The sequence below is a fragment of the Daejeonella sp. H1SJ63 genome (assembly GCF_029360775.1).
Lineage (GTDB): Bacteria > Bacteroidota > Bacteroidia > Sphingobacteriales > Sphingobacteriaceae > Daejeonella.
In genome coordinates this window covers 216,450-331,792 of the sequence record NZ_JARKMZ010000007.1, presented here as the reverse complement: position 1 = coordinate 331,792, position 115,343 = coordinate 216,450, and the positions used below count along the sequence as shown (strand labels likewise).

General features: G+C 39.1%; 95 protein-coding genes (2 of these 95 cut by a window edge). 78 read left to right on the top strand and 17 right to left on the bottom strand.

Annotation, left to right across the window (positions count from 1 at the left end):
- The 52 genes from P2W72_RS03900 to P2W72_RS03645 form a co-directional block, all read left to right on the top strand.
- Positions 1 to 1,157, top strand: partial view of an ABC transporter ATP-binding protein gene (locus P2W72_RS03900; RefSeq protein ID WP_276359587.1) — the 3' portion only. It extends 607 nt beyond the left edge of the window; the window shows 1,157 of its 1,764 coding nt (coding positions 608-1,764); its start codon lies beyond the left edge, outside the window; it ends in the stop codon at positions 1,155 to 1,157.
- Positions 1,158 to 1,174: 17 nt separating this feature from the next.
- Positions 1,175 to 1,906 carry a glycosyltransferase family protein gene (locus tag P2W72_RS03895; RefSeq protein WP_276359586.1) on the top strand — a complete coding sequence of 244 codons (732 nt, stop codon included), beginning with the start codon at positions 1,175 to 1,177 and terminating at the stop codon, positions 1,904 to 1,906.
- Positions 1,907 to 1,924: 18 nt separating this feature from the next.
- Positions 1,925 to 3,100 carry a DegT/DnrJ/EryC1/StrS family aminotransferase gene (locus tag P2W72_RS03890; protein WP_276359584.1) on the top strand — a complete coding sequence of 392 codons (1,176 nt, stop codon included), beginning with the start codon at positions 1,925 to 1,927 and terminating at the stop codon, positions 3,098 to 3,100.
- A gap of 5 nt (positions 3,101 to 3,105) precedes the next feature.
- A complete protein-coding gene (locus P2W72_RS03885) occupies positions 3,106 to 3,375 on the top strand; it encodes a hypothetical protein (RefSeq protein ID WP_276359583.1) in 270 nt (89 codons plus the stop codon).
- A gap of 385 nt (positions 3,376 to 3,760) precedes the next feature.
- On the top strand, positions 3,761 to 5,149 hold the full coding sequence (locus P2W72_RS03880; protein WP_276359582.1) for a DUF4910 domain-containing protein: 1,389 nt from the start codon (positions 3,761 to 3,763) through the stop codon (positions 5,147 to 5,149).
- Positions 5,146 to 5,952, top strand: coding sequence for a formyl transferase (locus P2W72_RS03875; RefSeq protein WP_276359581.1), 807 nt, complete (start codon positions 5,146 to 5,148; stop codon positions 5,950 to 5,952). The genes P2W72_RS03880 and P2W72_RS03875 overlap by 4 nt, the downstream gene beginning before the upstream one ends.
- A 6-nt stretch (positions 5,953 to 5,958) precedes the next feature.
- Positions 5,959 to 7,020 carry an N-acetylneuraminate synthase family protein gene (locus P2W72_RS03870; RefSeq protein WP_276359580.1) on the top strand — a complete coding sequence of 354 codons (1,062 nt, stop codon included), beginning with the start codon at positions 5,959 to 5,961 and terminating at the stop codon, positions 7,018 to 7,020.
- Positions 7,021 to 7,608, top strand: coding sequence for a YdcF family protein (locus P2W72_RS03865; protein ID WP_276359579.1), 588 nt, complete (start codon positions 7,021 to 7,023; stop codon positions 7,606 to 7,608).
- The gene (locus P2W72_RS03860) at positions 7,587 to 8,219 is read left to right on the top strand and encodes a hypothetical protein (RefSeq protein ID WP_276359578.1); all 633 of its coding nucleotides are present in this window, start codon (positions 7,587 to 7,589) and stop codon (positions 8,217 to 8,219) included. The genes P2W72_RS03865 and P2W72_RS03860 overlap by 22 nt, the downstream gene beginning before the upstream one ends.
- Before the next feature lie 230 nt (positions 8,220 to 8,449).
- Positions 8,450 to 9,034 carry a hypothetical protein gene (locus tag P2W72_RS03855; RefSeq protein WP_276359577.1) on the top strand — a complete coding sequence of 195 codons (585 nt, stop codon included), beginning with the start codon at positions 8,450 to 8,452 and terminating at the stop codon, positions 9,032 to 9,034.
- A gap of 22 nt (positions 9,035 to 9,056) precedes the next feature.
- Positions 9,057 to 9,911, top strand: coding sequence for a class I SAM-dependent methyltransferase (locus P2W72_RS03850; protein ID WP_276359575.1), 855 nt, complete (start codon positions 9,057 to 9,059; stop codon positions 9,909 to 9,911).
- An 8-nt stretch (positions 9,912 to 9,919) separates the two neighbouring features.
- Positions 9,920 to 10,624 carry a sugar phosphate nucleotidyltransferase gene (locus P2W72_RS03845; RefSeq protein WP_276359574.1) on the top strand — a complete coding sequence of 235 codons (705 nt, stop codon included), beginning with the start codon at positions 9,920 to 9,922 and terminating at the stop codon, positions 10,622 to 10,624.
- Between the two features lie 26 nt (positions 10,625 to 10,650).
- The gene (locus P2W72_RS03840; RefSeq protein WP_276359573.1) at positions 10,651 to 11,997 is read left to right on the top strand and encodes a CBS domain-containing protein; all 1,347 of its coding nucleotides are present in this window, start codon (positions 10,651 to 10,653) and stop codon (positions 11,995 to 11,997) included.
- A gap of 4 nt (positions 11,998 to 12,001) precedes the next feature.
- A complete protein-coding gene (locus P2W72_RS03835) occupies positions 12,002 to 13,897 on the top strand; it encodes an N-acetylneuraminate synthase family protein (protein WP_276359572.1) in 1,896 nt (631 codons plus the stop codon).
- A 58-nt stretch (positions 13,898 to 13,955) separates the two neighbouring features.
- Positions 13,956 to 14,945 (top strand): aminotransferase class IV, encoded by a 990-nt coding sequence (locus P2W72_RS03830; protein WP_276359571.1) that lies wholly within the window; start codon positions 13,956 to 13,958, stop codon positions 14,943 to 14,945.
- Positions 14,945 to 15,520 (top strand): SIS domain-containing protein, encoded by a 576-nt coding sequence (locus tag P2W72_RS03825; protein ID WP_276359570.1) that lies wholly within the window; start codon positions 14,945 to 14,947, stop codon positions 15,518 to 15,520. The genes P2W72_RS03830 and P2W72_RS03825 overlap by 1 nt, the downstream gene beginning before the upstream one ends.
- Before the next feature lie 6 nt (positions 15,521 to 15,526).
- Positions 15,527 to 16,354, top strand: coding sequence for a sugar phosphate isomerase/epimerase family protein (locus tag P2W72_RS03820; protein ID WP_276359569.1), 828 nt, complete (start codon positions 15,527 to 15,529; stop codon positions 16,352 to 16,354).
- On the top strand, positions 16,351 to 17,031 hold the full coding sequence (locus tag P2W72_RS03815; protein ID WP_276359568.1) for an acylneuraminate cytidylyltransferase family protein: 681 nt from the start codon (positions 16,351 to 16,353) through the stop codon (positions 17,029 to 17,031). The genes P2W72_RS03820 and P2W72_RS03815 overlap by 4 nt, the downstream gene beginning before the upstream one ends.
- Positions 16,995 to 17,816 (top strand): SDR family oxidoreductase, encoded by an 822-nt coding sequence (locus P2W72_RS03810; RefSeq protein WP_276359567.1) that lies wholly within the window; start codon positions 16,995 to 16,997, stop codon positions 17,814 to 17,816. The genes P2W72_RS03815 and P2W72_RS03810 overlap by 37 nt, the downstream gene beginning before the upstream one ends.
- Positions 17,817 to 17,821: 5 nt before the next feature.
- A complete protein-coding gene (locus P2W72_RS03805; RefSeq protein WP_276359566.1) occupies positions 17,822 to 18,643 on the top strand; it encodes an SDR family oxidoreductase in 822 nt (273 codons plus the stop codon).
- A complete protein-coding gene (locus P2W72_RS03800) occupies positions 18,637 to 20,397 on the top strand; it encodes an LIC12162 family protein (protein WP_276359565.1) in 1,761 nt (586 codons plus the stop codon). Before P2W72_RS03805 ends, P2W72_RS03800 begins: the two co-directional genes overlap by 7 nt.
- 26 nt (positions 20,398 to 20,423) lie before the next feature.
- A complete protein-coding gene (locus P2W72_RS03795) occupies positions 20,424 to 21,161 on the top strand; it encodes an aldolase/citrate lyase family protein (RefSeq protein ID WP_276359564.1) in 738 nt (245 codons plus the stop codon).
- Between the two features lie 8 nt (positions 21,162 to 21,169).
- Positions 21,170 to 21,943: a 3-deoxy-manno-octulosonate cytidylyltransferase gene (gene kdsB, locus P2W72_RS03790; RefSeq protein WP_276359563.1), complete on the top strand. Its 774-nt coding sequence runs from the start codon at positions 21,170 to 21,172 to the stop codon at positions 21,941 to 21,943.
- 22 nt (positions 21,944 to 21,965) lie between these two features.
- Positions 21,966 to 22,550: an acyltransferase gene (locus P2W72_RS03785; RefSeq protein WP_276359562.1), complete on the top strand. Its 585-nt coding sequence runs from the start codon at positions 21,966 to 21,968 to the stop codon at positions 22,548 to 22,550.
- Positions 22,547 to 23,476, top strand: coding sequence for a phosphoglycerate dehydrogenase (locus tag P2W72_RS03780; protein WP_276359561.1), 930 nt, complete (start codon positions 22,547 to 22,549; stop codon positions 23,474 to 23,476). Before P2W72_RS03785 ends, P2W72_RS03780 begins: the two co-directional genes overlap by 4 nt.
- 4 nt (positions 23,477 to 23,480) lie before the next feature.
- Positions 23,481 to 24,395: an NAD(P)-dependent oxidoreductase gene (locus P2W72_RS03775; protein ID WP_276359560.1), complete on the top strand. Its 915-nt coding sequence runs from the start codon at positions 23,481 to 23,483 to the stop codon at positions 24,393 to 24,395.
- Positions 24,395 to 25,051, top strand: a complete 657-nt coding sequence (locus P2W72_RS03770) for a cyclase family protein (protein ID WP_276359559.1) — start codon at positions 24,395 to 24,397, stop codon at positions 25,049 to 25,051. Before P2W72_RS03775 ends, P2W72_RS03770 begins: the two co-directional genes overlap by 1 nt.
- On the top strand, positions 25,044 to 25,688 hold the full coding sequence (locus P2W72_RS03765; protein ID WP_276359558.1) for an HAD-IA family hydrolase: 645 nt from the start codon (positions 25,044 to 25,046) through the stop codon (positions 25,686 to 25,688). The genes P2W72_RS03770 and P2W72_RS03765 overlap by 8 nt, the downstream gene beginning before the upstream one ends.
- Positions 25,689 to 25,770: 82 nt before the next feature.
- Positions 25,771 to 26,694 carry an NAD-dependent epimerase/dehydratase family protein gene (locus P2W72_RS03760; protein WP_276359557.1) on the top strand — a complete coding sequence of 308 codons (924 nt, stop codon included), beginning with the start codon at positions 25,771 to 25,773 and terminating at the stop codon, positions 26,692 to 26,694.
- Positions 26,691 to 27,596, top strand: a complete 906-nt coding sequence (locus P2W72_RS03755; RefSeq protein WP_276359556.1) for a class I SAM-dependent methyltransferase — start codon at positions 26,691 to 26,693, stop codon at positions 27,594 to 27,596. Before P2W72_RS03760 ends, P2W72_RS03755 begins: the two co-directional genes overlap by 4 nt.
- Before the next feature lie 7 nt (positions 27,597 to 27,603).
- On the top strand, positions 27,604 to 28,350 hold the full coding sequence (locus P2W72_RS03750) for a 3-deoxy-manno-octulosonate cytidylyltransferase (RefSeq protein WP_276359555.1): 747 nt from the start codon (positions 27,604 to 27,606) through the stop codon (positions 28,348 to 28,350).
- On the top strand, positions 28,350 to 30,170 hold the full coding sequence (locus tag P2W72_RS03745; RefSeq protein ID WP_276359554.1) for a hypothetical protein: 1,821 nt from the start codon (positions 28,350 to 28,352) through the stop codon (positions 30,168 to 30,170). The genes P2W72_RS03750 and P2W72_RS03745 overlap by 1 nt, the downstream gene beginning before the upstream one ends.
- 21 nt (positions 30,171 to 30,191) lie before the next feature.
- Positions 30,192 to 30,965, top strand: a complete 774-nt coding sequence (gene rfbF / locus P2W72_RS03740) for a glucose-1-phosphate cytidylyltransferase (RefSeq protein ID WP_276359553.1) — start codon at positions 30,192 to 30,194, stop codon at positions 30,963 to 30,965.
- Between the two features lie 6 nt (positions 30,966 to 30,971).
- Positions 30,972 to 32,069 carry a CDP-glucose 4,6-dehydratase gene (rfbG, locus tag P2W72_RS03735; RefSeq protein WP_276359552.1) on the top strand — a complete coding sequence of 366 codons (1,098 nt, stop codon included), beginning with the start codon at positions 30,972 to 30,974 and terminating at the stop codon, positions 32,067 to 32,069.
- The gene (locus tag P2W72_RS03730) at positions 32,057 to 32,497 is read left to right on the top strand and encodes a WxcM-like domain-containing protein (protein WP_276359551.1); all 441 of its coding nucleotides are present in this window, start codon (positions 32,057 to 32,059) and stop codon (positions 32,495 to 32,497) included. The genes rfbG and P2W72_RS03730 overlap by 13 nt, the downstream gene beginning before the upstream one ends.
- Positions 32,485 to 33,465: an NAD(P)-dependent oxidoreductase gene (locus P2W72_RS03725; RefSeq protein WP_276359550.1), complete on the top strand. Its 981-nt coding sequence runs from the start codon at positions 32,485 to 32,487 to the stop codon at positions 33,463 to 33,465. The genes P2W72_RS03730 and P2W72_RS03725 overlap by 13 nt, the downstream gene beginning before the upstream one ends.
- Positions 33,449 to 34,225 (top strand): glycosyltransferase, encoded by a 777-nt coding sequence (locus P2W72_RS03720; RefSeq protein WP_276359549.1) that lies wholly within the window; start codon positions 33,449 to 33,451, stop codon positions 34,223 to 34,225. The genes P2W72_RS03725 and P2W72_RS03720 overlap by 17 nt, the downstream gene beginning before the upstream one ends.
- Before the next feature lie 42 nt (positions 34,226 to 34,267).
- Positions 34,268 to 35,521, top strand: coding sequence for an O-antigen ligase family protein (locus P2W72_RS03715; RefSeq protein ID WP_276359548.1), 1,254 nt, complete (start codon positions 34,268 to 34,270; stop codon positions 35,519 to 35,521).
- A 67-nt stretch (positions 35,522 to 35,588) separates the two neighbouring features.
- Complete coding sequence (locus tag P2W72_RS03710; RefSeq protein WP_276359547.1) at positions 35,589 to 36,731, top strand: N-acetyl sugar amidotransferase; 1,143 nt, start codon at positions 35,589 to 35,591, stop codon at positions 36,729 to 36,731.
- Positions 36,728 to 37,348, top strand: a complete 621-nt coding sequence (gene hisH / locus P2W72_RS03705) for an imidazole glycerol phosphate synthase subunit HisH (RefSeq protein ID WP_276359546.1) — start codon at positions 36,728 to 36,730, stop codon at positions 37,346 to 37,348. Before P2W72_RS03710 ends, hisH begins: the two co-directional genes overlap by 4 nt.
- On the top strand, positions 37,342 to 38,118 hold the full coding sequence (locus P2W72_RS03700) for an AglZ/HisF2 family acetamidino modification protein (protein WP_276359545.1): 777 nt from the start codon (positions 37,342 to 37,344) through the stop codon (positions 38,116 to 38,118). The genes hisH and P2W72_RS03700 overlap by 7 nt, the downstream gene beginning before the upstream one ends.
- A 23-nt stretch (positions 38,119 to 38,141) precedes the next feature.
- Positions 38,142 to 39,230 carry a glycosyltransferase family 4 protein gene (locus P2W72_RS03695; RefSeq protein WP_276359544.1) on the top strand — a complete coding sequence of 363 codons (1,089 nt, stop codon included), beginning with the start codon at positions 38,142 to 38,144 and terminating at the stop codon, positions 39,228 to 39,230.
- Between the two features lie 40 nt (positions 39,231 to 39,270).
- Positions 39,271 to 40,311, top strand: coding sequence for a polysaccharide biosynthesis protein (locus P2W72_RS03690; RefSeq protein ID WP_276359543.1), 1,041 nt, complete (start codon positions 39,271 to 39,273; stop codon positions 40,309 to 40,311).
- A gap of 42 nt (positions 40,312 to 40,353) precedes the next feature.
- A complete protein-coding gene (locus tag P2W72_RS03685; protein ID WP_276359542.1) occupies positions 40,354 to 41,478 on the top strand; it encodes an NAD-dependent epimerase/dehydratase family protein in 1,125 nt (374 codons plus the stop codon).
- Positions 41,479 to 41,500: 22 nt separating this feature from the next.
- A complete protein-coding gene (gene wecB / locus P2W72_RS03680) occupies positions 41,501 to 42,637 on the top strand; it encodes a UDP-N-acetylglucosamine 2-epimerase (non-hydrolyzing) (RefSeq protein ID WP_276359541.1) in 1,137 nt (378 codons plus the stop codon).
- Between the two features lie 4 nt (positions 42,638 to 42,641).
- Positions 42,642 to 43,910: a glycosyltransferase family 4 protein gene (locus P2W72_RS03675; RefSeq protein ID WP_276359540.1), complete on the top strand. Its 1,269-nt coding sequence runs from the start codon at positions 42,642 to 42,644 to the stop codon at positions 43,908 to 43,910.
- Positions 43,907 to 44,818, top strand: coding sequence for an NAD-dependent epimerase/dehydratase family protein (locus P2W72_RS03670; RefSeq protein ID WP_276359539.1), 912 nt, complete (start codon positions 43,907 to 43,909; stop codon positions 44,816 to 44,818). Before P2W72_RS03675 ends, P2W72_RS03670 begins: the two co-directional genes overlap by 4 nt.
- 44 nt (positions 44,819 to 44,862) lie before the next feature.
- Positions 44,863 to 45,843: a glycosyltransferase family 4 protein gene (locus P2W72_RS03665; protein ID WP_276359538.1), complete on the top strand. Its 981-nt coding sequence runs from the start codon at positions 44,863 to 44,865 to the stop codon at positions 45,841 to 45,843.
- Positions 45,844 to 46,789: 946 nt separating this feature from the next.
- Positions 46,790 to 48,757, top strand: coding sequence for a nucleoside-diphosphate sugar epimerase/dehydratase (locus P2W72_RS03660; protein ID WP_276359537.1), 1,968 nt, complete (start codon positions 46,790 to 46,792; stop codon positions 48,755 to 48,757).
- 24 nt (positions 48,758 to 48,781) lie between these two features.
- Positions 48,782 to 50,383 carry a capsule assembly Wzi family protein gene (locus P2W72_RS03655; RefSeq protein ID WP_276359536.1) on the top strand — a complete coding sequence of 534 codons (1,602 nt, stop codon included), beginning with the start codon at positions 48,782 to 48,784 and terminating at the stop codon, positions 50,381 to 50,383.
- A 302-nt stretch (positions 50,384 to 50,685) separates the two neighbouring features.
- Entirely contained in the window at positions 50,686 to 51,405 is a 720-nt protein-coding gene (locus P2W72_RS03650) for a hypothetical protein (protein WP_276359535.1), read from the top strand.
- A gap of 1 nt (position 51,406) precedes the next feature.
- Positions 51,407 to 53,071, top strand: coding sequence for a capsule assembly Wzi family protein (locus P2W72_RS03645; RefSeq protein ID WP_276359534.1), 1,665 nt, complete (start codon positions 51,407 to 51,409; stop codon positions 53,069 to 53,071).
- Between the two features lie 728 nt (positions 53,072 to 53,799).
- On the opposite strand, the gene P2W72_RS03640 is transcribed toward P2W72_RS03645, so the two are convergent.
- On the bottom strand, positions 53,800 to 55,029 hold the full coding sequence (locus tag P2W72_RS03640) for a flippase (protein ID WP_276359533.1): 1,230 nt from the start codon (positions 55,027 to 55,029) through the stop codon (positions 53,800 to 53,802).
- A complete protein-coding gene (locus P2W72_RS03635) occupies positions 55,022 to 56,182 on the bottom strand; it encodes a glycosyltransferase family 4 protein (protein WP_276359532.1) in 1,161 nt (386 codons plus the stop codon). Before P2W72_RS03635 ends, P2W72_RS03640 begins: the two co-directional genes overlap by 8 nt.
- An 829-nt stretch (positions 56,183 to 57,011) precedes the next feature.
- Here P2W72_RS03635 and P2W72_RS03630 point away from each other — a divergent pair.
- Together P2W72_RS03630 and P2W72_RS03625 are read left to right on the top strand one after the other, a co-directional pair.
- Entirely contained in the window at positions 57,012 to 57,305 is a 294-nt protein-coding gene (locus tag P2W72_RS03630; RefSeq protein WP_276359531.1) for a GIY-YIG nuclease family protein, read from the top strand.
- Between the two features lie 826 nt (positions 57,306 to 58,131).
- Positions 58,132 to 59,058 carry a glycosyltransferase family 2 protein gene (locus P2W72_RS03625; RefSeq protein ID WP_276359530.1) on the top strand — a complete coding sequence of 309 codons (927 nt, stop codon included), beginning with the start codon at positions 58,132 to 58,134 and terminating at the stop codon, positions 59,056 to 59,058.
- Positions 59,059 to 59,571: 513 nt separating this feature from the next.
- Here the strand turns inward: P2W72_RS03625 and P2W72_RS03620 are convergent.
- The 11 genes from P2W72_RS03620 to P2W72_RS03570 all read right to left on the bottom strand — a co-directional run bounded on the left by P2W72_RS03620 (position 59,572) and on the right by P2W72_RS03570 (position 76,482).
- A complete protein-coding gene (locus tag P2W72_RS03620) occupies positions 59,572 to 60,639 on the bottom strand; it encodes a hypothetical protein (protein ID WP_276359529.1) in 1,068 nt (355 codons plus the stop codon).
- Between the two features lies 1 nt (position 60,640).
- A complete protein-coding gene (locus P2W72_RS03615; protein WP_276359528.1) occupies positions 60,641 to 62,980 on the bottom strand; it encodes an SLBB domain-containing protein in 2,340 nt (779 codons plus the stop codon).
- A 107-nt stretch (positions 62,981 to 63,087) separates the two neighbouring features.
- Positions 63,088 to 64,752: a capsule assembly Wzi family protein gene (locus tag P2W72_RS03610; protein WP_276359527.1), complete on the bottom strand. Its 1,665-nt coding sequence runs from the start codon at positions 64,750 to 64,752 to the stop codon at positions 63,088 to 63,090.
- The gene (locus P2W72_RS03605; RefSeq protein WP_276359525.1) at positions 64,742 to 66,145 is read right to left on the bottom strand and encodes an undecaprenyl-phosphate glucose phosphotransferase; all 1,404 of its coding nucleotides are present in this window, start codon (positions 66,143 to 66,145) and stop codon (positions 64,742 to 64,744) included. Before P2W72_RS03605 ends, P2W72_RS03610 begins: the two co-directional genes overlap by 11 nt.
- A 25-nt stretch (positions 66,146 to 66,170) precedes the next feature.
- Positions 66,171 to 67,265, bottom strand: coding sequence for a DUF1972 domain-containing protein (locus tag P2W72_RS03600; protein WP_276359524.1), 1,095 nt, complete (start codon positions 67,263 to 67,265; stop codon positions 66,171 to 66,173).
- 1,165 nt (positions 67,266 to 68,430) lie between these two features.
- Entirely contained in the window at positions 68,431 to 69,588 is a 1,158-nt protein-coding gene (locus P2W72_RS03595) for a glycosyltransferase family 4 protein (protein WP_276359523.1), read from the bottom strand.
- Positions 69,585 to 71,495: an asparagine synthase (glutamine-hydrolyzing) gene (asnB, locus tag P2W72_RS03590; protein WP_276359522.1), complete on the bottom strand. Its 1,911-nt coding sequence runs from the start codon at positions 71,493 to 71,495 to the stop codon at positions 69,585 to 69,587. Before asnB ends, P2W72_RS03595 begins: the two co-directional genes overlap by 4 nt.
- 56 nt (positions 71,496 to 71,551) lie before the next feature.
- Positions 71,552 to 72,247 carry an acyltransferase gene (locus P2W72_RS03585; RefSeq protein WP_276359521.1) on the bottom strand — a complete coding sequence of 232 codons (696 nt, stop codon included), beginning with the start codon at positions 72,245 to 72,247 and terminating at the stop codon, positions 71,552 to 71,554.
- A gap of 105 nt (positions 72,248 to 72,352) precedes the next feature.
- Positions 72,353 to 73,336, bottom strand: coding sequence for a GDP-mannose 4,6-dehydratase (locus P2W72_RS03580; protein WP_276359520.1), 984 nt, complete (start codon positions 73,334 to 73,336; stop codon positions 72,353 to 72,355).
- A gap of 66 nt (positions 73,337 to 73,402) precedes the next feature.
- Positions 73,403 to 74,530 carry a glycosyltransferase family 1 protein gene (locus tag P2W72_RS03575; RefSeq protein WP_276359519.1) on the bottom strand — a complete coding sequence of 376 codons (1,128 nt, stop codon included), beginning with the start codon at positions 74,528 to 74,530 and terminating at the stop codon, positions 73,403 to 73,405.
- Between the two features lie 569 nt (positions 74,531 to 75,099).
- Positions 75,100 to 76,482 carry an O-antigen ligase family protein gene (locus tag P2W72_RS03570; RefSeq protein WP_276359518.1) on the bottom strand — a complete coding sequence of 461 codons (1,383 nt, stop codon included), beginning with the start codon at positions 76,480 to 76,482 and terminating at the stop codon, positions 75,100 to 75,102.
- A gap of 291 nt (positions 76,483 to 76,773) precedes the next feature.
- Between P2W72_RS03570 and P2W72_RS03565 the strand changes: the two genes are divergently transcribed.
- Positions 76,774 to 77,658, top strand: coding sequence for a hypothetical protein (locus P2W72_RS03565; protein WP_276359517.1), 885 nt, complete (start codon positions 76,774 to 76,776; stop codon positions 77,656 to 77,658).
- A 5-nt stretch (positions 77,659 to 77,663) separates the two neighbouring features.
- On the opposite strand, the gene dxs is transcribed toward P2W72_RS03565, so the two are convergent.
- Complete coding sequence (gene dxs, locus P2W72_RS03560) at positions 77,664 to 79,592, bottom strand: 1-deoxy-D-xylulose-5-phosphate synthase (RefSeq protein WP_276359516.1); 1,929 nt, start codon at positions 79,590 to 79,592, stop codon at positions 77,664 to 77,666.
- A 333-nt stretch (positions 79,593 to 79,925) separates the two neighbouring features.
- On the opposite strand from dxs, the gene P2W72_RS03555 reads away from it, so the two are divergent.
- Genes P2W72_RS03555 through P2W72_RS03545 form a run of 3 tightly spaced genes read left to right on the top strand, consistent with a single transcriptional unit; the run spans position 79,926 to position 85,173 of the window.
- On the top strand, positions 79,926 to 80,687 hold the full coding sequence (locus P2W72_RS03555) for a segregation/condensation protein A (protein ID WP_276359515.1): 762 nt from the start codon (positions 79,926 to 79,928) through the stop codon (positions 80,685 to 80,687).
- A gap of 57 nt (positions 80,688 to 80,744) precedes the next feature.
- The gene (glyA, locus tag P2W72_RS03550) at positions 80,745 to 82,016 is read left to right on the top strand and encodes a serine hydroxymethyltransferase (RefSeq protein ID WP_276359514.1); all 1,272 of its coding nucleotides are present in this window, start codon (positions 80,745 to 80,747) and stop codon (positions 82,014 to 82,016) included.
- A gap of 22 nt (positions 82,017 to 82,038) precedes the next feature.
- Positions 82,039 to 85,173 (top strand): PAS domain S-box protein, encoded by a 3,135-nt coding sequence (locus tag P2W72_RS03545; RefSeq protein WP_276359513.1) that lies wholly within the window; start codon positions 82,039 to 82,041, stop codon positions 85,171 to 85,173.
- Between the two features lie 190 nt (positions 85,174 to 85,363).
- Here the strand turns inward: P2W72_RS03545 and P2W72_RS03540 are convergent, their stop codons facing one another.
- On the bottom strand, positions 85,364 to 86,062 hold the full coding sequence (locus P2W72_RS03540) for a ComF family protein (RefSeq protein WP_276359512.1): 699 nt from the start codon (positions 86,060 to 86,062) through the stop codon (positions 85,364 to 85,366).
- Between the two features lie 299 nt (positions 86,063 to 86,361).
- Positions 86,362 to 87,405 (bottom strand): 23S rRNA (adenine(2503)-C(2))-methyltransferase RlmN, encoded by a 1,044-nt coding sequence (rlmN, locus tag P2W72_RS03535; protein WP_276359511.1) that lies wholly within the window; start codon positions 87,403 to 87,405, stop codon positions 86,362 to 86,364.
- A gap of 229 nt (positions 87,406 to 87,634) precedes the next feature.
- On the opposite strand from rlmN, the gene P2W72_RS03530 reads away from it, so the two are divergent.
- The 20 genes from P2W72_RS03530 to P2W72_RS03435 all read left to right on the top strand — a co-directional run bounded on the left by P2W72_RS03530 (position 87,635) and on the right by P2W72_RS03435 (position 113,811).
- Positions 87,635 to 88,810 (top strand): amidohydrolase family protein, encoded by a 1,176-nt coding sequence (locus P2W72_RS03530; protein ID WP_276359510.1) that lies wholly within the window; start codon positions 87,635 to 87,637, stop codon positions 88,808 to 88,810.
- A gap of 8 nt (positions 88,811 to 88,818) precedes the next feature.
- Positions 88,819 to 89,766 (top strand): DUF561 domain-containing protein, encoded by a 948-nt coding sequence (locus tag P2W72_RS03525; protein ID WP_276359509.1) that lies wholly within the window; start codon positions 88,819 to 88,821, stop codon positions 89,764 to 89,766.
- 7 nt (positions 89,767 to 89,773) lie between these two features.
- Positions 89,774 to 90,046: an acylphosphatase gene (locus P2W72_RS03520; RefSeq protein ID WP_276359508.1), complete on the top strand. Its 273-nt coding sequence runs from the start codon at positions 89,774 to 89,776 to the stop codon at positions 90,044 to 90,046.
- Between the two features lie 26 nt (positions 90,047 to 90,072).
- Entirely contained in the window at positions 90,073 to 91,575 is a 1,503-nt protein-coding gene (locus P2W72_RS03515; RefSeq protein WP_276359507.1) for an oligosaccharide flippase family protein, read from the top strand.
- Positions 91,572 to 92,003, top strand: coding sequence for a dUTP diphosphatase (gene dut / locus P2W72_RS03510; RefSeq protein WP_276359506.1), 432 nt, complete (start codon positions 91,572 to 91,574; stop codon positions 92,001 to 92,003). Before P2W72_RS03515 ends, dut begins: the two co-directional genes overlap by 4 nt.
- A gap of 3 nt (positions 92,004 to 92,006) precedes the next feature.
- Positions 92,007 to 93,746 (top strand): tetratricopeptide repeat protein, encoded by a 1,740-nt coding sequence (locus tag P2W72_RS03505; RefSeq protein WP_276359505.1) that lies wholly within the window; start codon positions 92,007 to 92,009, stop codon positions 93,744 to 93,746.
- The gene (locus tag P2W72_RS03500; protein ID WP_276359504.1) at positions 93,724 to 94,530 is read left to right on the top strand and encodes a DUF4292 domain-containing protein; all 807 of its coding nucleotides are present in this window, start codon (positions 93,724 to 93,726) and stop codon (positions 94,528 to 94,530) included. Before P2W72_RS03505 ends, P2W72_RS03500 begins: the two co-directional genes overlap by 23 nt.
- A gap of 14 nt (positions 94,531 to 94,544) precedes the next feature.
- On the top strand, positions 94,545 to 95,789 hold the full coding sequence (locus tag P2W72_RS03495) for a peptidoglycan DD-metalloendopeptidase family protein (RefSeq protein WP_276359503.1): 1,245 nt from the start codon (positions 94,545 to 94,547) through the stop codon (positions 95,787 to 95,789).
- Positions 95,790 to 95,842: 53 nt separating this feature from the next.
- Positions 95,843 to 96,304 (top strand): twin-arginine translocase TatA/TatE family subunit, encoded by a 462-nt coding sequence (gene tatA / locus P2W72_RS03490; protein WP_276359502.1) that lies wholly within the window; start codon positions 95,843 to 95,845, stop codon positions 96,302 to 96,304.
- A gap of 6 nt (positions 96,305 to 96,310) precedes the next feature.
- Entirely contained in the window at positions 96,311 to 96,505 is a 195-nt protein-coding gene (gene tatA / locus P2W72_RS03485) for a twin-arginine translocase TatA/TatE family subunit (RefSeq protein WP_276359501.1), read from the top strand.
- Positions 96,506 to 96,698: 193 nt separating this feature from the next.
- Positions 96,699 to 98,138, top strand: coding sequence for an Asp-tRNA(Asn)/Glu-tRNA(Gln) amidotransferase subunit GatA (gene gatA, locus P2W72_RS03480; protein ID WP_276359500.1), 1,440 nt, complete (start codon positions 96,699 to 96,701; stop codon positions 98,136 to 98,138).
- Positions 98,139 to 98,167: 29 nt separating this feature from the next.
- Entirely contained in the window at positions 98,168 to 99,556 is a 1,389-nt protein-coding gene (locus P2W72_RS03475; protein ID WP_276359499.1) for a lytic transglycosylase domain-containing protein, read from the top strand.
- 89 nt (positions 99,557 to 99,645) lie between these two features.
- Complete coding sequence (locus P2W72_RS03470) at positions 99,646 to 101,973, top strand: NADP-dependent malic enzyme (RefSeq protein WP_276359498.1); 2,328 nt, start codon at positions 99,646 to 99,648, stop codon at positions 101,971 to 101,973.
- 28 nt (positions 101,974 to 102,001) lie between these two features.
- Complete coding sequence (gene ruvA, locus P2W72_RS03465) at positions 102,002 to 102,586, top strand: Holliday junction branch migration protein RuvA (RefSeq protein ID WP_276359497.1); 585 nt, start codon at positions 102,002 to 102,004, stop codon at positions 102,584 to 102,586.
- A 22-nt stretch (positions 102,587 to 102,608) separates the two neighbouring features.
- The gene (gene sprA / locus P2W72_RS03460) at positions 102,609 to 109,667 is read left to right on the top strand and encodes a cell surface protein SprA (RefSeq protein WP_276359495.1); all 7,059 of its coding nucleotides are present in this window, start codon (positions 102,609 to 102,611) and stop codon (positions 109,665 to 109,667) included.
- 207 nt (positions 109,668 to 109,874) lie between these two features.
- On the top strand, positions 109,875 to 110,255 hold the full coding sequence (gene gcvH / locus P2W72_RS03455; protein WP_276359494.1) for a glycine cleavage system protein GcvH: 381 nt from the start codon (positions 109,875 to 109,877) through the stop codon (positions 110,253 to 110,255).
- Complete coding sequence (locus tag P2W72_RS03450; RefSeq protein WP_276359493.1) at positions 110,255 to 110,656, top strand: VanZ family protein; 402 nt, start codon at positions 110,255 to 110,257, stop codon at positions 110,654 to 110,656. The genes gcvH and P2W72_RS03450 overlap by 1 nt, the downstream gene beginning before the upstream one ends.
- 201 nt (positions 110,657 to 110,857) lie before the next feature.
- Positions 110,858 to 111,073, top strand: coding sequence for a FeoA family protein (locus P2W72_RS03445; protein ID WP_276359492.1), 216 nt, complete (start codon positions 110,858 to 110,860; stop codon positions 111,071 to 111,073).
- 6 nt (positions 111,074 to 111,079) lie between these two features.
- Positions 111,080 to 113,194, top strand: coding sequence for a ferrous iron transport protein B (gene feoB / locus P2W72_RS03440; RefSeq protein ID WP_276359491.1), 2,115 nt, complete (start codon positions 111,080 to 111,082; stop codon positions 113,192 to 113,194).
- 32 nt (positions 113,195 to 113,226) lie between these two features.
- Positions 113,227 to 113,811, top strand: a complete 585-nt coding sequence (locus P2W72_RS03435; RefSeq protein WP_276359490.1) for a SprT-like domain-containing protein — start codon at positions 113,227 to 113,229, stop codon at positions 113,809 to 113,811.
- 140 nt (positions 113,812 to 113,951) lie between these two features.
- Here the strand turns inward: P2W72_RS03435 and P2W72_RS03430 are convergent, their stop codons facing one another.
- Positions 113,952 to 115,343, bottom strand: partial view of a dehydrogenase E1 component subunit alpha/beta gene (locus tag P2W72_RS03430; RefSeq protein WP_276359489.1) — the 3' portion only. 591 nt of this gene lie beyond the right edge of the window; only the last 1,392 of its 1,983 coding nucleotides appear in the window; its start codon lies off the right edge, out of view; the stop codon is at positions 113,952 to 113,954.

Genomic DNA, 115,343 nt, shown 5'->3' with positions numbered 1-115,343 from the left:
GGGGAGAAGGGCGTCAACTACATGTAGGACTTATAAATCAACATCTTTTACAAGGGTTAGGAGGAGTAAAAGATGTAAAAGTATTAGGTAGGGAGAATTATTTCCTTGATGAATTTACTAAACACAATCAAGAAATTGCTAAAATTCAGGTTAGATTTAACACAATAAGTCTCATACCCCGCTATTATCTTGAACTTTTGGCTGTCATCGGTCTGGTTGGACTAATAATTTTGATGATTGTTCAGCATAAGCCTTTAAATTTATTGATGCCCACCCTTGGTGTTTTTGTTGCAGCAGCTTTTCGGATGATTCCATCAGTGAACAGAATTATGGATTCTTCTCAGCAAATCCGATATGCTCAGCCGGTGGTTAATGTTCTATATGATGAATTTAAATTGATTAGAGAATATGAAGAAAATCAATCAATAACCACTAAATTGAACTTTCAAAATAACATTTTGATTAAAGATCTTCGTTTTAAGTATCTTAATGTAGATTCATATGCTATTGACGGAGTCTCTATTATCATAAAGAAGGGTGCTTCTATAGGGTTAATAGGCCCTAGTGGTTCTGGGAAAAGCACATTAGTGGATATAATTCTAGGTTTATTAGCTCCTAATGAGGGAGAAATTAATGTTGACGGCAATAATATTCAGAATAACCTAAGAGGATGGCAGGATGGAATTGGATATGTCCCTCAATCTATTTATTTAACAGACGATACTTTAAGGCGGAATATTGCATTTGGAATATCAAATAATGATATCAATGATAGGGCAGTTCAGAGAGCTATCCAAGCCGCTCAATTAGATGAATTTGTGAGAGGACTTCCTCAAGGAGTAGAAACTTTTGTAGGGGAGCGCGGTGTAAGGCTATCAGGTGGGCAGCGTCAACGAATTGGAATTGCCAGAGCACTCTATCATGATCCTCAGATATTAATTTTGGACGAAGCAACAAGTGCACTTGATACAGAAACAGAAAAAGGGGTTATGGATTCCGTAAATACCTTACATGGCAATAAGACTATAATAATAGTGGCCCACCGTCTTTCAACTGTTGAGAAATGTGATTGGTTATACCGTTTGGAAAAGGGTAAAATTATTGAAGAGGGGACCCCAAAGACAGTTTTGAAGAATAAGCAAACTATTAACGTTTAACATATTAAAGTTCAATAATGAAAATAGTTGCTATAATACAGGCAAGAACGGGATCTACCAGATTTTTTAACAAAACTTTTGTGCAACTTTCCGAAAGGCCCTTGATATGGCATGTTGTTAATCGTCTGAAATATAGTAATGAAATTAATGAAATCGTCCTAGCTACCACTACGGAACAAAGAGATGACAGTCTTCAAAAATGGTCAATTGAGGAAAATATTTCTTTATTCAGAGGGAGTGAAGATGATGTACTATCTAGATTTTATGAAGCGGCTAAATTATATAATGCAGATATCATAGTCAGAATAACAGCTGACGATCCCTTTAAAGACCCCGAAATTATTGATGATGTAATCAAATTATTGAAGGAGAAGAATTTGGACTTTTCATCTAATAACTATCCGGCTAGCTTTCCCGAAGGGTTAGATACCGAGGTTTTTACTTTCGCTGCTTTAGAAGAGGCTCATTTGAATGCTAATGATTCATTTGACCGTGAGCATGTAACTCAATATTTTTATAGAAATCCCACTAAGTTTAAGCAGGAAAATTATTCAAACATTAAAGATATCTCTCATCTCAGATGGACGTTAGATACGGAAAAGGATTATGAGATGGTAAAAATTATCTACAATCATTTGTACAAGGATGGTTTAATATTTAAGATGAAAGATATATTAGAACTACTCGAAAAATATCCTGAGATTTCAGAGATAAATAAATCCGTAAAACGAAGCGATATGTATAGTTAAATAGCAATATAAATAGGAATGGAGAGAATTTCAAAATTAGAACAAGAATATGTAAATGAGGTGCTAAAAAATGCATTTCAGACTTCAAAAAACAGTATTTATAATAATAAGCTAGAGACAGCTTTCTCACAGTTATTTGGTTCCAAGTTTGCTATAGGGCATATAAACGGTACTGCAACATTACATACGGCTTTAGCAGCATTAGATGTAAAGGCTGGTGATGAAGTTATTGTCCCTCCTCTGACTATGAGCAGCACGGCACTGGCTGTGTTGCAAAATAATTCCATCCCTGTTTTTGCAGATGTGGATATAAATACATTCAATATTGATCCTAAATCAATAATTGAAAAAATAACGGAAAAAACAAAAGCAATTATTACTGTTGCCCTCTATGGATTATCACCAGAGTATGATGAGATTTTGGAAATATGCAAAAATAACGATATTGCACTTATAGAAGACAATGCAGAATGCTTTCTGAGTACTTACAGAGATAAATATGTCGGTGTTTTTGGGGATTTTGCAAGTTTTAGCTTTCAGGCAAGTAAACATCTTACTGCGGGTGAGGGTGGTATGTTATTGTGTAACGATGAGAATTTAGCTAATAATGCGAGACGGTTTAGTAGTTTAGGATATGCAGGAGTAAGTGCTAAGCAAGGAAAAATCACCAGGGAAGATATTCAGGATCCTAATTATAGCCGCCATATTTCAGTTGGATTTAATTATAGAATGAGTGAATTATGTGCAGCTGTAGTTTTAGGACAGTTAGAGCGGGCTAATGAATTAGTCGAAGTGCGTATGAAAACTGCTGAAATTTACAAAGAAGCAATTAAGGGCAGTCACTTAGTGACGTTACAACATACACCAGATTATTGTATTAATTCGTATTGGAGTTTCAGTATGATATTAAATACTGATAACCCAGAAATTGATTGGTATAGTTTTCGTAAGTTGCATAAAGCGAATGGGGGAGATGGATATTATGCAGCTTGGAAGTTATCTTATTTTGAACCATTATTCCTAGAAAACATACAAAATATGAAGGGTGTTTGGCAAAAATATGAGAAAGGATTATGTCCGGTTTCGGAATTTCTGCAACCAAGAATGATACAGTTGAAAACTAATTATTGGGATTTGGACGATGCAAAAAAGCAAGCTGATATCCTTCACCAAACAATTAATCAATTTAAATAGATTTTATGAGTTATGAATGGCTTAATTCCGATGTCAAGGAAGTACAGTATCATACTAATCAATCTGAAAATCCCAAACAATATACCAAGAATTATTACGATTATTTGATGATGAAATTAGCCAATGATACTAATTCGATTGTTAATTTTGGATGCGGAGCAGTAACTAATTTATTTGCACAAAAGTATCCCGAGATTAAATTTCTTGGATTGGATATCAATACTGACTACATTTCCACATCGAATAAGTATAAGAAAGAGAACTCCGAATCGTGAAAGTTACTATACATTTATTCGGTGGATAAATTTCAGGATAGCTTAGTGGGAAGAGGGTACTCAATTGAGGAAATTCAGCCCTTTGATTTAGGTTTCGATATTGATAAGCCTGAAGACCGATCAATGTCTACCTATACGGAAAAAACAATTGATGGTCGAAGATTGCAAGTTAGTGGCTCCTTATTGATGAGTTGGTATACTATTTTAATAAACAAGGTAGTTTAGGTCAGTTTCTGGTTAAGATTGCAAAGTTTCTATTAATAAAATACTCAGAATGTAAGGGTATTAAGAACCAATTCGAAGAAAGGAAATATAATATGTATATACTAGGCAAGTATAATATTAGACTGTTACAATGAATTAAATTAAGAAAGTGTACTAAGTAATGAATAATACTATATATACGCATAATGAGTTGGATGACTTTACCTATTTCAATGAATTAGCAGATACCTATTTAAGAAAGCTGTTCCCAATTAATCGCAGTATTCTTAATAGCGGGGTTAAAGATTCTCTTGATATTCTTAAGGAGATTGTGGATTTTGATATTCTAGAAATCAGTTCAGGATACGATTGTTTTGATTGGAAAGTTCCCCAACAATGGGAAGTTTCAGAAGCATATATAGAAGTCGATGGAGAGCGGATCATTGATTTTAAGAATAACAATTTGCATGTTTTAAATTATAGTGAGGCCATTGATAGAACAGTTTCTTTTGAAGAGTTAAAGGAGCACTTACATTATGTCCCAGAGCTGCCCGAAGCCATTCCATACAAAACTTCTTATTACAAAAAAGAGTGGGGTTTCTGTGTTTCTTATCAACAATTCAAAAAATTTCAGACTGATAAAGTATATAGAGTTAAAATTGATTCTTATTTTATTGACGGTAACCTGTTAATAGGCGAGAAATTGCTAGAAGGGAAGTCTAAGGAAGAAATAATAATATCAGCGTATACGTGCCATCCTTCAATGGCAAATGATAGCTTATCAGGAGTAATTATGTGGATGTTACTTTTGAAAATTTTATCGAAAGAAAATCTTTATTACTCTTATCGATTTGTACTCGTTCCAGAAACAGTTGGTGCAATTGCCTATTTACATTTAAACAAATATGCTATTAAAGAAAATGTAAAAAGAGGCTTTGTATTAACTACTTGTGGTGGTCCGGGTAAACTAGGGTATAAGAAAAGTTTTAAAGGAGATGATATAATTGATTTAGCAATTAAGGCTGCATTTCATGAGCTAAAACAAGACTACGTTGAATATCCTTTTGATGTCAACGGGAGTGACGAGAGACAATATTCATCGCCTTATTTTAGAATACCATGCGCTACAATATCTAAAGATAAGTATTATGAGTACAGTCAATACCATACTTCTCTTGATAACCTCAACTTCGTTAAATCAGATTATCTGATACAGTCTTTGGAAGTTTACCTAACCGCCATACAAAACCTAGAACTTTCCCATTATAAGTTTAAATCTTTGAATCCTGCTGGTGAGCCATTTTTCACTAAAAGAAATTTGTATTCATCTTATGGTATTACAATCAATAATTCTACCGAATACAATACAAAGCATCTAGATTCTACATATACTGTAACAGGCCAACTAAATATTACAGGAAAGGAAATCGATATAATGCTATGGTTTCTGTTTTGGGCAGATGGCGAGCACACACTAAGTGATATAGCAGGGAAAACAAATAAAAATATTTCAGAACTTTATAAAGCAGCACAAAAGCTTGTTCAGTTGCAATTAATGGAATTAGTATGAACGAAACACCGAAAATTTTACTGATTATAGGAAATCAGAGGAGGCATTTATATTTTGCATCAATAATACAAAAGGCTTATCCACTGGCTGGGGTTATTCTTGTCGAACGCGGAATAGATATGCCAAGTGTCCCAGATGGATTAGAGGAGATTGATAGGCATAATTTTGAAATGCATTTTGCGAATAGACGTAAGGCCGAGGAAAAACATTTTAGAGAAATTGATGAACTAAAATGTAAAATATTACCGGTTGATTTTGATAAGTTGAATACACCGGAATGCGTTGATTTCGTTTCCGGGTTTAATCCTGATTTGGCATTTGTCTTCGGGCCGGGGCTTATTAAAGATCCTCTTTTAGGCGTACTTCCTTCGGAAACAATAAATACACATTCAGGTTTATCTCCACGATATAGAGGTTCGGCAACTCTTTTTTGGCCGTTTTATTTTTTAGAACCCAATTACGCAGGAGCGACATTTCATTATTTACAGGATCAACCAGATGCAGGGGATATTATTCACCAGGTTCTTCCTAAACTAGCTTATGGGGACAAAATACATGATGTGGCGTGCAAAGTAATTGCTGAATCCGCCACAGCAATTACTGAATTAATTAAACATTATATTGAGCGAGGTTCCTGGACAAGCTATCCTCAAAAACATAGCGGAAAAAATTTCTTAGACTCTGATTTTCACCCAGCGCAATTACGATTAATTTATAACACCTTTAATGATGATATTGTAGATCATTTTTTAAATAATAAATTGAGAAGTAAAACCCCTAAAACCATTGATCAATTTAAATAAAATTATATGAATGAATTTCCCAAAGTTATTGAAATAGGTAAAAGAAAAATCGGTTATGGGTACCCCACCTATATTATTGCTGAAATAGGGGCAAATTTCGATCATGATATCGAAAAAGCTAAACGATTAATTGATGCTGCGAAAGCTTGTGGAGCAGATTGTGCCAAGTTCCAAAGTTTTATTGCAGAGAAAATTGTATCCGAGAAAGGGTTCGCTAGCATGAGATTGAAAGGTGTTCATGGTTCTTGGGGAAGACCTGTTCATGAGGTGTTTCGCGAAGCCGAATTTCCACGTGAATGGCATAATGAGATATCGGATTATTGCAAAAAAATAGATATCGATTTTTCGACCTCCCCATATGATTTTGATGCTGTAGATCTTTGTATGGAGCTGGATGTCCCTTATATTAAAATAGGATCAGGAGATATTACATGGCTTGAAATGCTTGAATATATTGCAAAGAAAGGAAAGCCAATGATTTTAGCTACTGGCGATGCAACTATGTCAGAAATTGATGAAGCAATCCGTACTATCGAAGCCACTGGTAATAATCAACTGGTTCTACTGCAGTGCATCACAAATTACCCATCAAAGATTGAAAGTGCCAATATTAATGTTTTAAAAACTTATCAAACCGCTTTTAATATTCTAACAGGATACTCGGATCACTCACCAGGGTCTGTTGTAGCTTTGGGTTCTATAGCTTTGGGAGGAATTGTAATTGAGAAACATTTTACTCTTGACAAAAATGATGATGGACCCGATCACCCGCATTCAATGGATGTAAATGAGTTTAAAAGGATGGTAGATTATATTAGGGAACTGGAGTCAGCTATGGGCTCGAGCCGTAAAGTGGTTGTAGAAGAAGAGGCCGAAACTGTAATTGTTCAACGCCGATGTTTATATTCTACTCGGTTTATTCCCAAAGGAAAAGTTATAGAAAAGGACGATTTAGTCGAATTGAGGCCAGCTTTGGGAATTTTACCTAAATATAAGAAGGTAATTATTGGCCGCATAGCATCTAAAGATATTGAAGCAGATACTCCTTTACAGTGGACAGATGTATAGATGCTGACTAATAGAGAAAAATTTATTGCATTGGTTGATAATGATTGTATACAAAAATCGGATGCAATCGTTTTGCTTGAGGGAGATGGACTTAATCGTTATCAAAAAGCGGTCATGTTATTTAATGAAAAGTTTGCTGATAAGATCATTTTTAGCGGTGGCATAACCGATTATGAATATGGAAGTTTTCCTTTTTCGGATGTTCAACCTCATATACTTAATACTGGGGTACCTCACGAAGCAATAATACATGAGGATAAATCCCTTAATACTAAGGAGCAGGCAATAGAGGTTATAAAACTAGCAATTCAAAATCGTTGGACTAAGTTAATATTAGTTGCTACCCATGAGCATCAATATAGAGCCTATTTAACCTTTTTAAGAGAAGTAATTGACTCAGGAACAAATATAGTGTTATACAATGCACCGGTTAGAAACTTAGGTTGGTTTTCTGAAACCGGTTGGGGTCTCAGATTTGACCGTTTGGAAAAGGAATTCGATAGAATAGAAAGATATTCAGATCTTGGGCATCTAGCGACATTTGAAGAGGTTATTGAATACCAAAAATGGAAAGAAAAACAAGTATAAAAGAAGCAGAAATGCTTTTTAGTAAAAACTTTATTGGAGTTGAACAGCTTAAAAGTTGTTCTGAAGAAACCGGCATCAAAGCTCCCGAATTCATTCCGGATATTCCATATTCAATTGATGATTTGAAATTAAAGTCGGACGATTATATTTTAATGCTGGGCTCCACTCAAATGACAAATGGAAAGCCTCTATCATTAAATTCATTGCGGACACGTTTTGGTCTGGATCCAGATAAATCTGAGCCATGTTTTTACAATCAGGATTGGTACCTCAACGAAAAGTTCATTCATAAAACACTTGAAAATAAATGGTATTTAATAAGAAAGACTATTTTTACGGAGTCAAGATCAATTAATCCCGACATACTATTGAAACAGTATAAGTTCCCTTCAGCTATTTTATGTACAGTTACTTTTTTTCTATACTGGTTTATTGCTGGTAAAAGATTGTGGGAATATGATTTTGTTTGGTGTGAGGATCTTGATCACAATGGAGACAGAATATATGTAGGTAAATACAAGGACATAGATGGAATTAACAAAAATGGATTTAGTGTACATAGGCATCTAAGATTAAGAGATTTTTATGGGTGTGTTGACGTCGATATTTGAGAATGAGGGATAGTCTAAATAAGGTGATTTCTAGTGTGGCATTTCCTGTATTACGAAAAGTTAATACATATAGGAATATACATAAGGGTGAATCCTGTTATTTAATGGGCGACGGAGCGTCAGTAAAGTGGTTCGATCTTAGAGCTTTTAATGACAAAATTTCGATTCCGGTTGGATATATCCCTTTCCATAACGATTTCCACGTGCTTAATGCCAGGTATTGTTTGCTAATGGAAACATTTTGGTTTTATCCTTTGGTGCAGACATATCATCCCCCTATAAAAAAGATTAGAAATCATGTACAGGAGCGCTACAGAGAAGTTATCAAGAATAACAGAGATACAGAATTTTTTATTAATTTATCTAATTACCCCGTGGTTTGGGATAAAAACGTAACTTATTTATTTAAGGACATTCCTGGAAGTAATTTGGTACAATATTTTCTTTCAAAAGGGTTAAACCCATTCCATGGATCATTAAGAGCTTCAATCTTAATGGCAATCCATTTCGGATTTGATCATGCTTTTCTAGTTGGTTATGATTATACTCATACGCCAAGCCGCATATTGCACTGGTATGAAAAAGGCGAAGGGCTGATTAAAGACTTAAGCAATTATGAGAAAGAGTTCTTCGATATTGCTAAGGAGTTTATTGATCTGACTACAGTTACAGTAGAAGGGGGTAGTGATAAGCTCAATTATATATCCTATAAGGATCTGACCGGGCAAGAGACTTCCTTTAAAGAAAATATTGACATAATAAATATGCGTTATCTGAAATCACTTTCTACTTGGCATAACTATAAAATTTTTTAAACCAGCTTAACCGCTCAAGATTATGAATAAAAAATGTTACCTATGCGACGGTACAGAACATATCCAACGTCCTGGGAAAGTTCGAGATAATCCGAATTTAGATATTTTCGAATGTGTAAATTGTGGATTGGTCACTCTTTCAGAAACAGCTATACCGCAAAACTTTTATGAATTATCCGGAATGCATGGAGATAACCCTTTGGATATTGATGAGTGGCTTCGCCAGCTAGAAAGAGATGATTTAAGACGAGTAGAGTATTTAAGTGATATTATTACAAACACCTGTGTTCTTGATTTTGGCTGCGGGCCTGGCGGATTTATTTTGAAGGCCAGATCAAAAACTAAACAGGTTGCCGGAGTTGAATTAGAATCGAGGCTTGCAGATCACTACAGCGATAATAATCTCAACGTAGTTCAGAACATTAATGACCTACCTGAAAACCAAAAATTTGATTTAATAACTGCTTTTCATGTTGTAGAGCATTTAGAACAACCTGCAACAATTTTGAAGGAATTGTCTTCAAAATTGAACCCGCATGGTAAAATTATAATTGAGATTCCTTCAGCAAACGATGTTTTATTAACTCTCTATAATAGTAAGTCTTTTTCTGAATTCACTTACTGGAGCTGTCATTTATTTTTATTTAATGCTGCAAATCTTAAGTTATTAGCAAAGAAAGCTGGTTTGAAATTAGATTTTGTAGACCATGTTCAACGATATCCCCTCTCTAATCATTTGCATTGGTTATCAAAAGGGGCTCCTGGTGGACATCAAAAATGGAGCGTGTTAGACAGTGACGATTTGTCAAAAGCATATGAGGCAAGATTAGCATCGTTGGGTTTGACAGACACCTTAATTGCGAGCTTTAGCATATAACTTATCTAATGAATGTACCGCATTTGTTTGTTTTGGCGGGTGGCTTTGGCACCAGATTGCAGTCGGTTGTCTCCGATGTACCAAAACCCCTCGCACCTGTAAATGGTCACCCGTTTCTTTATTATCAAGTAAAGAATTGGATATCGCAGGGGCTTACTTCGTTTGTATTTTTATTACATAGTAAGGCCGATATGATAATAGAGTTCCTGGAGAATGAACAAAATGGTCTTCTTAGATTTTGTACAGTAAAGTACCTAATCGAACCAGAACCTATGGGTACGGGAGGGGCATTGGCTTACGCTGTTCAGCAGTTAAAGTTTGATGAAAGCTTTTTAGTTACTAATGCAGATACCTGGCTGGGATTAGGGGCGGCAGAAATTATCGAATGTGGGCCGGATTGTATGGCTATTATAAATGTGGATAATTCTGGCAGATACGGAAGCGTTCGAATTACAGATGAATATATCACACTATTTAATGAAAAATCGGAAGATTCTAGCCCTGGATGGATCAACGCCGGACTATGCTATTTAGATTCAAATACTTTTAAGAATTGGGATGGGAAACCGTTCTCGCTGGAAAAAACAATCTTTCCAGCTTTGGCTATAGAAGGTACTCTGAAAGCTGTAAAACTCAAAACTGATTTTATAGATATAGGTGTTCCAGCCGACTATCAACTATTTTGCACATTAGCTAAAAACAACAACTTATAATGATATTAACATCTTTTCTTATTTCTATGTCTGCTTCTATCCGGGAAGCACTAGCACAAATTGATGATAATCGTCGTGGATTTGTATTGGTCAGAGATGAATCTGAAAAGATTATTGGCATAGCAACCGATGGGGATATCCGGAGAAGGTTACTTGAAGAGGTCAGACTTGACGATGCAATACTCACCTGTACAAACACAAATTTTATTTGGGCCGAAATTGATACACCACGCGAAGTTATACTCAAACAGCTTGATCACAAAATAAGAGCTATCCCCGTTCTTGATGATCACAAAAAGTTAATCTCTATTTTTACACCAGACCATATTCCAGAAAGAGTTGAGGTTCGAACTTTTTCACGTGCAAAAGCACCTGTGAGAATAAGCTTCGGTGGTGGAGGGTCGGATATTTCAACTTACTTTACCGAAAACGGAGGCGCAGTAATTAATGCTACTATTTCTTTGTATTCCCATGCCACATTAAGGATTCGGGATGATGAGAAGATATTAATAACCTCACTCGATATAAATGAATCTGCCGAATTTATCGACTTGGCCGAATTACTTAATCATGAGGGAAGATTCAACTTAATTAAAAATATTTTAAAAGCTATAAAACCTTCTTTTGGCTTCGAATTATTTCTTCATTCTGATTTTCCAATGTCATCAGGCCTTGGAGGCTCGGCAGTTGTTTCTGCTGCCATTTTGGGGTGCTTTAATGAATTGAGAAATGACAAGTGGGATAAGCATGAATTATCTGAAATTGCTTTTCAAGCTGAGCGGTTACATATGGGTGTTGCCGGTGGCTGGCAGGATCAGTATGCAACGGTATTTGGGGGATTAAATTTCATGGAATTCTCGCGTAATCAGAATATTATTCACCCTATTCGAATTCCAAATGATATTCTGCTGGAATTAGAAGAAAGTTTAATATTGTGCTATACTAGTACCAATCATGATTCCGGAAATATTCATGAGGATCAAAAAGAACAGACAAAGAGCATTGACGTAAAAGAAAGAATTCAGGCAAATGTTAATCTTACGTATGAGATGCGTAATCTTATCTTGCGCGGTAACTTGTATGAGTTTGGAATTTGTCTTAATAAGGCTTGGGAGCTGAAAAGAAGCTTTAGTTCTAAAATCAGTAATCCTATGCTCGATGATATTTACCATGGTGCATTGATGAATGGTGCAATAGGAGGGAAATTATTGGGTGCTGGCGGGGGAGGCTATTTTCTATTCTATGTGCCAGCCTTTTCAAAACATAAATTGCTGAGCTGGATAAAAGAAAGTGGTTTAATATATACTCCGTTTAGGTTCGAGGAATCCGGACTAGAGTCTTGGACCGTAAGAGAAAAAAAAGATACATACTAGAATAATGATGAAACTTAATATAGGAAAATTCGAAGTTGGAGGCAAACGCTCTTTTATTATTGCCGAAATAGGCAATAATCATAATGGCGACTTTGAACGGGCGAAAACAATGATCGATAAGGCATTTGAAATCGGCGCAGACTGTGCTAAATTTCAAATGCGCCATTTGGATCAAGTATATAGAAAAAGCAGTCTCGAAAAAACCGGAGAAGATCTAGGTACCGAATACATTATTGACTTGCTAAACAGATTTGAATTGACGGTTGAGCAACATAGAGAACTTTCGAAATATTGTAGTAGTAAAGGTATTTTGTATCTGTGTACTCCCTGGGATGTTAAAAGTGTTGATACACTAGAGTCCTTCGATGTTAAAGCCTATAAAGTAGCCTCAGCTGATTTGACAAATTTACCTTTGTTGGATAAACTTTCACAAACGGAGAAGCCACTGATTCTTTCTACAGGGATGAGTACCACAGATGAAGTTCGGTTTGTAGTAAATTTCTTAAATGAACGAGCCGTTCAGTTTGTTCTTTTACATTGCAACAGCACTTATCCTGCTCCATTGCATGATATAAATTTGAAATGGATGAATAGCATTCAGGCTATCCATCCTTTAGTAGGATATTCAGGTCATGAACGTGGAATTTCGGTATCTATGGCAGCAGTCGCTTTAGGAGCAAAAGTGATTGAAAGACATTTTACCTTGGACAGAATGATGGAAGGCCCGGATCATGCCGCTAGTTTGGAGTTTAACGAGTTCAAAGAGTTAATAAAAGGTATCAGGGATATCGAACAAGCATTGGGAAGTGGAGAAGTGAGAAATCTGAGTCAGGGGGAAATGATTAATCGTGAGAATCTGGGGAAAAGTCTTGTTGCTGCTTCGGATCTAAAGAAAGGAACAGTTTTACGCGCAGAACATATTAAAGTATTGAGTCCCGGACAAGGTCTTTCACCTAATAACTATTCGAAACTGGTCGGTATTGAATTAAAAAGGGATATTCAAATGGAGGATTATTTCTTCTCAAGTGATATCGAGGATAATAGGTTCAAACCAAGACAATATAAATTTAAGCACCCCTGGGGGATCCCAGTACGATACCACGATTTTAGAACCTATGAAAAATTAATACAACCGGATCTTTACGAATTCCATCTATCATATTCAGATATGGAATTAGATCCGGCTGAGTATCTTGATGGTCCATATAGCTGCGGGTTTGTAGTTCATGCTCCTGAATTATTTAAAGGCTCACGTCTAATGGACCTGGCCACTCCGGATCAAAAGTATAGGGAGGAATCAATACATGAAACTCAACGAGTAATTGATATTACTCGTTCATTAAAGAAGTATTTTCCGAACGAGTCCAGACCTCAAATCGTTGCTAACATAGGAGGCTTTAGTATGGATGCACCATTCCCTAAAGAACTGCTTGAATCTTATTACGAGCAATTTTTCAGGAGTCTTGAAGAATTGGACATGGATGGTGTTGAGCTTATCCCCCAAACGATGGCTCCCTTCCCATGGCATTTCGGAGGACAACGCTATCAAAATATCTTTGTTCATGCAGATGAAATTGTTAAATATTGCAAGAAATATAATTTAAGGATGTGCTTTGACGTCTCTCATAGTATGCTTACCTGCAATCATTTTGGATTAGATTTTTACGAGTTTGTAGAAAAAATAGCACCTTTTACAGCGCATCTTCATTTAGGGGATGCCAAAGGTTTGAACGGCGAAGGACTGCAAATTGGTGAGGGTGAAATAGATTTTCCACGACTTGGAGCTATTTTAAATAAAGGTTGTCCTAAAGCCACATTTATTCCGGAAATTTGGCAAGGACATAAAAATGGTGGGGAAGGTTTTTGGAAAGCATTGGAGTTACTTGAAGGTACGCTTTAACCCTGGGACTAAAAACAGATACCTGGTTTATAGGTTTTTTAAAAATTAAATAATATATATGGATAGTGGAAGACTAATTTGGATGAACGGAAAACTCATCCCAGAAGCAGAAGCAAAAATTTCAGTTTATGATTCTGCTCTTATGTTTGGGGACATGGTTTTTGAAATGACACGGTCATTCAACAAAAAACAGTTCAAGCTTCGTGAGCATTTAGAAAGGTTATACTATGGGTTAAAAATTCTGCGTATACCCTTAGAAATGACTATGGAGCAAATGGAAAAGCATTGTTATGAGACCATTGAAGCAAACGACCATTTATTTGGATCAGATGATGAGCATCGTTTAATGATCGACGTATCGCGAGGTACTCTGGGTATCTACCAAAGAGTGGAAGGATTGCATAAAGGCCCCAATGTAGTGATTGCAGATTTTCCTCTGCGGTGGACAGTTGCCGGAATGGGACATTTATTTAATAAAGGAATAAATGCAGTAATTACTTCCCAACGGGCCATACCAGCTGAGTTACTCGATCCAAAAATAAAAAACAGAAGTAGGATTTTCTATCTGATGGCAAATATTGAAGCCTCACAAGTTGCTGGTGAAGACAATTGGGCCCTTTTGTTGGATACGTCCGGTTACATTTCTGAAGGCACTGGGGATAATTTCTTCATAATAAAGGATAACAAAGTAATTACTCCTGAGGGACGAAATATATTAAGAGGTATTTCCAGAGAGTATGTTATGAAAGAGCTTTGTCCTCAATTAGGCTTAGAAGTTGTCGAGAAAAACATTGATCCGTACGATGTTTATACTGCCGACGAGGCTTTTATGACGGGCACGCCATTTTGCATGCTTCCTGTTACTAAATTAAATGGACTTGCTATCGGAGACGGGCAAGTGGGGAAAGTATTTAATGCTTTATTAAATCAGTGGTCTTCTAATACCGGTGTCGATATTGCAACTCAAATAAAAACATGGAATACGACAGATGGCTCGGGTGGGTCAGATGCTCCTACGCCTTATCGATTCAAAAGCAATACAAAATAATGAAGAAACAAATAGAGTTAGATTTACTTGCGGCAGTTGAAGTTCACCAGGCTATTTTAAATGAGAAGTTAATTCATAGCCAACTTGAAGACCTTGCCCTCGCCTGTCTTAATGCTTTACGAAATGGTGGTAAGATAATCTTTGCTGGGAATGGCGGAAGCTTTGCCGATTCGCAACATTTATCGGCGGAGTTTGTTTCAAGATTGCAGTTTGACAGAGCTCCCCTTGCATCGCTGGCTTTGGGTACAAATAGTTCATCGATGAGCGCGATAGGAAATGATTATGGTTATGAGGAGGTATTCGCACGGGAACTTGATGTATTAGGAACTGACAAGGATGTTTTTATTCCCATTACAACCAGTGGAAATAGTCCCAATATTTTGAAGGCAATTTCTATAGCAAAAAGAAAAAATATTAAAACTGTAGCTCTTACAGGGAAAACCGGAGGCAAACTGCTGGATCAGTGTGAGTCTATAAAAATACCGTCTCTACGCACGGAAAGGATTCAGGAAGGTCATATCCTTCTGGGGCATATACTTTGTGCTTTAGTGGAGACTGCATATTTTAAAAATTAAGCTTAAATGGCTTTTGAATTAGGAGTTATGCAGGGCAGACTGCTGCCAAAATATCTAGGCCGTTATCAGGCACATCCCTTAGGTTATTGGCAGGATGAGTTTAAAATAGCCGCGGATCTTAATCTTTCATGTATTGAGTTTATTCTCGATTTTAATGATGCGGATCAAAACCCATTATTAAGTTCATCAGGCGTTGATGAAATACTTAAGATCACACAAAAGACAGGAATTAAGGTATTGTCGGTTTGTGCAGATTATTTTATGGAGGCGCCGATTCATAATGAGGATAAATTTATTTCCGCAAATAGCAAAAAAATTCTGTCGAGCCTACTCGATAACTGTTATTCACTTGGAGTTAGAGACATAGTTATCCCTTGTGTTGATCAGTCATCGCTAGGAAATGCTGCTGCTGTTGACCGATTGATTATCAATTTAGATCCATTGATCGAGAAGGCAGAAAATTTAAGAATTAACTTATCACTTGAAACAGATTTAAATCCATATTATTTTGCGACTTTGCTCGATAAACTTCCATCTGAATATGTAACTGTTAATTATGATACGGGGAATAGCGCTTCTCTGGGTTATAATCCAATAGAGGAGTTTGAGTGCTACGGTAGCAGAATTTCAGATATACATATTAAAGATAGGAAACTGGGCGGAGGATCTGTAGTACTTGGAACGGGTGATACTGACTTTAATGCTTTTTTTAAAGCGCTCGGAACCATAGATTATCAAGGACCCATTATCATGCAGGCCTATAGAGACGATGAAGGCCGCTCAATTTTCAAGCAGCAATTAGATTGGTTTAAAAATAATTATCTTAATAAATGAATACAGTAGCTATTATATTAGCAAGGGGTGGTTCAAAGGGAATACCTAAAAAGAACATAATTGATTTTTGTGGTAAACCACTTATTGCCTGGACTATTGAGAATTGTATCGCTGGAGGAGCAAATTCCGTATGGGTAAGTTCCGATTCCGATGAAATATTGAAGGTTTCAGAACAATATGGCGCAAAATCAATTAAACGCCCTGACGATATTTCTGATGATTTTGCTACCTCTGAAAAAGGCTGGTTGCACGCGATAGACTTTATTGGACAGACTGAAATTATTGACTGGGTACTTGCTCCTCAGGTAACTTCTCCCCTGAGGGAGGCTAAGGACATTGCTTTAGGAATTAAAAACGCATCGGAAGGAATATATGATTCTTTCTTTTCTTGCAGTGTAGCAGAAGATTTATTCTTCTGGCAAAAAAACACCGCTGGTCAGTTGGATAGTGTCAACTATGATTGGCGTAACAGGAAAAGGAGACAGGATATTCCAAAGCAATATATTGAAAATGGCTCATTCTATATGTTTAGGCCGGAAGTTCTAAGGGCGAATAATAATCGGTTTGGAAGCAGTATCGGAATCGTTGAAATGGAGTTTTGGAAAATGTTTGAAATTGACTCTCAGGAGGATTTAAAGATGTGTTCGGCATTAATGAAAGAGTTTTTGATCCATTAAAACTCCGCCAAACTCAAGAGATGGATTTAGAATTAAATAATAAGAACGTGGTGATTACAGGGGGTACCAAGGGTATAGGTTTATCTATTGCTCAGGGCTTCCTTGACGAAGGTGCTAACGTCCATATAATTTCCAGAAGCCCTGGGAAAGCTTTAGTCAGTAAGCAAACAAAACAATATCCAGGCAAAGGTTTTTTTTATCAATGCGATGTAACTGATGAACAATCGCTTTCTGCTTGTTACTCTGAAATTCTTACGAATAGCAATAATACTATTGATATTTTAGTATCAAATGTGGGAAGCGGGAAAAGTCCTTTACTACCCATTAACGAAAAGCGGGATTGGGAGCTATGCTGGAATACTAATTTCACATCTTCCTTAAATGCGGCAAGGGTGTTTTCGGGATCATTAGTCAAATCCAAAGGAACCATGATATTTATTTCATCCATTGCAGGATTAGAATTCATTGGTGCGCCTACTGAATATAGTATTGCGAAAGCAGCCCTCATATCTTTTTCAAAAACGTTATCCCATAGGCTGGCGCCGGATGTTCGGGTAAATGTAGTAGCGCCGGGCAATATTTTTGTCGAAGAGGGCACATGGGGGAATAAGATGCAGGAAAATCCTGAAAAAGTTGCATTAATGCTTAACGAAAAAGTGCCTCTGAAACGTTTTGGGCTGCCCGAGGAAGTAAGTGATTTGGTTTTATTTTTAAGTTCATCCAGAGCTGCATTTATTACCGGTGGCTGTTTTGTTATAGATGGTGGACAAACAATAAGTTTTTAATTACTATGGATTTGTTTTCTTTAGAGGGTAAGGTAATTGTAATTACAGGCGCCTCAGGTTTGTTAGGACGTCAACATGCCGAGGCTATTGCACTATACGGAGGAATCCCTGTTTTATTAGATCTAAATCAGGCCGTTTTAGATGAACAAGCACTATACCTACGGGATACTTTTGGAGTAAACTGTAAAGGATATTCCGTAAATATTACCAGGGAAGAGGCAATTAAGAACAATTGCAGGGAAATAATAAAGGAATTTGGCAAAATAGATGGTTTAGTTAATAATGCAGCAAACAATCCCAAAGTCGAGGATTCAGCTGAAAAGAATTTTTCCAGACTAGAGTACTTTTCGAGTCAAATATGGGATGATGATCTTGAAGTTGGATTGAAAGGATCTTTCCTTTGTTTAAAATATTATGGTTATGAAATATCCAGAAATAGTGCTGGCGGCAGCATAGTAAATATATCTTCTGACCTCGGCTTAATTGCCCCCGACCAGCGTTTATATCGAGTTGAAGGGTTGAAGGAAGAGCAGCAGCCGGTAAAACCGATTACATATTCTGTTGTAAAGACGGGCCTGATAGGGATGACGAGATATGTGGCCACTTACTGGGCCGAGCGTAATGTCAGATGCAACGCAATCTGCCCGGGTGGCGTTGAAAATAATCAGAACGAGCTTTTTATGAGTGAGGTGAGAAAAAGGATACCGATGAACAGGATGGCACTTAAAAATGAGTATCAGGGATTATTGATATTTTTACTTAGTCAGGCATCAAGCTATATTAATGGGGCCGTGATCGCTGCTGACGGAGGCAGAACCGCATGGTAAAACGTTTTTTAATTACCACAGCCCTAGAAGAGACCTGGCGTGATAACGAACCGGTTTTATTTTTGGGTGAATGGTGTAAGCTTTATTCCAGGAAGGAACAGTGGTCACAGATGGAAGCTCAAGTATTACCTTATCATTGGGATGACAGAGCTAAACTTGAATCTGATTATCAATACCTGCAGGACTTCTATGAAGTTCTCTTGGCTGATCTTTCAATAAAGCTCAACCAAATTCACGGAGTTAGTCACGATTTACGTTACTGGCGTATATTGGTTGGACCATGGCTAGCCTACTTTGTTCAAATGTTATTTGACCGGTGGTATTCAATTGAACAAGCAGTTAGGCAATTTGACATAAACGAAACAGTTGTGCTTATCATGAACGAAGAACATCTGGTTCCAAATGACTTTGTTGATTTTATCAGGTTGTTTACCGGAGATGAATGGAATCATTTTCTTTATTCAGAAATACTTTTATATTTTCCTTCAATTTCAACAATCAGTTGTCCCTACCAAGCCTTTAAGGGAATAGCGCAGCCTATTAGCAGAAAAAGTCGGGTAAAGCGGTTTCTTTCTGGGTGTTATACTAAAATTATCAGTTTCACGTCAAGGGATGAGGACGTTTTTCTTCTGTCTACATATTTACCCGAAAAAGATGAAAGTAACCTCTATAGGCGCTTGGGACAAAAACCTCAACGATGGAGATCTGTTTCACCGGTGAAGTCATCTTTGAATAACAGGATGAGGCAATGGAATCTTGATGGTGAAAGTAAGTCTCAATTTGAAGTTTGTGCTCGTTCGCTAATCTCTAGACAAATTCCAAAAGTTTACTTGGAGGGGTATTCAGAGCTTATTAAATACAGCACGGCCTTGCCATGGCCAAAGCGGCCGAAATTGATCTGGACAAGTAACTGTTGTAACTCTGATGATGTGTTCAAGGCATGGGCAGCTGAAAAAGTTGAACGCCGTTCTCCGTTAGTTATCGGGCAGCACGGAGGAAATTATGGCATTGGCAAACGTTTGTTTATTGAGGATCATGAGATAAAAATTAGCGACCATTATTTGACTTGGGGGTGGTCCAAGTCTAACGAATCAAAGATTATTCCGATTGGGCAATTAATTTCAAAGAAGCCATTAGATATTAATCACTATATTCAGAAAAAGGCTATTTTGGTCACTTGTGCTGTTCCACGCCAAAGTTATTTTTTATATAGCGCAGTTATCTCAAGACAGTGGCTTGACTATTTAGATGATCAATTTACTTTTATTGAAAATTTACCTCTGCATATTCAGAAAGCCATAACTGTTAGATTATATCCTCATGATTATGGTTGGGGACAAGTGTCTCGTTGGCGTGATCGCCTCCCTCAAATTCATTTGGATGGTGGACAATCTAAAATGAGTGATTTGATTCTTCAAAGTCGAATGTATATATCCACCTATAACGCTACTACTTTTCTTGAATCATTTAATATGAATATTCCAACTGTAATATATTGGAATACTGAACATTGGGAATTGCGAGATTCTGCAATTCCATATTTCGAAGAACTCGAGCGTGTTGGCATTTTTCATCCATCGCCGGCTTCTGCGGCAAAACATGTTGCTAAAGTTTGGGATAATGTGAGAGATTGGTGGATGAGCAAAGAGGTGCAAGATGTGTTGATAAGCTTTACAAAGCAATATTGTCATCTTCCTGAAAATTTATTAAATGACGTAGAGAAAGCTCTAAAAAATATAATTAGTAAAACTTAAGTACAGACACTCAGTAGTTTAAAATTATGGGATATTCAATTGGTTCGTGGGTAACTTTAAATCACCCATCTATTGCAGAGATAATGGCTGATGCTGGCTTTGATTGGCTTTGCGTTGATATGGAACATTCGGTTACGGATTATTATGAGGCTCAACAACTCATTATGGCCATCCAAAGTAAGGGGATTAAAGCATTCGTGCGAGTAGGAGAAAATAATACTAGAATAATAAAAAGGGTATTAGATGCTGGCGCAGATGGAATTATAGTCCCTTCGGTGAATTCAAAAGAAGAAGCAAAAAAGGCTGTCATGGCAGTTAAATATCCTCCTGAAGGAACACGGGGAGTAGGCTTAGCACGTGCTCAATCATATGGCTTTGGTTTTGAAAATTATAGGGATAACGGATCCAAAGAGATTAAACTTATAGTTCAGATCGAACACATTAATGCAATTAAAGAACTTGACAGTATCATTCAAGTTGAAGGTGTTGACGGAACATTTATTGGTCCCTATGATCTATCAGGATCAATGGGAAAACCAGGTCAATATGATGATGACGATGTTAAGAAAGCGCTATCTGATTATGAAATGATAGCAAAGAAGTATGATAAGCTAATTGGATTTCATGTAATACAGCCAGATGCTCAATTAGTATTAAATAAAATTGAACAAGGATATAATTTTATTGCCTTTAGTCTTGACACTCTTTTTTTGGGTCATATGGCTAGAACGCAATTGAAAGAGTTAAAAAAAACACATAAATGATATAAATTATGAATATTGTAGGAATTATTCCCGCCCGTATGGCATCTTCCCGGTTTCCGGGTAAGCCTATGGCGGATATTTTGGGGATGCCTATGATCGGGCATTGCTATAAAAGAAGTAAAATGAGTGAGCTTCTTAGCGAAGTATACGTTGCAACCTGCGATCTTGAGATCTTCAATTATATTGAATCCATAGGTGGAAAGGCTGTAATGACGGCCGATACACATGAGCGTGCATCTGATAGAACAGCGGAAGCATTATTGAATATAGAGAGCAGCAGTGGTCAAAAAGTAGATATTGTGGTTTTACTGCAAGGTGATGAGCCGATGATAACGCCTGAAATGATCCAGGCTGCGGTGCAACCTTTATTGGATGTAGAAGAAATCAAGATTTCGAATCTGTACTCTAATATTTTAAGCGTTGAAGAATTCGAAGATCCAAATGAAGTAAAAGTAGTTGTCGATAAAGCTGGATACGCACTTTATTTTTCGCGTGAACCTATTCCATCCAGAAAGAAAGGAATATCTAATGTCCCAATGTATAAACAGGTTTGTATCATTCCTTTTGAAAGGGATTTTCTTCTTGAGTATAATCAACTCGAACAAACGCCTTTGGAAATCATCGAGTCTGTTGATATGATGAGAATACTGGAGAATGGAATGAAAGTGAAAATGGTGTATACAGATAGAGAATCATATTCGGTAGACACAGAAAGTGATTTGTTAAATGTAATTGAGAAATTAAGGACAGATATTCTTTTGAAGGGATATCTTGTTTTATAAAAGATAGGATTACCGCCTCCTAATGTTAAAAATTTTTGCATTTGAATTTTCAAGCTTTATAGAATGGTTTCTCAATGGATTTCCTGGCTATACAGGGATGTTTATGAGACGGATATATTATAAGCTGAAGTTGAATACTTGCGGAGATAAATTGAGTATTGGCACGAATACGAAAATAACGCCAGGGAAAAATATTTCGATCGGAGATAATTTTACGTGTTTTGGAAATGATTTCTTTTTTGCTTTCGATAATGGAACAATAGAAATTGGCAATAACGTGAGTATAAATTACAATGTGAATGTCAATTCGTCACAAGGTGGACAAGTCATCATTGGTAATGATGTTCTGATAGCTTCAAACGTGGTAATCCGTACTTCAAGTCATGTTTATTTGGATATGGCACAACCAATAAGGACACAAGGGCACAAGTCAGGATGTATAAATATACACGATGATGTCTGGATAGGCTCAAATGTCACGATCTTGCCTGACGTAACGATTGGAAAGGGGAGTATAATTGCAGCAGGATCGCTCGTGAATAAAAATGTAGAAGAATATTCCATTTACGGGGGCGTGCCTGCTAAATTTATAAAAAAAAGACTATGAAAATTTTACTTACCTCCACTTCATTTCAGGATACGCCAGGTAACCATCAGGTTTTATTAGAAAATCAGGGATTTCAAATAGATGAGTTACGAGGGCCTCTAAAAGAAGAAGTTTTGCTTGATGTTATAGACAGGTATGATGGAATTATTTGCGGGGACGATGAGATTACCAGACGAGTTATTGAAAAAGGTGCTCAAGGTAAACTGAAAATTATATCAAAATATGGTATAGGCCTTGATAAAGTAGACCTTGAAGCTGCAAGGTTCTTTAAGATACCCGTTGAAAATTGCCCTGGTGTAAATCAAATAACGGTTGCCGAACATGTATTTGCTTTGCTTTTATCGTTTGTGAAAAATATTATTCCCGAAAATGAGTATGTACAAAACCAGCAATGGGAACGCCTGATCGGCAATGATATCTATGGAAAAACCCTCGGTATTATCGGATTGGGTAGCGTAGGCAAGCAAGTTGCCATTAGGGCCGCGGCTTTCGGGTTGAAGGTAATAGCTTACGATACTTTTCATGACGCTGATTTTGCTAAAAAACATACTATCAATTATTGCGGAAATGTGAATGAATTATTAAGCCAGAGCGATATAATCAGCCTGAATGTGTCATTATTTCCTGAAACGACTAACATGATCAATTCTTCGATATTGAATATTTTGAAACCTGGGGTAATTGTGATTAACACAGCAAGAGCCGGGCTGGTTGAGCAGGAAGCTATCCTTAAAGGGATTGATTCTAAAATAATAAAAGCATATCTCACTGATGTGCTTGAAGAAGAGCCAATGGTAAAAGATCATCCTTTCTTACAATATAAAAATATTGTTATTACACCTCATATCGGTTCAAGAACATATGAAAACGTAGAGAGGCAGGGTACAATGGCTGTTGAAAATCTTTTAAAATATATTGGAAAATGATTTCATGGATAAGGTAGTAGTTTTTGGAGGGTCAGGTTTTCTGGGAGGACATGTAGCGGATATGCTCACCGATGCCGGATATCGGGTAATAATATTTGATACCATAAAGTCCGGTTATTTAAGAGACAGCCAGGAAATGGTTATTGGCGACATTCTCAATCGCGATCTGTTAAGAGAAGTGATCAAGGACGCTAAATATATTTACCATTTTGCCGCTATCGCAGATATTAAAGAAGCTCAGGACAATCCTGTTAAAGCTGTAGAGGTAAACATACTAAGTACGACTTATATTCTGGATGCATGCAGGGAATTTAAGGTTGAGAGATTTATATATGGTAGTACAATTTATGTGTATAGCGAACACGGATCCTTTTACCGGAGTACAAAGCAGGCTTCAGAATTATTAATTGAAAACTATCAAAAGATATATAATCTAAACTATACTATATTAAGGTACGGTTCATTATATGGCCCCCGGGCTAATCATTTTAACTCAATCAATAACTTTATAATTCAGGCTATCAAGGAAAGAAAGATCACGCGTGACGGTAATGGCGAAGAATTACGTGAATATATTCACATAAAAGATGCAGCAAAATCAAGTGTCGAAATCCTGTCAGATGAGTTTGTGAACTCCAATATCATGATAACCGGAAATAAGTCGATGAAGATCAGCGATATTCTAGCAATGATTAAGGAAATGTTTAATGAGAAAATCGAGGTTGTTTATACAAATGAAGTACATGAAGAACATTACAACATTACACCCTATACTTTTAAACCCAAAATAGCTAAGAAATATCACTTAAATTATTATCATGATCTCGGCCAGGGGATCTTAGACCAGATATATTCTAATTACGAAAAGTTGATAAAGGAAGGTGTCATTACTGAAGATAACTTCTTAACGAGAGAATAATGACTATAGAATATTTATCATACTATCTAAATGAAAATACGCCACTGTATGGCGGTGAGCGTGCTATAACAATAAAAAATAAAGGACTTATATCTGACGGGAGTAGTTCAAATACCAAAGAAATATCGCTTCCTAACCACTCAGGGACACATATCGATTTTCCTAATCACTTTTCAGATACGGGGAAAAAAATGAACGATTATCCTGCTTCATTTTGGCAGTTTAAAGACGTATTCTGCGTAGATTATAAAGCTGAAAAAGAAGAAATAATAACGGAAGAAATTTTTAAAGATTGTGAGTTACCGCTTAAAATAGACTTCCTGATAATTAATACCAGTTTTGGGGGGTACAGGAAAGAGAAAGCATATTGGAACAACAACCCAGGTATATCTCCAGGTTTAGCGCTTTTTTTAAGAACCAGATTCCCTGATATTAAAGCTATTGGCTTCGACTTTATTTCACTTAGCAGCTATCAGAACCGGCTGCTGGGAAGAGAGGCACATAAGGAATTTCTGATTGAAAATGATATATTGATTATTGAGGATATGAAACTCGATACGATTGCACAAAGAAAAATCAAAAGCGTGACTGCTCTGCCGCTTCAGATTGATGAAGCAGACGGAAGCCCTATAACAATTATCGCTGAATATGAATAGTATTAAAGCTATAATATTTGATTTTGATGGTGTAATTGCTGAATCTGTTCAAGTTAAGAGCAATGCCTTTGCCGAAATGTATAGTCCTTACGGGGCTGTTATAGAAAAAAAAGTGATAGCGCATCATGAAGCTAATGGTGGATTGTCTCGTTTTGAAAAATTTAGATTCTATCACAAATATTATCTGCATGAAGATATCGATAGTGAAAAGGTTAATAGTCTGGCAAAACAGTTTTCCGATTTAGTATTACAGAAAGTGATATCATCGCCTTATGTGAGAGGCGCCTATGAATTTATCTTAGAAAACTATAACAAATATGACTTTTATATTTCTACAGGGACACCTGCAGATGAAATTAAGGTTATACTCGAAAAAAGAGAATTGTCTAAATACTTCAAAGCAGTCTACGGCTCGCCTGAGACTAAAGACAACCACGTAAAAGAAATACTAGCAAATAACGGGTACAAGAATGAAGAGGTAGTTTTCATTGGAGATGCCGACACTGACAAAAATGCCGCCCGAGTTAATAACATAAAATTTGTTGCCAGAATCGAGTCGCAGTCATCACCCTTATTGAGCGAAAGATTTAAAGTGCAGGATTTAACACAACTGAAAAAAATTATAGATACCATTTAATGAACCTGCATAACCTTTCGCTCTCACAACTGAAAGCGTGCAAGCTCACGTATTTTCAAACCATAGAAACAATTATACTCAAATGAAAATATTTTTAGTCACTGGAGCTGCGGGCTTTATTGGTGCTGCAGTTGCGAGGAAGCTTATTGACGAAGGACATAAAGTTATAACAATAGACAATTTATCCACAGGGTATCAAGATGCCATTCCAGAGGGAGTTGAATTTTTCAAGGGCGATTGTCAGGACTATTCAGTAATAAAGCAGTTAGAAAAGTTTACTTTTGAGGCGATATTTCATATTGCCGGTCAAAGCTCTGGTGAAATTAGTTTTGACGATCCCGTATATGACTTACAGACAAATGCACAATCGACTTTATTATTATTAAAGTTGGCGATAAAAACAAAATGTACAAATTTTATTTACGCCTCGACTATGTCCGTATATGGGGACAAGCCAGATAGACCGGTAAAGGAAGACACAGAATTGAATCCTAAATCTTTTTATGGAGTAGGCAAACTGGCGAGCGAACATTATTTAAGAATATATTCTGAATACGGTATACATAGTACCTCGTTGCGGCTTTTCAACGTTTATGGACCAGGCCAGAATATGGATAATTTGCGGCAAGGGATGGTAAGTATATTTTTAGCTCAAGCTTTAAAAAACAAGCATATTGTGGTTAAAGGAAGCGCTGACAGATATCGTGATTTTGTGTTTATTGACGACGTGGTTAAAGGATTTATTAAAGCCTACAATTCGAACAAGCATGGCTACAAATATTTTAACTTAGCTACCGGAATAAAAACTGAAGTTGGAGAAGTCGTGGAAAAAATCAAATCGAATTTACCTTTTGATGTTACCGTAGAATTCTCTGGTGCTACTCAAGGTGACCAGTTTGGTATTTATGCCGACATCTTAAAGGTAAAAAAAGAATTAGATTGGGAACCATCAGTGAAGCTAAATGATGGGCTATCCAAAATGGTCCATTTCCATCAAGGTTTATGAGTTTGAAAAAAATACTTAACTGTCCAGTATGCGGACAAACGTCAGGTAAAAATATTGGCCCTTATTATGGAACTGCGGCTCCGTTTAATATTGAAGATGGCTATCTGTCAGAATGTTCTAATTGCGGGCTGGTATACTTAGAACAAATGCCCTCTGATCAGCAACTGGATAAGTTTTATAAGACTTATTGGCAGGGCAGTGAAGCGGTTCAAAGCGCCTCACGGAATTCTTTGCAATTATATAAAGCACAGGGCTTATCAAGATTGTCATTCTTAATTGAGAAAACAGGCAGCATAGAAAACAAAACCATACTTGATTTTGGCGCCGGGCATGCGCTTTTTGGAGAAATACTTAAGGAGCAGGGAGTAAATTCAAAGTATTTTGCTGTAGAGGCCGACGCTGAAATTGTAAAGGACATTGAGGCAAAGGGGATGAAGGCTGCAGAGCACATAGAAGGATTGGGAGAGAAGGAATTTGATATCATAGTAATCTTTCATGTTCTGGAGCATGTAACCGATCCAAAATCATTTTTGAAATCAATAGTAAAGTTCCTGAAGAAAGGCGGCATTTTATTTATCGAAAGCCCCAATCAGGATTTCTTGTTTAAAGCAAATTTTCAGCCGCATACTTTGTTTTTCAATGAAAAGTCTTTAAGTTTTCTACTTAGGGAGTTAGAAATGCCAGACTTTCATATTTATAGCTTCGGGAGAGCTCTGCTATCTATTCCCAATGAAAGAGAAAAAAATGTTTTTTTGCCATTAATAATTAAAAAGGGATTTAGTAGGATACTCAATTGTTTAAGGTTAGGGAATGGCAACACTATTGACTCTTTTAAAAATGAGTATGAATTTGATACCTTTGGCCCCGAAAGACAATGGTTGAGAGCGATTGTAACTAAATAATAATAGAATGAGGATTGTATGTATTATTCCAGCTCGTCTGGGATCATTTAGGTTTGGGAATAAACCGCTTGTTGATATTTGTGGCAAGTCTATGTTGGAGCATGTTTATAAGAGAGCAAGCTTGTGTAAGATGTTGGACGAAGTATATGTTGCTACGCCTAACCAGGAAATTGTCGACCATGTTGAGGCGTTTGGAGGAAAGGCAATACTGACTAATGACAATGTCAGAAGAGCATCAGACAGAGTTGCCCAGGCAGCTTCAAAAATACAAGAAGCTGATATCATAGTTAACTTACAGGGAGATGAGCCGTTAGTTTTCCCTGAAATGATAGAAGCCGCGATAAAGCCTTTGATAGATGATCCTACCCTGTCTTGTGTAAATCTCGTGAAAAGAGTAGATTTCGAGGAAGCAAAGAATATTCATGAAGTAAAAGTTGTTTTTGATGAAAACAATGAAGCACTTTACTTCTCGCGCGAACCAATTCCTTCTAAATTCATGGGAGATAAGAATTTCCCTTATTTTATAGAAGTTTGTGTTTTCCCATTCACGAATAAATCGTTAAAGGAATTCACTAATTTGACCTCCACGAAACTTGAAGAAATTGAATCTATTGATATGTTAAGATTTCTGGAGCATGGCCATAGAATAAAAATTGTAGAGACAAACTATGAAACATATAGTGTAGATGTACCTGAAGACTTGGTTAAAGTGATTGAGGTTATGGAAAAAGATGTTCTTAGGAAATTGTATTAATGACTCGAAATAAAATATTTGTTGTTCATAAGAGCAATGGATATAAGGCCTTCCTTTCTAAAATTATTATTGAATGCAGTATTGATTCATGGGTCTTTTTGGGGGAGGATGCCTTAATCCCATATCAGTTAGAAATATCAATTCTTAATGATATAGAAAGATACCCCCTTGCTGAAGAGCTGGGCAAATCACAATACGAACATCTGGAACAATATATCGATTTCATCGACGACCTGGAAAGCCGGTCGGGGGAAGAACTCTGGTGGGCTAGTCGATTGTCATGGAAAAATCCATGGGATAGTAGTTTTTACCTAACGTATTGTCAGCTCGATATTTATCGAAAAATACTTTTAGACGATACCTTTAAAAATAAAAATCTGTTAATTCTCGTTGAGGATTTTGCATTGTTTGAATGCATAAAACAGAATAGTAACATAGATAGACCTTTTAGCTATTACACCGCTGAAAATTATTTTGATAATATTACCGCAATACTGAAATCCTATTCAAGAAGGCCGTATATTTTTTTATGCGCTGCCATTTCTAAATTGATGTGCAGGCTTATATTCAAAAATACCACTTTCGATACAGCTAATCTCAATCAGGACAATCTGATTATTCTACCAACTTTTATTGATTCCCGGAATTTTCGAAGCGGGGTATATAGCGACCCTTTTATCGGGAAGGTTTTTGAAACAGAATCAATAAAAACGAACTGTGCCGTAATAGTTCCAATTGATTGGGTAGGAACAAAGCATCAGTTAAAACTATTTAATAAATGGTTGGAGAATAATGGATTCAAAGTATTTTTTCTTTATAACTCATTATCACTTTATAACATTCTTTTAGAATTATCTAAGTTTAAAAACACATCATCCTCTAACAAGAAAATATCTATCCTAAACGGATTGAACATCACCCCTTTAATCAACAAAGAAAAGCTGAGGGAAAGACGAGCCTTCTCGTTACAAAATAAACTTATAAAAGCGTTTTCAAAAAAAGTGGGTGCCCAGGTAAATAATAAGTTAACAATTTATCCTTTTGAAAACCAGGCCTGGGAACGTGTTTTCTTATATGAGATGAGGAAGCACAACAATATTAAAAGTGTCGGGTTGCAAAATGCACCATGTCCTGCATTATCTACAAGGTTTTACTTTTCAAAAAAACTTATTGATGCATTACCCCTCCCAGATACCATAATTGCCACTGGAAATGTTTCTTTTAAGAATTTAGAGACCTATTATGGTTTAAAGACAGAAATACTGACTTCACAATCCGGACGTGATTTTATCTCAGGGCTTTCAAAAAATACTCTGCTGAAATATAGTCAGGTCATGGTTGCCTGTTCACTGGGAGAAAAAGAATCAGTGGCATTAATTACATTTGTTGTAAATACTCTTAGAAACAATAAAAATTTTCAAGTTTCTATCGTTCCTCATCCATTGGCTAACTATGACTATGTCGGGTTATTCAAAAAGCTTGATTGTCCCGCACACATTTCTTTAAAAACGAGTTTTGCCGATGAGATGAAAAAAGCTGATGTAGTCCTGTTTGATTCTTCATCGGCGGGACTCGAAGCATTAGCCAATGGGATTCAACCAATTTTTATTGGCAGCAAAAATGCTCTGCATGTCAACCCAAATGAGTTTGACGCGGAAATAACAAAATATGCTTATACAGAGGAACAGCTCATGGATGCACTCATTTACGCTGATATGGAAAATCCAAAGGAAGTTATTCGGGAATATTTTGGTGATGGAAGTACCATGCCCCTGACAGATATATTAGAAAACATAATTAAAACCACTTTTAGTAGTTAAACAGGTAATAATATATAGATTATGGATGTAGTTATTTTATGCGGTGGAAAGGGCACCAGGTTGAGCGAAGAAACAGTAAGCAAACCAAAACCAATGGTTGAAATAGGAGGAAAACCAATTCTCTGGCATATTATGAAGACTTATAGTTCGTTTGGACATAAAAAGTTCATACTGGCATTAGGCTATAAAGCAAATTTTATTAAGGAGTACTTTTACAACCTTAGGATTTCGGCAAGTGATTTTACTTTAAAAATGACTCCTGATCAAGATCCGCTTTTCTATAATTCTATGCCGGAAAGTGATTGGGAAATTACTTTCGTTGATACCGGAGAGGAAACTCTTAAAGGTGCGAGAGTTAAGTTGGTTGAGAAATATATAGAATCTGATGATTTTCTTTTGACTTATGGTGATGGACTTAGTAATGTTAATATTAATGACTTAATAAATTTCCATTTATCTAATAAAAAAATCGCCACTGTAACGGCGGTTCACCCGCCGTCTAGATTTGGTGAATTGGAATTGAATGGCTCGATAGTGACTAACTTTCAAGAAAAGCCACAGATGGCCACTGGTTATATTAACGGAGGCTTTTTTGTTTTTAACAAAAAAATAATGGATTATCTGACGGAAGATGAAAATTGTGATCTTGAGTTCGGCGCTTTACAGACCCTTTCTAACGAAGGTCAGTTACATGCTCACCTGCACGATGGCTTTTGGCAGTGTATGGATAATGTTCGTGAAAGAGACTATTTAGATAATCTAGTACGGAGTAATAAAGCTCCATGGATAAAATAATAAGACATGTTTAATAATATTTACAAAGGGAAAAAAGTAATAGTAACTGGGCACACTGGTTTTAAAGGCGCTTGGTTAACAGCCTGGCTCTTGAAATTAGGTGCAGAAGTAGTGGGAATATCATTTGATATACCTACGAAACCCTCTTTATTCGAGGAATTGGCACTTGCAGATAAAATAACAGACTACCGAAACGATGTCCGTGATCTGGAAACCATAAAATCTATCTTTTCTAGAGAAAAGCCTGATTTTGTTTTCCATTTAGCTGCTCAAGCCATTGTATCTTTATCCTATTCGGACCCGGTCAATACATTTTCAACCAATTTGTTGGGCACAGTACATGTACTCGAAGCCCTGAGAAGTTTAACAAATAAATGTGCAGCAATTATTGTGACAAGTGATAAATGTTATGACAATGTAGAATGGGTTTGGGGGTATAAGGAAACGGATGTTGTAGGAGGTAAGGATATTTATAGTGGATCAAAGGGGTGTGCTGAAATTGCGTTTAAGTCATTCTATCATTCATTCTTTCAGAAACATCCTTTTGTTAAGATCGCTTCCGCCCGAGCTGGCAATGTCATAGGCGGGGGTGATTGGGCAAAAGACAGGATTGTGCCCGATTGTATGATTGCATGGTCTCAGAGAAAGACCGTAGAAATCAGAAGCCCTGAATCCACCAGGCCTTGGCAACATGTTCTTGAACCAATTAGTGGATATCTTAGTCTGTGCCAAAATTTATCTGAAAATGATAGCCTTAACGGAGAAAGCTTTAATTTCGGCCCTAAATCTGAGCATAGCCATACTGTAAAGAATTTATTAGAAGATTTAAGTCGTCATTGGAATTTTGATGATAGTTCTGAAGCATATAAAGTTACGGGTAACATTCTGTTCCATGAAGCGGGGTTGTTGAAGTTGAATTGTGATAAAGCTCTGTTTTTCCTTAAATGGTTGCCTACATTAGAATATAATGAGTTGATTGAATTTACGAGCCAATGGTATTATAACTTCTATCACCAGAATGATGGAATGTTTAATTATACTTTGCATCAAATTGAAAAGTATGAAGAGTTTGCCCTACAAAAAAGAATAAAATGGACATCATAGAGGGCGTAAGTTTAAATTTTTTAAAAATTATTGAGCATCCTAAGGGAAATATTATGCATGCGCTGAGGAAAAGTGACCTCAGTTTTAAAGGCTTTGGAGAAGCATATTTTTCTGAAATTCACAAGGATGAGATTAAAGGCTGGAAAAGGCATAAAACAATGGTTTTAAATTTAATTGTCCCTATTGGAGAGATTAAATTTGTGTTATTTGATGAAAGGCCCGATAGTGCTAGTTATATGAAATTTTGGCAAGTCAATATCGGTTCAGGTCAATATAAAAGATTAACCGTGCCGCCGATGATCTGGATGGCATTTCAGGGGGTTGGGGATGAACGGAATTTGTTACTAAATATAGCAAGCATTGAACATGATCCCAACGAGGCTGAAAATAGGGATCTATTGAATATTGATTTTAAATGGGAAGGATAAAAACCGTTCTTGTTACTGGGGCAAATGGTTATATAGGTGCCAATGTGGCTTTATATCTATATCAAAATGGTTTCAATGTAATAGCATCCTGCAGGAATTTGACAACAGAAAGTAAAGCTGCATTAAGAGGAATGGATATTATTCAAGGTGATTTAACAAATCAGGAAATAATAAATACTCTTCTTTCAATGGATGTTGATATTGTCGTTCATACAGTTTCCCTTGATCATAAACTTTCTGAAACCAAGAGTATTGAAGATGTAAATCATGTAAATGTATTGAGTACATGGCAGTTGTTAGACGGATATTGTAAAAAAGGCATTGATAAATTCATTTACTTATCGACAACGCAGGTTTTGGGAAAACTGCAAGCAGAAGTTATTTCAGAAACTAGCTTAAAAGACCCAGAAAATATATACGCGCTCACGCATTCTATTGGGGAAGATCTAATAAGGTTTTACAATAGAAGATATAATACTGAATGTGTTAGCCTTAGGTTATCAAATGGATATGGTGCTCCTGTGCTTGAAGAAAATAATTGCTGGTGGCTTGTAATAAATGATCTTTGCCGCTCTGCATATTATAAAAAAAAAATAGTTTTGGAATCAGATGGTTCCCCGGTAAAGGATTTTATACATGTAAAGGATATTGCAAAGGCAATAGATAGGGTGATTGTAAATAAACTAAGGGATTCTTTATTGCATGTGTCTTCAGGTTCCAGTAATTCCTTGTTAGAGATTGCCCACTTGGTCAAAGATGTATACCAACACAGATATGGATCATCAATTCCTGTTTATTATTCTTCAAATAAGCTTTCAGAAACAGCTCCGGAAATAAATTCAAAATATACCATTGCCAATAGGAAACTTAAACAAATCGGTTTTTGTCCTCTAATTAACTTAAGTGAAGGTATAGAAGGGCTCTTTATATATTTTGAAAAATCAGATACTTATGTCGCCAAAAGTTAGTGTAATCGTTACTACATACAATAGATGTGAATTATTGAGCGAGACGATACAATCCATCATCAATCAAACATTTACTGACTTTGAACTTATTGTCGTTGATAATAATTCAAATTATGATTTTGTTGGACTCATGCAAAGCTTCTGTGATTCTCGTATAAAATTTTTTCAGAACCCAAATGATGGTATTATAGCTAGAAATAGAAATTTTGGTATTAAACGTGCTGTTGGAGAATATATTGCTCTTTGTGATGATGATGATATATGGGAGCAAACAAAATTGCGGGAGCAAGTTGAAATCATAGATAAATATCCAGATGTAGCACTTTGTTGCACAAACACTTATTTCATCAACATGAAGAATCTTCCTTTTCTAAATCGATTCACATCCTTTGTTAAGAATATTTTTTTATCTTCAAATTTACTATCAGCAAAATATTTATTAATCTCATTACACTACGTAATTAATTCATCAGTGCTATTTAAAAGGGAACTTATTAATTCATGTGGTTTTATCAATGAAGATCCTTTGCTGAGATCTATAGAGGATTACGAATTCTGGTTTAGGATAAGCCAGAATAATCGTATCTATTACCTGAATAAGAAACTACTATGGTATAGGTTGCACCCCGAACAATTGTCTACAGTGGATAATCAGAAAGTATATAAGCGAACATTAAAGGTTGTTTCGGATAATTGGAGGGATCTTAACCTACTTCAAAAAATTATTTATAGTATTCAAAAAAGAATATATTCTATTTGATAATGATCTAAATTATTTCGGGCTGTAAAAAAGATCAATGTCATGCTTATAGATAATTTAAGTTTTCCTTCACACACCATTTCGAAGCCTAATTATATTAGGATTTTATTTTTGGTTGTGCTCTTCATGGCATTTCTTTATAAATTCTCTTTTGCACTCGGAGGAGAGGGTATTAGCGCCAATTATACCTTTTTGTTATTTCCATTAGGATATATATTACTTTATGGTAAGGTGAGAATACCAAATGACTACTTTTGGGGAATAATGCTAATATATCTTCTAGTTTTAATTATTTCAACGTTATATCAATTTTGGTATTTGGATCAATTACCAAGACGAATTATTAGTTTTGTGATTTTTATGACGATGTTCTCTTTTTTGTTCATAAAGATTGACCAGGAAATGGAGCTCAGTTTTAAGCTTGCAGTAATCGTGATTTCAGTTTTATTGTCTCTGAACACTTTAAAATTCTATATGGATGTTGGAGGGGCTGCTCTTGGATTTGCAGCAAAGGATGCAGTTGGAGGACAGAGATTTGGATTCGTTTATGTATTTGCCTTATGGATTACCTTATTTCAAAATTGGAAGGGGGTTTGGAACCTTTTGAAATATGTTTGTATTTTTATTATTTTACTTGGAATTTTGCTAACTTTTTCAAGAAGCGGAATTGTAGCTACGCTAGTAAGCATGATGCTATTTGGAATTGTCACCTTTTATAAGTTGGTAAAACGAGGTGTGGTCAGCGGCATTATTAGATGGATATTTGCAGCTTTGGGTTGTATTCTTGTTCTGGTAATACTAAGTTTTATTTTCCCCCAGATTTTTGAGTTTTTTGATGAACGGTTATTTTCATTCTTTGCAGAAGGCGGGGTTGAGAAGATGGATCTTGAAAATAGTGAAGGCTCTGAAGGTTATCGGATCTATATGTTAAAGATGATTTTGGAGTTTGTATCCAGGAATCCTCTTACTGGTGCCGGATACTTGGGGGTATGGATTATGTTTGAAGATCAGTCTGGTTCAGCTCATAATCAATATACCGATATCCTTTTCCGTACCGGAATTTTAGGCATGGCGACATATATATATATATTAGTTAAGCTATCTGTTTTTCTTTATAAAAAGGATTTAGGATTGTTTTGGGGTTTCGTTGGGATGCTTATTTATGGGATGTTTCATGAAACCTTTAAGGAAAGTCATGGAGGATTTATTTTCGCTTTTTTAATAGGTATGCTTGGTCAGAATAAAATATTAAATCCTATTTTCGATGAGAATACAAGCAAGATTAATCGTATTTGAAGTTTAGCCAAAATTGTTATTCATACTTTTAACTAATAATGTTAATATATCTATTTTTGGATTAAATATGACTGAAAGAACCTATAGAATATGCACAAATTGCATAATGGATACTTCCGATCCCAATATAACTTTTGATGAAAAGGGCTGGTGCGACTATTGCAGAAATTTTCATGAAGAGATTTTACCTAATTGGTATAAAGATGAGTCTGGAGAGCGGGAGTTAATGCTTGTAGCCGACAAAATCAAAAAAGAAGGTATAGGTAAGGATTTTGATTGTATCATTGGAATAAGCGGAGGATTAGACAGTTCTTATGCAACTTATATTGCTAAAGAAAAAATGGGTTTAAGGCCTCTTTTATTACACGTCGATGCTGGATGGAATACCCAGCAAGCTGTAAGTAATATTGAAAAATTAGTTGATGGACTTGGGATTGATTTATATACTGAAGTAATTAATTGGGAAGAAATGAAAGATTTGCAAGTTTCTTTCTTGAAATCTCAAATAGCCGATCAAGACCTGCCCCAGGATTATGCCTTCTTCTCTGCACTTTACAAGTTTGCCCGGAAAAATAAAATAAAGTATGTATTAACCGGGTCAAATTATTCAACTGAATGTTGCCGTGAACCTGAAGAATGGGGCGGATACACAGGTATAGATAAAACTTTGGTTGATGACATACATAGCAAATATGGAAGTCATCCTTTGAAGACTTTTCCGATTGTAGATGTTTTGGCTTACAAGATTTATTATAAGTATATTCTTGGAATGGAGGTTTTCAAGCCCCTAAATCTGATTCCATATGTCAAAGAGGAGGCTGAGGAATTTTTAGAAAAGCGGTTTGGTTGGCGAAAATTTCAGCATAAACACCATGAATCTCGATTTACCAGGTTCTATGAGGACTATTGGCTACCTAAAAAGTTTGGCTACCAGAAAAGAAGAGCCCACTTTTCAAGTTTAATTTTGACTGGGCAAATGAAAAGAGAGGATGCTATTGAACGCATTTCCAGACCAGAGTTGAGCGAACAGTTTTTGAGACAGGAGTTTGAGTACATTGCACACAAGTTAGATTTGACGGTAACGGAACTTCAGTCAATTTTTGAAGGCAGGAATAGGACTTACAGAGACTATAAGAACAAAAAATCCATAATCAATCTCGGTACTAAGGCTATGAGATTGTTGGGATTAGAAAAGAGATTTTTTAGATGATTGTAATTATTGATTATGGAGTTGGAAACATTCGGGCATTTACCAACATCTACAAGCAGCTCGACATACCAATAAAAATAGTTCAGAAAGTCGAGGAATTGCAGGGGGTATCAAAAATCATTCTTCCGGGAGTAGGCGCGTTTGATTATGCAATGGAGAGATTGGAAAAATCTGGAATGAGAAGAAGATTGGATGAGTTGGCTCTCATAGATAAAGTACCGATACTAGGAATTTGTGTTGGAATGCAGATGCTTGCACGCTCAAGTGAGGAGGGAGTTTTATCTGGATTAGGATGGTTGGACGGAGTAGTTAAGAAGTTTGATACTTCAACCATTAAACAGACTACGCAATTGCCTCACATGGGTTGGAATGATGTTTATTCAACTAAAGGTAGTTCACTCTTCGAGGGTCTTCAAGATGGGGCTCGGTTTTATTTTCTACATTCCTATTACTTTGAGTGCGATAACCCCGAAGACAGTATTGCTACCGCTCAATATGGGGTGGATTTCACATGTGCTGTGAATCATGAGAATATTTATGGAATTCAATGCCATCCCGAAAAAAGCCATAGTTATGGAATTCAGGTGTTAAGAAACTTTGCTGAGCTGAAATGTTAAATCCCAGAATAATTCCTTGTTTGTTGGTTCACGATAAAGGCTTAGTCAAAACAGTAAATTTTAAATCACCAAAATACATAGGTGATCCAATTAATGCTGTTCGGATTTTTAATGAAAAGCAAGTTGATGAATTAATGGTGGTAGACATTGATGCATCAGTGCAAAACAGGGATCCAGACTATGTGATGATCGAACGCCTTGCTGCAGAATGTAGAATGCCATTGTGTTATGGGGGGGGAATCCATTCAGTGTCCCAGGCACAAAAAATATTTAGTCTTGGCGTTGAAAAGGTTGCTTTGAGCTCTGCAGTAATTTCAAATTCAAATCTAGTGGCACAGATTGCCGAACAGGTGGGCATTCAGAGCGTTGTGGTGGTTCTTGATGTTAAGAAAAAATTCCTTGGGGGATATGAAGTTTACACCCACAATGGAAAGAAAGCTACTGGTAAAAATCCATTTCAGCTAATAAAGCAAATGGAAGAGTTGGGAGCTGGAGAGATAGTCATTAATTCGATTGATCAAGACGGGGCAATGAAAGGATATGATTTTGACCTGGTTGAAAAAGCTAGAAACACAACTAGTTTGCCTCTTACCACCCTCGGAGGTGCGGGGAGTTTACAAGATATTGGGAAATTGATTAACAAATATGGTATTATTGGAGCAGCAGCGGGTAGTTTGTTTGTTTTCAAAGGTATTTATAAGGCCGTATTAATAAATTATCCGGGCCGTGATGAGAAAGACTATTTAATACGTGAAAATTATACTCATTGAGCTTGAATAGATAGCCGTTGGATATGAAGATACTTTTTATAGCACCACTACCACCACCTATTACAGGCCACTCATTAGCCTCAAAAGTTTTTTATGATTCGATTGAGTCTTCTAATGAGGTAGCCGTTGTTAATCTGACCAAGGGGAATTTCAAAGAAGGAGCAGATGGAGTAAAAAGGTTTTTTGAAATTGGACGGGTTTTGTGGCAGGTTACGATTAAGAGGAAGAATGTCGATTTGGTTTATCTAACAATATCCGAATCCCTCGCCGGAAATCTCAAAGACATTGTTATATACTTAATTTGTTTCAGTAAACTACAGCGAACTTACATTCATTTACATGGTGGAAGCATTAAGAAATTGCTGTTTAATAGGTTTATGATTTTAGCGAAAGTAAATGCTTTCTTTATCAGGCGTTTAGCTGGAGTTATTGTTTTAGGAGAATCACATATTGAAATTTTTGACAAATTTATCCCGAAAGAAAAAATACATATTGTAAGTAATTCTGTAGAGGACTCTTTCTTCATTGATGATTTATATTTGAAGAGTAAATTCGATAACCTTTCGACGATTAATATTTTGTTTTTGAGTAATCTGATTAATGGCAAAGGTTATAATGAACTCTTAGATGCTTTTGTGGCATTGAACAATGACGAACGAATGCAATTTTCTCTGCATTTTGCTGGCACCTTTGAATCTGAAGATCATAAAAATATCTTTTTGGAAAAGATTGGAGGATTTGGGAATATTCATTATCATGGGGTCGTCCATGGAATACAAAAAAGGGATTTGCTGAAATCGGCACATCTTTTCTGTCTTCCGACATCCTATTTTGAGGGACAACCTATATCAATTTTAGAGGCATATGCTTCAGGTTGTGTGGTGCTTTGTACTGTAATTGGAGGTATTCAGGATATTTTTACCGATGGGCAAAATGGCTTTAAAATAAAGACAAAAGAACCTCATGAAATTCAGAAGGCCATTAGAAATTCTATCCGAGTGAAACAGAAATTACAAGAGATAGCTTTCCATAACAGGTCTTTTGCCGAGGAGCGATTTCGGTCGACTTCTTATGTAAATGGGATGAATAATGCCATGAGATTAGGACAATAATTTAAATATATAAAGTGTCATAGATACAACACAATTTACTATGGATAACGGGAACGTTTTATTAATTACAGGAGGTACAGGTTCATTTGGTAACGCAGTTTTGCAGCGTTTCATCAATTCTGATGATTTTAAGGAGATTAGAATATTTAGTCGCGATGAGAAGAAGCAAGATGATCAACGAAAAAGATTAAATAATTCAAAGTTGAAATTTTACATAGGAGATGTTAGGGATTTTTCAAGTGTCGAACCCGCTGTAAAAGGTGTTGACTATATTTTCCATGCTGCAGCCTTGAAACAAGTACCATCCTGTGAATTTTTCCCGCTTGAAGCGGTTAAGACAAATATTTTGGGGACAGATAACGTGCTGACTGCTGCTGAAAGAAATGGAATTAAAAAGGTTGTTGTGCTTAGTACTGATAAGGCAGCATATCCCATCAATGCTATGGGAATGTCAAAAGCAATGATGGAAAAAGTAATGGTAGCTAAGTCTAGGAATCTGGATGATTCTAAAACTATATTTTGTGGCACTCGTTATGGTAATGTTATGGCATCTAGGGGGTCAGTTATTCCGCTTTTTATAGATCAAATTAAAAAACAGCAGCCACTGACCATTACAGATGGGAATATGACCAGATTTATGATGACTTTAGAAGATGCAGTTGATTTGGTTTTGTATGCCTTCGAACACGCTAAACAAGGAGATCTTTTCGTTCAGAAGTCACCTGCAGCAACAATTAGTGATCTTGCTCAGGCTTTGGTCGAATTGTACAATGCGAAGAGTGAGATCCAAATAATTGGAACCAGACATGGCGAAAAGCTGTATGAGACCTTAGTGAACAGAGAGGACATGGTTAAAGCCGAGGATCTTGGAGGATATTATCGCATTCCCGCTGATACTAGGGATTTGAATTATGCGCAATTTTTTTCTGAAGGTGAGCCAGATGTTTCAAATTTTGATGAGTACCATTCTCATAATACAACTAGACTGAATGTAGAGGGGGTCAAGCAATTATTGTTCAAACTTCCTATAATAAAGAAGGACATACTCAAGGAAGTTGATGCTGTGCAATATCCTGACTGAGAAGTAATAGGGTTCTAAATCCCAGTCCAATAGAATTATTATATGCGTAAAATAGGAATAACAGGTCAAAGTGGTTTTATTGGAAGTCATATTTTTAATACTCTTGGGCTCTATCCAAGTGAATTTGAAAGAGTTGATTTCAGAAGAAGTTTTTTTGACGATGAAGATTTGCTTGATGAGTTTGTGGCGAATTGCAATGTAATTATACATTTAGCGGGATTGAATCGGCATAATGATTCAGAAGTAATCTTTAACACTAATTTAAAATTAACACAAAAACTTGTAGCATCGCTCGAAAGAACCAGGAGCCAAGCTCACGTAATTTTTTCGTCGACCTCACAAGAGGAAAACGATAATTTATATGGAAGATCGAAAAAAGAGTCTAGATTATTATTAAGTAATTGGGCAGAAAGTGCTGGAGTTCGATTTAGCGGCTTAGTTATTCCGAATGTGTACGGTCCCTTTGGAGAACCTTATTATAATTCTGTCATTGCTACATTTTGCTATCAACTAACACATGATGAGTCATCAAAGATAGAAATAGACCGCGAGTTAAAGCTCATTTATGTTTCTGAGCTTGTCGACCAAATTCTTGGTTTTATCAGAGAAAATGATAATAGCCATATTCGTGTTCTAGAATATTCAACCCAAATTAAAGTTTCTGAAGTATTTGAATTGTTACGGAACTTTAGAATTGAATATTTTGAAAATGGTATTATTCCTAGATTCAATTCTAAATTTGAGTTAAATTTATTTAATACTTTCCGAAGTTATATAGATATAAGTAATTATTACCCTATTAAATTTACTCTTCATACAGATGATAGGGGCTCCTTCTCAGAAATTATACGTGTTGGGGAAGGTCAGGGTGGGCAGACTTCATTTTCTACAACAGTTCCTGGAGTTACTCGGGGAAATCACTTTCATACACGAAAAATTGAGAGATTTGCAGTGATCAAAGGAGAGGCACTCATTCAGCTAAGGAAAATAGGTACAACAGAAACAATAGATCTTTATCTTTCTGGAGATAGCCCGGCTTATGTTGATATGCCGATCTGGTATGCTCACAATATAAAAAATATAGGCTCAGAGGAATTATATACTATTTTTTGGATTAATGAATTTTTTGATATTAATGATCCAGATACATTTTTTGAAGCTGTATAAATTTTGATATCCGATTTATTATATGAAATTAAGACTTAAAGTGATGACCGTTGTCGGTACCCGGCCTGAAATTATCAGGTTATCCAGGGTAGTGGCTAAGCTTGATGAGTCTGATGCCATAGAGCATATTATTGTACACACCGGACAGAATTACGATTATGAATTAAATCAGATATTCTTTGATGATTTGGGTATTCGTAAGCCTGATTTTTTTCTGAATGCAGCAGGGGCTACTGCCACTGAAACCATAGGTCAAATCCTGATTAAGATTGACCCCTTACTGGAAAGTGAAAAGCCTGATGCTTTCATGGTATTGGGTGATACTAACAGTTGTCTTTGTGCAATACCTGCAAAAAAACGTCATATACCGATTTTTCATATGGAGGCGGGAAACCGCTGCTTTGATCAGAGAGTGCCTGAGGAAACGAATCGTAAGATTGTGGATCATATCTCAGACGTGAATCTTACCTATAGTGATATTGCCAGAGAATACTTACTCAGAGAGGGTCTGCCTGCCGACAGGATTATAAAGACAGGCTCCCCTATGTTTGAGGTATTAAACCATTATCTCCCGAGTATCAAAGCTTCTGATATTGTTCAGCGTCTGAATCTGAAAATGCAAGAATACTTTGTGGTTTCTTCACATAGGGAGGAAAATATCAGCAATCCAAAGAATTTTGAAGGTCTGATGCTGAGTTTAAATCTGATTGCCGAGAAATATAAGATGCCGATCATTGTGAGTACTCATCCCAGAACTCAAAAGATGATTGATAAAATGAATGTCAAAATGCATTCCGGGGTACAATTCCTGAAGCCTATGGGGTTTAATGACTATAATGCCTTGCAGTTGAATTCATATGCAGTTTTATCAGATAGCGGGACTATTTCTGAGGAATCATCTATCCTTAATTTCCCTGCATTGAATATCAGAGAGGCACATGAGCGTCCTGAAGCAATGGAAGAAGCTGCAGTGATGATGGTAGGTTTAAATCCGGAAAGAATCTTGCAGGGTTTAAAACAAATCCAAGCTCAAAAGCGAGGTGAAGAAAGGAACTTTCGTTTAGTATCAGATTATTCTATGCCGAATGTTTCTGACAAAATGGTAAAGATTATTATTAGCTATGTTGATTATATCAAACGGGTAGTTTGGTCAGAATAAATCAGTGGTAATCAGGAAAGTTTTAATACATAGTATCGTATTTAGTCCGGATGGAGTATCAACTGCCTATCTTTACAATGATATCGCGCTAAGATTCAGGGAAGAGGGCTATGAAGTGCTTGTTTTGACTACTACTCCTCACTATAATGTGCTTCCTTCTGAACTCGTAAAACAACCACTTAAGAAAAAGGTTTTAGGGCTTTTCTATGAAAGTGATTTTAATGGTATTCGGGTATTGCATGTTCCTCAGAAGAAGTTCAGGAGCTCAATTCTAAGAATTATTGGATTTATCTACTGGCATGTTTTGTCATTTTTTCTGGGTCTGCTACAGAAAGATATAAACCTGATCCTTTCACCTTCCCCACCATTAACCATTGGTATCATTAATTTATTGATAGGAAAGATCAAAGGGGCAAAAGTTGTTTATAATGTACAGGAAATTTATCCTGACTTTTTGATTAATCAGGGTAAATTGAAATTAAAACCTGTAATCAGTTTCCTGAAGTGGCTGGAAAGAAAAGTTTATAATCATTCTGATGCAGTGACAACAATTGATGATATATTTTATCGTACCATTAAAGATCGCTTTAATGATAAGAGTAAATTAAGTATAATCCCCAATTTTGTAGATACTGAACTTTACAAGCCCTTGGCTCATTTTGACCATAACCTGGATTCGCATTGTTTTCAAGAAAAAAACTCTTGCCTAAAGATTATGTATGCGGGGAATATTGGGCATGCCCAAGCCTGGGAGCCCTTGCTGAGAGTAGCTAAAAATCTTTCAGACAAAGATGTTGAATTCTGGGTAATTGGCGAAGGTGTCATGAAGCCTTATCTTGAAGAACAGATCAGGTTGTTGGATCTGAAAAATATTCATTTGGTGCCCTATCAGAAAAGAGAATTAATGCCTTCACTAATTGCTTTTGCCGATCTTCATTTTATATTCATGTCACCTGAAATGGAAGGCCAGGGATTCCCCTCAAAAGTATATACCATTATGGCTTGCAGTAAGCCATTGCTAATCTTGTCAGGCGAAAACACACCTATCTGTAATTTTCTGAAGCCTACAGATTGTGCCTATCTTATCCATGACCGACAAATTGAAGATCAATGCAGGGAAATTGAACGGATTATTCATAATCTTTTGCTTGACAAATCTGAGCTTCAAATTCTTGGAAAAAATGGATTTGATCATATTGAAAACACTTACTCAAGACATATTGTGACGAAGCAATATGTAGATCTCGGAAATAAAATGCTAAATTCCAAATGACGGTAGTAATTACGGGTTCTACTGGATTTGTTGGTAAAAATCTAATCCATTATTTACAAGGTTCAACAATAAATTATGTTCCTTTAACAAGGGATGAACTTGGAAGCGGTGCCTTTTCTAAAATAGACCAAAGTGATTCAATTATACATCTAGCAGGTAAGGCTCATGCATTGGAAAAGGTTTCAGATCCAACACCTTATTATGAGATTAATTTTGAATTCACCAGAAGGTTGTTTGATGCTTTTCTAGTATCCGATGTCAAAAAATTTATTTATGTGAGTTCAGTAAAAGCTGTAGCAGATCAGGTAGATGGAGTGCTTTCTGAGAGTGATTTTCCCAATCCGAATACACATTACGGAAAATCCAAGCTGATGGCCGAAGAGTATATCCGTAATCAGCCATTACCCGAAGATAAGTCTTATTATATCCTCCGTCCCTGTATGATCCACGGTCCGGGGAATAAAGGTAATCTGAATTTATTGTATAAACTGATTTCAAATGGAATTCCCTATCCGCTTGCGGCTTTTGAGAATAAGCGTTCATTCTTAAGCGTTGAGAATCTTTGTTTCGTAATCCGGGAATTGCTGGAACGTGATGATATTCCATCGGGCGTTTATCATGTAGCCGATGATGAGACAATTTCTACCAATGAGTTAATCCGATTAATTGCACTGGCCTCTGGTCGAAATCCCGGATTATGGAAGATCAATCCTCGATTTATTCGTTTACTGGCGGGTATGGGAGATAAACTAAAACTTCCATTGACCACTGAGCGTTTGAATAAATTAACCGAGAACTATGTTGTTGATACTTCAAAACTCAGACAGGCCTTAGGGAAGGAACTTCCGGTAAAAGCCAGGGATGGCATTATACAAACTATACGTTCCTTTCAAACTCAATCCAAATAATTTACCGGCCTTGTTTAATTCTATGAATTGAATAAGTTTGCAGAATGTTGTATCTCATCTATCTGCCGTTATTATACTTCTGCCTCTTACTCTATTTCAGGCTGGCGGTTCATTTTCAAATAACGGATAAACCCAATCACCGCAGCTCTCATAACCAAATCACCATACGTGGTGGGGGTATTGTATTTCCTCTTGCCCTCCTCCTTCATTTCCTGCTGAACGGCTTTGATTACCCTCTTTTTACTTCAGGTTTATTGCTGATCAGTCTGATCAGCTTTTATGATGATCTGAAGCCCCTGGCGAATAAACTCCGGCTTCTGGTTCATCTGATCTCAGTCTCCTTACTATTTATGCAGACAGATTTAATGACCTATCCTCTTTGGATTATTATTCCGGTTTATATTCTGGTTATCGGTACCATTAATGCCTGTAATTTCATGGATGGAATTAACGGGATAACCGGGGCCTACAGCCTGATAACGATACTCAGCTTATATTTTATCAATGAGTCGCATATTTCATTCATAAAAAGTGACTGGCTGATGGTATCGGCTTTGGCGCTTCTGGTATTCAGTTTTTTTAATTTCAGAAAAAAGGCTAAATGCTTTGCCGGAGATGTGGGAAGTGTAAGTATAGCTTTTATCATTATTTTCTTTCTCTTATTGCTGATTATCCAAAGCGGAGATCTGAAGTATATCGGTCTGCTTTTAATTTATGGACTGGATACAGTGAGTACCATTATTTTCAGATTAATCCGCAGGGAAAATATCTTTGAGGCCCATCGCAGCCATTTTTATCAATACCTGGCTAATGTGAAGGGCTGGCCGCATTTGCAGGTTTCGTCATTATATATGCTTGTACAAGGTCTTGTCAATTTACTGATTATTTACTCCGATTGGGATTCATTAGCTTTTCTGGTTTTTATCCTGCTTTCAGGACTTGCTTTTGTGGGGATGAGGTTTGTTGTGGAGGGGAGGGAGCGTTTGATGGGGAGGGGATTAGCAAATGAGAAAATTAGCAAATGAGCAAATGGAAGGGTGGTTCAATTTTCAATCTGAATACATGGCTGGATTAGGAGTTCATTTGTTGATAATCCGGATTTGTCAATGAGGCAATTTGTCGACCCGATAACTATCGGGTTGTCAACTGAAAAACTCCATTTTTAGCTAGTTCAAGCAGTATCCTTTCATTAACCTTTTTTTGCGGCATCGCCTGCCTGCCGGTAGGCAGGGACAGGGCGGTAAACACTACTGCTGTCTTTGCAAAGATATTTATAGCCCTGTACGCAGCCGTTTGTGGATAAACATTCCTAAACGCTGGCCCTCACTTCAGCACCCTTTATAATTTCCATGAATGGTAATCATTTTAAATTAATCAGGATTTCTGAGCGCAGGGATGAAAGAACGGCGGGCCGGGTGTTTTGCCCTTGGCGGTGGAAGCTTCGTTCTTTCTTGATTTTTTGGGTACTTTTTGATCAAGCAAAAAGTACCTTGCCTCCGCGGCAAAGAGCGGGATAACTTGGCTCTTGTTAGTATTTTCAACTTATAGCAGAATTTATAAAACCTGTCTTGCTTTAGGACGATACACAGTACGAATATCCCTCCTTTGTCGGGATGACAAAAGTGAATTAACAAATAGGAGTTTCTGATTTTCATATTATTTTTCGAATGAGCGGGTAGGATTGTTCTATTGAAAACTGTATTTCAGGCGAGGAGAAATCTGTTGATGAAAGGCTTGGCTTTTTCATGAGATTGCTTCGTCGAGCCTCCCTGCCTACCGGCAGGCAGGCTCGTAATGACAAGTAATAGTGGAGGATTGTGACTGCTATTTGTCATTACAAGCCTGCCTGTGACAGGCATAAATGACACGGTTGACATTTAATACTACTACTAAACATCCCCTCAAAAAAAATATTACATTCCAATGAATAAGTAATTATACTATATTTGTTAATAAACCAAGAAAACAGCCTTGTTTAACCATATCAACATCGTACCGCGCTGGATCATCTTTTGTCTGGATCTTTTTGTCTGCGGATTTTCCCTTTGTTTCGCGTATTTCCTGAAATATAATTTGAATATTGAAGAAATCAATTCTGCTGAATTGAGTCGTAATGTATTGATATTTACGGTTCTAAACAGTTTTGTTTTTTTAAGTATTAAGACTTATGCAGGTATTATCAGATATACCAGTGCGCAGGATTCATTCAGGATACTTTTCTCTGTTCTGATTAGTAATGGCCTGTTTTTTATAGTGAATCTAATCCTGCTCAGCTTTGGTAAGGAACCCTATATTTCCAATGTAATACTTATTATTAATGGCTTGACCGGTTTTTTATTGCTGATTACCTACAGAATTATGGTGAAATACTTCTTTATGTACATAAAGAATTTTCGCATGGATAAGCAAAGGGTAATTATCTATGGTGCAGGTGAGGCCGGTATTGCTGCAAAGCGAACTCTGGATCATGATAACAAAGTGAATATGTTGCTTACAGCCTTTATTGATGACGATGAGCGAAAGTCAGGCAAAGCAATAGACGGGATTAAGATTTATCATACCCGCGACTTTTTATCGCTTGTTAAGCAGGAAAAAATAGAGGATTTGATCATAGCATCCCAGAGTATTCCATCTGAACGAAAAAATAGAATTGTGGATATTTGTCTTGAGAATGACGTAAAGGTATTAACCCTGCCTCCGGTTCGTTCCTGGATCAATGGACAGCTTTCCAGCAAACAATTGCAGAATATTAAAATTGAGGATCTGCTGGAACGTGAACCCATCGAGATTAATAATGATATCATTGGCGATCAGTTAAAAGGCAGGCGTGTATTAGTTACCGGTGCTGCAGGCTCAATCGGATCTGAGATTGTAAGGCAGATATCCCAGTTTTTACCTCAGATGATTATTTTGAATGATCAGAGTGAAACCCCTTTACATGAACTTCAACTGGAGTTGCAGGAAAATAATCTGAATAATAATTTTCATTCTTTTATAGGTGATGTACGGGATCAATGCAGGATGGAACTTTTGTTTCAAACATTTAAGCCACATTATGTATACCATGCAGCTGCCTATAAACATGTTCCTCTTATGGAACATAATCCCGGAGAGGCAGTGCGTACGAATGTAATGGGAACTAAGGTAGTTTCAGATCTATCAGTGAAGTATGGAGTTGAGAAGTTTGTGATGATCTCAACTGATAAAGCCGTTAACCCAACCAATGTAATGGGGGCTTCCAAAAGGATTGCTGAGATCTATGTTCAGTCGCTCTTTAATTCATTTAAATATCAGGAACCTGCAATTTATACCAACGGACTCAGCCATCTGAACCAGGACCGTTCGGGGGTGAATACCAAATTTATTACCACCCGTTTTGGGAATGTACTCGGATCCAATGGTTCTGTCATTCCCCGTTTTAAGGCCCAGATTCAGAAAGGCGGCCCGATTACGGTGACCCATCCTGAAATTACCCGCTATTTTATGACTATACCCGAGGCCTGCCGTTTGGTATTGGAGGCCGGGTCGATGGGAGAAGGAGGTGAGATCTTTATCTTCGATATGGGTAAATCCGTTAAAATTGTGGAACTGGCCAAAAAGATGATCCGTTTATCGGGTTTGGTTCCTCATCAGGATATTGCCATCGAATTTTCAGGACTAAGACCCGGGGAAAAGCTCTATGAGGAATTATTAAATGACATGGAAAATACCATGCCGACTCATCATGAGAAGATTATGGTGGCTCAGGTTCGGGAGTATCATTTCCAGACCATCAATGAGCATATCCGAGAACTGATTAAATTGAGTTGTGAATATAAAGACCGCCAGGTGGTTGTTAAAATGAAGGAGATTGTACCTGAGTTTAAGAGCAATAATTCGATCTATGAGGAGTTAGATAATCGTATAGATACTCCGGTCAAAACGATTACTAATATTTAATTAAACCCTCATTCAGCTATTGTATTGGTACGCAGAGATACATACATTCTCCTGAGACCTGATCAAAGGTCTTTCCTTTTTGGATTAATTTTAATCTCTGTTTTTTTCTCTGCACCTGTTTTTGCCCAAAGTATTCCTGTTGGATTCCAGCCTTTCGAAGATTATTATCGGAGACAACAATTGAATGGAGAGCTGGATTCCACTCTTTCCTTTACCATTCGTCCGCTTTCTCCTGCTTTCATACAGAAAGGAAGGGGAAATGAATCCGATAGTCTCTTAAACCCGGGTAAAAATATTTTCCAGTCGGCTTCAGGCAAAAGCAGTATTCTTCTTCTTCCTTTTTCATGGCAGCATCGCTATAGCGGAAATCCATCATACAATCGTAATGATGGTCTGATGATTCCTGCAAAGGGATATCAGACCTATCTGACTGCCGGTTTTTTTGTCAATTCCGGTCCGCTGAGTATTCAGATCAAACCGGAGTATGTTTTTGCGGCTAATGCTAAGTTTAAAGAAAACTTTTCTCATTACGGTATGGCAGATCTTCCGGTTCGCTTCGGTAATGATCCTTATTCAAAACTAAGCTGGGGGCAAAGCAGTATTCGTCTGAATTTTGATCCGCTTTCAATCGGTATTTCGAATGAAAATCTCTGGTGGGGGCCGGGTATGCAGAATTCCATCCTGATGTCGAATACCGCAGCCGGATTTAAGCATTTGACTTTAAATACTACCCGTCCTGTACGCACCCCTATTGGCTCTGTTGAAGCACAGATTATTGCGGCAAGACTGGAAGGTTCAGGTTATACCCCAGGCCTGCCGGATGACTGGAGGTATTTATCAGGGATGGTATTCAGCTATCAGCCCCGCTGGGTTCCGGGTTTGTTTTTGGGTCTGACCAGAAGTTTCCAGACTTATCATGAGGATATGGATAGTGGTTTTGGGGATTATCTGCCGCTCTTTCAGGCTTTTCAGAAAGTAAATACCAATGAGGATGCTAAAAGAAGAGATCAGCTGACTTCTGTCTTTGCCCGCTGGCTTTTAGCTAATTCCCGTGCGGAGGTATATTTTGAGTACGGTCTGAATGATCATTCTTATAATACCCGTGATTTTCTGATGAGTCCGGAGCATTCGAGGGCTTATACCATAGGAATGAATAAATTGATTTCTTATAAAAGCAGAAAGGATGAATACGTTCAGATAGGGGTAGAATTAACTCATATGGAGCAGGCTATTGATCGTATTCTCAGGGATGCCGGTGAATGGTATATGCATAGTCAGGTATTGCATGGCTATACCAATCGCGGAGAAGTTCTGGGTGCCGGGATTGGCCCGGGCGGGAATCTTCAATCTTTGCATGTCAGCTGGGTTAAGGGTTTGAAAAGAATAGGTTTACAACTGGAACGTTATGAGCATAACGGAGATCTTGCCAATGTTTATGGCTATGGCCCATGGATTGATTTAAGTGCGGCTGCAGTGGGTAATTGGACTTATAAGAAGTTTATTTTGAATGCGAAGCTGCAGGCGATAGAGTCGGTGAATTATCAGTGGATGTCGGGGCCTTATGGTTCAGCGAATAGGAATGTTTTTCATGTGAATGGGGAGGTGGGGGTGGTTTATAGGTTTTGATTCAATTAAGAATTAAGAATTACGAATTACGAATTACGAATTACGAATTACGAATTACGAGGTTCCTATTCAGATCAGTGGTAAAGAGGTGAATGATGAATGATGGAATTTAGGGTTTAAAATGAATAATAATAATTGAAGCAGAATTCCTGTCCCCCTTTGGAGGGGGGCGCGAAGGGAAAAGTGCAAAGGAGGGGGAGGTCGAATGTAAATCCTCCCCCTGGCCCCTCCGGAGGGGACAAGCGTGACGCCCAGGGGTTGTGCTGAATTGTATTTTTTTGATAGTAAACCGATATCGGGAAATGAAGCACAATTTAATCGCAATACGCAATACTCATTACGCAATACTCAATACTATGAATAACCGGTTCCGCTATATCATTCTGAGTATTCTGATCATACTCGCTTTCGCATCCTGCAAGGGCCTGCAGAAGGATACGATTATCTATCATAATGATTTTGAGAATGGTAGTCTGGCGAAGATCATAAATGGTAAAATCGGGGAGTACAATGGATCGAAGGTAATCGGCAGGTATTCTGAAAATGGCTTTGATTTGCGATTGGATAGTTTACCGAAACATAATATGGTTCAGATTAGTTTTGACCTGTATATACACGATACCTGGGATGGTAATGCGGTAAAACCCGAAGGACCGGATATCTGGATTATGAATATTGATGGCTGGAGTGCAATCTATTCAACCTTTGCGAATGGTTTGTGTACGAATTGTTCACAGGCTTTTCCGGTATTGCAACCCTCTCATGTTAATGGTGGATTTGTATTCTTTAATAACAAGCCCAATAGTAATGCTATTAAAACCGATCTGCCGGGTGCCTGTAAACTAAAGGATTCTAAAGGAGGTACCTCTTTGTATCGGATACTGCGTACTATTGAACATACCGGAAGCACTCTGGATATAGGATGCTTTGCTCAGCTTGAGGACCCGGATATGGTCAATAAAAATTGCAATGAAAGCTGGTCGGTGGATAATATCAGTATAAAGGCAATTGAATTCAGATAATATGATGCGGAAAAAGGCCTTATTGACGATTCTCTTAGCTGTCCTGCTGATCCAGGGAATAAGTTATGCACAGACGCTGCCGGTAGGTATGCCGGTGCTGGAAGATTCCTATCGCAGGGAGCAATTGCTGGGCAACAGGGATTCACTCATTTCCTTTACGATCAGGCCTCTTTTTGCCGGAGATCAATTGAAATCAGGAATGGATACTCTTTCAGCAGAAAATAGCCTTTTAAAGTTTAAGAGCCGTTTAAGCTGGTCGGGGGATAAGGCATATTTTCAGTTATTGCCATTAAGTCTGCAGCAGCAGTATAATTCTCTGCTTCCTTATGACTGGAATGACGGAGCCCTGATTCCTGCAAAGGGAAATCAGACTCAATTGAGTTTCGGAGCCTTCTTCAAATATGGTCCATTGAGTGTTCAATTGAAACCGGAGTATGTCTATGCAGAGAATTTAGAATATGAGGGCTTCCCGTCTGAGCAGTATGATGTAGTTTGGGCAAAGTATTACCAGAATTATTTTAATGTATCGGATATCACGGAACGTTACGGAGAAGATCCTTATTCAAAATTATTCTGGGGACAGAGCAGCGTACGTTTAACTTTTGATCCGGTTTCTGTTGGTATTTCCAATGAAAATCTTTGGTGGGGTCCGGGGAGAAGGAGTTCACTGCTGATGAGTAACAATGCACCGGGTTTTAAGCATCTTACCCTGAATACCAGCCGGCCCGTTCAAACTCCGATCGGTTCATTTGAAGCACAGCTGATTGCAGGTCGTCTGGAAAATTCCGGGATATTAGCTCCGCAGGAAAACAGGGTGTATAACGGTCAATCGCTTTATATCCCCAAAAGAGATGACTGGCGCTTTCTTTCAGGATTTGTATTCACTTATAATCCTAAAGGGGTTCGGGGATTGTTTATCGGGGCAAGCCAGGTATCGCAGATGTATCATCAGGATGCGGGAAAGAGAATCTCGGATTTCCTTCCGGTACTGCTTCCTTTTGAAAGCATAGAGGCTGCATCCATCAGGGACCGGTATTCCAGCCTGTTCTTTCGCTGGGTATTGCAGGAAGCGAATGCAGAGGTCTACGGAGAATACGGACATCAGGGTAAGCAATTTCTCAGTTCTTTTCTAAAAGAACCCGACAGGTCGGCGGCTTATTTACTTGGCATCAGGAAAATTACACCTCTGAATAAGCGTCCGGGAGAATATATACAAACTTCATTGGAATTTACGGAATTGCAGCAGGCCTATATTCCGGAAAAGGGAGGCTGGTATACCAGTTCAGTAATCAGGCAGGGCTATACTCATATGGGGCAGGTATTGGGAGCGGGTATTGGTCCGGGAAGTAATCTGCAGTCGCTTGACATCAGTTGGTTTAAAGGCCTGAAAAGAATAGGACTTCAGTTTGAGCGCTATCTGCATAATAATGATTTCTATTATCAGATGTACAACGATCCACCGGATTACCGAAAAAAGTATGTGGATATGAGTGCTGCCCTTTCAGCCGACTGGGATTATAAGAATCTGGTATTTAGTGTAAAGGGGGCTATGATACGGTCACTCAATTATCAGTATGTACTCTATGGTCGTACTCCTGAATACTTTCATACCGGTTGGGACAGGCTGAATTATCAGGTGAAGTTTGGGCTGATGTATAGGTTTTGAGGAATTAAGAATTAAGAATTTTTGTATGTCCCTGATAGGGTTTGCCAATTTAATCAGGACTAAGAAACAAACCTCCACATTTCGTTAATGCACTGTGTCATCCTGAGGAGCCAATGATTTTTTGATTTTACGGCGATATTGAAGGCGATGAAGGATCTTATCAGGAGGAAGGTAGAAATTATCAATAAAGCAATTTGTTTTAAACAGTGCGAAGGTCCCTCTTCGTTCCTCATCAGGGATGACAAAATTGTGGTCTAAATTATGGTATATGAGGTCTTGGGGATGTCACGATGATAAGTTAGTATTAAAGAGAACGGGGTCGTGGCTTTCGCCACGATGACAATCGGTATTTTGAGAGAGGGGAGATTCCGGCGGAGGCCGGAATCTCCTCATTCCCTAAACATTTCGCTGTCATGGCGGGCTTGACCCGCCACCTTAATGCATAGTCAAAATTTGTTTCTATCAAATATTCACAGTGCAAGGCCAGCGAAGCACGTCATTCCTGCCTGCCGGCAGACAGGTCGAACGAGCGGGTAGGATTGTATATTGAGAAGTTTAATTGCTGCTAAGAGAAATCTGCTGATGCAGGGTCTGGCCTTTTTCATGAGATTGCTTCGTCGTGCCTCTACAGCAATGACAGGCAATAGTGTATTGCGGTTGTTATTGGTCATTGCTGACAAAAAGAATGGTACAATTTTTCGGTGGTAAGGGATAAAACCAGTTTCTGTTTAATTCCTGCTTTCAGTTCTTCTCCAATACGCGAGTGCCGAAACCAGTATCAGTATCTCACAAACAATTGTAGCCATAGCAGCTCCTTTTGCACCATACTCAGGGATAAGAAAGAAATTCATGACTACATTCATCATCATCATGATCAGATTCAGGTATACCAGAAATACAATCTTATTTTTGGCCACCAGGCTATTACTGATCGGTCCATAAATGAAAACAATGGCCAGATACCAAACCAATACCTTAAATACGGGTATTGAGAAGTCGTATTTATTCCCAAAAAAGAATTCGAACAGGATGTCTGCACCTAAATAGAGTGAGGTGCTTAGTACTACTCCGATCCCTCCAAGATAATAAAGCGCCAGATTCTGGATATTTCTGAATTTATCCCTCTCTTCTGAATGTCTGGCAAGCTTTGGAAAAACAGCAGTCATAAATGCACCTGAAATAAACATAAAGGGATAGATAAATCTTGTTGCCCCGGAATAATAAGCTACCTCCACGCTTCCGATCATTTTCTCAAGCATGATAATATCTATTTTGTTGTATACCACATTGGCAGCCATCAGGATGGTAAATAAGAACCCATGCCTGATAAAGCCGATACTGTCAGCAATAGCCGGCTTAAAGTTTAACATGTGCTTAAACTCCTGTTGTCCTTTGGTATAGAGGAAAAGAATGAACAGCACGATACCGTTAATAAAACCAAGGTAGATAAAGTAGGAGAATGGGGCCTTCAGATAAATCCCAAGCAGAATAAACAGGATTCTTAGGATACTTAAAACTACATCCTTAATAAAAATCAGGTCTTTTCTGCCTGCTGCAATCAGAACGGCTAGCATCGGTGCGAAGTACGCACTGATTACTACACTCAGGCCAAATATGGAGAGATAATAAAAGTCCTGTACTGAGTTTGTGGGATAGCTGATACAGAGGATCAGAGCGAGCATCAACCCACTGATCAGTAGCTGTGCTGATTGTGCTTTTGCATATATTTTTTCAACAGACCCGGGATTTTGGCTGCTCTCTTTGATGATATGCTGGGTAAATCCTCCATCAGAGAAAAAGGCAAAAATGGAGATAACCTCAATGATATAGGTATATTTTCCGTACTCTTCTACCGGTAAAAAGCGCATCAGAAAGATCAGTCCGATAAAGCCAAGGGTCTGAACAATGATACTTCCGCTTAAATATATTGCTGAGTCTTTAAGCAATTGTTTACGCATCTTTCTTCAGTTTATCAGACAGTTTTTTAATAATACTTGGCCAGGTGAAATTGATTCTTGAGAATCTGCGGGTATCTTCAAATCGTTCAGCAGTCAGGAAGTCGTCTGCTATACTTTCCCCGATTGCTGCAGCAAACTCCCTGGGGTAAGATTTTACTATCCTGCCATATTGCCCATTATTTGTAATTTGATTTACACTTGAAACCAGACTGCTGATGATGTAATTCCCAAAATAGAGCGCTTCAGGGAAGGTGATCGGAAAACCTTCAAACCGTGATGTTAAACAGAATATTTTCGCCCTGTTATACCATTCAAAAAGCTCTTTACGGTCGGTGATATTACCGGTAAAGATGATGCGCTGTACTAAATGCGGATTAGTCTTAAAATACCCGTCCACATAGCCCTGAAAGGATTCTTCAACAGGACCCAGAATATATACCTTCCAGTCTTTCAATTCAACATCTTTTAAGGCTTCCAATAATAATTCGGTATTTTTTTGAAAGGTTCCTATTCTGCCAACTGTGATGATGATATTCTCTTTTTCTTCCCAGGATTTTAATTTTATTGCTTTATCCATATAGAGATTATCTACCCCGTTGGGTATGTAAATTAGTTTTTGTTCCAGTCGGGGATATACTTCCAGGAGATAGGATCTGGCTTCTTCAGTTTCAACGGAGAAAATATCTGTTAGTTTGAAGATCCATTTTGTGATACCTTTCAGAAGGTAGTTTTTCAAAGAATATTTAGAATATAGGAAAGCATTATAATCCTTGAAGAAAAGGATGTCCATATCCAGCTTGATATAAGCTTTTCCTTTCGGATTAAGTGTTTTATAAATAAGCAGATAAAGTAAATGATCTTTTTTGAAGTGGAACAGATTTAAGACATCGATGGACTTTGAATTGGACCATAAATAGGATAAGATTCCGGATTCAAAATAAAGAAAGCGACCCTTGTCAGGGATGAATGAAAGCTTTAATCCCTTTACTTCATGGTTCAGGTAGGGATATTCTTTATTATTCTTATAAGTGATCAGTCCGGCATCATACCCTTCTGTTTTGTACATGAAATACGGCAGCTGACCAACATCCTTAACCAGGTGGAAATTTTCTGTATCTGTGAATATGGTAACAAAGGTGGGTTTTTGTTTCATGCAGGTGTTGACAGCAGCTTGTTATTTGATACCTGTCCGTTAGCTGGATTTAAAGGGAAACTGAAATCTGTATTTTCTTTTAAAATTAGTGATTTAAAGGGAGCTTCAAAAAGAAGTGCTTTTAATTATTTGAATAGAGTTATAGAATATCTCAATTAGAAGGTTTGTTTTCTGACTAATTAAGAGTTTGTCATCCCGAAGGCTGGCCTTCAGCAGCAGAGGGAACTTCCTTGTTTAAGAACAGATATCGATTCAGAATACGAAGATCTTTCTCTTTGTTCAGGATGACATCAAACTTGCAGCTTAAATAAAAATCACATCAAAGGTAGTGTCATCCCGAATGCTGTCCTTCAACAGCAGAGGGAACTTCCTTGTTTAAGAACAGATATCGATTCAGAATACGAAGATCTTTCTCTTTGTTCAGGATGACATCAAACTTGCAGCTTAAATAAAAATCAAATCAAGAGTTTGTCATCCCGAATGCTGTCCTTCAACAGCAGAGGGAACTTCATTGTTTGAGAATAGATATCACTTCAGAGCACGAAGATCCTTCACTCTGTTCAGGATGACAGAAAATATACTGCTTAAATAAAAATCAAATCATATTAAGATAAGTGTCATCCCGAATGCTGTCCTTCTACAACAGAGGGAACTTCCTTATTAAAAGATAGGTATCCTTGCAAAAAATTGCAGATTCTACAATTTGTTCAGGACGGCAGTCCGAAAAGTGTAATTATAAGGCTAATCAGGGTAATACCTTTTTCTCAATTATAGCTACCACAAAAACGAATCTCCAATTTTTACTAACCATATTGAATAATTTTATTTTATGTGGAATTATGAGTATTATGTTTATATAACTACTAATCCTGACAAAACAGTACTGTATATCGGGGTAACAAATGATATTGAAAGAAGACTTTCTGAGCATTATGAAAACAAAGGGAAAAAGGCCTCTTTTGCCGGGCGATATTTTTGTTATAATCTCATCTGGTTTGAATGTTTCTCTGATATTAACGAAGCAATCATGAGGGAAAAAGAAATTAAAGGTTGGAGAAGATCTAAGAAGGAAATCTTGATTGTCAGAACGAACCCAAACTGGCATACAATAATATTCAAATGAATGTAGTGTCATCCCGAATGCTGTCCTTCAACAGCAGAGGGAACTTCATTGTTTGAGAAAAGATATCGATTCAGAATACGAAGATCCTTCTCTTTGTTCAGGATGACATCAAATTTGCAGCTTAAATTAAAATCAAATCAAGAGTTTGTCATCCCGAATGCTGTCCTTCAACAGCAGAGGGAACTTCCTTGTTTAAGAACAGATATCGATTCAGAATACGAAGATCCTTCTCTTTGTTCAGGATGACATCAAACTTGCAGCTTAAATAAAAATCACATCAAAGGTAGTGTCATCCCGAATGCTGCCCTTCAGCAGCAGAGGGAACTTCCTTGTTTAAGAAAAGATATCGATTCAGAATACGAAGATCCTTCTCTTTGTTCAGGATGACATCAAACTTGCAGCTTAAATAAAAATCACATCAAAGGTAGTGTCATCCCTCTGCTGCCCTTTAGCAGCAGAGGGAACTTCCTTGTTTAAGAACAGATATCGATTCAAAATACGAAGATCCTTCTCTTTGTTCAGGATGACATCAAACTTGCAGCTTAAATAAAAATCACATCAAAGGTAGTGTCATCCCGAATGCTGCCCTTTAGCAGCAGAGGGAACTTCCTTGTTTAAGAACAGATATCGATTCAAAATACGAAGATCCTTCACTCTGTTCAGCCTGGTCTACCGGCAGGCAGGGATGACAACTCCGGCTGGTAGCATTTCAGTAACAACTATGACAAGAGGAGTCGGGAACAGCAATCTATATTTAATTTCTTAATTTAGTTGGGTTAATGTCAACGGCTGTATGCCGGCTCCAGCACCTTAATATTTCAGAAGAATGATTAAAACTGAACAGAGAATCTCTGAATATCCTTCAATATCTGTTGCCATGGCCACATACAATGGTGAAAAGTATTTGGAAGAGCAGTTAGATTCAATTCTCTCTCAAACGCTGAAGCCTGTTGAAATTATTGTTTGTGATGATCAATCTACTGACGGAACCATAGAAATTCTTGAAAGGTACTGTCGTGGTGGGCTGCTCAGTTATTATGTAAATGAAAACAGGCTGGGTTTTATCGGGAATTTTAAGAAGGCAGTTTCACTTTGTGCTCCGGCAAATTATATCGCACTTTCAGATCAGGACGATGTATGGCTTCCATCAAAATTAGAGTTGGCCGCCGAATATCTGCAAAAGATAGATGATGCGGAACATCCTGTAATGGTGTATTCAGATCTTATTCTGGTTGATCAGGATAAAAATATCATTAACAACTCTTTCCGCGACGAACTGGGTCAGGGTGGATATCATTATTGTCTGGGAACGCTGTTTTTTGGTTGCTTTGTCAATGGCTGTACCATGCTGATGAATCCTGCTATGAGGACTTATTTTTCAACTATACCTGAAAATGGTACATTGAATCACGATACCTGGATGTCGATGATAGCGTATACTTTTGGCAAGGCAGAAATAGTACCCGACCCTCAGATCTATTACCGGAGTCACAGAAATAATGCAACCGACGTCGGTGATTTCAAGAGGAAAGGAAGGTTTACGCGACTATTTTCTGAGATTGTCCATTCCTTTAAGAAGAATGATCTTTTTGAAGATCAGATTAGTTTTGCTTCTGAGTTCTATCAAGTCTTTCAGGATAAACTAAGCAAGGAACAAGATGAACTTTTTAAACGCTTTTTGAAACTAAAAGGGAAATCTTATCTGGAAAAGAAAATTGCACTAAGGATGTTTTTTAGAGGGAAGTGGAAGTAAGAATTAGCAAATGAGTATGATTTATCAATGAGACGATTTGTCTATTTGTCGATGGGAGAAGAATGAGCAAATGGGATTTCAACTTAAATGGTATAGTCAAAATCTTGGGTATTTATTTCTCACTCTCAATTCTCAACCATTGTTGTCCGGTTAAAATTAAACTTTTAGTCAAATGTGCTGGCTATAAATTAAAACGAGACTTTTATTAACGTTTTTAAAAGCATGCCCTCCTGCTTTATCAATATTATAGGATAAGCAAAATGAGGTTCCAGCTTTCGCTGGAATGACATGCATTTTTTTAGTATTGGGGAGATCCTGACTTTCGTCAGGATCGTAGTGCCTGAAAAAGCCCCTGCATTAAAAATAGAAAAGTGATACCAATCAGATTCCGGCGAAGGCCGGAATCTCCCTATTCCACCCCATGGGCTGTCATTCCAGCGAAAGCTGGAACCTCCTAAATCTTTAGGAAATTCCAGCTTTCCACGGACGCTGGTAATTCTCCACTCTCCATTCTCAACTATTCTCCACTTTTTTCCTGCTAAGAAGCAAATAAAGTGCTCCTGCAATTCCAGAAATCAATCCGCCATAAATTATAGAAATGAGATATCCTGTTCTGTTCTTTTTGAGGGGTAATTCCGGTTCATCAACAATCTGAAATGTCGGGGTTTCCTGAAGCAGCATGGTTCGGCTGATTTCGAGATTCTTTACAATCTCTGCATAAATGGTTTGCAGTACTGCTTTATCCCTTTGCTTTAGTTCTATGCCCACATTGGCAGTTGGATATGCAGGATTAATGTCAAGGATGATGTTATTAGCCTCAGATGCGGTATATGTTTTTTTGTTAAGAAGTAATCCGATACTATCTGCTCTTGCCTGAAGCCTGTTTACATTATTCCGCTGTCTTTTGGTCTTGGTATCTATATAGAATCTGCTTGCCTGTTCAATAAGTCTGTTAGTAAAAATTTGTGCCAGTGCTTCATTATGCATGGTCACAGTGGCTTCAAAAAAGCTTAGTTTTTTATCAGGCTTGCCTACGGCCAGCTCTTTATCGCTGATCCGTTTAATTATCACCTGCAGCAAACTATCCTGAAGACGGGTATAATTTTCCGACCCGACCGGGAAATGAACCGGCTTTCCGTTATTATATTTTTTACCCCATTTTTCACTTAGTTTGGCAGTTCTTGCATACTCATCAGCTATAGTTACACTACCTGAATCACCGAATGGACTTAGAAGGGTATTTTTAATCATTTTATGACTGCGCAATAATTGCTGAACATTATCGCCTGAAAGAACTCCCCCGGTTCCTGATATACCTCCCAGATCAAATCCAAGCTGTCCTGCAAGTCCTGAAAGCAGTGAACCTCCTCCTGATTTGGATTCTTCGACCACGAAACTTAGTCTTGAGGTATAGGTTATTGGCTTAAACCATGCATAGGTAATTCCCAGTAAAGCACCGATAATTCCAAAAACAAACAGATTTAGTTTCCTGCTCCATAAATACAATACATTGTCCCATTGCTCTCCAATCACTTTTTTGAATGAGAATTCAGGTTCGTAAGGATAGTTGTCCTGCTTCATATTATTTGTTTAATATAGCTATCAAACCGATGAGTGCAGTGACTGCAGAAGTTATCCCCGAAATTTCGGCAAATCCTAATCTGAATTTGTTATTAGGATTTTTGTTCGGAACAATGATTGTGCTTCCCGGTTTTACCGAAGGATAGTTCCTGAAAACCAGGAAATTACGAACCGGTTTATTCAATCCGTTCGGGTATTTGATATAAGCACCTTTAATTCGGGCTTCTTCATTAATTCCACCGGCTGAATTGATATAGTAATTGAATCTGCGACCCTGATAGCTGATATACTGAGGATTATTGACAGCTCCCGATACCTGTACGAATGAGATTATTCTTGGGATATAAATACTGTCACCCGGAAGCAGGATCATGCTTTTACGTGTAGCCGGATCGATGGTACTTTGAGCAAGATCGAGATCGACCCGGATTTTATTCCTGTAAATCTGTGCACTTTCCAATGAACCATAAGGACTCAGTCCTCCCGCTCTTTGAATAAAATCGAGGGCAGTTTCATCTCTTTTCTGAACGGCATATTCGCCCGGAAATAATACTTCTCCCTGTATACTGATATTTCCTAAAGGTCTGAAATTAACAAGCCTTGGAACATTGATGTAATCGAGTGCCTGAAGTTCAATATCATTAGCATTCTGACTGCCTTGTTCCATATTAACCGTAAAGGTTTCTACCAGCTGATTAGCTACGCTGTCTGAGGTATTTTTAATGATCCTTGAAATTTCAATATTATGCCCTGCCGCCTGTTCATTCAGACCACCCGAAATCGCGAGCACATCAGAGAGCTTCAAGCCTTTTCTGTAAAGAATGGTACCCGGATTTTTAACATTTCCATTAATAGTAACGTATTGATCTGTAATGAATTCAGAGCGGTTCTGAATCATAATAGAATCTTCCTTTAACAAAGGGATATCTGATTTTCCTGCCATAATGGCTTTAGGATCAAATGAGATAAATTCCTTCTCCAGGTTGGGAAGTGTCCGTTTGATATATGCCCGGTCCAGATAAGCTTCCGGTTTTAAGCCGTCTGCTTTCTTTAAGAGCTGCGCAAGACTTAATCCTGCACTGAGTTCATATACTCCCGACCTGTTTACTGCTCCCTCAAGAATTACGCGATTGGCATATCTGTTTTGTATGGAACCGATTTCAACCTTATCACCATTACGCGGAACAAAATCGCTGAACAGGCTTTCGGGAACATCTTTTACTTCCCGTTCGAGTTCATTAATCTGATCTATTTTAGCAATGCTCCGGTAAGCAATGTCTGTATAGCCTCCTGCATATCTGATCAGGTCATCTACTTGTTCATTTGACTTTAATTCATATATCGCAGGTCTTTTAACCTCCCCGCTAATAGAAACCCGTTTTTGATAAACAGGAAAATTAATCACATCCTGGTCTTCTAACCTGATATTTCCGTCCATCATGCCTTTTTGAAGGAAGGTGTAAAAATCGACTGTTTTGTAAACTTTATTATTACGGATAAGTTCGATATTACGAAGTGAACCATTCAGTGAGGGTCCCCCGGAATGATATAAGGCATTGAAAAGTGTGGAAAGCGATGACAGGGTATATGTGCCCGGAGTTTTTACTTCTCCAACCAGGGTGATCTTTACTGTCCGGGTATTTCCAAGGTTAATATTAACCTGACTTTTGCCTGTATTTATTGCAGGATAAACTTTTGCCATCTTAGCTCTGATCAGGCTGGTGGCCTGTTCGATGGTGAAGCCGCTTACATAAACTATTCCGGCATAAGGTATTTGCAGATTACCTTCTGTGCTAATCTTTGAGCGGACACTGCTTTCATTAAGTCCGGTTAACAGGATGATCAGTTCATCGCCGGGGCCTAAAACATAACCTTTCGGGGTAGCTACATTGAAATCAGGATCAAATCTGATATTAGGCTGATTAAAAAAATCAGTACCGTAAATTCCAAGTTCAGAGGATCCGGCGGGTTTTGCAGCTAAAATAGCCACAGGTTTATTGATGATATTAACAGTATCCCGGCTAAAATCAATATCGTCTTTTTTAGCAATCTCTGCGATTTTGGTTCCGCCTCTGTTCAAACCGAGCAGGCCAATTCTTTGCTTGAAGAGATTTACTTCAATCGGATCCATTCCTCTTTGCTCCAGAAGCTTGTATGCTTCCTGCTCAGGAATACCCAGATCCTGAATTTTTTTCCAGGCCTCAGATATCTGGGCATCAGTAAGTAAACTTACTTTTACAGTTTGAAGTTTATCAAGAGATAAACTTCCCTGTGCATTAGCCTGCTGAAAAGAGAAAAGCAGTCCGATACAAAGTATATATAGAAAGAATTTAATACGCATGAATATCGTTTTATGAACTGTAAATATAAATATTAAAAATAATAAGCATTCCTGTTTAAATCTTGCTGTCTGATAACGGTAAACACAAAAATGTTCAATCCTGATTGTTAAAAGCCATATGATATTCCAAATCTGAATTCATTTGATACAGCATTAGGTTGTAAGGCCGGGCGAATGATGCCCCCCTGTTTATAATAAGAGGCTTTAATATTAAGATTATTGATTAATTCATATTCGGCTTGAATCAGTAATTGTTTCTGGATTTCGATTCCTGAACTAAGAAATCCCGGCTGAGGTTCAGCATAATACTGGTCTTCCAGTTTCCCCTCTTCCCCTTTTCGTATATAATCCAAACGGATTTTTGTAGACAAACGGGGGATTGGGTTATATTTTAACCAGGCAGTGAGTCGGTCTGCATTCTGGCCTATCCAGTCTCCCATCAAATAATTCTGACTTGTATAGGTCTGTGCCGGAATGAGGTTTTGATAGACAAATGGATTGATCCGGGTATATTCCATACCCATCGTTAAATATGGAATCAGGAGATCGGTAATGGAAGCGCCGAAGTTAAAACCAATCTGATTTCTGCTTTTTAGTTTGTTGAGCGCTTCCGACATTCTGATCTCATCGATAAAGAGAGTAGTATAAAGATGAGTGCCCCGGATATGATTCCTGGAGCTGGCCTGAAAAAAGAACTGTCCGTTTGAACCTGAGTTTATTTTGTATCTGCTTGAGCTCTGATCGTAAGCCTTGAAATACATCACAGGAATCAGATAGCCCACAGTTAGTTTATCGCTGTAAATGATTGATTCACCAATACTCAATGCCAGTCCTTTTAGAGGGAAGAAATTGAGACTATGGGTTGCCATAAACTTCGATACATACAATTCCCTTTCAGTTCCATAGATCTGATTTCCCTTGGGATAAGTTCTGGCGGAGTCAAGTATTGTCGAATGCAACCAGTTGTGAGCATAATGGAATTTAAGCCATTTCAGGGGTTGGTAATCCAGACGGATAAAAGGATAAGAAGGAGCCTTATCTGACATGACCAGCCTTCCATTTTCACCGTATCCCCATTGAAGCTGATCAGATCCGAAACTTAAAGAGCCTTTCCCTAATTCATAAGTAGCGCTTCCGCGAAAGTTGGTATAGTTCAGACTTTTTCGATTAATGTCAGCATTTTTTGTCTTAACAATACCCGTCTCATTTGAAAACTGTTTGAGGGTATCAATTCCATTTCCGATTTCGGTTATTTCCGAAAAATAAGCCTGGAAAGACAAATTTTTATTAATATGACCCCAGAATTGAAGTCCGCTGCTATTTTTGAGTATACTTTTCCCCTGTCCTATAGTGGTTTCCATCCCGCTTACAGGGTCTCCCCTCAAAACAAAACCATCCTTATCAACTGTTAAAAATCTCCATCTGCCATGCTGATCTTTTTTTAAGAAAATTGAAGTATCAGTTACGGACTGATTAAATTCAGCATATTCCTTTAAATAGAAGGTTAATTCCTGTTTTTCAATCTCAGTCAGCTTATGTGAAAGGTCTTTAAGAGCAGATAGCTGGTAAGCGATTTCCTTTCTGCTCAGGGGAAGAATGAAGTCTGCAATTTCTATATTGCCCTTTTGTGCCTGCCTGGATAAAAAGCTATTAACCGGAAGCTTAGGGTTTTCCCATACTATCTGGGCTTGTATATCGGTAATACCAATCCCGGTGAGGGTAAATAAAGTGAACAGGATAAGAAATATATAATTCTTTTTGTCAGTAAGCATTCTGGTCTCCTTTTATTGTAAGAATAATTGTCTGTAATACAATCTGACAATCCATCCAAAATGTCCAGCTGTGTATATAGTAAAGATCATAATTTACCCTGCGTTGCATCGAGCCCGGTGCTGAGGTTTCACCACGACTTCCATTCACCTGAGCATACCCGGTAATTCCGGGTTTGACCAGATGTCTGAGCATATAACGATCCACATTTTGTATGGAAGAGATATTAAGGGGTGTGACATGTGGCCTTGGCCCGACTACCGACATATTTCCCAGCAGGACATTCCAGAATTGCGGAAGTTCGTCAATATTCCAGGTTCTTAAAAATTTACCAAGTGGGGTTACTCTGCTATCATTTTTTGTAGCCTGAAGAAATCCGCCGTTTTCATCTGTTTCAGGGCTACCGTTATACATGGTTCTGAATTTATAACAGATAATTTTCCGGTTGTTTAATCCCCAGCGTTCCTGCTTGAAAAATACCGGTCCTTTAGATGTTAATTTAATCAGAAGGGCAATGATGGGCATAAACCACCATCCGATAAGTAGAAAGAACAGAATAGAAAAACACAGGTCGAAACCTCTTTTGAGTATTTTATTTGCCCATCGGTCCTGTGGCAGGGACCGATAATTAATCACCGGCAGCAGTCCGATGGTGTTGATAGTGATATTACTTGCCGCATACAGATACAAATCGGGAATCATTCTGACTCTTTTTGCATGAAAGTCGCAGGCTTCAATACAGGCACTGATTTGTTCATGTTGAGAATTGGGCAGGGCAATGATTACTTCATCGACCGTAGATTCTGCCAGAATTTTACTGAGGTCTTTGATGGTACCCAGATATGGACAGCCATTCAGTTTTTTATTCTCATCGTCAAGGAATCCGATACATTTATATCCGTAATAGGTATGAAGATTAATGGTATCATAAAAATCTTTAGCGGCAGGAGTTGAACCAACAAGAATAATTTCTTCCTGAAATCTGCCGCTGTAAAAGATGCTGTGCAGGTACTTTCTGATAATATATTTGAAGGAGAGTACAAGGATAAACAGTATTCCCAGATAAATGAGCAAAAAGTAATTACTCAGATGTATGCTTTCCCTGAAAAAAAAGAGAAAGGATGTTAACATGATCGCAAAAAGGATCAGGGTGATGAAAACGTAGATAATTTCTTCGGCAAATTTATTGGATCTCAGGTCTCTGGATAAGCCCGAAACCTGGGCTGCACTGTACCACGAAATAATTGAAAGCAGCAGAAAAATGTAAACAAATGAATGCTGACCTGAAAAAAAATATTCTCCGCTAAAATAATCTGCAACCCATAAAGACAGGAAGAGCAGGGGGGTATCAACTAAAAATCTGAATCCTTTATATAAAAAATAAGGTCTCGTCATGGAGAATTATTTTTCCCGTTTATTGCTAAATACTATTCATTGCAGATTGGTAAGCAGCCGTTACACAATCCCAGTTATACTTGTTGGTAAGCCCTTTGCCGACCTCTTTTTTTAATCTTTGAACTATTTTTTCATCATTTTCAAGCTGCTGCATTGCATGGATGACAGACGCCGGATCTTCTTCAAAGAACAGGCCAAATTCACCATCGTTCAACATTTCACGATTGAAGCATGTATCTAAGGCAAGTATAGCACAATTATTAGACATGGCTTTAAGCATTGCAGGATTTGTTCCTCCAAATTTATGACCGTGAATATAGCTAAAGCTGTATTGATATAAGGACATTAGTTCATCACTGTTTGTGACATAACCCGTAAATTGAACTCTTCCTTCAGCCATTTTTTTCAGATCAGATGCATATTGATCACTATAGGGGACATCACCAACAATAACCAGTTTCTTTTTTGAATCAGCCTGCAGATAAGCTTTAACAATCAGGTCTGCATTGTTATCAGGAATCAGGCGTCCCACGATCAGATAATATTCTTCAGGGATAAGATTAAAACGGGATAAAAACGAAGGCTCGGCTTTTTTATACGCCGGTGCACCATAGGCAATGACTGTTGAATCTTTTTTGAATTCCTTAAGATAGACCTCACGCATTGCATCGGCATCCGTAATAATCAGATCGTAGAGCCTGCAGGCAATTTTAGCAGCAAAGCGAAAATATGCTGCACCGACGCCCTTCCATTTAGGTCTTAACCATTCCAATCCGTCAACATTGATCATAGTCTTTTTGCCGGTCAGCTTTGGTATCCAGCCCATTGGTCCGGCAGCAAGATTAACCACCAGAATTACATTAACTGAACTGAAGGTGGCATGTAAAATTGAGAGGAATGAATGGACAATCTGATTCAGGGATTTAGTCTGTATCGTCGGGATATAATGGAGATGAATTCCGTTTACTAATGGAGGTCTTTCCCTGAAAAGGTTCCTTTGACAATAAATATGTACTTCAACCCCATTCTTTACCAGCCTTTCACTGAGTTCTTTGGCAAAAGTTTCAAAACCACCATAAACATAGGGGTAACCCCTGGTACCAATTATGGCTAATTTCATTCAGTTGATCAGGTATAATACACTAACAATTTATCAGAATGCTCCAAACAAATACCGTTTGGATAATTCATGAATTTTTAATGGAATGTGCCGAAACATGACTGTGTAAAGGTATTTAATTAATTCTAAATTTTGAATTTTATATATGATTCTATGGGGTGAAATTTGTCGGGGAAGGGAATTAGCAAATTAGCAAATGAGGGTGTGATTCAATCGGCGTTTTGAGTATATGGTTGGATTAGGAGGTGATGTGATGATTTGTCTATTTGTCAATGTATGAGAATGAGCAAATTAGCAGGATTTGGCCCAGTGTGAGAGCCTATGCGCCCAATGTCTCCCGCCGGCGGGAGAATCAAAGAGGGGGGGCTTCAAATGCTCTTTCTCATACTCAACACAAACAAATAAACTTCCACATTTCGTTGATGCACTGTGTCATCCTGAGGAGCCTGACGATTTTCTAAATTTACCACGATATTGAAGGCGACGAAGGATCTTCTAAGGAGGAAAGTAGAAATTATCAATAAAGCAATTTGTTTTAAACAGGGCGAAGGGTCCTTTCCGTATCGTCATTCCTGCCTACCGCAGGCAGGTCGAACGAGCGAATGAAATTCTTCAGTTAAAAAATTATCTGTAGCGAGGAGAAATCTGTTGATGCGGGGTGTGGCTTTAGTGCTGAGATTTCTCTTCATTCTTCCTTACCCATGACATGTTATAATTACGGTGATGTTACCACCAGGTTTAGTTCTAATGCTAAGCGGTTCAATTGCCTTTGTTTTTGATTAAGACATCTCCCAGGTTTGCCATCAAATTCTTTCTATCTATCCAAATTCTAACATCAATACCAAAGGGAAACGAATTTTGAATATGCGGGGAGGTGGCGGATCAAGTCCGCCATGACAATGAATTGCTATGGGAATAAGTAGATTCCGGCTCGGAGGCCGGAATCTACTTAATATTTAGATACTGATTGTCCTCGTGGCGGATGCCATGACCTCATTCTCAAAAACCGGCAAGTGAGAGCCGTACTGCAGCGATAAATAAAGCGATGTCATTTTCTCCTTCAGAATTTCTTAAATTTTATTACTCGAAATGACGGTATTAGTACAAGATGTCAATATGGGAAAGAAATTAACCAATTAGTAGCCTTAAATCTAATTACTAAATACTAATTACTAAACACTCCCCTGTAAAGCTCTAAAATATTCTCCTGATGAAGTTCAAGGCTGAAGTGTTTTTCAATTCTTTCTTTGGATCTTGTTCCAAACAACCTGAGTTTTGAGGGCTCGTCAAGAAAGAGTTTGATCTTATTTGCAAGATCTGCCGCATTCTGGTTTTCGAAAAGATAACCATTCCATCCATCAGCAATTTGCTCGGTAGTTCCTCCTGCATTCGAACCGATCACCGGCAATCCTATACTCATGGCTTCCATGATTACACCTCCAAATGGCTCAGGCTCACCGGATGGCAGTACAAAAACGTCGAAGAATTGATAATAGGGTAGCGGGTCATTCAGATGGCCAAGAAAATGTATCTGATCTTCCAGCTTATACTTGTTAATCAGGGAGTCGATTACTGTTTTCTGATCTTCATATCCCGGCACATAATCGCCGATGATTATGGCATGTATTTTTTTTTCTGTTTTCCTGGATAGAATTCCGATAGCCTCAATCAAATACTCCTGCCCCTTTCTGATCAATCTGATTCTTGAAGTACAGCCTAAAATCAAATCTGCACCACTGAGTTTTTGTGTTAAATCTGCACTTAGTATTGGTTTTGTTTTAATATCCGGAATCTCAAAGCCATTATAAATCGCTTTAACTTTTTTGCTGTCACCAAACTGAGAGGCCATCGTCTGCGACACACAGATGATGCGATCTGAAAAAGCTTTGATATAAGCTGAATAGATAGGCCAGAATTTTCTGAAATCTCCGAACCACTCCCTGATATGCCATAGATGCTTTTTCCCTTTAATTTTTGCAGCTAAGGCGGGTGCCGGGACTACTCCGGAGTTGGTATGAATGAGTTCTATATTGTATTTACTGATGATATGACAAATTCTGTAAAGATTTTTCAGAAAGCGAAGCAGGGTTGACGGGAGGTATTGCAGTTTAAATGATTTCCTGGTGAAAATATAAAGATCCTCATAGATCAGAATCCGTTCGGTTGGGATACTGCTGATCAAAGCATTGTACAATTCTCCTTTTTCAGGCAGAAGTACATATACGGTGTAATGCCGGTCCAGAATTCTGACCAGTTTGCTGAGTGAGCGACTTGCCCCATACATATCACCACTATGCCCGACAATCAGGATATTTTTGTTCATTTATCGAAACCAAATTTTGTTTCATGCTGCCTGTACCATTCCAGAAAGCAGAATACATTCCATAATAAACGTTTGTTGGCTCCCGGCTTTTCTTTCTGGTTGTCCTCCCATAAGGTCCGGATTTTTGCTAAGTTCAGGTATGGGTTTGACTTCAGGTTCTCTTCCGAAAACAAAAAACCTGAAAGTTCTGAAAGTCCTGAATTTATCCAGTTCATTTTCGGAGTTTCAAAGCCTTGCTTTGATCTGTTTGCAATGGTTTCAGCCAGATGCGGGGGGAGTTTTTTTCTTAAAAGATCCCTCAGGTAATTTTTAGACTGAAAAGGCTTTTTGCCGAAGTGTCCGGATGATCCCAGGACTGTTTCTACTAGTTCATGATCAAGGTAGGGTGTGCGTGCTTCCACGCTGCAGGCCATCATCATACGGTCTGTTTTAACCAATAAATCATCAGGCAGCCAGGTGAGCAGGTCGAGCATCAGGCTGGATTCGAGTTTACCCGCGTTTTGCCTGAATTGCTGTAAATAGTTGTGAAATAAATTTTCGTAGGAGTCGTCGGACTTACTGTTTGAATTTAAGTATCCTCTGCTCAGATCGGGATTCAGGATGGAGGTCCATCGTGAAGTTCCTGTATCTTTTTTGAAGGTATTGATACTTCTTAATTTGTTTTTGACCTTATCAAACCTCTGAATACCGAGTCCTGAGAGGCTATTAAAAAGGAACCCTGCAGCTTCAAATGGTAATTTTCCGAGACCGTAAAAGTATTTTTCAAGACTGTAGTGAGAATAACCATGAAAGAGTTCATCGGCACCTTCGCCTGAAAGTACTACCTTAACATGCTGACCGATCGATTTAGAGATCAGATAGGTTGGAATGATTGCAGAATCGCCTAAAGGCTGATCTCCATGATAAATCGATCTGGAAAAATTTTCTGCAGAAAGATCTTCCAGCCTGAGACTGATCAGATCCAGATCCATGGAATTTGCTACCTGTTTCGCATAAGATGATTCATCCAGCGAGCTTTCAGCGAATCCAACATTAAATGCCTTTACCTTTTTTCCTGCAAGCTCATGCATATAACAGGCCAGCAGTGAGGAGTCTATTCCTCCGCTCAGTAATAAGCCGATATCTACATTGGCAACAAGCCGGTAGCGGATACTTTTCTGAAGCAATTCATCAATTTCCTCTATCGCAGGGATGTCTTTCCTTTTGCCAATCTTATCGAAGATATTCCAATAGGTTTGATTCTCAGATTTATTGCTGTTCAGGTTATACTTCCAGAGCTCTGCGGGCTTTAGCTGCCTTATACTTTTGTAAATGGTTTGCGGCCCGGGAATATACTGAAGTGACAAATAATTCAGTAAACTACTCTGATTTATTTCGAGCGGAATATGCTTAAATGCATGAAAGAATTTGATCTCAGAAGAAAAAATAAGTTCGTTTTCATCTTCATAAATGAACAGGGGCTTTTTGCCCAGCCTGTCTCTTGCAAAGATTAGTTCCCCCTGTTTCCGATCATAGATCACCAGAGCGAACATTCCTCTGAGATAATTGGGGAATGCAGTACCGTATTGTTTGTATGCAGAAATGATAACTTCAGTATCAGAGTCGGTCCGGAACTGATGTCCCATTTTTTTTAAGTCTGCGCGTAATTCCTGATAATTGTAGATCTCACCATTAAAAATAATTACATAATTGCCGCAGTCGGAATGAAAAGGCTGATTCCCATCTTCTGAAAGATCTATAATTGAAAGGCGGCGGTGACCGAATATCACTCTTTCGTCGGACCAAAAACCTTTATTATCCGGTCCGCGATATTCCATGTGGTTCAGAGCCTCATTGACAGATGCCGAAAACCGGGATCCAAAGTCTGAGGTATTCTTTTTTGATATGACACCAATGATCCCGCACATAATCAGAAATTATCGGGTTTGGTTTTCAATCTAAAATATTGGAGCTGGGTCATTGTTTATTTTCTGCTCTTTATCACTTTCGCCGGCACTCCGCCTACAATACTAAAAGGAGGAATGTCTTTAGTAACCACACTACCGGCAGCAATAACAGATCCCCGCCCTATGGTCACTCCGGCAAGTATAATGGTATTGGCTGCAATCCAGCAATCATCCTCTATTTTAACAAATTCCCTTTTTACCCCCTGCTCTTTAATGGTTAAATCAGGATGGTCAAATAAATGGTTTTCGGCGTAAATGCTTACTCTTGGCGACATCATTACATTGTCTCCGATTTCGATATAACCCGAGCAGCCGATGTATGAATACGGTCCGATGCTGGAATTGTTCCCAATTTTAAGCCCTTCACCTATGGCTGAGCCATAAATATTGGTAGGTCTGATAATCGCATGTTTCCCGATTGTTACCCGATCTCCTGCAATTATTCCTCTGTAAGTCATGCAGTTAACTTCTGCATAGTCTTCTACAATAAAATCCCTCCCCACACTCAGATGGCGGGCGTACCTGATGGAAGCGCCTTTACCAACCAAAACCCATCCGTTTGATTTTTTAAAGAATAAACGTTGAAACATTCCACGGATATAGAAAAAGAAAAGTCTGTAAAAAGTAGAAACGATGTCAGCTGTTTGCCATTCAGGAGGGAACCGGTTAACAATAAATTTAAACCGTTGAAGCAATCCAGTTTCTGACTTCATAAATTAGGACTAAACAATTAAAAAATTGAAATCTCTGAACAAGATATTCAAAATTACCGGTACAAATTTAAGAATGTATCCGAATTAGATATAGAGAAGCAGAAATTATAAATAGGAGTTGGGGGTACTCAAACTCGAATAACTTAATTCGTGCTCAATCATGCTTTCAATGATTGTGTTTAGTCCTAATTTTGCTTTCCAGTTGAGTTCTCTGTTTGCTTTTTCGGGATCAGCCCTGCCGATCTGAAGATCAGTAGGTCTTCTGAGCACTTCATCAATCACCACATGCTCTTCCCAGTTGAGGTCAAGTGCATTGAAAGTAATATTGATAAATTCCTTTAGAGTATGACTTTTGCCGGTAGCAATGATATAATCTTTAGGTTGTTCCTGCTGCATCATAAGCCACATGGCTTCTACGTAATCAGGTGCCCAGCCCCAGTCGCGTTCAATATTGATATTTCCCAGGCTTAATCTCTGTGCTTTATTGCGGTGAATTTTACAAGCTGTGGATATGATCTTTTTTGTCACAAAGTGATCGGGTCTCAGCGGAGATTCATGATTAAACAGAATTCCGGTACAGGCAAAAAGATTATAAGCTTCGCGATAATTATCGATCTGCCAGAATGCAGTTGCTTTTGCTATTGCATAAGGGCTTCTGGGATGAAATATGGTGTTTTCTGTAGCAGGAATATTGCTGTCTCCAAAGCATTCACTGGATCCGGCATTATATAATTTGATAGGCAGATTGCTGAAACGGATTGCTTCCAGCAGATTCAGGTTGCCGGTACTGATACTTTCGTGAGTTTCGTGTGGCTGTTCAAAGGAAAGACGTACTGAACTTTGTCCGGCAAGATTATAGATTTCATCAGGCTTAATCTTATTGATACATTCCAGTGTATTACCAAAATCAGTGATGTTGATAGACATTAAGGAGATATCATCCTTAATTCCCAGCTTTTTTAAATTGATGAAAGAAGATGTTTGAGCATCCCGGGAAGCCCCGAATACATAATAACCTTTTTCTAAAAGATATTTAGCGAGGTATGAACCATCCTGTCCAGAAACCCCGCAGATTAAAGCTTTCTTCACTTATTTAGTTTAATAGCTGATATTCTACCTGAATACGCTGAAAATGATAAATAGTTTACGAAAATGCTAATTTTTATTGACAGCGGCTTTAAATGTTTTGATTAATTCTTCAGCATTTTTTTCCCAGGAGAATAATTTTAGCCGTTCAGTGCCTTTTCTGATCAGTTCAGACCTTAATTCATCATTTTCAATCAGCTCTTTCATTTTCTGACTGATGTCTTCTACTTTGAAGGGGTCAAAACAAAGGACAGCATCTCCTCCAACTTCCGGAAGGCAGGTATTATCAGCAATAATTACCGGTAACTGATGATGAAAAGCTTCTAAAACAGGAAGTCCGAAACCTTCGTTAATGGAAGGAAATGCATACATCCAGGCATGTTTATAAAAATATGCCAGATCGTTATCGCTTGCATATCCGGGTGTGATTACATACTCTCTGAGATCAAGTCTGCTGATTGTTTCCTGTATTGCCGAACTATCGTCCATATCCATTTTCGGGCTTGGCTGTCCGACTAAAACCAGTGAATAATCTGTATGCCCTGCAAGCCTGAGCAATTTAAAAGCTTCAATCAGGCGGACTAAATTTTTTCTTTTCTCCTGGGTTCCTACATGTAAAATAAATTTTGAGGTAGGGATCTTAAAAGCAGGGCTGTATCCCGGTTCAGATTCAGCTACAGCCATCTTTTTGGGGGCAAGATGGATTGATTTAATCTTTGAACGATCAATTCCCGTAAAATGAGAGATTCTGTTCCGGGTATATTCAGTAATGGTAATAATTACCGGTGATTTTTTCGCGGCATTTACTCCAATCCACTTGAATAATTTGAGCCATTGCGAATTGTAATGACCGGGATATTCATAGAAAAAGGTGTCGTAAAATACCGGAATAGCCTTGAAACCCGGAGTAAAATAAGGGACAAAATAGTCTGTACAAAAAAGAATATCACATTTATTAAGTCTGGCTCTTACCGGAAGTATCAGCTGTTTCCAAATGAAAAAGCGAATATGTTCAATCAGTTTGAATGCTTTATACCGTCCTGTATATACCGGGATGGAAGTGTCAAAATAAACGAACTCACAATCGTATTGATTACTCTTAAACTGGTTATATATTTCTTCAAGATAAGTTCTGGAACCCGTCTTTGCAATTCTGAGATCACGAATATCAAGTCCTACTCTTATTTTTTGTGACATAGAAGGGTATCAATCATAGATGCTGCAAAAATAGATTAATTATCAGAATTCGGATAAAGTAGTGACTGGTTAAATCTGGAAAGAGTAAAAAATCTTTATTTAGGCGTTTAAGTCAGGGATATTATTAATGTCTATGCGTTTTGTTTGCCCTCTTAGGAAGGGGGGTACATTTGATTTGTGCATTGGCAGGGGGAGGTAATCACCCTGTAAATCTTACCGTACCTTAATCCCGTTTTTGCATCATTGAAGAAAGGATAATCACCCCCTAACCCCCGCCGGTGGGGGACATGCACATCGTACAAGAGAAATTTATTTCATCATTTACGCAAACGTTCTTATGCATCATGCCTGTCCCCCCTCCCGAGGGGGGTGCGTATGGTTTGTGCACGGGAAGGGGGAGGATACAATAAATAAACATTTATTTTAACCCTTTTGGGTCAACTTCCAGAGATCGGCCTTCCTGGATTTGGCAGGGAAAGGACCTGGGCCGGCGGCATGAGCGAAAAATTTACAATACGATTAAATCATTTGTATTTAACCTGATAACGATAAATTCGGACTCTGTGCTATCAGTTTATATCAGAAAATTTAGCATCCTCAGGGCTATGACCCGCTATCATCCGTACAAAAATACCGGACAGAAACCAGCTTAAATAAGAGATGTAAACTGACGATTCAAGTTCTGAAGTTAAAAGCGGAATAATAAAACCAATCTTCATTAATAACAAACTTAAACATACTTGTCTTTCTTTCCCCTGCAGATAAGGGAACCATTTCCAGCATGTTTTAATGAAATAGATATGCATCCAGAGGTAAAGCAGCAAGGTAATTATTCCGGTTTGTACGCCAATGACGATATATTGATTCTCTCCACCCACCGTATCGCTTAAACTGGATGCAACTCTGCCCGATTCACCTAGACCTAATCCAAAAGGATTGGCGGCAATCGCCTCAATTCCTTCAATCCAGGCAAGCACATGTCCTACACTCGAGGGGTTTGTAAATGTGATGGTTTCATATATAAACTCGTATAAATCAGGATTTATCACGAGCATAAAAAATATAAAATAAATTGCCACAGCTGCAAAGCCGGCATATATAATATTGAGTATCTGTTTTTTCTTTGTGATCAGCGCATAAATAAATATCATGATGAAATAACTGGCAAGCGATGATCTGGACAATGCGAAAAAAATGGCAAACTGTGTCGCAATGATAGCGATGATGCCCAGGGTATCTACTTTAACTCTGTTGTTATCGGTTGTATACAGACCAGCAAGTATTGCAAGGGCTAAAAGAGTAGAGGCTGCAAATTCAAGAGGGTTCGCAAAAAAACTGGCAAATCGCCTGAGGCCTGTTGAGGTTTCAAAGGTCCATGACAGACCGTAATTTCCTGTTGCTTCCTGGTTGAAATAATAGAAGTTAAAATCAGCATATCCTGTTAGCGTTTGAAAATGCTGGTCGATGAAAATTTCAAATAGCAGTATTCCGGCAGCTGCAATAAAAACTGCAAGTATATAATGAAAATACTTGCTGACATACAAACGGGCAGGGTCAATAATTCGGCCGGCAAAATAAATGAATGGGAAGAAACTATAACTTTTGAATGCAATAAGTTTGGCACTCAAACCATATTGACCAATCGGTAAAAAAACATAAAGCAGGGTATAGAAAAAATAGGCAAGAACTACATAATCTATGGATTGAAATCTGATGCGACTGTTCAGTTCCCATATACCAATCCCAAGGCTGATTAAAATTAATAATTCCTTAAGTGGTTGCATAAAAGGCACCAGACTCGAAAATCCGGATTGAAGAGCTATGGAAAGACTTGTAGTATAAATAGGAAGTCCAATGATCAGAAATATCAGAACGCCCTGTGTGTTTTTCCTTATCAGGTTCTTAATCGCAATAAAAAAGGCAGAGAAATAAATGAGAGGGAATATGAACATTCTTACCTTAAATTATTGTGAACAGACGAGATCTGAATGAAAATTTCGTAAAAATATAGGAATTATTCATTCAGCAGTAAATTATATGATGCTTTTATTTGAATGCGCCGGGTTGGAGTTTTCAGATCTCGGCTATATGATGCTTTTCAAATAGAATTTTATGCGTTTTACTTGTCCCCCTCCTGAGGGGGGCGCGTTTGATTTGCGCATTGGCAGGAGGAGGATACAAGACATAAACATTTATTTTAACCAGGCGACTTGATAGAATAATCACCTATTTTTGTTGACATAATGATTAATAAAAACATAATAATTGCTGCACTTGCAAGAAATTGTGAAGATTCTTTAAGGATTAATATTCCTTTGATTGAGAAACTCAGAACCCAATTCTCATGGTCTCAGGTAGTAGTAGTAGAAAATGACAGTATTGATGAAACCAAGAATTTATTAAATGACTGGAAGATAAATTATAACAATGTTACCATAATATCTAAGGATTATGGAACTAAAACGATTCCTGATAAAAGTGATTTGATAAAAAATCCAATGACCAGCTATCAGCGGATTGAGAAAATGGTTTTTTACAGAAATCTTTACCTGGATTATATTAGGGAAGTTAAACACCCGATTGACCTGGTTATTATTATAGATATTGACGTAATAAAAATCTCTTTAACAGGATTAATTCATGTAATAAATTCATTTGATGAGCATACCGGAGCTATTTTTTCAAATGGTATGAGTGTCATGCAAACACCTTTTGGTTCATCAGAAATTTATTATGACACATTTGCTGTGTGGGAATATCCCTTATTGAATGAATTCAGCTATTCAACTGAGTCTTTGAATAAGACATTTAAATCAATAAATAAGAATATTAAAAAATCACCGCTGTATGGAGTTATTTCTGCTTTTGGCGGTGTTGGTGTTTACAATTATCATGCAATCAAGGATCTGCGTTACAAAACTGTTTTAAACCCTTTAAGTCAGCAGGAAGCTGTTTGTGAACACATTCCTTTCAATCAGGAAATTATTAAGAAGGGATTCAATAACTATATCGCCAGAGATTTTCAGGTTGTTTATGAAAAACATAACTGGACGCTGATATTAAAGCTGATATTACCAGCGAAAATATTTAATTTTTTATATCCTGTTATTCTTAAAATGAAAAAATGATTCTATCAGGAAGCCAGGACTTTAGTGGTTCGGCCGAGCGTAAATTCTTTGATTTTTTTAATAATCCCTTGCGCATCATAACCACATTCAGCCCATAATTCAGGCTGCTCGCCATGTTCCACAATTCTGTCGGGAATACCCAGACGAATGACATTGGAACTGTATCCATGATCTGCCATAAATTCAAGAACTGCACTACCCATACCTCCCTGCAGACATCCGTCTTCAATCGTAATCACATGATTGAACTTTTTGAAAACCATGTGAAGGAGCTCCTCATCGATGGGCTTCACAAAGCGCATATCATAATGGGCAGGATGAATACCCTCTGAATTCAATTCAAGGCAGGCTTTAACGGCTTCATTACCGATATGTCCGATACTCAAAATAGCCACATCTTCACCTTCACAAATCGTTCTGCCTTTCCCGACTTCAAGTGCTTTGAGGGGGCGTCTCCACTCGGGCATTACCCCGTTTCCTCTTGGATACCGGATACTGAAAGGCCCCATATTTTCCTGCTGGGCAGTGAACATGAGGTTTCTTAATTCCTCTTCATTCATCGGAGCAGAAACAATCATATTCGGAATACAGCGCAGGTATGCCAGATCGTATGCTCCATGATGTGTCGGGCCATCCGAACCTGCAAATCCTGCCCGGTCGAGACAGAAGACCACATTTAATTTCTGTATAGCCACGTCATGAATCACCTGATCGTAAGCTCTCTGCATGAAGGTAGAATAGATATTGCAAAATGGTACCATTCCCTGACTGGCCAGACCGGCTGAGAAGGTAACTGCATGCTGTTCGGCTATACCCACATCAAATGCGCGATCGGGCATAGCTTTCATCATGATATTTAGGGATGAACCTGAAGGCATGGCGGGAGTTATTCCCAGAATTTTAGTATTCTTTTCAGCCAGTTCAACCAGGGTATGTCCGAAAACATCCTGATACTTTGGTGCAGCAGGCTTATCGCTGACTGTTTTTTGAATTTCGCCGGTGATTTTATCAAACAGGCCCGGTGAATGCCATTTGGTCTGATCTTTTTCGGCCAAAGCGTAGCCTTTACCCTTTACGGTAACGCAGTGTAATAATTTGGGACCGGGGATATTTTTAAGATCATTCAGAACCTTTGCCAGATGTTTAACATCATGTCCGTCAATCGGGCCGAAATATCTGAATTTAAGTGCTTCAAAGAAATTGCTTCTTTTTAACAGACCGCCTTTAATGGTTTTCTCGATCTTCTTTACGGTTTCATGGGCGTTAGGGCCAAGTTCTGATATTTTAGACAGCACATGAGAAATATCATCCCTGAAACGATTGTATGATTTTGAAGTGGTAATGTCAGTGAGATATTCTTTTAATGCACCAACATTTGGGTCAATAGACATACAGTTATCATTAAGGATAACCAGAATGTTGGAATTCTCTATGCCCGCATGATTTAATGCTTCAAAAGCTAAACCTCCGGTCATGGCACCATCTCCGATTACGGCAACATGTTGCCTGTCGGTCTCGCCTTTATAGGTAGAAGCAACAGCCATACCTAAGGCAGCAGAAATTGAGGTGGAAGAATGCCCCACACCAAAGGTATCGTATTCACTTTCAGATCTTTTTGGGAACCCGCTGATTCCTTTGTATATCCGGTTAGTGTGAAAAGATGCCCTCCTTCCGGTAAGGATTTTATGCCCGTATGCCTGATGGCCTACATCCCAGACCAAACGATCATAAGGTGTATTCAGAACATAGTGCAATGCAACTGTTAATTCAACAACCCCAAGGCTTGATCCGAAGTGTCCGCCATTTACAGAAACTGTATCGACAATAAATTGTCTGAGTTCAGAACAGATACGTTCAAGGTCTTCTTCTTTAAATTTCTTTAAATCTGAAGGGAAATTGATCTGTTCAAGAAATTCGCCCGCCTTAACTTCCATTGAGGGTTTATAATTTTAGTTTAAGCAAAAATAAATATTTAATACACAATTTGCCTTAATAAGCGGCAAAGATAATGCTTGCTTTTAATTACTTGCGCTATCAAAGAGTTATGAGGGTAAAATGTTAAATGAATTACGATTAGCTGACAATAGTAGTTAGTATTTAGTAGTTAGTATTTAGATTAAAGGCTGCTGAATTGGAATTTACGCGTAGTAATATCCAGTTACCAGTTGTCTGTTATCTGTTATCTGAAATAATCCTTCAAAGAATTTCAGTTCGTAATTGATCATTCGCCATTCGTAATTGATTATTCGTATTTTCGAAGCTCAGCTATGAATTCCGATATCAATTTCGAAATACATCTTCCTCAGTTTGAGGGACCGTTTGATTTGCTGCTGTTCTTTATTGAGCGGGATGAGTTGGATATTCAGGATGTTCCGATAGCCAGGATTACAGATGATTTTCTGGGCTATATCCATAAGATGAATGCCCTTAATATTGAGCTTGCAAGCGAATTTATTTTTGTTGCAGCCACCCTGATGCGGATTAAGGCCAAAATGCTGCTTCCTCGTCCGGATCTTGACGAAGAAGGGAATGAAATTGACTTAAAAAGAGATCTGATCCGGAAACTGATTGAGTACAAAAAGTTTAAACAGCTTGCTGAGCATTTCAGACTACTGGAGGAAGAACGGTTTAAAAGAGAGAAACGGGGTAATATTTCGTATGACCTGCAGCAGCTTGCACTTGTCGCCGGACCGGGAGAAGAGCTGGAATCATTTAATTTGTACAAACTCATGCTTACCTATCACCGAATCCTTCAGCGGGGCCTTCAGCGTGATAATAGACAGGAACATGTAGTAGTGCAGTATCCATACAATATTGAAGCACAGAAAGAGGTAATCGACAGGCTGCTGTCAATCAATAAAAGACTTGATTTCAAAGATTTATTGAAAAATTCAGACAATAAAGTTCATTTTGTGTATAATTTTCTGGCAATGCTTGAGATGCTTCAGCAGGATCTGATCTCTATTCAGACCGGAATGGGCTTTAATAATTTCTGGATTGAATCTAAAATGGGTTCAATCAAATCTTAATTTGTATTTTTACAGCAATTTTTTAATATTATATTCAACAACACACTTTTTGTATCCATGAAGAGAGATAAACTAATTTTCAGCCTGATTGATGAGGAACTGGAGCGCCAGGAAACCGGACTTGAGTTAATAGCATCAGAGAATTTCGTTAGCAAGCAGGTTATGGAAGCTGCAGGCTCAGTATTGACCAATAAATATGCTGAGGGTTTGCCCGGAAAAAGATATTATGGTGGATGTGAGGTGGTTGATGAAGTTGAAAACATTGCGATTGAGCGTGCAAAACAATTGTTTAATGCAGCCTGGGCAAATGTGCAGCCCCATTCAGGTGCACAGGCCAATGCCGCTGTACTTTTAGCACTCCTGAATCCAGGAGATAAAATTTTAGGGTTTGACCTTTCTCATGGAGGGCACCTGACTCATGGTTCCCCTGTAAACTTTTCAGGGAAATTATATAAACCTCATTTTTACGGGGTTGAGCGTGAAACCGGTTTAATCGACTATAAAGCACTTGAAAAAGTAGCATTAAAGGAAAAACCAAAAGTGATTATCTGCGGTGCTTCTGCTTATTCAAGAGATTGGGACTATAAGTTTATCAGATCAGTAGCAGATGAGATCGGTGCTTTGGTAATGGCCGATATTTCTCATCCATCTGGTTTAATAGCCCGTGGATTATTGAATGATCCGCTGCCGCATTGCCATGTTGTAACTACAACAACACATAAAACTTTGAGGGGTCCAAGAGGAGGTATGATCATGATGGGGCAGGATTTTGAGAACCCAATGGGACAGAAAACGCCTAAAGGAGAATTGAGAATGATGTCGTCTGTATTGGATATGGCTGTATTCCCGGGTACTCAGGGTGGGCCGCTGGAGCATATCATAGCAGCAAAAGCAATTGCATTTGGCGAAGCATTGAGCGAAGGGTATATGAAATACATCATACAGGTAAAGAAAAATGCAGAAGCAATGGCAGCAGCTCTTGTAAATCGTGGCTATCAGCTTATTTCAGGCGGTACAGATAATCATATGATGCTGATCGACCTGCGCAATAAAAATATTACCGGCAGAGATGCAGAGAACGCATTAGGAGAAGCTGCGATCACCGTGAACAAAAACATGGTTCCATTTGATGATAAATCACCATTTGTAACTTCAGGAATCCGTGTTGGTACGGCTGCTGTAAGTACCAGAGGATTGAAAGAGAAACACATGGAAAAGATTGTGGAGCTTATCGATGAGGTAATCACTAATCCGGGTAATGCAGGCAATGCTAAAAAGGTTCGTAAGAAAGTGAATGAAATGATGGGTAAACATCCATTATATGCTTGATAAATTCTAGATTTTAGCATTAATGCCAGATAGTAATGTGACCGGCGATGATGAATCTTATTGGATGATCCCTCTTAATGAGTTCGATATCCTTGATTTTCTATCCCGGAAAGAGTACGATTTAATCACAAAACTGGCATCCAATATATGTAATAAGCCTGTTGCCCAAATTAATTTTGTAGATACAGGTCATCACTTCATTAAATCAAATAAAGGTGTCAGTGGGGGATTATCTCCTCTTTCTGACACCTTTTGTCATTTAACTTTGCAGGGTAATGGTGCCCTTGTAATAAAAGATACCCTCCTTGATCCCCGTGTATCTGAATTAGCCTGTGTAAAATCAAAGTCGAAAATCCGGTTTTATGCAGGATGCCCATTGATTAGTGATGAAGGACAGGTTTTGGGGGCTTTGAGTGTTACCGATGTAATTCCTGGTGAGCTGGACGATAAGCAAATAGAATCCCTTCAGATTCTTGCCGAAGGGATAGTGTTTCAAATCGAAACAAGACGAAAAAATATTGGCCTGAAGAATATCGTTCATAAGTATGAAGATATCAATATGATGTTCAACAGCTCAGCCGAACTTCATTGTATTCTTGATCAGGAAGGGGAAATTTTGTTGATGAACAAGATTGTGGAGCGTATGCTGGGGTATTCAGTTGATGAGGTAATCGGCAGAACTATCTGGAGCCTCTTCTATGAAGCGGATATGAAATCTATTGCTTCCCTGATTAAAAACGGGCTTGAAAGTGGTAAAAAGAGCTTCGAAATTGAAGGAAGGCTTAAGCTGAAAAATGGTGGAACCAGGTGGATGAGCTGGTCTGTTTCGGTAAAGAATGATAAATGGTTTGCCAATGGCCGTGATATCACCGGTCAGAAAGAAATGCTTGCTGAACTTGAACAATTGTCGCTTGTTGCAAATAAAGTAAACAATGGGGTTGTTATAAGTGACAATAAGAGTAGTATTATCTGGATTAATTCGGCAACAGAAACTATTACCGGTTATAGTCTTGCAGATTTTAAAGGACACAAGCTTGGGGATGTAATCAGGGGTAAAGACACCGACCTGAATGTGATCCATAAAGCACGTGAGCTAACCAGGAATAAAAAACCTTTTACGGTAGATCTGCTTGCATATAAAAAAGATGGCGATCCGATGTGGTTATCCGTAATGAATTCTGTTGTGCTGGATGAAGCTGGGAATATCGATAAGGAAGTTGAGGTAATCATTGATATTACATCCAGAAAAAAGGCGGAAATGGAACTGGAAATTTTATCTATGGTCGCCAGTAAATCGTCAAGTGGTATAGTAATCAGGGATGGAAAGGGAAGGGTTACCTGGGTCAATACAGCACTCGAAAATATGCTAGGCTATAAATTCAGTGAGATAGAGGGGAAACGACTTGGGGAAAATGTTATTGGTAAACAAACATCAGCGTATTCACTTGAAATTGCAGAAAGGGCAATAAAAGAGAAAAAGCCATATAGTGTTGATCTGCTGATCTACAGGAAAGATGGATCCACGATTTGGATTAATACTACTACTACCCCCATTCTTAATGATAAGGGAGAAGTTGAACGTCAGGTGGAGATCGTTAATGATATTACCGAGCGTAAATATGCCGAAGAGCAGCTTACTTTACTTTCCCTGGTAGCCAGCAAGACCATAAATGGGGTAGCTATAAGCGGAGGTGATGGTAAGATCAAATGGATAAACCAGTCGCTGAAGGATTTAACAGGCTATACGCTTGAGGAGTTTCAGCATACCCGCCCCGGAGATTTACTGGCAGGTGCAGGTACGGACATGGAATTACTGAAGAAAGCAAGGCAGCAAGCTGCAGATTGTAAACCTTCAAATATCGAACTCCTGAGTTATAAAAAGGACGGTACTCCAATATGGTTATCTATTTCTAATACACCCACATTTAACAAGGACGGAAGTCTGGATCAGCAGGTTGAGATTATAAATGATATTTCTGAAAGGAAACTGGCTGAGCAGGAACTGATTAAAACCAGGGAAGAGGCATTGAATTTAAGCAAGGCCAAGGAAACCTTTCTATCTGTGATGAGCCATGAGATCAGAACACCTCTTAATGCTGTGATCGGGATGTCTCATATTTTGATGGATGATAATCCTACTGAGTCGCAGATTGAGAACCTTAAGATTCTGAGTTTTTCTGCTCAAAACCTGCTGGCACTGATTAATGATATTCTTGATTATACCAAAATAGAAACAGGTAATATGATCCTGGAAAGTGTCAATGTTAACCTGAAGGAATTGGTTACTCATACCCTGAATTCCCTTCAGTTTAAAACAGAAGAGAAAGCAGTGGCATTGAAGTCGGAAATAGATCACCGTATTCCTGAATTTGTAATTGGTGATAATACCCGGTTGTACCAGATACTGATTAATCTTTTAGGGAACTCTGTGAAATTTACAGAGAAAGGCGAGGTTAAGTTAAAACTCGATTTGATTGAAGAGAATAAAAACTCGGTCAGGGTACGATTTGAGATTTCAGATACGGGTATTGGAATTGCCCGTGATAAAATGGATTATATATTTAAATCCTATACGCAGGCAAGTTCAGATACGACCAGAAAATATGGAGGAACCGGCCTTGGACTTGCCATAACAAAAAGCCTTTTAGAATTACATAATTCTGACATACATTTGGAGAGCGAGTTGGGAAAAGGATCAGTGTTTAGTTTTACTATTGAATTTAACCGTTCAAATCATTCTGTCATGCCAATGGAAAGCCAAACTCCGGTACACGAATTGTCCGGGTCTATTTTAGTAGTTGATGATAATGAAATTAACCGCCTGCTGGCCAATAAGGTGCTTTCCAAGTGGGGAGTAAAAGTTTCTTTTGCTGAAAACGGACAAATTGCATTGGATAAGGTGCAGCAGGAGCATTATGATCTGATTTTGATGGATTTGCATATGCCTGTTATGGATGGAATGGAATCATCCAGGGCTATCCGGCAGCTTGGCGGACATCATGCAAGGGTTCCGATTATTGCTTTAACAGCATCTTTGTTTTCTCACGAACTTGAAACGATTACCGAATGCGGGATGAATGATTATGTGATTAAACCTTTTGTTCCAAATGAGCTATACAGTAAGATCAGGTTATTTCTTTCAGCCGGTAAATCTTAAAAAATAGAAAAAGCTGACGCCACAGGCAGTCAGCTTTTTCATCTTAAATTAACGCTCTCAGACATTTTTACGTGAGCAGGGATTAAAGGTTTCATTTTTATTTTTTTAAATTAATTGGGGTTTCATTTATCCTGCAGAGCAGAATTTTGAGATTAGGTTTTCTTAAAACCGGCCTGAGAATGTTATGATATTATTCTGCATAGGCAATAGTGCAGACGCTTATTTTTAAACCTTCAATTTCCAGTAATTTCAGGCTGCATGCTTCCAATGTTGATCCGGTGGTCATAACATCATCAATTAGTAAGATATGTTTGTTAATCAGCAGGTTTGGATTTTTAAGCAGGAAGGCATTTTTCAGATTTTCATATCTGGCGAATCGTGATTTGCGGGTTTGTGTTCGCGTATTTTCTATCCGGCTTAAATTATCGCTGCAAACGGGGATCCCCAAAACCGAAGAGATTCCGGCAGCAATACATTCACTTTGGTTATAACCTCTTTTTTTTAATCTTGAAGGGTGCAGAGGTACCGGAATGATCAGTTCCGGATAAATAAACTTGTCTGATTGTTTCAGTTCATAGCCATAAAGCTCACCTGCGCGCTTACCGGCTTCGGTTTTTTTATTGTATTTGAGCTGATGCATCAGGTTCTGGACTTTGTTGCCCTTCCTGAAATATAGGAATGCACAGGCCTGAATAAAAGGGATTCTGCCCCAAAGCTGCTTCGCCATTCGGTTTTGGGGGTCGTTGTGAAAATCTGTATGCGGTAGGTGATAGATGCAGTGAGTGCAGATCATTCTTTCACTATTGAAAAGATTGCGCCCGCATGCCGCACATAATTCAGGAAAGAACAAAGCAAAAAGATCATTGAAATACCTGAGGATCTCTTTCATGAGATCAATCTAAGAGATTTAGATATCAGAAGGCGGGCTGTGTATGAAATAGCTTAGTAAACGGTAAGTTAGTAGTTAGTAAGATTTATGACTGCTGAATTGATATGAGTAGTTTATTTTGATGTCTGAGTCTGATTGCCAATTTGCTCATTCTCTTTCATGGACAAATAGACAAATCATCACATTGACAAATTCAACTGATCAGCAACTGAACTCCTGATCCAAGCGTATAATCAAACCGCCAATACTTACAAGTTTTCTTTTATTTGATGCCAAAGGCTATCGGCTTGCTCATTGAATCAGCTTTTTACCGCCAGTTGTCCGCATGCGGCATCAATATCTTTGCCTCTGCTTCTTCTGATATTGGTATTGATACCGTTCTTTCTGAGGTGTGCAGCAAAGGCTTCGATCTTATCCACTCCGGCATTTTCAAAATCTGCAAAGGAAATAGGGTTATATTCTATGATGTTTACTTTGCATGGAATATGACGGCAAAATCTGACGAGTTCTTCAGCATCGTCAATATTATCATTGAAATCATTGAAGACGATATACTCATAGGTTACCGGATTCTTGGTTTTGGAGTAGAAGTATTTCAGAGCTTCAGCTAATGCCTTCAGCGAATTTTGCTCATTAATCGGCATAATTGTATTGCGCTTCTCATCATTTGCTGCATGCAGCGAAAGTGCCAGATTGAACCGTACTGCATCATCGCCAAGTTTTTTGATCATTTTAGCGATTCCGGCCGTCGAAACAGTGATCCGTTTGGCAGCCATATTGAGCCCGTCTGGAGCTGTAATGCGCTCAATGGATTTTAATACATTGGCATAGTTCAATAAAGGCTCACCCATACCCATGTATACAATATTCGTCAGAGGAGCATTGTAATTGTCTTTGGCCTGTTTATCAATCAGAACTACCTGGTCATAAATTTCATCAGCATTCAGATTGCGTTTTCTTTCCATATAGCCTGTAGCACAGAATTTACAGGTTAGACTGCATCCAACCTGCGAACTCACACATGCGGTCATGCGGTCGGTTGCCGGGATCAGAACTCCTTCAATAATATTGCCGTCGTACAGTCTGAAAGTACTCTTAATGGTCTTGTCTGAACTGAACTGCGATTGATTGACTACTACATAATTAATTGTAAATTGTTCCTTAAGTTTCTCTCTCAATGGCTTAGAGAGATTGCTCATTTCATCAAAATCAGTACAGGACTTAACCCAAAGCCATTCATAAACCTGTTTGGCCCTGAATGCCGGCTCTCCCATTGCGATGAATTCCTGCTTCAACTGCTCCGGCGATAAACTCCGGATGTCTTTTTTCTGTACCTGCTGCATTATTCTGCAAAAATACGAAAATTTAGTTTTCGAATCCGGGGTCAGCTGAGTGTTATCTGTTGATATAGTTGGTTAGTGATTAGTTGGTTAGTATTCAGGCAAATTTTGCTGATTTGAAAGGTATGCATCTGCTACCAGTTGTCAGTTCGCTGAATTAAGGCTGCTGTTATGAATTCAGCTTTGTCAGCCTCATTACGCAATACTGACTTATATCTCATACTTTTGTTTTATGCTCAGATACCTCAGTGCCGATTATATTTTGCCAGTGAGTGCCGATCCGATTAAGGATGGGGTGGTGGTAATAGATGAAAGTGGTACCATCATTGATCTGCTTGATGCTGAAGAGTCTTCCGGACTTTCTGATAAAACGGAAAAATTTGCAGGGCTTATTGTTCCGGGTTTTGTGAATGCACATTGTCATCTGGAACTTTCTCACATGAAGGCTCAGCTGCCCAAAGGCCTTGGATTACCTTCCTTTATTCGTTCAGTGATTACGCAGCGTGCTGCAGATCAGGATCAGGTTTTGAAGGCTATGGAAGAGTTTGACCAGGTGATGTTTGACAATGGAATAGTAGCTGTAGGAGATATCTCGAACACAAACCTGTCAAAGCCGGTTAAGAGCAGAAGCAAAATCTATTACCATACTTTTGCTGAATTGCTTGGATTTGATCCCCAAAGGGCAGAAGCAGCTTTTCAGAGGGCCTTGGATCTGAAAAATGAGCTTGCTCCGCTGCCATCCTCAATTGTTCCGCATGCTCCTTATTCGGTTTCAAAAGAGTTATTTCTCATTCTTAAACAATACTCTGATAATCAGGATAACCTGATTACCATGCATAATCAGGAATGCGCTCAGGAAAATGAATTTTTCATGAGTAAGGAGGGTGAATTTATTGATTTTTACAGATTTCTGAATCAGGATATCAGTTTTTTTGAACCTCAGATCAAAACTTCTTTGCAGTCAGTTCTGTCCCTATTGCCAGATAAACAAAAGATCATGCTGGTTCATAATACTTTTACTGATGCAGATGATATTCATTTTGCCATTTCATCCGGAAGGGAGATTTACTGGTGCTTCTGCCCTAATGCAAATCTTTATATAGAGGGCCGATTGCCGGATATCAATTTATTTCAGCATTCCGGACTTAAAATGACCATCGGAACAGATAGTCTGGCTTCAAATGAAAAACTCTGTATATTTTCAGAAATTCAAACGATAAAGGCACATTTCCCTGAACTGGCATTTGGTACCCTGCTTCAATGGGCTACGCTGAACGGAGCCTGTTTTTTGGGGGTTGAGGATCGTTTCGGAAGTATCGAAAAAGGTAAAACACCGGGCCTGAATCTGATCAGAAATGTTAAAGGGACAGAAATTAGTCCCGATTCTGAGTTGTTCAGATTAGTATAGAATTTTAGATGATGAATCCAATTAAAGAACTTTTTAATATTGAATATCCGATTATACAGGGAGGGATGGTCTGGTGCAGTGGCTGGAAACTGGCTTCGGCGGTATCAAATGCCGGCGGACTGGGTTTGATCGGTGCAGGATCCATGCATCCCGGAGTTTTGCGGGAGCATATTCAGAAGTGCAGACTTGCCACTGCAAACCCTTTTGGGGTTAATGTACCATTGCTCTATCCCGGGATAGAAAACATCATGGATATCATTGCAGAAGAGGGAGTAAAGATCGTGTTTACTTCTGCAGGTAATCCCGCTGTGTGGACACCCTTTCTCAAGGAACGGGGTATTAAAGTAGCGCATGTTATTGCCAATAAGAAATTTGCTGAAAAGGCTCAGCAAAGTGGTGTGGATGCAATAGTTGCCGAAGGGTTTGAGGCCGGAGGTCATAATGGGAGGGAAGAAACCACTACTTTCTGTCTGCTGCCGGAAATATGTGATGCGGTTTCAATTCCGGTGATTGCAGCAGGAGGGATTGGCAGTGGCAGAGCAATGCTGGCAGCATTTGCACTGGGTGCAGATGGGGTACAGATCGGCTCATTGTTTGCAGCTTCGCTTGAATCATCGGCACATATAAATTTTAAAAATGCTATAATCAATGCCGAAGAAGGCGATACCAAGCTGAGTTTAAAATCCCTTGTTCCGGTAAGATTGCTTAAAAATGAGTTTTATCAGCAGGTAGCGAAGGCAGAAGCTGAGGGAGCCAATCGTTCAGAACTTATGAAGCTACTGGGCAGAGGCCGTGCAAAAAAAGGTATGTTTGAGGGAGATTTGAAGGAGGGTGAACTGGAGATCGGGCAGATTGCTTCTGCGGTCCATCAGATCAGACCGGCGGCTGCAATTTTGCAGGATATCTGGCAGGAATTTCTCTCAGAAAAAGAAAGAATAAGTAATTTAAGTGTTTGAAAAAGTAATGAAACATCTCGATATAACAATTACAGGTAAAGTGCAGGGAGTTTTCTTCAGGGCGATGAGTAAGGCAGTAGCAGATCAGCTGGGTATTAAGGGAACAGCAAGGAATTGCCCTGATGGCAGTGTTTTTATTGAAGCAGAAGGAGATGACTTTTCACTGGATATGTTTCTTGAATTTTGCCGGAAAGGCTCAGACCGCTCTGTGGTTGAAAATGTGACTGCAATGGGGGCTGAATTGAAAAACTATACTAATTTTGAAGTGGTTAAGAGGTAATTTATTCATGTTAATCTACTCTATCATTGTCAGCAATTAAAAAATTTGCCGGTCAGACTGCGATTTACGGGATAAGCACTGTAGTCACCAGATTTCTTAATTTCATTCTTACCCCTGTTTATGTAGGGCTCTATCCTCCGAAAGTTTACGGAATATTTTCTGTGATGTACAGCTGGGCATCTATGTTCAATGCAATACTGGCTTTCGGGATGGAAACAACCTATTTCAGATATCTGAGTAAATATGAGAATGATAAACAAAAGGTATATAATAATACTTTTTTTACGGTTTGCCTGATTTCTCTGCTTTTCCTGCTTTTTACCGTTCTTTTTGTTGATGATATTGCCGCATGGATGCAGGCTGGTGCAGCTGACGATTCTGATTATTCCAGGTATGTCAAATATTTCATTTATATTCTGGTTATAGATGCATTGGCAGTAATTCCATTTGCCAAAGTGCGTGCAGATGGGAAACCAATTCGTTACAGCCTCATAAAGTTTGCTAATATTCTGACTTTTATAGGATTGAATCTGCTTTTCATATTCGTATTACCTGTAGCCATCAAATCTGGCTGGCCGGGTGTGGAATTTATTTCCGGATGGTACAGGGAGGGCTGGGTTGGTTATGTATTTCTATCCAATCTGATTGCAAGTATGCTGACTTTGATTTTGCTGATTCCTGAACTACTGCAGCTAACTTTGTCTTACGACAGGAAGATGTTCAGGGAGATGCTGGTTTACAGCTTGCCGGTGCTGATCGCCAATATCTCATTTATCATCAATGAAAATATAGACAAGGTATTTCTTGGGCAGTTGTTGCCCCCGGGAGTATCAGAGCAGGAAGTAGGTATCTATGCGGCATGCTGCAAGATCGCAGTGTTTCTGAGTCTTTTTATCAATGCTTTCAGGCTGGGTGCCGAACCTTTCTTTTTCAGTCACTCAAAGAATACTAATTCTGGTGAAACCTATGCCCGTATCATGAACTTTTTTGTGATAGCCGTTTGCCTGATCTTTGTATTGCTGGTGGCTAATATTGAGATTTTGAAGTATTTTATTAAGGGAAAGAATACGGCCGAGCAGGCTCTTTACTGGTCAGGCTTAAAGATTGTGCCGGTTCTGTTATTTGGTTATGTAAGTCTTGGTATCTATATCAATTTGTCGATCTGGTACAAGCTTTCGGATCAGACCCGGTTCGGACTTTATATCTCAGGTATCGGGGCTTTGCTGACTATCCTTTTAAATGTGATTTATATCCCTCAGTATGGTTATGTTGCCTCGGCATGGATCTCTCTTTCGGCTTATACATCCATGATGATACTATCCTACTTATGGGGTCAGAAGCATTATCCTATCCCATACAATCTGAAGAAGAACCTTGCCTATATTCTTGCATCGGTTTGTATTGTTTTTGTAGCATTTGTAGTATTTGATCGTAATCTGCTCATCGGCAATGCCCTCTTTATTATATTTACCCTGATGATCCTTTATGTTGAGAGGAAGGAGATTAAGGCAATTTTTGAAACAAAATGAATATCAGAATTATAAATAAATCATCCCATGCCCTGCCGGCCTATGAAACGGCAGCATCTGCAGGAATGGATCTTCGTGCCAATATTGAAGAAGCTGTGCTTTTAAAACCTATGGAGCGGAGGCTGATCCCGACAGGTCTTTTTATTGAGCTTCCGGTTGGGTATGAGGCTCAGATCAGGCCCAGAAGCGGTTTGGCCTATAAGCATGGCATCAGCATATTAAATACTCCCGGCACCATCGATGCTGATTATCGGGGAGAAATAAAGATTCTTCTGATCAATTTTTCAGATACTGAGTTTATTGTGAACAATGGAGAGCGCATAGCACAGATGGTTATTGCCTGTCATGAGCAGGTAGTTTGGGAGCAGGTTGAAATTTTGACTGATACCGTTCGTGGTGCAGGTGGGTACGGACATACCGGAGTTTAAATCATGAAGAAGGCCGCAATCCTGTTTTCTTTGGTACTTTTTACTTCTGTTCTTTTTGCCCAGCGCAAGAAGCAGGAGAAGAAGAAGGATGTGGTTATAGTTACCGGTAGAATGCTGAGTCAGAAGGACAGTAATCTGGTGAAGGATCTGTTCTTTGACGGTCTGCATGAAAAATTAGTGATGAATTATCCTCAGGCTGCATCGAGTTTTTCAAAAATTCTGGAAACTGACCCGGCCAATGATGCAGCGATGTATGAACTGGGAAGTATAAAGTTTGCCGGCAGTCAGCTTGAGGAGGCTGAATATCTGCTCAGGAACGCAGTGACGGTAAAGCCTGAAAATGAGTGGTATTGGGTGCTGCTGGCAGATATTTACAAAAAAAGCAATAAGATTGATAAACTGGTGCCCGTACTTGCTGAACTCACAAAGATTGCTCCGGATAATGAAGCTTATTTTTACGATAAGGCAAATGCCTTACTGCTGCTTAAAAAGGTAGATGATGCTATTGCTGCTTACGATGAAGTTGAGAAGCGATTTGGTTCATCCGAAGAATTGTCATCTGCCAGGCAACGGATTATGATGCAGCAGGGCAAATCGGTTAAACTGGAAGAGGAACTTCGCAGGCAGATTGCTGCTAATCCACAGGAAATCCGTAATTATATTTTTCTGAATGAAGTTTTAACCAAAGCGGGTCAAAGAGAAAAAGCGATTGAAGTACTGAATAAGGCAAAGCAGATAGCTCCTGCTGATGCACTGATAAGGCTGGCTCTGGCTGATCAGTATAAAGCATTGAGACAGTTTGATAATACATTTATTGAGTTGAAGGTGGCCTTTAATGATCCTAATCTGAGTATTGATGAAAAGGTGAGGATTGTGCTTTCCTTTTTTCCAATGTTTGCTGATATGAAAGCAAGGGCCAATGCCAATGAATTAACCTCCATTATGGTAAAGGTTCATCCGGATGAAGCCAAGGCATTTGCCGTTCACGGAGATGTATTGTTTCAGGAGCGGAAATTTGCAGAGGCTAAGGAAGCCTACATTAAAGCATTGAAAATCAATGATCAGGTTTATCAGATCTGGGAGCAGCTGCTTCGTATAGAGCTTAGTCTTAATGAGTTTCAGCAGCTTGTTAAAGACGGACAAACGGCATTGAGCATTTTCCCAAATCAGGCAGCATTATATCTCTATACCGGAATTGGTTTTGCTCAAACCGGACAGCATGAGAAGGCTGTTTCCTATCTGAAGAATACGCTGGACCTGGAAACCGAGGATAAAGAGATATTGATGCAGGTATATTCCATGTTGGGCGATTCATATAATGCGCTTAAAAAGTACAAAGAATCTGACCAGTCTTATGCCAAAGCATTGGAGATTGATCCCAGAAATAGTTATGTACTCAACAATTATGCATATTATTTATCGTTAAGAGGAGAAAACCTTGAGGAAGCGGCCAGCATGTCAAAGCGTTCAATAGAACTTGAACCCGGTAATTCATCCTCAGAAGATACTTATGCCTGGATACTGTTCAGATTGAAGAAATACGCTGAGGCCAGAGTCTGGATAGAAAAAGCGCTGGGGAATGGTACGGGCTCCAATGCAACTCAGACAGAACATTACGGAGATATTTTATTCTTTCTTGGAGAAAAAGAAAAAGCACTTGAACAATGGCAAAAAGCGAAGAGCCTGGGTTCAGGATCAAACACACTGGATAAAAAAATAAATGAAAAGAAATACCTTGAATAAGCTGCTTTGCCTGTTTACCGTCATTGCGGTGTTGTTGTCATGTAAATCCAAAAAGCTGGTGCTGACACCAGAGCCTGCACCCGAACTTGTAGTTGTGCAGGCAATTGCAGCAGATAACAGCAAGCTCAATAAAATTAATCAGATCAGGGATAAGGACGCCGTTTTCAGTACCCTTGTCATTAAAGCTAAAGCTGACCTGAGCATAGATAATAAAAGCAATGAGGTGAATATGAATATCCGGATGAAAAATAATGAGGTAATCTGGGTTTCGGTAACGGCAATGGCCGGAGTGGAAGTTGCGAGGGCATTAATCACTCCGGATAGTGTGAAGATTCTGAATCGTCTGGATAATATTTATATCAAAAAGCCATTTAGTTATATTTATGAATTCACCAATGACAGGATCAATTTTAAGACATTGCAGTCTGTGTTGATCGGTAATACAGTTTCCGACCTTCTCAGCGACTCAACCGAACTGAGTGCCGAAGGTGATGAAACTTTGCTGAAAAGTATTATTGGTTCTCTTGTCTATGATCTGAAGGCTAATCTTCAGAATAAGGTTACCCTGAATAAGTTGGGTGATATTGTTTCCGGGCAGGAACTCATTGTAAATTATGGTAATTTTATCGCTTTAAATCAGCATGATTTTCCGCATTTTGTGGAGATGAGTACAAAAACAAAAAAGAAATCCCTGGCACTGAAACTCGAGTTTTTAAAAGTGGATGCCGATGGTACAATAGATCTTCCATTCAGGGTTCCGGATCGGTTTTTGATTAAAAATTAAATACATTTGGTTGAATGAATGCCTTAAAGAGTATTTTCTTTTTGTTTGTTTTTTGCTTTGCAGCAGAAGCTTTCGCCCAGAGCAGTTCTGAACTCAGGAGGCAAAAGGAGGCTTTGACCAGGGAAATTGAATCGCTGAACCGCAGTCTTAATCAAACAGCAAGCAATAAAAGTTTATCGCTGAAAGAGATCCGGGCATTGAATGCTCAGATCCGGCTTCGTGAACGCAAGATCAGTATCATCAATTCTGAGGTGAAACTGCTTGATAATCAGATTTCTGAAAATACAAATACAGTACGCTCACTTCAGTCGCAGCTCGTGAAACTCAAAAAGGAGTATGCTGCTATGGTTCTCTTTGCTTTTCGTAATCAGAGTTCATACAGTAAGCTGATGTTTATTTTTGCTTCCCAGAATTTTAATCAGGCCTACAAACGATTAAAATACCTGCAGCAATTCAGCGAGTACAGGCAAAAACAGGCCAGATATATTGAAGGAACTCAGACCGATCTGAATCATAAGATCACCGAGCTTGATAAGAATAAGAAGGAGAAAAATAATCTGCTCACTGATCAGCAGAAAGAACGTAAAACCCTTGCTGTTCAGAAAAATAGTAAATCAAAGGTTTTGAGCAGCCTTACCAGTCAGGAAAAGAAACTTAAGCAGGAGTTAACTCAGAAGCAAAGAGAATCTGCAAGGCTCAACAGGGCTATTCAGAATGCGATTAACCGCGAAATAGAGGAGGCCAGAAAAAGAGCCGAGGCCGAAGCAAAAGCAGGTAATAAAGACGGTTCTCCTTCGCGTAATATTGCAAGCGGTTCGAGTATCCTTGCGGCTACCCCTGAATCGGCAAAATTATCATCAGATTTTCTTGGAAGCCGTGGTAATTTACCATGGCCGGTAAGCAATGGAATGATTATTGAGGATTTTGGAAACCATACTATCGGGCGCAATGTAACTGTTGAAAACAATGGGGTTGATATTAAAACAGCACCCGGATCTCCGGTAAGAGCTGTTTTCGGCGGCGAGGTTGCAGCTGTTCAGAATATCTCAGGATCCTATGCCGTACTGATCAGACACGGGGAGTATTTCACAGTATATTCAAATTTAAAGTCAGTTTCTGTATCAAGAGGGCAGAAAATTTCGTTAAAGCAGAATATAGGGGTTGTGATCACAGATCCGGTCGATGGGACAACTGAGGTGCACTTCGAAGTGCGTAAGGGTGCTGCTCCTATGAATCCTGCCGGCTGGCTGGCAAATTAATTTTTAAACTAAAGGCATTTAAATTGCCTATATTTGTATATTGAATTTATATTATGTTTTACTCTGAATTGTTATTTCTGAATATCGGAGGGCCGGAGATGATCCTGATATTCCTTGTAGTCTTGCTTCTTTTTGGTGGTAAGAAACTTCCTGAACTTGCCCGTGGATTGGGTAAAGGACTAAGGGAATTTAAAGATGCATCTGATGGTATAAAACGGGAAATTCACAATAATATCAATGCTGTGAATGAAGTAGCTGATCAGGCAAAAGCAGAAATGGAGTCTGCCACAAGTTACCTGGATACTGAATCTCCGTCTGATACAAATAATTATAGTTACAGTAATCCTGATGAAACTGTTCTGGAGCATGGATACGCCTCTCTGGATCAGACAGCTCTGGAAAACGAAACGAATACTCAGCCTGAATCTGTAGTTAATTCAGAAGATCCGGCTGCAGAAAATACGAGCACTTCTGAAGAGTCGGGAGTTGAGCAAACAAATACGCACATTAAATAAACTATCATGTTAAATTCAATTTTATTATTTGCAGGACTTGGAGCCACTGAAATTATCTTAATCGTAGTGGTTGTTCTGTTGATGTTTGGAGGTAAAAAAATTCCTGAACTTATGCGCGGATTGGGCAAAGGTATTAAGGAATTCAAAACTGCCCAGAACGGAGAAGGAGAAACTCCTTCCAAAGATCAGGACGCTAAATAAGAATAAAGCTATTGGGAATGATCCTGCCTGCTTCCAATTTTATTGGCAGAGGGCAGGGTCATTTTATCATTTTGCCTTTTTGGGAATCTTTAGAGACGATAGAGAGCCTACTCTGGCCGGCAGACAAGCATGCTTGTTTACAAAATTGCCGTCTTCATAAACTGTTAAATACTAATAATACATTATTTTAGGCATGGAAGGTCTATCTTCTCTTTCCAAAATTCAGTCGGCATTAGCAAAGCATGACCCAAAGATCACGTTAAGTGAGATTGTGGATCACTATCTTGAGCGTATAGACCAGAATTCTGATCTTAATGCTTTTGTGGAGGTTTTTGCTGATGAGGCCCGTGCCGAAGCGCTGCACATTCAGCAGAAAATCAATTCAGGAACTGCCGGCAGACTGGCCGGTATGGTCATTGGCATAAAGGATAACATTTGTTATAAAGACCATCATGTTTCTGCCTGTTCCAGAATATTGGAAAATTATATTTCTCCCTTTTCGGCAACTGTAGTTGAACGTCTTCTTGCTGAGGATGCTATCATAATCGGACGTTTGAACTGTGATGAGTTTGCAATGGGTGCATCCAACGAGTCGTCTTTTTACGGACCGGTAAAGAATTATGCAGATAAGACGAAAGTTTCGGGAGGCTCATCCGGTGGTGCAGCAGTAGCAGTTCAGGCAGGACTTTGCCTTGCTGCTTTGGGTACAGATACCGGTGGATCCGTTCGTCAGCCTGCTTCATTTTGCGGAGTTGTAGGCTTGAAACCTACTTATGGCAGAGTTTCAAGACATGGAATTATTTCATACGCATCTTCTTTCGATCAGGTTGGGCCGATAACAAATTGTGTTGAGGATGCATCGATTCTGCTGGAGATTATTGCCGGTTCTGATCAGTATGACAGCACAGCTTCTTCAAAAGCTGTGCCTCATATTAATCTTGCAGAACAGCCTGATTCAAAGAAAAAAATTGCCTATCTGTCTGAAGCCCTGCATTCAGAGGGGCTCGATCCTGAAGTGAAGCAGGAATTTGAAAAGAGTATAGAGGCACTCAGATCAGCAGGACATACTCTTGAGCCTGTATCTTTTGACCTTCTGGAGTACGTAGTTCCAACCTATTATATCCTGACTATGGCCGAGGCATCTTCAAACCTCGCACGATATGACGGTGTTCATTACGGTTATCGGAGCAAGAGGGCTATTGATCTGGAATCAACCTATAAAACATCACGATCTGAAGGTTTCGGGCCTGAGGTGAAACGAAGGATTGTACTGGGTACCTTTGTGCTTAGTGCCGGATATTATGATGCCTACTATGCCAAAGCGCAGAGGGTACGTCGTATGATCCGTGATAAAACCAACGAAATTCTGAAACAATACGATTTTATATTGCTGCCAACTGCTCCAACCCCTGCTTTTACTATTGGCGAGGGTAGCGACGATCCGGTAGTAAATTATCTGGCTGATATCTTTACAGTACAGGCATCATTAGCAGGAATTCCTGCCATTTCAGTGCCTGCCGGCAGAACTAAAGCCGGCTTGCCGGTTGGGATGCAATTGCTTGGAAAACGTTTTGAAGAAGCGGAGTTATTAAAGTTCTCCCAAAATTTCATTAAGTTGCTTGATCCTGTTTAAATTTAAGAATCAGTATATTGTGTTTGCCCATGATGAGAAAATCAATAATCTGTATCTTTCTTGCCATATTAATCCCGGTCATCTGGTGTTTTGCATCACCTGCTTCTGTTTTACCTTCCAATACTAAACCGGGAATACAAGATACCCTTCCTGCTGCACCTGAAATTGCTGATCCGATACTATCTTATCAGAATCTTCTTTTTAAAAAAAGACTTGATTCCCTGCAGAAAAATGTCTCACTTTCTTACAATGAACATGTTCAGAAATATATAGATACTTATATCAGCCGTAAGGAGCAGATCGGCAGAATGCTGGGATTGTCTGAGTACTATTTCCCCATCTTTGAAAAGGCATTGAAAGAGGTGGGTATTCCGGAAGAACTGAAATTCCTTACCGTTGTAGAGTCCGCTTTAAATCCTCAGGCGGTTTCCAGATCAGGCGCTGTGGGGCCATGGCAGTTTATGTCGGAAACGGCAAAAGGTTACGGATTGAAAATGGATACCTATACCGATGAACGAAAAGACCCGGTAAAGGCCAGCCATGCTGCTGCGCAATATCTGATGGATGCCTATAAACGTACCGGCGACTGGCTTTTAACAATAGCCGCCTATAACTGTGGAACCGGTGCCGTGACCAGAGCGATTCAAAAATCAGGGGGGATTGCAGATTTCTGGAGGGTAAGGCCATTTCTGCCTGTACAAACCCAAAACTATGTTCCAGCCTTTATTGCTACCATATATGCAATGTCATATCATAAGGATCATCAGATTTTTGTGAAGCCGGCAGGTTTTAATATTCTGACCGACATCATCCCGGTTAATAAAAGGATATCAATCAATAGTGTTGCTGAAGCTGCCGGACTGGATTTAAAAGAGCTGCTGATACTAAATCCGTCATATAAAAAGCAAATTATAAACGGTTCTGAAAGTGCACCGGCCTCGCTGGTTATTCCAACCGTTACCAATTCTGCCTATGCCTCACTATATGATCTTTTTAATAATACAGATGAAGCAGCTGCACCGGTTCCGCTATTAACTGTAAATCCTGAATATAAATCTACTTCGGCACCTGAGTCTGCAAAATTTTCAAAGCCTCTTATTCATAAAGTCAAAGCCGGCGAGAGTCTCAGTGTAATTGCCAGAAAATATGAGTTGGAACCTGAAGATTTGAAAGCCTGGAATAATATAAAAGGAAGTCATATTAGTCCGGGGCAGAGTTTGGCGCTCAGTCCTGACTCAAAAAAAGGAAGTCCCGTAAAGGAAAGTAATATTATTTATTATACTGTTAAAGCAGGAGATACCCTGTCGGCAATAGCCGATAAATTTAAGGGGGCAACAGTTGAAGAGATCAGGGTATTGAATGGGCTTGTTAAATCAGCAATCAGACCGGGTATGCGTCTGAAAATAAATAAAGGCTGATTTCTGAATGAAACAAGCACGCCGGCTCCTTATATTAGAGCTATAATGAAAAGAATTGTAATTTTACCCACCTAACCAATTCCTGAATAATGAGCAAGATTAACCGTAAACAAGACGCACTGGATTATCATTCACAGGGCCGTCCCGGTAAAATACAGGTTATACCGACTAAACCAACCAACTCACAACGCGATCTTTCACTGGCCTATTCGCCGGGAGTTGCCGAGCCCTGTCTTCGTATAGCAGAGAATAAAGAAGATGTTTATAAATATACAGCCAAGGGTAACCTGGTAGCGGTAATCAGTAATGGTTCTGCTGTGCTGGGCCTGGGAGATATAGGTCCTGAAGCCGGTAAGCCGGTAATGGAAGGTAAGGGATTACTCTTCAAAATTTTCGCGGATATTGATGTATTCGACCTTGAGCTGGATACTCAGAATATTGAGGAGTTTGTTACTATTGTAAAGGCCCTTGAGCCTACTTTCGGAGGAGTCAACCTCGAGGATATTAAGGCCCCTGAGTGCTTTGAAATTGAGCGAAGACTTAAAGAATGTATGTCTATTCCGGTGATGCATGATGATCAGCACGGAACAGCTATCATTTCGGCCGCAGCTCTGATCAATGCCTGTGAACTTCAGAAAAAGAAGCTAGATAAAGTAAAGATAGTTGTAAATGGTGCAGGTGCTGCAGCTATTTCATGTACCCGTCTATATGTAAGTCTGGGTGCCAGGAAAGAAAATATTGTGATGCTTGACCGCTCCGGAGTGATCCGCAGCGACCGCCCTAATCTGGAGGGTACTAAAGCAGAATTTGCAACCAGCCGTAAGATCGATACCCTTGCCGCTGCAGTAAAAGATTCAGATGTGTTCATCGGTCTCTCTTCTCCGGATGTTTTGACTCCCGAGATGCTGAAAACAATGGCTAGAAATCCAATTGTATTTGCGATGGCCAACCCCAATCCGGAGATTGCCTATGAGCTGGCGATTAATACGCGTAAGGACATCATTATGGCAACCGGCCGTTCAGATTATCCCAATCAGGTGAATAATGTGCTTGGATTCCCGTATATCTTCAGAGGAGCTTTGGATGTACGTGCTACCGGGATCAATGAAGAGATGAAGAAAGCGGCTGTAGTTGCGATTGCAGAACTTGCCAAAATGCCTGTTCCTGAAGCTGTTAACCTGGCATATAATTCCAAGAATCTTAAATTTGGCAAGGATTATATCATCCCAAAACCAATAGATTTCCGTCTGATTACCTCTGTATCACCTGCAGTGGCAAAAGCCGCTATCCAGTCGGGTGTGGCGCGTAAGGAGATCAAAGACTGGGAAGCTTATAATGAAGAGCTTAAAGCCAGACTCGGACTGGACGATAAACTGATGAGGACGCTTACCAATAAGGCTAAGTCAGCTCCGAAAAGAGTAGTTTTTGCAGAAGCCGATCATTATAAAATCTTAAAGGCTGCCCAGATTGTTCGCGATGAAGGTATAGCCATTCCGATATTGCTTGGTAATAAGGAACGTATAAAATCGATCATAGCTGAAAATGGACTTGATCTGGAAGGCGTAAGTATTATTAACCCGCTTGAGGATACAAGTACCTGTACAAGGTTTGCAGAATACCTGTATAAGAAGCGTCAGCGCAGAGGTGTAACCTTGTTCGAGGCGAAAAAACTGATGCGCGACCGTAATTATTATGGAGCTGCAATGGTACAGTTTGGTGAAGCTGATGCCCTGATTTCTGGTTTGACTAAAGATTACGGATCAACTATTAAGCCGGCATTGCAGGTAATCGGCATCCAGGACGATGTAAATCGTGTTGCCGGGATGTACATGATGCTTACCAAAAAAGGTCCTGTTTTCTTCGGTGATACAACCGTTAATGAGAACCCGACTGTAGATGAACTGGTAGATATCACAAGCCTGCTCGATCGCTCAGTGAAGAAGTTTAATATTCAGCCAAGAATTGCCATGCTGTCTTATTCTAACTTTGGATCAAATGATGGTATAGTGCCTCAGAAAGTTCGTCAGGCGGTAAATATCTTACATGAAAAACACAAAGAAATTGTTGTCGATGGCGAGATGCAGGCCAATTTTGCAATGAACCCTGATTTGCTGAAGGACAATTATCCTTTCAGTAATCTGGTAGGAGCTCCTGCAAATGTGCTGATCTTCCCTAACCTCGAATCCGGAAATATTGCCTATAAGCTGCTTCAGGAAATCGGCGGTGCGGAGGCTGTAGGGCCAATTCTGCTTGGTTTGAACAAGCCTGTTCATGTGCTTCAGCTCGGTAGTTCTGTTCGTGAGATCGTTAATATGGTTACAATAGCTGTGGTAGATGTACAGACGAAAGAAGAACAGAACTCTCCCGTATTTAGCCGTGTAAAGGGTATTTTTAAAAAAACAAGTAAAAAAGATTGATCGTATTATAGCCTAATCCTTCCAAAACATGTATGCTTATATAGATGGTAAATTAGTTTTCAGGTGTCCCACTTATGTAGTAATAGAGGCGGGAGGAATAGGTTATCATATCAATATCTCACTTAATACCTATGCAGCCCTTCCGGAGCATGAACGGTGTAAGCTTTATACCTGGCTCCATGTTAAGGAAGATGGCCATACGCTTTATGGCTTTATAGATGAAGGAGAAAAGCGACTGTTTTTGCATCTGATCTCTGTTTCAGGGATCGGTCCTAATACAGGAAGAATGATTCTTTCATCCATAACTCCTGCTGAAATACAGACTGCAATTGTAAAGGGCGATGTGCCTCTGATCCAAAGAATAAAAGGTATCGGACCTAAGTCGGCACAGCGTATGATCCTCGAGTTGCAGGATAAGTTGAAAAAAGAAGGTCCCGATTCATTAATTTCCATGCCAAGTCACAATACTGCGAAGGATGAAGCGTTATCAGCTTTGGTTATGTTGGGCTTTGCCAAAAGCACTGCTGAGAAGGCTCTGGATACCGCAATTAAGTCTGCTGCTGAGAATTTATCTGTTGAACAATTGATAAAAATTGCCCTTAAAAGCTTATAATTACATCAATATTAACCGGAAATTGAAAAGTGCTGCAACTTTTTACTTGAACCTGAAGAGTTTATTGTGTGCCTTTATATTCTTGTTAGCAGGGCAGGCGATTGCTCAAAATCCTGCTGCAAAGAAGGACACATCCAGGCTTGTTTATCCGTTTCAGGATTCTAAAACTATTCAGCTCAGCCGTCCTGCAGGTGTTATTCTTCCCAACCCTTCCAATATTAAAAAAAGTGTAGAGTTTGATCCGATCTCAAAGCGTTATATTATCCGTGAAAAAATAGGAGACAGATTATATCGTGAGCCTCAGTACTTAAGTATTGAAGAATATCAGAAATATGAAAATCAGCTGATTAAGCGTAATTATTGGCGGGAACTGGCTGATTTGCCTCTGGCTGAAGCCCGTGATTCGGGTTTTATTCCTCCGGTAAAGATCAACAGCAAGTCGTTTGAAAAGTTATTTGGAGGGAATACTATCGAAATCCGTCCGCAAGGATCGGCAGACCTGACATTCTCCGGCAGACTTAGCCGCAATGAGAACCCGATGTTTAATGAGCGGCAGCGCAGACAGGGGAACTTCGATTTTGATCAGCGTATACAAATGAACGTAGTTGGACAGATCGGAGAGAAGATGAAGATCACTACCAATTACAATACAGAAGCTCAGTTTGATTTTGAGAATCAGATTAAGCTGGATTATACCGGAAAAGATGATGAGATTATCAAAAAGATCGAAGCCGGAAACGTCAGTCTTCCGCTAAGTTCTTCTCTGATTACGGGAAGTCAGGCTCTTTTTGGTCTTAAAACCCAGTTGCAGTTTGGCCGTTTAAACGTAACCAGTATTTTTTCTCAGCAAAAGTCTCAGCAGAAGGAAATCACTATTACCAATGGTTCACAGCAGAACGAGTTCAGTATTTCGGCAGATAATTACGAAACCAACAAGCATTATTTTCTTGCTCAGTTTTTCAGGGATAATTATAATAAGGCACTGTCAAATATTCCGCTGAACAGTTCCAATATTAACATTACCAAAATTGAAGTTTGGGTAACCAACAGGGCTAACAGCACTGCTAATGCAAGAGATGTTCTTGCCCTGCTCGATCTTGGAGAGAACAAGGTGTACAATACCATGCAGGTTCAGGGAGGATCGGGGTATTCTGTTTATCCTGCAGGATTCAGCGGACCCGGTTTCCCGCAGCAATCCAATAACCTGCTTCAGGTGCTGCCTCCGGGAGTCAGGCTTACGAATTCAAATGAAGCGGGTAGCTTCTTTCAGGCAGGAGGCGGGGGCACCGATAATTTTGCCAAGCTCACTTTTGCCAGAAACATTACTGATAAGGAGTTTATTCTGAACCCGCGACTGGGTTATATCTCTCTGAATACAGCATTGAATGCCGATGAAGTTCTTGCCGTTGCCTTTCGCTATACAGTAAATGGTGTGGAATATCAGGTAGGGGAATTTTCAACTGATGTATCGGTGAACAATTCAACTCCCGAGCTGCTCTATGTTAAATTGCTGAAAAATGAAACCCTGAAAACAAGTTTGCCAACCTGGGATCTGATGATGAAAAACATCTATGCTCTGGGAGCTTATCAGGTGAGCAGGAATGATTTTCGTCTGAATATTTTTCGTTTGGATGAGAACACCGGGATAGAAACTCCGCAGATTACAGAGGGGACTAATACCAACGGAAAATTATGGATTCAGATGACTAACCTGGATAATCTGAATCAGCAGAATGACCGTAAGCCTGATGGTTATTTTGATTTTCTGGAAGGGATAACTATCGATCCGTTGAACGGGCGGATTACATTCCCTCTTGTAGAGCCTTTTGGTTCTGATCTTGCCAAAAGGTTTGATCCGATAAGCGAGAAAAATCTGATTGATAAATATACTTTTCAGCCGCTGTATGATTCAACGAAAGTGATAGCTCAGCAATTATTTGCTAAACTCAACCGCTACCGGATTAAGGGGACCTATCAGTCGCAGGGTGGTTCTGAATTCCAGCTGAATGCCATCAATATTCCTTCGGGATCTGTACAGGTAGTGGCCGGTACATTGCCACTTCAGGAAGGGGTTGATTTTACGGTTGATTATAATATCGGTTTGGTTCGTATTCTGAACCAGGCATTACTTAATTCGGGTCAGCAGATACGTATTAAGTTGGAAAACAATGAATTGTTTGGTCTTCAGCAGCGATCACTCACCGGATCGAGGTTCGATTACCGGGTAAATAACAAGCTGAATCTGGGGGGGACTTTCATGAACCTCACAGAGAAGCCGCTCACACAAAAAGTAAACATTGGCGAAGAGGCTATTTCCAATACCATCTGGGGCATGGATATTAATTATAATTCGCCTTCCAGGTGGCTTACCCGCATGGTCGATAAGATTCCATTCATTAATACCAAAGAAGCCTCAAGTATTACTTTCAGCGGGGAATATGCTAATCTGATCCCCGGGCATCCAAGGGCTTTGAACTTTGCAGGCAGCCGCAACGGAGCCAGTTATCTGGATGATTTTGAAGCCAGCCGTTCACTGATTGATATTAAGAGTGCGATATCCTGGCAGATTTCCGGAACGCCGCAAATGTTTCCTGAATCGCGTTTGAACAATGATCTGGCTTATGGATACAACCGTGCCAGGCTTGCATTTTATAATGTTGATCCGATATTTTATATCACCGGAAATTCACTGACCCCTGATAATATCCGGAGGGATAAGAATGAGCTATCCAATCATTATGTACGTCAGGTGTTTGAGCGCGAGGTCTTCCCATACAAAGAGTCGAATACCGGACAGGCGATTTTGCTTCCTACCTTTGACCTGGCCTATTATCCAACCATGCGCGGCCCGTATAACTTTACAACGGGCGGTCTGGCACAAAATGGAGCGCTAAGTAATCCAAGAAGCCGTTGGGGAGGCATTTTCAGGAAGCTCGAGACCAATGATTTTGAATCATTGAATATTGAATTTATTGAAATGTGGATGCTCGATCCTTTCATTTATAATAAGACAGCACGGGGCGGTGATCTGTATTTTAACCTTGGTAATATAACCGAAGATATTCTGAAGGACGGAAGAAAGAGTCTGGAAAATGGTTTGCCGGTGGATGGAAATATTGCAAAAACGGATCAGACGATCTGGGGTAAGGTGCCAAAGCTGCAGCCCGTGATTCAGGCTTTTGACAATAATCCTACTGCCCGTCAATTTCAGGATGTTGGTATTGATGGTTTGAATAGTGATGCGGAAAGAGCACAGTTCAGTTCTTTCATTAATCAGGTGCAGGCAAGTATCAGTCCGCAGGCCGCTCAGGCTCTTGCAGCCGATCCTGCATCCGATGATTATCAGTATTATCGCGGTTCCAATCTGGATCAGGCTAATGCCGGTATTCTGAAAAGGTACGAACGCTACAACAATACCGAGGGCAACTCTAAAACTCCGCAGCAGTCGCTTGATCTGACGGGAATTGAAAATACTGCTGCAACCTCATTCCCTGATGGTGAGGATATCAATCGTGATAACAATTCAACTCAGGCAGATGAGTATTTTCAGTACAAAGTATCTGTCCGTCCTCAGGATCTGCTTCAGGTAGGTCAGAATTATATCACTGATATTGTGAATGCAAATGTAAAACTGGCTAATGGCAAGCAGGAAACAGTGAGATGGATTCAGTTTAAAATTCCGATCTCCGATTATCTGCAGAAAGTTGGAAATATTGAAGATTTTAAGTCTATTCGTTTTATCAGGATGTTCATGACTGATTTTGCGGATACTACAGTGATGCGTCTGGCTAAATTACAACTGGTACGCGGCGAGTGGAGAAGGTATAATGCAGAAAATAATCCCACTAAAGTAATTGCAGATCCGGCATTGGTCAATCCGGCACTGGATAACTCGTCCATTGATGTCAGCACAGTGAATATTGAGGAGAACGGCAAAAGAACACCGATACCTTATGTATTGCCTCCCGGGATTACCAGAGAGATTGATTTTACCAATTTTCGTGGAGAATCGCGTCAAAATGAGCAATCTCTGGCCTTGTCTGTCAGGGATTTAAGAGATGGCTATGGCCGTGCTACTTTCCGTACAACTTTTAATGATTTCCGTTCCTACAAACGCATGGAAATGTTTATTCATGCTGAAGGAGATCAGATCAGGGATAATGATCTTCGTGCTTTTCTGAGGGTGGGAACAGATAATCAGGACAATTATTATGATTATGAAATTCCGCTGAAAGTAACCAGTCCCGGAACCAATGATCCCGGATTAATCTGGCCTGAACAGAATAAGCTGGATGTTCAACTGCGGTTGTTCCTGGAGGCTAAAGCTGCCAGAAACCGGGCCGTGCTGAATGGTCAGCCCTGGCCTATCAACCGCCCCTTTGTTTATCAGGATGGGGTAAACATCATAACTGTAAAAGGACAGCCCGACCTGAGCAAGGTTCGGGTTTATATGCTTGGAGTTCGAAACCCATTGCGGAATTCTGCTAATCCCGGTTTAGATGACGGTTTGGATAAATCAGCACAGATCTGGTTCAATGAATTGAGACTTACAGATTTTGATGAAAGGGGAGGCTGGGCTGCTACGGCAAGGATGAATGCCAAACTGGCTGATTTTGCAGATGTTACCGTTTCCGGCAGCAAGAGTACAATTGGTTTCGGTTCCATCGACCGGAGGGTAAGTGAGCGTAATCGCGAGGATGATGTGCTATTTGATGTTTCAGGTAATGCAGAACTGGGTAAATTTTTCCCTGAGCGTACAGGTATTAAGGTTCCGATGTATGTGAATTTCTCTAAACAGATTGGTTCACCGCAGTACGATCCGAGAAATCAGGATACGGAGTTTAAAACTGTACTGAAAAATTCAACAAAAGAAGTACGCGACTCACTGCGTTTTATAACCGAGGATTTTACTTCACGTAAGAGTGTCAATTTTACTAATGTCAGAAAGATAAAAACGAATCCTGAAAGTAAAACGAGACTCTGGGATATTGAAAACCTGAGTGCAACCTATGCATTTAATGAGTTTAATCACCGTGATTTCATTAATGAGAGCACGATTCAAAAAACTTACCGTGCCGGATTACAGTACACTTATTCAAAGCAGGCTAAGTCCATTACGCCATTTGAGAAGCTGATAAAGTCTAAGAATCTGACATTGCTGCGTGATTTCAATTTCAGTCTTCTGCCTTCAATATTGAATTTTAGTATTGATGTGAACCGCCTCTATTCTGAGAATACCCTTCGCGATAATGATCCGAACAACTTTCTTCCGATCAATACTAATTTCAATAAGAATTTCCAGATGTCGCGCATCTATGGCATTAGCTGGAATCTGACGCGTTCCATGCAGATCGACTTCAATGCCACCAATTATTCGATCATTGATGAGCCTGAAGGAAGGATCACCGGACTGAAGCGCGATACCTTATGGCAGAATCTGATGAAGCTGGGAAGAACCACGGATTATGGCCATACCATGAACCTGACCTATAATCTGCCCGTCAACAAGATTCCGGGTCTTGAATGGGTAACGATTGCCACGCGTTATGGTTCAGGATTTAACTGGCAGACAGAACCTCTGCTGACGATGAATGATCCGAATATCAATGTCGGTAATACGATTCAGAACAGCAGAACTGTACAAATTAATCCAACCCTGAGTTTGGTAGCTTTGTACAATAAATTCGGCTTTATCCGGAATATGAGTGCTGAAGGAAAGAATCCAACTGCCGCATTTTTTGTGAACCTTCTGACTTCATTGAAGAACTTCAGCGGGGCTTATACCAAAACTGAAGGCACCTTCTTACCCGGATATCTTCCGAAAACCAATTTTATAGGCCAGAATCTTGATTCGCGAGCTCCGGGCTATGATTTCCTTTTCGGAGGGCAGGGCGATATTCGCGGAAGGGCGTTGGCCGGTGGATGGATTACCAGGGATTCTTTGCTGAATCAGCTGTATATTAATACTAAAAAAGAAGACCTGAGTTTCAGAAGTCTGGTTGAACCTATTAAAGATCTTCGTATTGAACTGACAGGAATAAAGAGTCAGAGTTTTAATTATTCCACCAATTTCAAGTTCCTTCCTTCGAGCAATGGATTTGAGAATTTGAGTCCGGTAACGACCGGAGATTTCAGTATTTCTTTTTTTTCTATGCGCACCGCATTCAGCAAGGAGGATAAACTGAATAATTCATCAAGGCTTTTCAGACAGTTTCAGGAAAACAGGGCTGTCATTTCGCGCAGACTGGGTACACTAAATCCTAATTCAACAGGCACCAGTGGTGGCTATGCCGATGGTTATAATAAGAATTCACAGGATGTGCTTATCGCTTCATTCCTGGCAGCCTATACCGGAAAGGATGCAAGTAAGGTCAGCCTGAGTCGTTTCCCTAAGATTCCGGTCCCTAACTGGCGACTTACCTACAATGGACTGACCAAGTATAGTTTCTTTAATGAGATATTTACCTCAGTAGATATCAACCATGCCTATCGTTCAACTTATACCATCAACGGATTTAACTCGCTGGTACGTTATCAGGAACAGAACGGGGCGGTGAGTGTGAAGGATGCAAACGGGAACTTCCTTCCATTCTACCAGTTTTCGCAGGTTACCCTGTTTGAGCAGTTCCTTCCTTTATTTGGTGTGGATGTGAGACTGAAGAATAATATGACCCTGAACATGGAATACCGGAAATCCAGAGCATTGAGTTTCAGCTTAACCAACAGCCAGCTGGCGCAGCAGAAAGAAGACGGGGCAGTGTTTGGAATGGGTTACCGTACTACTAAATTCCGCTTCCCCTTTGGTATGTTCAAGAGCCTGAAGCTGGACAATGACATGAACTTTAAGCTTGATTTCGCGCTCAGCGACCGTAAGCTGGTGATCTACCGTGCAGATGTGGAAGATGCAGAAGTTTCGTCAGGAGCGAAGAATATTACCATCAGGCCTTCGGTTGATTATGTCCTGAATCAAAGGTTTACAATGAGGATGTTTTATGACGGGAATATAACCAAGCCCTATACTTCGCAGACATTCAATACAGCATTCAGCAATTTTGGGGTGAATCTGAGGTTTAATCTCTAATCATTTGCTCTATTTATTTCCTGTAATGATGCAGATGTTTGCCACTGCATAAGATCTTTTGAAACATGGTATTGATATGCATTTCTGATAAATACAGATCAGTTCAGGAATTATAGATACCCTTCTCATTTAAACCTTCATTCTCAATTAAGAATTGCAAGTCTGCAATTCTTAAAGTATTTTTGAAAAAATTAAAATCAATAAAAAATGGAATTTCCTGCAGAATTAAAATATACCAAAGATCACGAATGGGTACGTGTTGAAGGCAGCCAGGCATATGTTGGTATTACTGACTTCGCTCAGCGCGAACTGGGTGATATCGTTTATGTAGATATCAACACTTTAGGTAAAGAAGTAAATGCTGAAGATGTATTCGGTACCGTGGAAGCTGTGAAAACAGTTTCTGACCTTTTTATGCCGCTGACAGGAAAAATTTTGGAGATCAATAAAAAGCTTGATGCCAACCCTGAGCTGGTAAACACTGATCCTTACGGAGACGGATGGATGGTGAAGATAGAGATCTCTGATGCTTCTCAGATTGATGGTTTACTTGGATCGTCAGCATATCAAACACAGGTTGGTGCTTAATGCTTAAAACCTTAAGATATCAGTTGCCTTCTATTCTATGGGCAATTTTTATTACAATACTCTGCGAAATGCCTGGTTTGGATACAGCCAGATCAGGTGTTTCTTTTTTTGAGGGTTTCGATAAACTGGCTCATACCGGTTTTTTCTTTGTACTTACTGTCCTGCTGTTCTATGGTAAAATCAGAGAGCAGTCAAGTTACTCCTATCGTCCGCTCACCATACTGAAAATATTGACGATTACCTTTGCTCTGGGAGCTCTTATAGAGATACTTCAGATGAAGATATTTACCTATCGGTCTGCCGAATGGTGGGATCTCTTCGCTGATATGACCGGAGTGGGAATGGGGGTCTTTAGTTACGTTTTATTACACAGAGTCCGTTTCAATGAAAAACTACATTAAGATTGGCTTTTTGCTCATAGTTTTGAGTCTGAGCTCCTGCAATATTCTTAAAAAAGGATGCAATTGTCCTAAATTTATCAGGTCTTACCCTGCATCTCAAGTGCCTCAGAATAAGTAATATCACATATTTTGATAAAAAATTTCTTCTTATTTGGAATTAATTCAAATAAGCTTTATTTTTGAATCAGATTTAAGAGGGATATGAAACTTTCACAATTAATACCGGGGCAAACAGGAATCATCAAAGAGTTTACTGATCTTGAGATGTCTGTTAAGTTGATGGAGATGGGATGTTTACCGGGAGAACCAATCGTTGTTGAACGAGTGGCTCCGCTTGGCGATCCGATGGCTATCACCGTTTCGGGTTATCAGCTAAGTCTGAGAAAGAAGGAAGCTTCAACCATTATCATGCAATAATCCGCCGTGAACGGTGAGTTAAAAATTGCATTAGTTGGTAACCCCAACTCAGGAAAATCTACTCTATTTAATGTCCTGACCGGTTTAAATCAAAAAATCGGCAATTTCCCGGGTGTAACTGTCGAGAAGAAGACAGGCTACTGTAAACTTCCGGATCAGCGACAGGCTCAGATCACAGACCTTCCCGGAACATACAGTTTTTATCCCAAAAGCCGGGATGAACGTATCGTGATGGATGCGCTGATGGATAAATCTGCATCAAATTATCCTGATCTGATTATTTTTGTTGCCGACGCTTCCAATCTTAAAAGAAACCTGCTTCTTTTTTCCCAGATCGCAGATTTGAATATTCCGGTCATTATTGCCCTGAATATGATGGATCTGGCCAGGCAATCAGGAATTGAAATTTCTGTAGATGAACTGGCATTAAAACTTGGGGTTCAGGTTGTTCCGATTTCTGCACGTAAGCAGGAGGGAATCGACCGTCTGAAAGAGGCCATACAAAATAACAGTTCCATGGCTCTGCAAAACCCTTCTATCGAAGTGGAAAGCATTGCTCCTGAACTGATCAAAAAAATTCAGGATGAACTGCAGATTGATAAGCCATATGCGGCATTGCAGATTGCTCATCAGTATGAAGAAATCGGTTTTTTGTCGGATGCCGGGAAAAAGAGGGTAGCCGAACTCTGCAAAGAGTATGAGTTTCATTCCCAGAAATTGCAGGCTGCCGAGACCATTGCCCGCTATAATTTTATCAACGATGTTTTGTTTGACACCGTAAAGGTGAACACCAAACCGGGTGAAGAAACTACCAGTAACAGGATCGATCGTGTGCTGACGCATCGCGTATTCGGCTTTGTGATTTTCTTCGCTATACTCTTCATGATCTTTCAGGCGATTTTCTCCTGGTCAGAATATCCGATGACGCTGATCGAGGAGTTGTTTGTCTGGATGACAGATCAGAGTCTGAAGATTTTGCCTCCGGGGGTATTTACTGATTTACTGGTGGATGGAGTGCTGGCAGGATTAAGCGGGGTTGTTGTTTTTATTCCTCAGATCGCTATTCTTTTTGCCTGTATCTCAGTTCTGGAAGATACGGGATACATGGCGAGGGTGACTTTTATGATGGATAAGATCATGCGTAAGGTTGGGCTGAGCGGTAAATCTATTGTGCCGCTGATCGGTGGATTTGCCTGCGCTGTGCCCTCAATCATGAGTGCCCGTAATATTGAAAGCTGGAAAGACCGGATGATCACTATCATGGTGACACCTCTGATTGCCTGTTCTGCGCGCCTTCCGGTTTATACCCTGCTAATCTCTCTGGTTGTTCCTGATGAGAAGGTTTGGGGTTTTATCAATCTCCAGGGACTGGCATTGATGTCGCTTTATATTCTGAGTATTCTTTCTGCAATTATTGTTGCCTGGGTAATGAAACAGATTATACGTTCCAGAGAGCGTGGTTATTTCATCATGGAGCTTCCGGTTTACCGTATGCCGCGCTGGAATAATGTGCTGCTTACGATGTACCGCAGTGTAAAAGCATTTGTATTTGAAGCCGGTAAGGTAATCATTGCGGTATCTATCATTCTTTGGGTACTTTCTTCATACGGTCCCGGCGATCGTTTCGAGCAGATCGAAATTAAATACAGTTCAGAATCAATGATGAAGCAGCATGATCCTGCAGAGCTTAATCGCCTGATTGCCTCTGAAAAGCTTGAAAATTCTTATGCAGGGGTTTTGGGTAAATCGATTGAACCCGTAATCAAACCGATTGGCTTCGATTGGAAGATAGGAATTGCCCTCATTACCTCATTTGCTGCCCGTGAGGTGTTTGTGGGTACCATGGCTACCATATATAGTGTTGAAGCAGATGATGCGCATATGGAATCGGTTCGCGAAAAAATGGCTTCGGCCCGTAATCCTGAAACCGGAATGCCGGTATTCACTGTGGCTGTTGCATTCTCACTGATGGTATTTTATGCCTTTGCTATGCAGTGTATCAGTACCATTGCTGTGGTTTACCGCGAAACCAAGAGCTGGACATGGCCGGCAATTCAATTTGCTTACATGACCGCACTCGCTTATCTTGCAAGTCTGTTAGTATATCAGCTGCTGAAATAGAATTGGATAAGATCAAGGTTCTCAGTACGTACATGCCAGTTGCTGCGGCACCCATCATTGCCCGCTGGATAGATTATTTTAACTGCGAATTCAAGATTTCCCGGAACCGTAATACCAAATACGGAGATTACAGGCATCCATTTAAAGATGCGGGTCACCGTATTTCAGTAAATTATAACCTTAACCCCTACGCTTTTCTGATTACTACCGTGCATGAGTTTGCCCATTTACTTACCTGGAACGAGCATAAGCGTAAGGCCAAACCGCATGGCAAAGAATGGAAAGACAATTTTAAGAAGATGATGCGCCCGTTCTTTGAGCAGGAGATTTTCCCTCCCGACGTAAAACATGCCATTCACCGATATCTTGAAAACCCCTCCGCTTCCAGCTGTACTGACCTGAATCTTTTCAGAGCACTTAAACAGTATGATCATAAACCGGATGGAGTACATACGGTCGAAAAACTACCCATGCACAGCCTCTTTTCCATTAAAGGAGGAAGGGTTTTCAGAAAAGAATCCCTGATCAGAAAGCGTTACCGTTGTGTGGAAGTAAAGACAGGGGCGGTGTATCTGTTTCCTCCGCTGGCAGAGGTAACGCTGATTGAGGAGGCCTAGAAACGGCATCAGACTTTTGAGCTGAAAGCATGATTTTCTGCATATTTTTCTTTTTCTCTCACCCCTGAAGGGATTTTGGGCGTTGTTCATCAACAAGAAGGCATTAATCTGAAGAAGTGCAAAAATATCACTGTATATTTTTAATACCCCACTAATCTCCTGACCACCTCATCCAGTCTCGCTTTTGCCAGAAAATCATCCTCCAAAACTTTGCTCATTGGTATGGCCGTATCCAGACTTGCACATCGCATAACAGGGGCATCCAGGTGTTCAAAGCAGTTTTCGGCAATCCAGGCAGATATTTCACCGCCGAAGCCACTTGTCAGCGTATCCTCGTGAAGGATGAGTACACGTCCGGTTTTTTTGACGGTGTCCCGTACGGCCTCCTTATCCCATGGGGACAGGCTTCTCAGGTCGATCAGATCTGCAGAAAATTCAGGATTCCCGTTCAGATAATCTATTGCCCAGTGTACACCCAAACCATAGCTTATGATACTGAACTGTTCACCCTGCCGGATTGTTCTTGCTTTGCCGATCTCAATGGTATAGAAATCATCGCAAACAGGTTCTTCGATTGAACGGTACAGGTATTTATGTTCGAAATACATCACCGGATTCGGGTCGTTGATAGCGGCAAGCAGCAGGCCCTTGGCATCAGACGGGAATGCCGGATACACCACCTTCAGTCCCGGGGTTTTGGTAAACCATGCCTCATTGCTTTGAGAATGGAATGGACCGGCGCCGGTTCCGGCACCTGCGGGCATACGAATCACAACATCGGCCTTTTCCCCCCATCGGTAATGTGTCTTTGCCAGGTTATTAACGATCTGGTTGAAGGCACAGCTCACAAAATCGGCAAACTGCATTTCCACCACCGATTTATAGCCATTAATTGATAATCCCAAAGCGGCACCCACAATAGCCGATTCGCAGATAGGCGTATTCCGTACCCGGCCTTTTCCAAATTCTTCCACAAAACCCTGGGTAATTTTGAATGCGCCGCCATACTCAGCCACATCCTGTCCCATGATTACCATTTGCGGATATTTCAGCATCGCCTGTCGCAGGCCATCGCTGATGGCATCCAGGTATCGTTTTTCAGTTCGTTTAAACGGATCGGGTGCAATGATTTCTTTTTCGTCAAAGTCACAATACATATCCGATTTCTCAGCTTCAGCATTCGCCCCGGGTTCAGCCATCGCGAAAGCTTTTTCGATCTCATTTTCGATCTCCTGTTTTAATGAAGATCTGAGACTTTCATGAACCTCTTTACTCAGGATACCCTTACTGAGAAGGTATTCCTCATAATTTCTCAGTGGATCTTTCTTTTCCCATTCCTCAAAAAGTTCCTGAGGTACATATTTAGTTCCTGAAGCCTCTTCATGTCCGCGCATACGGAAAGTCATACATTCTACCAGTACCGGGCGTGGCTTTATGCGGATATCCTCTGCCAGCTCAGAGATGGTATGAAATACTTCCAGAATATTGTTTCCGTCGATCTTTCTGCCTTCCATACCATAGGCGATGGCGCG

Excerpts from the sequence above, each read along its gene's own strand:
- P2W72_RS03630 (WP_276359531.1), top strand. The coding sequence starts at position 57,012 with ATGTGGAATTATGAGTATTATGTTTATATAACTACTAATCCTGACAAA.
- P2W72_RS03575 (WP_276359519.1), bottom strand. The coding sequence starts at position 74,530 with ATGTCACAAAAAATAAGAGTAGGACTTGATATTCGTGATCTCAGAATT.
- asnB (WP_276359522.1), bottom strand. The coding sequence starts at position 71,495 with ATGTGCGGGATCATTGGTGTCATATCAAAAAAGAATACCTCAGACTTT.
- gatA (WP_276359500.1), top strand. The coding sequence starts at position 96,699 with ATGGAAGGTCTATCTTCTCTTTCCAAAATTCAGTCGGCATTAGCAAAG.
- P2W72_RS03450 (WP_276359493.1), top strand. The coding sequence starts at position 110,255 with ATGCTTAAAACCTTAAGATATCAGTTGCCTTCTATTCTATGGGCAATT.
- P2W72_RS03805 (WP_276359566.1), top strand. The coding sequence starts at position 17,822 with ATGGATTTGTTTTCTTTAGAGGGTAAGGTAATTGTAATTACAGGCGCC.
- P2W72_RS03880 (WP_276359582.1), top strand. The coding sequence starts at position 3,761 with ATGAATAATACTATATATACGCATAATGAGTTGGATGACTTTACCTAT.
- P2W72_RS03500 (WP_276359504.1), top strand. The coding sequence starts at position 93,724 with ATGAAAAGAAATACCTTGAATAAGCTGCTTTGCCTGTTTACCGTCATT.
- P2W72_RS03875 (WP_276359581.1), top strand. The coding sequence starts at position 5,146 with ATGAACGAAACACCGAAAATTTTACTGATTATAGGAAATCAGAGGAGG.
- P2W72_RS03650 (WP_276359535.1), top strand. The coding sequence starts at position 50,686 with ATGAAGCACAATTTAATCGCAATACGCAATACTCATTACGCAATACTC.
- hisH (WP_276359546.1), top strand. The coding sequence starts at position 36,728 with ATGATTGTAATTATTGATTATGGAGTTGGAAACATTCGGGCATTTACC.
- P2W72_RS03895 (WP_276359586.1), top strand. The coding sequence starts at position 1,175 with ATGAAAATAGTTGCTATAATACAGGCAAGAACGGGATCTACCAGATTT.
- dxs (WP_276359516.1), bottom strand. The coding sequence starts at position 79,592 with ATGGAAGTTAAGGCGGGCGAATTTCTTGAACAGATCAATTTCCCTTCA.
- P2W72_RS03770 (WP_276359559.1), top strand. The coding sequence starts at position 24,395 with ATGACTATAGAATATTTATCATACTATCTAAATGAAAATACGCCACTG.
- P2W72_RS03475 (WP_276359499.1), top strand. The coding sequence starts at position 98,168 with ATGATGAGAAAATCAATAATCTGTATCTTTCTTGCCATATTAATCCCG.
- P2W72_RS03635 (WP_276359532.1), bottom strand. The coding sequence starts at position 56,182 with ATGAAACAAAAACCCACCTTTGTTACCATATTCACAGATACAGAAAAT.
- P2W72_RS03620 (WP_276359529.1), bottom strand. The coding sequence starts at position 60,639 with ATGAAGCAGGACAACTATCCTTACGAACCTGAATTCTCATTCAAAAAA.
- P2W72_RS03495 (WP_276359503.1), top strand. The coding sequence starts at position 94,545 with ATGAATGCCTTAAAGAGTATTTTCTTTTTGTTTGTTTTTTGCTTTGCA.
- kdsB (WP_276359563.1), top strand. The coding sequence starts at position 21,170 with ATGAATATTGTAGGAATTATTCCCGCCCGTATGGCATCTTCCCGGTTT.
- P2W72_RS03700 (WP_276359545.1), top strand. The coding sequence starts at position 37,342 with ATGTTAAATCCCAGAATAATTCCTTGTTTGTTGGTTCACGATAAAGGC.
- wecB (WP_276359541.1), top strand. The coding sequence starts at position 41,501 with ATGAAATTAAGACTTAAAGTGATGACCGTTGTCGGTACCCGGCCTGAA.
- P2W72_RS03775 (WP_276359560.1), top strand. The coding sequence starts at position 23,481 with ATGGATAAGGTAGTAGTTTTTGGAGGGTCAGGTTTTCTGGGAGGACAT.
- P2W72_RS03710 (WP_276359547.1), top strand. The coding sequence starts at position 35,589 with ATGACTGAAAGAACCTATAGAATATGCACAAATTGCATAATGGATACT.
- P2W72_RS03690 (WP_276359543.1), top strand. The coding sequence starts at position 39,271 with ATGGATAACGGGAACGTTTTATTAATTACAGGAGGTACAGGTTCATTT.
- P2W72_RS03525 (WP_276359509.1), top strand. The coding sequence starts at position 88,819 with ATGATGAATCCAATTAAAGAACTTTTTAATATTGAATATCCGATTATA.
- P2W72_RS03600 (WP_276359524.1), bottom strand. The coding sequence starts at position 67,265 with ATGAAATTAGCCATAATTGGTACCAGGGGTTACCCCTATGTTTATGGT.
- P2W72_RS03860 (WP_276359578.1), top strand. The coding sequence starts at position 7,587 with ATGGAAAGAAAAACAAGTATAAAAGAAGCAGAAATGCTTTTTAGTAAA.
- P2W72_RS03815 (WP_276359568.1), top strand. The coding sequence starts at position 16,351 with ATGAATACAGTAGCTATTATATTAGCAAGGGGTGGTTCAAAGGGAATA.
- P2W72_RS03585 (WP_276359521.1), bottom strand. The coding sequence starts at position 72,247 with ATGAAGTCAGAAACTGGATTGCTTCAACGGTTTAAATTTATTGTTAAC.
- P2W72_RS03665 (WP_276359538.1), top strand. The coding sequence starts at position 44,863 with ATGTTGTATCTCATCTATCTGCCGTTATTATACTTCTGCCTCTTACTC.
- P2W72_RS03670 (WP_276359539.1), top strand. The coding sequence starts at position 43,907 with ATGACGGTAGTAATTACGGGTTCTACTGGATTTGTTGGTAAAAATCTA.
- P2W72_RS03850 (WP_276359575.1), top strand. The coding sequence starts at position 9,057 with ATGAATAAAAAATGTTACCTATGCGACGGTACAGAACATATCCAACGT.
- gcvH (WP_276359494.1), top strand. The coding sequence starts at position 109,875 with ATGGAATTTCCTGCAGAATTAAAATATACCAAAGATCACGAATGGGTA.
- P2W72_RS03470 (WP_276359498.1), top strand. The coding sequence starts at position 99,646 with ATGAGCAAGATTAACCGTAAACAAGACGCACTGGATTATCATTCACAG.
- P2W72_RS03835 (WP_276359572.1), top strand. The coding sequence starts at position 12,002 with ATGATGAAACTTAATATAGGAAAATTCGAAGTTGGAGGCAAACGCTCT.
- tatA (WP_276359501.1), top strand. The coding sequence starts at position 96,311 with ATGTTAAATTCAATTTTATTATTTGCAGGACTTGGAGCCACTGAAATT.
- P2W72_RS03785 (WP_276359562.1), top strand. The coding sequence starts at position 21,966 with ATGTTAAAAATTTTTGCATTTGAATTTTCAAGCTTTATAGAATGGTTT.
- P2W72_RS03725 (WP_276359550.1), top strand. The coding sequence starts at position 32,485 with ATGGGAAGGATAAAAACCGTTCTTGTTACTGGGGCAAATGGTTATATA.
- P2W72_RS03610 (WP_276359527.1), bottom strand. The coding sequence starts at position 64,752 with ATGCTTACTGACAAAAAGAATTATATATTTCTTATCCTGTTCACTTTA.
- P2W72_RS03750 (WP_276359555.1), top strand. The coding sequence starts at position 27,604 with ATGAGGATTGTATGTATTATTCCAGCTCGTCTGGGATCATTTAGGTTT.
- tatA (WP_276359502.1), top strand. The coding sequence starts at position 95,843 with ATGTTTTACTCTGAATTGTTATTTCTGAATATCGGAGGGCCGGAGATG.
- P2W72_RS03720 (WP_276359549.1), top strand. The coding sequence starts at position 33,449 with ATGTCGCCAAAAGTTAGTGTAATCGTTACTACATACAATAGATGTGAA.
- P2W72_RS03830 (WP_276359571.1), top strand. The coding sequence starts at position 13,956 with ATGGATAGTGGAAGACTAATTTGGATGAACGGAAAACTCATCCCAGAA.
- P2W72_RS03530 (WP_276359510.1), top strand. The coding sequence starts at position 87,635 with ATGCTCAGATACCTCAGTGCCGATTATATTTTGCCAGTGAGTGCCGAT.
- P2W72_RS03645 (WP_276359534.1), top strand. The coding sequence starts at position 51,407 with ATGATGCGGAAAAAGGCCTTATTGACGATTCTCTTAGCTGTCCTGCTG.
- P2W72_RS03745 (WP_276359554.1), top strand. The coding sequence starts at position 28,350 with ATGACTCGAAATAAAATATTTGTTGTTCATAAGAGCAATGGATATAAG.
- P2W72_RS03885 (WP_276359583.1), top strand. The coding sequence starts at position 3,106 with ATGAGTTATGAATGGCTTAATTCCGATGTCAAGGAAGTACAGTATCAT.
- P2W72_RS03845 (WP_276359574.1), top strand. The coding sequence starts at position 9,920 with ATGAATGTACCGCATTTGTTTGTTTTGGCGGGTGGCTTTGGCACCAGA.
- P2W72_RS03445 (WP_276359492.1), top strand. The coding sequence starts at position 110,858 with ATGAAACTTTCACAATTAATACCGGGGCAAACAGGAATCATCAAAGAG.
- P2W72_RS03615 (WP_276359528.1), bottom strand. The coding sequence starts at position 62,980 with ATGCGTATTAAATTCTTTCTATATATACTTTGTATCGGACTGCTTTTC.
- dut (WP_276359506.1), top strand. The coding sequence starts at position 91,572 with ATGAATATCAGAATTATAAATAAATCATCCCATGCCCTGCCGGCCTAT.
- P2W72_RS03685 (WP_276359542.1), top strand. The coding sequence starts at position 40,354 with ATGCGTAAAATAGGAATAACAGGTCAAAGTGGTTTTATTGGAAGTCAT.
- P2W72_RS03780 (WP_276359561.1), top strand. The coding sequence starts at position 22,547 with ATGAAAATTTTACTTACCTCCACTTCATTTCAGGATACGCCAGGTAAC.
- P2W72_RS03730 (WP_276359551.1), top strand. The coding sequence starts at position 32,057 with ATGGACATCATAGAGGGCGTAAGTTTAAATTTTTTAAAAATTATTGAG.
- P2W72_RS03545 (WP_276359513.1), top strand. The coding sequence starts at position 82,039 with ATGCCAGATAGTAATGTGACCGGCGATGATGAATCTTATTGGATGATC.
- P2W72_RS03825 (WP_276359570.1), top strand. The coding sequence starts at position 14,945 with ATGAAGAAACAAATAGAGTTAGATTTACTTGCGGCAGTTGAAGTTCAC.
- P2W72_RS03865 (WP_276359579.1), top strand. The coding sequence starts at position 7,021 with ATGCTGACTAATAGAGAAAAATTTATTGCATTGGTTGATAATGATTGT.
- P2W72_RS03765 (WP_276359558.1), top strand. The coding sequence starts at position 25,044 with ATGAATAGTATTAAAGCTATAATATTTGATTTTGATGGTGTAATTGCT.
- P2W72_RS03870 (WP_276359580.1), top strand. The coding sequence starts at position 5,959 with ATGAATGAATTTCCCAAAGTTATTGAAATAGGTAAAAGAAAAATCGGT.
- P2W72_RS03800 (WP_276359565.1), top strand. The coding sequence starts at position 18,637 with ATGGTAAAACGTTTTTTAATTACCACAGCCCTAGAAGAGACCTGGCGT.
- P2W72_RS03605 (WP_276359525.1), bottom strand. The coding sequence starts at position 66,145 with ATGACGAGACCTTATTTTTTATATAAAGGATTCAGATTTTTAGTTGAT.
- P2W72_RS03715 (WP_276359548.1), top strand. The coding sequence starts at position 34,268 with ATGCTTATAGATAATTTAAGTTTTCCTTCACACACCATTTCGAAGCCT.
- P2W72_RS03840 (WP_276359573.1), top strand. The coding sequence starts at position 10,651 with ATGTCTGCTTCTATCCGGGAAGCACTAGCACAAATTGATGATAATCGT.
- P2W72_RS03520 (WP_276359508.1), top strand. The coding sequence starts at position 89,774 with ATGAAACATCTCGATATAACAATTACAGGTAAAGTGCAGGGAGTTTTC.
- rlmN (WP_276359511.1), bottom strand. The coding sequence starts at position 87,405 with ATGCAGCAGGTACAGAAAAAAGACATCCGGAGTTTATCGCCGGAGCAG.
- P2W72_RS03505 (WP_276359505.1), top strand. The coding sequence starts at position 92,007 with ATGAAGAAGGCCGCAATCCTGTTTTCTTTGGTACTTTTTACTTCTGTT.
- ruvA (WP_276359497.1), top strand. The coding sequence starts at position 102,002 with ATGTATGCTTATATAGATGGTAAATTAGTTTTCAGGTGTCCCACTTAT.
- P2W72_RS03695 (WP_276359544.1), top strand. The coding sequence starts at position 38,142 with ATGAAGATACTTTTTATAGCACCACTACCACCACCTATTACAGGCCAC.
- P2W72_RS03565 (WP_276359517.1), top strand. The coding sequence starts at position 76,774 with ATGATTAATAAAAACATAATAATTGCTGCACTTGCAAGAAATTGTGAA.
- rfbF (WP_276359553.1), top strand. The coding sequence starts at position 30,192 with ATGGATGTAGTTATTTTATGCGGTGGAAAGGGCACCAGGTTGAGCGAA.
- P2W72_RS03890 (WP_276359584.1), top strand. The coding sequence starts at position 1,925 with ATGGAGAGAATTTCAAAATTAGAACAAGAATATGTAAATGAGGTGCTA.
- P2W72_RS03640 (WP_276359533.1), bottom strand. The coding sequence starts at position 55,029 with ATGCGTAAACAATTGCTTAAAGACTCAGCAATATATTTAAGCGGAAGT.
- P2W72_RS03795 (WP_276359564.1), top strand. The coding sequence starts at position 20,424 with ATGGGATATTCAATTGGTTCGTGGGTAACTTTAAATCACCCATCTATT.
- P2W72_RS03435 (WP_276359490.1), top strand. The coding sequence starts at position 113,227 with ATGCCAGTTGCTGCGGCACCCATCATTGCCCGCTGGATAGATTATTTT.
- P2W72_RS03625 (WP_276359530.1), top strand. The coding sequence starts at position 58,132 with ATGATTAAAACTGAACAGAGAATCTCTGAATATCCTTCAATATCTGTT.
- P2W72_RS03855 (WP_276359577.1), top strand. The coding sequence starts at position 8,450 with ATGGAAACATTTTGGTTTTATCCTTTGGTGCAGACATATCATCCCCCT.
- P2W72_RS03570 (WP_276359518.1), bottom strand. The coding sequence starts at position 76,482 with ATGTTCATATTCCCTCTCATTTATTTCTCTGCCTTTTTTATTGCGATT.
- P2W72_RS03540 (WP_276359512.1), bottom strand. The coding sequence starts at position 86,062 with ATGAAAGAGATCCTCAGGTATTTCAATGATCTTTTTGCTTTGTTCTTT.
- P2W72_RS03755 (WP_276359556.1), top strand. The coding sequence starts at position 26,691 with ATGAGTTTGAAAAAAATACTTAACTGTCCAGTATGCGGACAAACGTCA.
- P2W72_RS03820 (WP_276359569.1), top strand. The coding sequence starts at position 15,527 with ATGGCTTTTGAATTAGGAGTTATGCAGGGCAGACTGCTGCCAAAATAT.
- glyA (WP_276359514.1), top strand. The coding sequence starts at position 80,745 with ATGAAGAGAGATAAACTAATTTTCAGCCTGATTGATGAGGAACTGGAG.
- P2W72_RS03760 (WP_276359557.1), top strand. The coding sequence starts at position 25,771 with ATGAAAATATTTTTAGTCACTGGAGCTGCGGGCTTTATTGGTGCTGCA.
- P2W72_RS03555 (WP_276359515.1), top strand. The coding sequence starts at position 79,926 with ATGAATTCCGATATCAATTTCGAAATACATCTTCCTCAGTTTGAGGGA.
- rfbG (WP_276359552.1), top strand. The coding sequence starts at position 30,972 with ATGTTTAATAATATTTACAAAGGGAAAAAAGTAATAGTAACTGGGCAC.
- P2W72_RS03595 (WP_276359523.1), bottom strand. The coding sequence starts at position 69,588 with ATGAACAAAAATATCCTGATTGTCGGGCATAGTGGTGATATGTATGGG.